This is a genomic window from Sinorhizobium sp. 7-81, from assembly GCF_030124405.1.
Taxonomy (GTDB): domain Bacteria; phylum Pseudomonadota; class Alphaproteobacteria; order Rhizobiales; family Rhizobiaceae; genus Sinorhizobium; species Sinorhizobium psoraleae.
In genome coordinates this window covers 19,212-113,193 of record NZ_JASKLT010000013.1, presented here as the reverse complement: position 1 = coordinate 113,193, position 93,982 = coordinate 19,212, and the positions used below count along the sequence as shown (strand labels likewise).

At 61.9% G+C, this 93,982-nt stretch carries 88 protein-coding genes and 3 pseudogenes; 31 read left to right on the top strand and 60 right to left on the bottom strand.

Going from position 1 to position 93,982, the window contains the following annotated elements; all coding sequences use genetic code 11:
- The 4 genes and pseudogenes from purU to hmgA form a co-directional block, all read right to left on the bottom strand.
- Positions 1-367: pseudogene (purU, locus tag QN224_RS27970) on the bottom strand (formyltetrahydrofolate deformylase); the annotation flags it as partial.
- A gap of 168 nt (positions 368-535) precedes the next feature.
- The gene (gene maiA, locus QN224_RS27965) at positions 536-1,177 is read right to left on the bottom strand and encodes a maleylacetoacetate isomerase (protein ID WP_283979287.1); all 642 of its coding nucleotides are present in this window, start codon (positions 1,175-1,177) and stop codon (positions 536-538) included.
- 30 nt (positions 1,178-1,207) lie between these two features.
- Positions 1,208-2,224 (bottom strand): fumarylacetoacetate hydrolase family protein, encoded by a 1,017-nt coding sequence (locus QN224_RS27960; protein WP_283979286.1) that lies wholly within the window; start codon positions 2,222-2,224, stop codon positions 1,208-1,210.
- A gap of 84 nt (positions 2,225-2,308) precedes the next feature.
- On the bottom strand, positions 2,309-3,670 hold the full coding sequence (gene hmgA / locus QN224_RS27955; protein WP_283979285.1) for a homogentisate 1,2-dioxygenase: 1,362 nt from the start codon (positions 3,668-3,670) through the stop codon (positions 2,309-2,311).
- Positions 3,671-3,791: 121 nt separating this feature from the next.
- Here hmgA and QN224_RS27950 point away from each other — a divergent pair, with 121 nt between their 5' ends.
- Entirely contained in the window at positions 3,792-4,265 is a 474-nt protein-coding gene (locus tag QN224_RS27950) for a MarR family winged helix-turn-helix transcriptional regulator (RefSeq protein ID WP_283979284.1), read from the top strand.
- Here the strand turns inward: QN224_RS27950 and QN224_RS27945 are convergent.
- On the bottom strand, positions 4,262-4,741 hold the full coding sequence (locus tag QN224_RS27945; RefSeq protein ID WP_283979283.1) for an Lrp/AsnC family transcriptional regulator: 480 nt from the start codon (positions 4,739-4,741) through the stop codon (positions 4,262-4,264). The genes QN224_RS27950 and QN224_RS27945 overlap by 4 nt on opposite strands.
- 132 nt (positions 4,742-4,873) lie before the next feature.
- Between QN224_RS27945 and hppD the strand changes: the two genes are divergently transcribed.
- The gene (hppD, locus tag QN224_RS27940; protein WP_283979282.1) at positions 4,874-5,986 is read left to right on the top strand and encodes a 4-hydroxyphenylpyruvate dioxygenase; all 1,113 of its coding nucleotides are present in this window, start codon (positions 4,874-4,876) and stop codon (positions 5,984-5,986) included.
- Positions 5,987-6,117: 131 nt separating this feature from the next.
- Here hppD and QN224_RS27935 read toward each other — a convergent pair whose 3' ends face one another.
- Positions 6,118-6,903, bottom strand: a complete 786-nt coding sequence (locus QN224_RS27935; RefSeq protein ID WP_283979281.1) for a response regulator transcription factor — start codon at positions 6,901-6,903, stop codon at positions 6,118-6,120.
- Positions 6,904-7,925: 1,022 nt separating this feature from the next.
- Between QN224_RS27935 and QN224_RS27930 the strand changes: the two genes are divergently transcribed.
- From QN224_RS27930 to QN224_RS27910, 5 genes are all read left to right on the top strand, one after another.
- Positions 7,926-8,633, top strand: a complete 708-nt coding sequence (locus tag QN224_RS27930; RefSeq protein WP_283979280.1) for a hypothetical protein — start codon at positions 7,926-7,928, stop codon at positions 8,631-8,633.
- A 145-nt stretch (positions 8,634-8,778) separates the two neighbouring features.
- Positions 8,779-10,893, top strand: coding sequence for a hypothetical protein (locus QN224_RS27925; RefSeq protein WP_283979279.1), 2,115 nt, complete (start codon positions 8,779-8,781; stop codon positions 10,891-10,893).
- A 21-nt stretch (positions 10,894-10,914) separates the two neighbouring features.
- Positions 10,915-13,005, top strand: coding sequence for a type I secretion system permease/ATPase (locus QN224_RS27920; RefSeq protein WP_283979278.1), 2,091 nt, complete (start codon positions 10,915-10,917; stop codon positions 13,003-13,005).
- Positions 13,002-14,351: an HlyD family type I secretion periplasmic adaptor subunit gene (locus tag QN224_RS27915; protein WP_173508987.1), complete on the top strand. Its 1,350-nt coding sequence runs from the start codon at positions 13,002-13,004 to the stop codon at positions 14,349-14,351. The genes QN224_RS27920 and QN224_RS27915 overlap by 4 nt, the downstream gene beginning before the upstream one ends.
- Positions 14,352-14,362: 11 nt before the next feature.
- Entirely contained in the window at positions 14,363-14,857 is a 495-nt protein-coding gene (locus QN224_RS27910) for a hypothetical protein (protein WP_269281123.1), read from the top strand.
- Positions 14,858-14,888: 31 nt separating this feature from the next.
- On the opposite strand, the gene QN224_RS27905 is transcribed toward QN224_RS27910, so the two are convergent.
- The 5 genes from QN224_RS27905 to QN224_RS27885 all read right to left on the bottom strand — a co-directional run bounded on the left by QN224_RS27905 (position 14,889) and on the right by QN224_RS27885 (position 20,682).
- The gene (locus tag QN224_RS27905) at positions 14,889-15,713 is read right to left on the bottom strand and encodes a bifunctional allantoicase/(S)-ureidoglycine aminohydrolase (RefSeq protein ID WP_283979277.1); all 825 of its coding nucleotides are present in this window, start codon (positions 15,711-15,713) and stop codon (positions 14,889-14,891) included.
- Positions 15,714-15,845: 132 nt separating this feature from the next.
- Positions 15,846-17,285 (bottom strand): amidohydrolase family protein, encoded by a 1,440-nt coding sequence (locus QN224_RS27900; RefSeq protein WP_283979276.1) that lies wholly within the window; start codon positions 17,283-17,285, stop codon positions 15,846-15,848.
- Entirely contained in the window at positions 17,278-18,372 is a 1,095-nt protein-coding gene (locus tag QN224_RS27895) for an amino acid ABC transporter permease (protein WP_283979275.1), read from the bottom strand. The genes QN224_RS27900 and QN224_RS27895 overlap by 8 nt, the downstream gene beginning before the upstream one ends.
- Positions 18,372-19,520 (bottom strand): ABC transporter permease subunit, encoded by a 1,149-nt coding sequence (locus tag QN224_RS27890; RefSeq protein WP_283979274.1) that lies wholly within the window; start codon positions 19,518-19,520, stop codon positions 18,372-18,374. The genes QN224_RS27895 and QN224_RS27890 overlap by 1 nt, the downstream gene beginning before the upstream one ends.
- Before the next feature lie 148 nt (positions 19,521-19,668).
- Positions 19,669-20,682 (bottom strand): amino acid ABC transporter substrate-binding protein, encoded by a 1,014-nt coding sequence (locus QN224_RS27885; RefSeq protein WP_283979273.1) that lies wholly within the window; start codon positions 20,680-20,682, stop codon positions 19,669-19,671.
- Between the two features lie 315 nt (positions 20,683-20,997).
- On the opposite strand from QN224_RS27885, the pseudogene QN224_RS27880 reads away from it, so the two are divergent.
- Positions 20,998-21,720: pseudogene (locus tag QN224_RS27880) on the top strand (aspartate/glutamate racemase family protein); the annotation flags it as partial.
- A gap of 86 nt (positions 21,721-21,806) precedes the next feature.
- On the opposite strand, the gene QN224_RS27875 reads toward QN224_RS27880, so the two are convergent.
- The 9 genes from QN224_RS27875 to QN224_RS27835 form a co-directional block, all read right to left on the bottom strand.
- A complete protein-coding gene (locus QN224_RS27875) occupies positions 21,807-22,547 on the bottom strand; it encodes a GntR family transcriptional regulator (RefSeq protein ID WP_283979272.1) in 741 nt (246 codons plus the stop codon).
- 133 nt (positions 22,548-22,680) lie between these two features.
- Entirely contained in the window at positions 22,681-24,150 is a 1,470-nt protein-coding gene (locus tag QN224_RS27870; RefSeq protein ID WP_283979271.1) for an amidohydrolase family protein, read from the bottom strand.
- Positions 24,151-24,159: 9 nt separating this feature from the next.
- Positions 24,160-25,350 (bottom strand): amidohydrolase family protein, encoded by a 1,191-nt coding sequence (locus QN224_RS27865; RefSeq protein ID WP_283979270.1) that lies wholly within the window; start codon positions 25,348-25,350, stop codon positions 24,160-24,162.
- A 79-nt stretch (positions 25,351-25,429) separates the two neighbouring features.
- A complete protein-coding gene (locus QN224_RS27860; RefSeq protein WP_283979269.1) occupies positions 25,430-26,092 on the bottom strand; it encodes a flavin reductase family protein in 663 nt (220 codons plus the stop codon).
- 10 nt (positions 26,093-26,102) lie between these two features.
- Positions 26,103-27,185 carry an ABC transporter ATP-binding protein gene (locus tag QN224_RS27855; RefSeq protein ID WP_283979268.1) on the bottom strand — a complete coding sequence of 361 codons (1,083 nt, stop codon included), beginning with the start codon at positions 27,183-27,185 and terminating at the stop codon, positions 26,103-26,105.
- Complete coding sequence (locus tag QN224_RS27850) at positions 27,182-28,150, bottom strand: ABC transporter ATP-binding protein (protein ID WP_283979267.1); 969 nt, start codon at positions 28,148-28,150, stop codon at positions 27,182-27,184. The genes QN224_RS27855 and QN224_RS27850 overlap by 4 nt, the downstream gene beginning before the upstream one ends.
- A gap of 4 nt (positions 28,151-28,154) precedes the next feature.
- Positions 28,155-29,084: an ABC transporter permease gene (locus QN224_RS27845; protein WP_283979266.1), complete on the bottom strand. Its 930-nt coding sequence runs from the start codon at positions 29,082-29,084 to the stop codon at positions 28,155-28,157.
- A gap of 10 nt (positions 29,085-29,094) precedes the next feature.
- Positions 29,095-30,087: an ABC transporter permease gene (locus QN224_RS27840; protein WP_283979265.1), complete on the bottom strand. Its 993-nt coding sequence runs from the start codon at positions 30,085-30,087 to the stop codon at positions 29,095-29,097.
- 94 nt (positions 30,088-30,181) lie between these two features.
- On the bottom strand, positions 30,182-31,753 hold the full coding sequence (locus tag QN224_RS27835; RefSeq protein ID WP_283979264.1) for an ABC transporter substrate-binding protein: 1,572 nt from the start codon (positions 31,751-31,753) through the stop codon (positions 30,182-30,184).
- A 189-nt stretch (positions 31,754-31,942) separates the two neighbouring features.
- Between QN224_RS27835 and QN224_RS27830 the strand changes: the two genes are divergently transcribed.
- Together QN224_RS27830 and QN224_RS27825 are read left to right on the top strand one after the other, a co-directional pair.
- A complete protein-coding gene (locus tag QN224_RS27830; RefSeq protein WP_283979263.1) occupies positions 31,943-32,632 on the top strand; it encodes a GntR family transcriptional regulator in 690 nt (229 codons plus the stop codon).
- A gap of 35 nt (positions 32,633-32,667) precedes the next feature.
- Positions 32,668-34,116: an amidohydrolase family protein gene (locus QN224_RS27825; protein WP_283979262.1), complete on the top strand. Its 1,449-nt coding sequence runs from the start codon at positions 32,668-32,670 to the stop codon at positions 34,114-34,116.
- A gap of 68 nt (positions 34,117-34,184) precedes the next feature.
- Here QN224_RS27825 and QN224_RS27820 read toward each other — a convergent pair whose 3' ends face one another.
- Positions 34,185-34,634: a hypothetical protein gene (locus QN224_RS27820; protein WP_312032678.1), complete on the bottom strand. Its 450-nt coding sequence runs from the start codon at positions 34,632-34,634 to the stop codon at positions 34,185-34,187.
- A 365-nt stretch (positions 34,635-34,999) separates the two neighbouring features.
- Between QN224_RS27820 and QN224_RS27815 the strand changes: the two genes are divergently transcribed.
- The gene (locus QN224_RS27815) at positions 35,000-35,527 is read left to right on the top strand and encodes a tetratricopeptide repeat protein (protein ID WP_283979261.1); all 528 of its coding nucleotides are present in this window, start codon (positions 35,000-35,002) and stop codon (positions 35,525-35,527) included.
- A 147-nt stretch (positions 35,528-35,674) separates the two neighbouring features.
- Here QN224_RS27815 and QN224_RS27810 read toward each other — a convergent pair whose 3' ends face one another.
- The 14 genes from QN224_RS27810 to QN224_RS27745 form a co-directional block, all read right to left on the bottom strand.
- A complete protein-coding gene (locus QN224_RS27810) occupies positions 35,675-36,238 on the bottom strand; it encodes a hypothetical protein (RefSeq protein WP_283979260.1) in 564 nt (187 codons plus the stop codon).
- A 124-nt stretch (positions 36,239-36,362) separates the two neighbouring features.
- Positions 36,363-37,658, bottom strand: coding sequence for an AAA family ATPase (locus QN224_RS27805; protein WP_283979259.1), 1,296 nt, complete (start codon positions 37,656-37,658; stop codon positions 36,363-36,365).
- A 16-nt stretch (positions 37,659-37,674) separates the two neighbouring features.
- Positions 37,675-38,622 carry a type II secretion system F family protein gene (locus QN224_RS27800; RefSeq protein WP_283979258.1) on the bottom strand — a complete coding sequence of 316 codons (948 nt, stop codon included), beginning with the start codon at positions 38,620-38,622 and terminating at the stop codon, positions 37,675-37,677.
- Positions 38,623-38,626: 4 nt separating this feature from the next.
- On the bottom strand, positions 38,627-39,580 hold the full coding sequence (locus QN224_RS27795) for a type II secretion system F family protein (RefSeq protein WP_283979257.1): 954 nt from the start codon (positions 39,578-39,580) through the stop codon (positions 38,627-38,629).
- Entirely contained in the window at positions 39,577-41,031 is a 1,455-nt protein-coding gene (locus QN224_RS27790) for a CpaF family protein (protein WP_283979256.1), read from the bottom strand. Before QN224_RS27790 ends, QN224_RS27795 begins: the two co-directional genes overlap by 4 nt.
- A 19-nt stretch (positions 41,032-41,050) precedes the next feature.
- Positions 41,051-41,581 carry a L,D-transpeptidase gene (locus QN224_RS27785; RefSeq protein ID WP_283979254.1) on the bottom strand — a complete coding sequence of 177 codons (531 nt, stop codon included), beginning with the start codon at positions 41,579-41,581 and terminating at the stop codon, positions 41,051-41,053.
- A 71-nt stretch (positions 41,582-41,652) separates the two neighbouring features.
- Positions 41,653-42,795, bottom strand: a complete 1,143-nt coding sequence (locus tag QN224_RS27780; RefSeq protein ID WP_283979253.1) for a pilus assembly protein — start codon at positions 42,793-42,795, stop codon at positions 41,653-41,655.
- Between the two features lie 27 nt (positions 42,796-42,822).
- Entirely contained in the window at positions 42,823-43,446 is a 624-nt protein-coding gene (locus tag QN224_RS27775; RefSeq protein WP_283979252.1) for a TadE/TadG family type IV pilus assembly protein, read from the bottom strand.
- On the bottom strand, positions 43,440-43,922 hold the full coding sequence (locus QN224_RS27770; protein WP_283979251.1) for a pilus assembly protein: 483 nt from the start codon (positions 43,920-43,922) through the stop codon (positions 43,440-43,442). Before QN224_RS27770 ends, QN224_RS27775 begins: the two co-directional genes overlap by 7 nt.
- Positions 43,919-45,514, bottom strand: a complete 1,596-nt coding sequence (locus tag QN224_RS27765) for a pilus assembly protein TadG-related protein (protein ID WP_283979250.1) — start codon at positions 45,512-45,514, stop codon at positions 43,919-43,921. The genes QN224_RS27770 and QN224_RS27765 overlap by 4 nt, the downstream gene beginning before the upstream one ends.
- Before the next feature lie 98 nt (positions 45,515-45,612).
- Complete coding sequence (locus QN224_RS27760; RefSeq protein WP_283979291.1) at positions 45,613-45,969, bottom strand: pilus assembly protein; 357 nt, start codon at positions 45,967-45,969, stop codon at positions 45,613-45,615.
- Positions 45,935-47,431, bottom strand: a complete 1,497-nt coding sequence (locus QN224_RS27755; RefSeq protein WP_283979249.1) for a type II and III secretion system protein family protein — start codon at positions 47,429-47,431, stop codon at positions 45,935-45,937. The genes QN224_RS27760 and QN224_RS27755 overlap by 35 nt, the downstream gene beginning before the upstream one ends.
- 58 nt (positions 47,432-47,489) lie before the next feature.
- The gene (gene cpaB, locus QN224_RS27750; protein ID WP_283979248.1) at positions 47,490-48,503 is read right to left on the bottom strand and encodes a Flp pilus assembly protein CpaB; all 1,014 of its coding nucleotides are present in this window, start codon (positions 48,501-48,503) and stop codon (positions 47,490-47,492) included.
- Positions 48,504-48,599: 96 nt separating this feature from the next.
- Positions 48,600-48,791, bottom strand: coding sequence for a hypothetical protein (locus QN224_RS27745; protein ID WP_283979247.1), 192 nt, complete (start codon positions 48,789-48,791; stop codon positions 48,600-48,602).
- Positions 48,792-49,114: 323 nt separating this feature from the next.
- Between QN224_RS27745 and QN224_RS27740 the strand changes: the two genes are divergently transcribed.
- The 3 genes from QN224_RS27740 (at position 49,115) to QN224_RS27730 (ending at position 53,813) form a co-directional block, all read left to right on the top strand.
- Positions 49,115-49,636: a prepilin peptidase gene (locus tag QN224_RS27740; protein ID WP_283979246.1), complete on the top strand. Its 522-nt coding sequence runs from the start codon at positions 49,115-49,117 to the stop codon at positions 49,634-49,636.
- Between the two features lie 327 nt (positions 49,637-49,963).
- Positions 49,964-52,525 (top strand): FAD-dependent oxidoreductase, encoded by a 2,562-nt coding sequence (locus QN224_RS27735; protein WP_283979245.1) that lies wholly within the window; start codon positions 49,964-49,966, stop codon positions 52,523-52,525.
- Positions 52,526-52,979: 454 nt separating this feature from the next.
- The gene (locus tag QN224_RS27730; protein ID WP_283979290.1) at positions 52,980-53,813 is read left to right on the top strand and encodes a cytochrome c; all 834 of its coding nucleotides are present in this window, start codon (positions 52,980-52,982) and stop codon (positions 53,811-53,813) included.
- Positions 53,814-53,815: 2 nt separating this feature from the next.
- On the opposite strand, the gene QN224_RS27725 is transcribed toward QN224_RS27730, so the two are convergent.
- The 10 genes from QN224_RS27725 to QN224_RS27680 form a co-directional block, all read right to left on the bottom strand.
- Positions 53,816-54,229: a cytochrome C gene (locus QN224_RS27725; RefSeq protein ID WP_283979244.1), complete on the bottom strand. Its 414-nt coding sequence runs from the start codon at positions 54,227-54,229 to the stop codon at positions 53,816-53,818.
- Positions 54,210-55,100 (bottom strand): cytochrome c oxidase assembly protein, encoded by an 891-nt coding sequence (locus QN224_RS27720; protein ID WP_283979243.1) that lies wholly within the window; start codon positions 55,098-55,100, stop codon positions 54,210-54,212. The genes QN224_RS27725 and QN224_RS27720 overlap by 20 nt, the downstream gene beginning before the upstream one ends.
- A complete protein-coding gene (locus QN224_RS27715) occupies positions 55,088-55,399 on the bottom strand; it encodes a hypothetical protein (protein ID WP_283979242.1) in 312 nt (103 codons plus the stop codon). The genes QN224_RS27720 and QN224_RS27715 overlap by 13 nt, the downstream gene beginning before the upstream one ends.
- Entirely contained in the window at positions 55,396-55,998 is a 603-nt protein-coding gene (locus QN224_RS27710; RefSeq protein WP_283979241.1) for a cytochrome c oxidase subunit 3, read from the bottom strand. The genes QN224_RS27715 and QN224_RS27710 overlap by 4 nt, the downstream gene beginning before the upstream one ends.
- Positions 55,995-57,908 carry a cytochrome c oxidase subunit I gene (ctaD, locus tag QN224_RS27705; RefSeq protein ID WP_283979240.1) on the bottom strand — a complete coding sequence of 638 codons (1,914 nt, stop codon included), beginning with the start codon at positions 57,906-57,908 and terminating at the stop codon, positions 55,995-55,997. Before ctaD ends, QN224_RS27710 begins: the two co-directional genes overlap by 4 nt.
- Positions 57,905-58,891, bottom strand: coding sequence for a cytochrome c oxidase subunit II (gene coxB, locus QN224_RS27700; RefSeq protein WP_283979239.1), 987 nt, complete (start codon positions 58,889-58,891; stop codon positions 57,905-57,907). Before coxB (QN224_RS27700) ends, ctaD begins: the two co-directional genes overlap by 4 nt.
- A complete protein-coding gene (locus QN224_RS27695; RefSeq protein WP_283979238.1) occupies positions 58,888-59,496 on the bottom strand; it encodes a cytochrome c in 609 nt (202 codons plus the stop codon). The genes coxB (QN224_RS27700) and QN224_RS27695 overlap by 4 nt, the downstream gene beginning before the upstream one ends.
- 310 nt (positions 59,497-59,806) lie before the next feature.
- On the bottom strand, positions 59,807-59,980 hold the full coding sequence (locus tag QN224_RS27690) for a DUF1328 domain-containing protein (protein WP_173510130.1): 174 nt from the start codon (positions 59,978-59,980) through the stop codon (positions 59,807-59,809).
- Between the two features lie 49 nt (positions 59,981-60,029).
- Positions 60,030-60,179 carry a hypothetical protein gene (locus QN224_RS27685; protein WP_283979237.1) on the bottom strand — a complete coding sequence of 50 codons (150 nt, stop codon included), beginning with the start codon at positions 60,177-60,179 and terminating at the stop codon, positions 60,030-60,032.
- A gap of 197 nt (positions 60,180-60,376) precedes the next feature.
- Positions 60,377-60,700 (bottom strand): hypothetical protein, encoded by a 324-nt coding sequence (locus QN224_RS27680; protein WP_283979236.1) that lies wholly within the window; start codon positions 60,698-60,700, stop codon positions 60,377-60,379.
- 179 nt (positions 60,701-60,879) lie between these two features.
- Between QN224_RS27680 and QN224_RS27675 the strand changes: the two genes are divergently transcribed.
- Positions 60,880-61,386 carry a ferritin-like domain-containing protein gene (locus QN224_RS27675; protein ID WP_283979235.1) on the top strand — a complete coding sequence of 169 codons (507 nt, stop codon included), beginning with the start codon at positions 60,880-60,882 and terminating at the stop codon, positions 61,384-61,386.
- A gap of 122 nt (positions 61,387-61,508) precedes the next feature.
- Positions 61,509-61,682, top strand: coding sequence for a hypothetical protein (locus QN224_RS27670; protein ID WP_173508943.1), 174 nt, complete (start codon positions 61,509-61,511; stop codon positions 61,680-61,682).
- Between the two features lie 59 nt (positions 61,683-61,741).
- Here QN224_RS27670 and QN224_RS33945 read toward each other — a convergent pair whose 3' ends face one another.
- Complete coding sequence (locus QN224_RS33945) at positions 61,742-63,004, bottom strand: cytochrome P450 (protein WP_283979234.1); 1,263 nt, start codon at positions 63,002-63,004, stop codon at positions 61,742-61,744.
- Positions 63,005-63,144: 140 nt separating this feature from the next.
- Between QN224_RS33945 and QN224_RS27660 the strand changes: the two genes are divergently transcribed.
- Both QN224_RS27660 and QN224_RS27655 read left to right on the top strand, forming a co-directional pair.
- Positions 63,145-63,480, top strand: a complete 336-nt coding sequence (locus QN224_RS27660; RefSeq protein WP_173508941.1) for a hypothetical protein — start codon at positions 63,145-63,147, stop codon at positions 63,478-63,480.
- 85 nt (positions 63,481-63,565) lie between these two features.
- Positions 63,566-63,757 carry a hypothetical protein gene (locus QN224_RS27655; protein ID WP_173508537.1) on the top strand — a complete coding sequence of 64 codons (192 nt, stop codon included), beginning with the start codon at positions 63,566-63,568 and terminating at the stop codon, positions 63,755-63,757.
- Between the two features lie 203 nt (positions 63,758-63,960).
- Here the strand turns inward: QN224_RS27655 and QN224_RS27650 are convergent, their stop codons facing one another.
- Genes QN224_RS27650 through QN224_RS27615 form a run of 8 tightly spaced genes read right to left on the bottom strand, consistent with a single transcriptional unit; the run spans position 63,961 to position 72,504 of the window.
- Positions 63,961-64,731, bottom strand: a complete 771-nt coding sequence (locus tag QN224_RS27650) for a TIGR04290 family methyltransferase (RefSeq protein ID WP_283979233.1) — start codon at positions 64,729-64,731, stop codon at positions 63,961-63,963.
- Positions 64,732-64,733: 2 nt separating this feature from the next.
- A complete protein-coding gene (locus tag QN224_RS27645) occupies positions 64,734-65,774 on the bottom strand; it encodes an SDR family oxidoreductase (protein WP_283979232.1) in 1,041 nt (346 codons plus the stop codon).
- Positions 65,775-65,794: 20 nt separating this feature from the next.
- The gene (locus tag QN224_RS27640) at positions 65,795-66,913 is read right to left on the bottom strand and encodes a glycosyltransferase (RefSeq protein ID WP_283979231.1); all 1,119 of its coding nucleotides are present in this window, start codon (positions 66,911-66,913) and stop codon (positions 65,795-65,797) included.
- Complete coding sequence (locus tag QN224_RS27635; RefSeq protein ID WP_283979230.1) at positions 66,910-67,998, bottom strand: glycosyltransferase; 1,089 nt, start codon at positions 67,996-67,998, stop codon at positions 66,910-66,912. The genes QN224_RS27640 and QN224_RS27635 overlap by 4 nt, the downstream gene beginning before the upstream one ends.
- Positions 67,995-69,128, bottom strand: a complete 1,134-nt coding sequence (locus QN224_RS27630; protein WP_283979229.1) for a glycosyltransferase — start codon at positions 69,126-69,128, stop codon at positions 67,995-67,997. The genes QN224_RS27635 and QN224_RS27630 overlap by 4 nt, the downstream gene beginning before the upstream one ends.
- 3 nt (positions 69,129-69,131) lie before the next feature.
- Positions 69,132-70,283, bottom strand: a complete 1,152-nt coding sequence (locus QN224_RS27625; RefSeq protein WP_283979228.1) for a glycosyltransferase family 4 protein — start codon at positions 70,281-70,283, stop codon at positions 69,132-69,134.
- Entirely contained in the window at positions 70,280-71,401 is a 1,122-nt protein-coding gene (locus QN224_RS27620; RefSeq protein ID WP_283979227.1) for an NAD-dependent epimerase/dehydratase family protein, read from the bottom strand. Before QN224_RS27620 ends, QN224_RS27625 begins: the two co-directional genes overlap by 4 nt.
- Entirely contained in the window at positions 71,398-72,504 is a 1,107-nt protein-coding gene (locus QN224_RS27615; RefSeq protein WP_283979226.1) for an NAD-dependent epimerase/dehydratase family protein, read from the bottom strand. Before QN224_RS27615 ends, QN224_RS27620 begins: the two co-directional genes overlap by 4 nt.
- 329 nt (positions 72,505-72,833) lie before the next feature.
- Here QN224_RS27615 and QN224_RS27610 point away from each other — a divergent pair, with 329 nt between their 5' ends.
- Positions 72,834-73,826 carry a zinc-binding dehydrogenase gene (locus QN224_RS27610; RefSeq protein ID WP_283979225.1) on the top strand — a complete coding sequence of 331 codons (993 nt, stop codon included), beginning with the start codon at positions 72,834-72,836 and terminating at the stop codon, positions 73,824-73,826.
- Positions 73,819-74,844, top strand: coding sequence for a Gfo/Idh/MocA family oxidoreductase (locus tag QN224_RS27605; RefSeq protein ID WP_283979224.1), 1,026 nt, complete (start codon positions 73,819-73,821; stop codon positions 74,842-74,844). Before QN224_RS27610 ends, QN224_RS27605 begins: the two co-directional genes overlap by 8 nt.
- A gap of 29 nt (positions 74,845-74,873) precedes the next feature.
- On the opposite strand, the gene QN224_RS27600 is transcribed toward QN224_RS27605, so the two are convergent.
- Positions 74,874-76,634, bottom strand: coding sequence for a hypothetical protein (locus QN224_RS27600; protein WP_283979223.1), 1,761 nt, complete (start codon positions 76,632-76,634; stop codon positions 74,874-74,876).
- Positions 76,635-76,776: 142 nt separating this feature from the next.
- Between QN224_RS27600 and QN224_RS27595 the strand changes: the two genes are divergently transcribed.
- The 3 genes from QN224_RS27595 (at position 76,777) to QN224_RS27585 (ending at position 79,528) form a co-directional block, all read left to right on the top strand.
- Entirely contained in the window at positions 76,777-77,880 is a 1,104-nt protein-coding gene (locus tag QN224_RS27595; protein WP_283979222.1) for an inositol-3-phosphate synthase, read from the top strand.
- Positions 77,877-78,476, top strand: coding sequence for a histidine phosphatase family protein (locus QN224_RS27590; protein ID WP_269281006.1), 600 nt, complete (start codon positions 77,877-77,879; stop codon positions 78,474-78,476). The genes QN224_RS27595 and QN224_RS27590 overlap by 4 nt, the downstream gene beginning before the upstream one ends.
- Before the next feature lie 74 nt (positions 78,477-78,550).
- Entirely contained in the window at positions 78,551-79,528 is a 978-nt protein-coding gene (locus QN224_RS27585) for a beta-xylosidase (protein ID WP_283979221.1), read from the top strand.
- Here QN224_RS27585 and QN224_RS27580 read toward each other — a convergent pair.
- The 4 genes from QN224_RS27580 to QN224_RS27565 all read right to left on the bottom strand — a co-directional run bounded on the left by QN224_RS27580 (position 79,426) and on the right by QN224_RS27565 (position 84,520).
- Positions 79,426-80,865: a Coenzyme F420 hydrogenase/dehydrogenase, beta subunit C-terminal domain gene (locus tag QN224_RS27580; protein WP_283979220.1), complete on the bottom strand. Its 1,440-nt coding sequence runs from the start codon at positions 80,863-80,865 to the stop codon at positions 79,426-79,428. The genes QN224_RS27585 and QN224_RS27580 overlap by 103 nt on opposite strands.
- Positions 80,852-81,916 carry a polysaccharide pyruvyl transferase family protein gene (locus tag QN224_RS27575; RefSeq protein WP_283979219.1) on the bottom strand — a complete coding sequence of 355 codons (1,065 nt, stop codon included), beginning with the start codon at positions 81,914-81,916 and terminating at the stop codon, positions 80,852-80,854. The genes QN224_RS27580 and QN224_RS27575 overlap by 14 nt, the downstream gene beginning before the upstream one ends.
- 134 nt (positions 81,917-82,050) lie before the next feature.
- Positions 82,051-82,326 (bottom strand): hypothetical protein, encoded by a 276-nt coding sequence (locus QN224_RS27570; RefSeq protein ID WP_173508925.1) that lies wholly within the window; start codon positions 82,324-82,326, stop codon positions 82,051-82,053.
- 76 nt (positions 82,327-82,402) lie between these two features.
- Positions 82,403-84,520 (bottom strand): catalase, encoded by a 2,118-nt coding sequence (locus QN224_RS27565; protein ID WP_283979218.1) that lies wholly within the window; start codon positions 84,518-84,520, stop codon positions 82,403-82,405.
- Positions 84,521-84,911: 391 nt separating this feature from the next.
- On the opposite strand from QN224_RS27565, the gene QN224_RS27560 reads away from it, so the two are divergent.
- From QN224_RS27560 to QN224_RS27535, 6 genes are all read left to right on the top strand, one after another.
- Positions 84,912-86,897 (top strand): protein-L-isoaspartate(D-aspartate) O-methyltransferase, encoded by a 1,986-nt coding sequence (locus tag QN224_RS27560; protein ID WP_283979217.1) that lies wholly within the window; start codon positions 84,912-84,914, stop codon positions 86,895-86,897.
- Positions 86,898-86,998: 101 nt separating this feature from the next.
- Positions 86,999-87,997: a cytochrome c oxidase subunit II gene (coxB, locus tag QN224_RS27555; RefSeq protein WP_283979216.1), complete on the top strand. Its 999-nt coding sequence runs from the start codon at positions 86,999-87,001 to the stop codon at positions 87,995-87,997.
- Positions 87,994-90,516: a cbb3-type cytochrome c oxidase subunit I gene (locus QN224_RS27550; protein WP_283979215.1), complete on the top strand. Its 2,523-nt coding sequence runs from the start codon at positions 87,994-87,996 to the stop codon at positions 90,514-90,516. The genes coxB (QN224_RS27555) and QN224_RS27550 overlap by 4 nt, the downstream gene beginning before the upstream one ends.
- A 2-nt stretch (positions 90,517-90,518) precedes the next feature.
- Positions 90,519-90,917, top strand: a complete 399-nt coding sequence (locus tag QN224_RS27545) for a hypothetical protein (RefSeq protein WP_173508920.1) — start codon at positions 90,519-90,521, stop codon at positions 90,915-90,917.
- Complete coding sequence (locus QN224_RS27540; RefSeq protein WP_283979214.1) at positions 90,914-91,555, top strand: cytochrome c oxidase assembly protein; 642 nt, start codon at positions 90,914-90,916, stop codon at positions 91,553-91,555. Before QN224_RS27545 ends, QN224_RS27540 begins: the two co-directional genes overlap by 4 nt.
- Complete coding sequence (locus QN224_RS27535) at positions 91,555-92,661, top strand: c-type cytochrome (protein WP_283979213.1); 1,107 nt, start codon at positions 91,555-91,557, stop codon at positions 92,659-92,661. The genes QN224_RS27540 and QN224_RS27535 overlap by 1 nt, the downstream gene beginning before the upstream one ends.
- A gap of 40 nt (positions 92,662-92,701) precedes the next feature.
- Here QN224_RS27535 and QN224_RS27530 read toward each other — a convergent pair whose 3' ends face one another.
- A complete protein-coding gene (locus QN224_RS27530) occupies positions 92,702-93,142 on the bottom strand; it encodes a DUF2267 domain-containing protein (protein ID WP_269280968.1) in 441 nt (146 codons plus the stop codon).
- Between the two features lie 154 nt (positions 93,143-93,296).
- On the opposite strand from QN224_RS27530, the gene QN224_RS27525 reads away from it, so the two are divergent.
- On the top strand, positions 93,297-93,629 hold the full coding sequence (locus QN224_RS27525) for a hypothetical protein (RefSeq protein ID WP_283979212.1): 333 nt from the start codon (positions 93,297-93,299) through the stop codon (positions 93,627-93,629).
- Between the two features lie 63 nt (positions 93,630-93,692).
- Positions 93,693-93,982: pseudogene (locus QN224_RS27520) on the top strand (hypothetical protein); the annotation flags it as partial.

Here is a 93,982-nt window from a genome sequence, read left to right as displayed (position 1 = left end):
AGTGGTTGGAGACGACGCCGACGATGTCGATCGGCAGCGCGCCGATCTTCCAGCGGTAGAGCAGGTCGTTCAGGCAATGGCCGAAACGCGACACCATCAGCAGTACCTTCATGCGCTCCTCGGAATCGCGGATCTCCATCGTCATCTCGAAACGCTTGATAACCGGCGCGAAGCCTTCGCGCAGTTCCTCCAGCTTCGCGCCTTCCTGACTGATGAAGGTGAGGCGCATGAAGAAAAGACCCGTCTGGAGATCATCGAATTGCGAGCTATCGCTGATGTAACAGCCTTTTTCCGCAAGATAGCCGGTGATGGCAGCGACGATGCCGCGGGTGGATTTGCAGGTGACGGTCAGCACATAGCTTTTCATCGATGGGTCTCTCGTTCTTGAGGTGTTTCCGGCGCCCTTATACGGGCAGTCACGCGAAAACTAGCGTGGCGATCTCAGCCCCGCCGATCCATTCGCGACATCGGCTGGACGGAACAGGTCACGATCAGCCACGCGGAGAGCTCCGCCATGGAGACTTGGGGACGCAGGCTAGGATTTTGCCCGATCGGGATGCGCGCTGACAAAGGCCTCGATCTGAGCGCAGCGAGCGTCGATGGCGACGATCCTCGGGCAGGCGGAAAGATCGACGCCCCAGCGCCGTGCGTTGTAGACCTGCGGTACAAGGCAGAAATCCGCCATGGTCGGTCGGTCGCCATGGCAGAACTCCCCGGTCGAGGGGTGATCCAGCATACGCTCCACCGCAGCAAGGCCTCCGCCAATGAACTTCTTCATCCACGCTTGGCGTGCGGCCTCGCCGTCCCCGGCATTGGCCATGACATAGGCAATTACCCCGAGATTGCAGACAGGATGGATATCCATGGCGACGGCATAGGAAAGCGCACGCACCCGCTGCCTGCCGACCGCATCGGCAGGCAGGAAACCGCTGCCCTCTCTCGTCTCCGCCAGATACTCGATGATCGCCAGCGACTGGGTAAAGCGTTCGCCATCGATATCGAGCACCGGCACCAGCCCCTGCGGATTGCGGGCGAGATGTTCCGGCCCGCGATGGGCCGCGGCGAGTAGATCGACCGGAACGGAGGCATAGGTCTCGCCGAGCTGGTTGAGTGCGATCCTCACGCGATAGCTCGCCGACGAGCGCCAGTAGTCGTAAAGAACGGTTTCGTTCGCCACGTTTGCCTCCCGGCCGTTTTCCTTGTCTCGTCAGGCCCGGTCGGATTTTTCGACCGTCTGCTCGATGGCGCCGAAGATCGAATGACCGGTGCGGTCCTTCATCTCGATCCGGACCACATCGCCGAATTTGAGGAAGTGCGTCTTCGGCGCGCCGCTGTCGATCGTCTCGATCATGCGGATCTCCGCGATGCAGGAATAGCCGGCTCCGCCTTCCGCGACCGGCTTGCCCGGCCCGCCGTCGAGCTTGTTGGAGACAGTGCCGGAGCCGATGATCGTGCCGGCCGAAAGCGAGCGGGTGCGGGCCGCATGCGCGATCAATTGCGGGAAGTCGAAAGTCATGTCGATGCCGGCATTGGCGCGGCCGAAGGGCTTGCCGTTGAGATCCACATGCAGCGGCAGGTGCAATTTGCCGCCATCCCAGGCATCGCCGAGTTCGTCGGGCGTCACCGCGACCGGCGAGAAAGCCGATGACGGCTTCGACTGATAGAAGCCGAAACCCTTGGCGAGCTCGCCGGGAATGAGGCCGCGCAGCGAAACGTCGTTGACCAGCATGACGAGGCGGATCGCCTTGCGCGCCTCGTCGAGGCTTGCGCCCATCGGCACGTCATCGACGATAACGGCAACTTCGCCCTCCATGTCGATGCCCCAGGTCTCGTCCGCCATCACGATCGGATCGCGCGGCCCGAGAAAGCCGTCGGAGCCGCCTTGGTAGATCAGCGGATCGGTCCAGAAGCTCGCCGGCATCTCGGCGTTGCGCGCCTTCCTGACAAGCTCGACATGATTGACATAGGCGGAGCCGTCCGCCCACTGAAAGGCGCGCGGAAGCGGCGATGCGGCGTCATGTTCGTGGAAACGCATTGTCGGCTGGGACCCGGTCTCGATGCCTTCAGCGACGCGCGCGAGCCGCGGCCCCGCATGCGCCCAGTCGTCGAGCGCGGCCTGAAGCGTACGGGCAATGTGGCCCACCTCGGAACAACGGGTCAGGTCTTTCGAGACCACGACGAGCTTGCCGTCGCGGGTGGAATCTTTCAGCGTCGCGAGTTTCATAGGCTGGTGTTTCCCGGTGTGTTCTGTTTGATCCGCGCCGGACGGCGCGGATTTGGAGAGCATGTCACGGATTACAGATGGAAGTCACTTGATTCCCGGCGTTCCGTCGAATTTCCGCTCAAGGCCGGCCCAGCAATCGATATAGTCGTCCTGCAGCGTCTCCAGCTCGGCGGCGAACTTCGTCAATTGCTGCGGGAAACGGGTCTCGAACATGAAGGCCATGGTGTTGTCGAGCTTTACCGGCTTCAACTCTCCGTTCGACGCCTTCTCGAAACCGCTGGCGTCGGGTCCATGCGCCAGCATCATGTTGTGGAGGCTCATGCCGCCCGGGACGAAGCCTTCCTCCTTGGCGTCATAGCGGCCAAGGATCAGCCCCATGAACTCGCTCATGATGTTGCGGTGATACCAGGGCGGACGGAAGGTATGTTCGGCAACCAACCACCGCGGCGGGAAGATGACGAAATCGACATTGGCCGTGCCCGCCTCGCCCGAAGGCGCGGTCAGCACAGTGAAGATCGACGGATCGGGATGGTCGAACAGGATCGCACCGACCGGCGAGAAGGTCTTCAGGTCGTATTTATAGGGCGCGTAGTTGCCGTGCCAGGCAATGACGTCAAGCGGCGAATGGCCGATTTCGGTGACATGGAAGGAACCACACCATTTCACATGGACATGGCAGGGCATTTCCTTGTCTTCGTAGGCTGCAACCGGCGTCTTGAAATCACGCGGATTGGCAAGGCAATTGGCGCCGATCGGCCCGCGGTCCGGCAGCGTGAACTTCGCGCCGTAGTTTTCGCAGATATAGCCACGCCAGACCTTTTCCTCGCTGAGCCGAGTGACCTTGAACATCGTCCCGCGCGGTACCAAGCAGATTTCCGAAGGTTCCACGTCCATCTTGCCGAGTTCGGTGAAGACACGGATCGCACCCGTCTGTGGCACGATCAGCAGTTCGCCATCGGCATTGAAGAAGTAATCGTCGACCATATCGGCGTTGAAGGCATAGGTGTGGGCTGCCATCCCCGTCTGCGTCAACACATCGCCGGCGGTCGTCATGGTGCGGATGCCTTCCAGGAAGTTCAGCTTTTCCGAAGGTGCCGGAAGCGGGCTCCAGCGCAATTGCCCGAGCGCCAGCGAATGCTCGGCAATGTGCGGCGCCGTCTTCCAATGCGGATAGTCGATCTTCTTGAAACGTCCGGTGTGCCTGACGCTCGGGCGAATGCGATAGAGCCAGGAGCGCTCGTTTGTGCCGCGTGGCGCGGTGAACGGAGAACCGGAAAGCTGCTCCGCGTAGAGACCATATTCGCATTTCTGCGGACTGTTTTGCCCCTGGGGCAGAGCGCCCGGCAAGCCTTCGGTCTCGAAATCGTTGCCGAAGCCGGGCATGTAATTCAGCTCTCGCTCGTCCCGCGACATTGCGCCCGACTGCTTCTTTGCCTTCTCCAACATGACGCGCACCTCCATTTGCCTCCCGAGCGCCGCGCTTTCAGCAATTTCGCTTGAAAGCGGACGCCACACAAATTAGTTACAATCGTAACTATCAATTTTGTAACTATCAAGGACGGCTATCATGGCGCTGCCCGAGTTCGAGCTGGAATCCTTCCTGCCCTATCGACTCAACCGCGCGGCGGAGTTCATCGCGCTGCGCTTTGCCGCGCAGTACAAGACGCGATACCAATTGACCCGGCCCGAATGGCGCACGCTCGCTGCGCTCGGCAGTTCCGGACGAAGCATGACGGCGACCGAAATCGGTGTGCATTCCTCCATGCACAAGACGAAAGTGAGCCGTGCCGTTTTCGGTCTTGAGCAGCGCCGCTGGCTGAAGCGGGAGGAAGACGGCCGCGACCGCCGTCTCGAGCATCTGGCGCTGACGCCGGCTGGCCTTTCGGCCTACGGCGAATTGACGGAACTTGCGCGCGCCTATCAGGCCGAACTGAGTACCACTCTTGGAGCCGACAACATGAAGGCGCTTTCGAAGGGGCTGCGCGCCGTGGAGCGGGCAATCGTGCGCTCGGCGGGATACGCTCGCCCAAGCAAGATCTAGCCCTTCATACGCTCCGGAATTGGCAGTCCCTCGAAATTCTTCAGCGTCTCGAGCACGATCGACGTTTTCACATGCTGGACGCTGTCATGCGGCAGGAGCACGTCGTTGACGAAACGCGAAAGCCCGGCCAAATCGGGGGTCACGACGCGCAAGTGATAGTCCATTTCCCCTGTCAGCGCGTAGGCCTCCAGAACTTCGGGCAAGCCGGAGACGAGCTTGCCGAAGCGCTTGGCGTTGTCGCGATTATGCGTGGCAAGCGTCACCGAGATCACCACCATCAGATCGAGCCCCAGCTTCTGCCGGTCGATCTGCGCCTGATAGCCGGTGATATAGCCCTCCGCCTCCAATCGCGAACGCCGCCGCGAACACTGGGACGGCGAAAGCGCGATCCGTTCGGACAACTCATTATTGGTCAGATGCCCGTCGCGCTGCAATTCACTGAGGATCTTGAGATCGAAACCGTCAAGCTGCTCCATTCATGCGCCCTCGCCTGCTCTGCCGCACAATTCATGCGTTGAATCGCCAAAAACACGCAAGAATACAAGCATCATGCATCGGATCTGCGCCATACTCCAGCAAAGTTTGGAAGAATGAAGAGGAGGCTTCCGATGGGCCCGTTTCCACACGACGCACCACCCCCCGAAATCAGCGCGGACAACCCGGCCGGAACGGACGGCTTCGAGTTCGTCGAATTCGCGCATCCCGAGCCGGAGAAGCTGAAAGAGCTCTTCACCCGAATGGGATATGCGGCCGTCGCCAAGCACCGGACGAAGGACATCACTGTCTGGCGGCAGGGCGATATCAATTACATTGTCAACGCCGAGCCGGGCTCTCATGCCATGCGCTTCGTCGACAAACACGGTCCTTGCGCTCCGTCGATGGCCTGGCGCGTGGTCGATGCGAAGCATGCATTCGAGCACGCCGTCTCCAAGGGCGCCGAGCCCTATACCGGAACCGACAAGTGCCTCGATGTTCCGGCAATCGTCGGCATCGGCGGTTCGCTCCTCTACTTCGTCGAAACATACGGCGCCAAGGGCTCGGCCTACGACGCCGAGTTCGAATGGCTGGGTGAGCGCGATCCCAAGCCCTCGGGCGTTGGTTTCTATTATCTCGACCACCTGACCCACAACGTCTATCGCGGCAACATGGACAAGTGGTGGGCCTTCTATCGTGAACTGTTCAACTTCAAGCAGATCCACTTCTTCGATATTGACGGCCGTATCACCGGCCTCGTCAGCCGGGCGATCACCTCGCCTTGCGGCAAGATCCGCATCCCCTTGAACGAGTCGAAGGACGACACCAGCCAGATCGAGGAATATCTGAAGAAGTACAAGGGAGAAGGCATCCAGCATATCGCGGTCGGGACGGAGGCGATCTACGACGCGACCGACAAGCTTGCGGAAAATGGCCTCAAGTTCATGCCCGGACCGCCGGAGACCTATTACGAGATGTCGCGCGAGCGCGTCCATGGCCATGACGAGCCGATCGACCGGATGAAGAAGCACGGCATCCTGATCGATGGCGAGGGCGTGGTGAATGGTGGCATGACGAAGATCCTGCTGCAGATCTTCTCGAAGACCGTCATCGGACCGATCTTTTTCGAATTCATCCAGCGCAAGGGGGATGAAGGATTCGGCGAGGGCAATTTCCGCGCCCTGTTCGAATCGATCGAAGCCGATCAGATCCGCCGCGGCGCACTCGGACCTCAGGCGGCCGAATAGCCTTGCAGCACCGCGCCTACAGGACGCGCGGTGCGGTGGGATAAGAAAACATGCGATAACGCCGAGAAACGCGAAAAAGCCTCTCGCCTGGCGGCGAGAGGCTTTTCATCCAATGATGCCGCGAACCCGCATCAGTTACGCCAGCGGGAGCCTAGCCGCACTTCAGAGAGGTCCGCCTCTTGCGTGAAATAGCGTGAAGCGGCCTCCGTCCGGTTGCGCACGTTCATCTTCTTGTAGATGTTGCGCACGTGGACCTTGACGGTGTTTTCCGACAAACCGAGACGATCGGCGATGATCTTGTTCTGCGTCCCCATGCAGATCAGATCGAGAATCTGCACCTCGCGCGTCGTCAGCATGCCGATGTTCACATCACGCTTCGGCTCCGGAACAACAAAGGATTCGACCGCGGCTTCCCGGCGGGCACCGAGCGCGCCGCCGGCGAGCCCCACCGGCGCCAGACGCCGGAGCAGTGCAGCCGGAAAATGCTCGCCGCCCTTCATCAGAAGGTCGATCACGGTCAAGCAGACGTCCAGATGAAGGTTCAAGGGCAACACGCCGTGAATCAATCCTTCATCGACAAAGCCGGCAATCGACGAATCGAGCGCATCGGCTTCCTCCACCACGAGCCCGATCGAGGCCTTCGGATGGAACTCATGAATCATCCGGAGAACGGACGGAAAAGTCGCCACTGGTATGCGGTAAAGCATGACCAGGCTGACATCGACGAGGTTTCCGTCAAGCAGGCCTTCGGGGTCGGACAGGCTCACCATGTCCTGGCCTTGGAATCGCGCGCCGACCGCCTGCATCAGGCATTCAGCGAACAGGTCCACCTTGGCGAGCATTACGATCTTATTTTTCTTGGGTAATACTTTGTTGTTGTCTTCAAAATCGCTCACGTTCGAGCTCGTACGGTACATTTATCCCCTCCTTGGGAATTCCCATTAATTTTTACGGGAGTTCTAACCCCACTGGGAGCAAGCCCATCTTTGAAAAATTTCTTCAAATACTGCGGAAAGTGACGAATAAAAATTTGCGATAGCTAATGTATCGTAAAGATGGGGGATGCGAAACCACCCAAAAGGGTTAGGCGCTCGCCACATTCGCGTCTAAATCGTTCGAAAACGAACCAATTTTGGGCTAATCGCCCGAAAGCCGCCAGTTGAAGGGGCGCATTTCGCATGCTCAGTCAAACACCCCTGGTTTTCGAGGGGACCTGCGAACGAGTTTGCAAGGCCGGTCGAGACGCACGGACGATCGCCCGGCTTTCGGTGAGGGAGCATCGGCGGCCATCCTCATAGCTACAACGGATTATAACCATGCCGCACGGAATGCCGTGAGCACGGTTCGAGGTTGACAAAGACCGGCACACCGCATGTCCCGCGAAAACGTCGATGGAGTCAGCTTAACAATTTGATTCCCCGCATGAATCTTCATTGCCAGCCTGTCGCCTCCGTAATTGCGGGTCAGCTGCCGGCCTCGCCACCCTAAATCAGGTCGCGCGGGATTCACAAGTATTAACATTGTCTTAACGGCGTCACCGGTTTCGAGAAAGGTTCAAAAAAGCCATTGAATACAAACGGCTAACCACAATTGATGTCTTTCGTTCCGCTGGTTTCGGGCCCACACTGCCATCGTCGCGCTTGAGTTTGCGCGGCCCACGGACTGCCTTTTGTTCCATGCGTAGCAGCCGCGGAGTACGTATATCGAGTTGCTACTCGACAATGCGAATGTAGCCTGTATTTGTAGTACGTAGCAATTTATACGGAATACATACAAGCAAAGTATATTATGAAAACAATAGGGAATATATCGGAACCCAACAGACGAATTAGCCTTCGTGATTATTCGTCTGAACTTCACAAGAGAGCCAGCCCCGCAAAAATCCTATAAAAGATGAAAGGGTTTCGGTGCTGGCTCCCTCTGAGGAGGGAGTTAGTAGATGGCCGATACCCCGTTAGAGAATTTGCGGGCCGACGACAGCATCAACACCGATGACGACTTGAAAATTGGCGCGCTCGCCGACGGCCTCGCGAGCGGCGGCGTCAATGAGCCCTCGGCCGACAGCGACGGGACGAGCCATGGCCGCGCTGCTGGCGGCGACAACACGGCCGAAACCAAAGAGAGCAGTGATGATCGGGGCAACCATCCTTGTTCCGACAATGAACTCGCGGCGCCGGACGAGGCCAGCGGCTCCGACAATCCCGGTATGACCGGTGGCGTCACTCTCGATCTCGGCGGCGATCCCCTCTCCTCCAGCTTGAACCTCGATCACATCCTGAACCATTCGCAGAGCGGTTTCGGGAACGATGGCGGATTCAGCATCGTGCAGGCAAACAGCCTCGCCGACCAAGACCATGCCTATAGCATCAAGATGAACAACAGCAATGCCGACAACGTTCCGGCCGCGGATGGCGGGCACGCGGAGAGCGGCGATGGCACGCATTTCGGTGCGATTTCCGGGTGGGATCTCAAGGTCGGCCACGAGCTCGATGCCAGTTCCACGGCGGATGCTTCCGCGAGCCTTGCAAATGCGGGTTTCCATCAGGAAATCGTTCAGGGTGCGAACCTCCTCAGCAACGCCGTCGATGTCAATGTCGTCGGCGGCGACGTGCGCGTAACCTCTATTGGGCAGGACAGCGACGGTTGATTGATCCTTGCACAGCAAGTGTGCACGGGCCGACCACACCGATGCACAGATGGACCGTTGATTTGGGATCGGTTCGACGCGCCTTGGCAATCGCCTGCCGGCCCGCCGGAATCCTCCTTTGCTGCGGAAGGGAAGGATCGGGGTAATGCACGCCGAGAAGGTCAACGAAATTGTTGCGCATTTCCTTGGGCTGTTTGAGACGGCAAGCGACGAGGCACGCATAAGGCATCAATATCTGCAGGGCAGCGAAACCTGGAAGCCCGCGCCGGAGGACACCGCCAGCGACACGCCGCTGCCCGATTTCAAGTGCTCTTTCGAGCTGAAGGACTACGATCCGGACATTTCCTATCAGCCATCCGGCTATCGGCTCGATGGCCCCGATAGCGCCGAACGCGCCCAGCCTTCGGACGACGATTTCCCCGATCCCTTTTCGCACGATGACTTGGTCGGCCAGCCCAGGCTTTTCGGCACTGTTACGAGCCCGCCCGACATAGCGCCGGAGCACATGCAGCTCGTCCAGGACGGTCCAGGCTCGTTCACCGGTCAAATTCTGCAGCTCAATCTCCTTCACGACGACGACGTCGTCAGCATGAACGGCACGCCGATGGCGGTCCGTGACACGAGCTATGTCACGGACAAGCTCGCGGATTATGTCGCGGAGGCGACGAGCACCTCCCCGCTGGCGCAACTAAGTCAAATCGACAGTTTCGAGGCGCTTTCGGCGCTCGCCGCGAATCTCAAGGCCTTCGCCGCGACCGCGCGTGCCGACGAACCGCAGGAACCGGACGATCCCGCAACGCTCGTTGACGGCACGCCTGCCCCGGTGCCCGACGCTGTCGCCGCCGACCTGCCGGAGGATGAACACGGCACCGCGGTTTTCGCAGCCGACGACATCGAAGGCGTCTATGCGAACGGCACACATCTCGACGTTCTTCCGGAATTCGCCGATTACCTGCCCGCCGACAACGTGCCCCTCGAAGGAGCCGCCCCTCCATCCGCGGCCGCACAAGGCGCCGGAGGGCTTCAACCGGTCGGCGTTGGCGGCAGCACGCTGGAGGTTGAGGCAGGAGCCAACAAGGTCGGCAGCTTCGCGAGTATCGTCAGCGCCAGCGCTGCGGCACCGGTCACGGTTGTGATGGGCGACTACCATCAGATCGACGTCATCTCGCAATCCTACGTCTATGCCGACAGCGATGAGGTGAATGGCCCGCTCGCCGAGACCGCTCACGAAGCCGCGTCGCAGACGATTGCCGTAAACATCGCGAATTTCGAGCGCCATGAATTCGAGGCGCCCGCACAGGAGACGACGGACGCTCCAGACCAATTGTCGATCTTCCCGACGAGCTGGCGCGTCGACGTGATCGATGGCGACCTGTCGATTGTCCATTGGATCGAGCAGTACAATTTCGTCAGCGACAACGACACTGTCGCCATTACCGCCAGCGGGGTGGAAACGACCGTGCTCACGGGCGGTAACGTAGCCGTCAATTTCGCCTCGTTCCTCGATCTCGGCACGCAGCACGACCTCGTGATCGTAGGGGGCCAAATCCTGGACATGAACCTCATCAGCCAGATCTCGATCCTCTATGACAACGACCAAATCCAAGGCGTCTCCGCCGGCAACGGCATCACCCTGGCTGACGACGGCAATCTTGTCTGGAACATGGGATCTATCGAGAACATCGGCGACGACGATCGCTTCGAGACCGTGCCGGACTACATGCTTCAGGTCGCCGACAATATCCGGGAGGGCACGAACGAACTGCCGGAAGGGCTGGCGCTCGACCAGGACTTCGCCGGGTACGCGAGCCTGCATATCCTCTATATCACCGGTAATCTCTATGACATCAACGTCATCCAACAGGTCAGCATCCTCGGTGATGCCGACGCTGTGGCCCACGCGGCCGGCGAAATGCTCAAAGAAGAGTTCGATGCCGAGGTGGCCGTCCACGTCGGCGACAATGCGGTGGTCAACGTCGCGCAGATCATCGACTACGACAGCCTCGGCGACACAACCTATATCGGCGGCGAACTCTATTCCGACTCGATCCTTATCCAGTCCGGGATTGTCGACGGCGGCAGTGACGGCGACACGACGCGCCTTCAGCCGGACCGGGACGGGCTTGCAAACGAGGTCATCGCATTTGTCGGCGAAGACGAGCCAGCACCGAACAGCGGCGAGCGCGTCGGCGACCCCTCCAACGAGACATCGTGGGGCGACAGTCAATGGAATGACGTCATGCACGCGATGCTGACGTAACGACGATCACGAGGGAGTGCCATGAACGACCTGTCCAAACGGTATGTCGATGGAGGCAAACCGTTGCCGCACTCCTCACCGGCGCTGAAGTTGCCGGAAACACCCAAAGCCTCTGTCGAACGCATCGAAATCATCAACTCCGCCTTTGAGGAACCGCGAAAGACGGGTCAGGACGCAGCGGGACGATCGCCTCCGCATCCGGAACAGCCGGGCGGCGAAAACAGCATGCACGACGAGCTCAAGACGCGACCGGGCCGGCCGCTGTCGCCGACGATCAACAATGAGCCGGGCCCATTCAGGGATGGGGACCGTCGTCCGAGCGCGCGGGATGGCGGCGGCAAGGCCGGCGACAACGGCGGAGAGGGCAAGGATACATTTCACAGACGGACGGGACCGGTAAACTTCACCACAAGCCTTCACAACTGCCTCGCGGCCGTCCAGCGTAACATGCTGGTCGTCATCGTCTTTACCGTGGCGATCAACATTCTCGTCCTCGCCATCCCGATCTACCTGTTCCAGATTTCCGACCGGGTGCTGACAAGCCGGTCTCAGGATACGCTGCTCATGCTGACGGTCGCCGTTCTCGGCGCCATCGTTCTGCAGGTCGTTCTCGATGCCATCCGCCGTTTCATTCTGATGCGGACCGCCGTCGAAATCGAGGTGCAACTCGGCGCGCCGATCCTCAGCGCCGCGGCGCGGGCATCGCTGCACGGCAACGGGCGAGACTACCAGGTGCTCAGCGACCTGCAGCAGCTTCGTACCTTCATCACTTCCGGAACGCTCATCTCATTCCTCGACGCGCCGCTGACGCCGCTCTTCGTAGTGGTCGTCTATTTGATTCAGCCGCAGCTGGGGCTGATCGTCGTCTTTTGCTGCGTCGTTCTCTTCATCATTGCCTATCTCAATCAGAAGGCGACGACGCGACCCTTCAGCGAAGCCAACGCGTTCCTCGGCCGCGCGAATTTTCACCTCGATTCGATGTCGCGCAATTCGCAGATCATCAATGCGTTGGCGATGATCCCCGAAGCGGTGAAGATGTGGGGGCATGAGACGGCCGCTTCGCTCAAAGCGCAGGTCTATGCCCAGGACCGCAATATCATGTTCACCGGCGCCTCGAAGGCCGTGCGGATGTTCACCCAGGTGGCTCTCCTCGGCTGGGGAGCGCATTTGTCGATGATGGGCCATCTGACGGGCGGCATGGTCATCGCCGCCTCGATCATCGCCGGCCGCGCCCTTGCTCCGGTCGAAGGAGCGATCGAGGGCTGGAACCAGCTCAACCACTCGCGCGCGGCCTACGGCCGGATCAGGCAACTTCTCATGGGTTCGCCGCTGAACTTCCCCCGCCTGCGCCTGCCGAACCCCGAGGGCCGGCTCGACGTCGAACGCATCCTCTTCGTGCCTCCGCCGCAGAAGCGCGTGATCCTCAACGGAATATCCTTCTCGCTCGCAAAAGGCGAAGCGCTTGCCATCATCGGCAACTCCGGTTCCGGCAAGACGACACTCGGCAAGATGCTGGTCGGATCGATCCTGCCGACGTCCGGCAGTGTCCGGCTCGACCTCATGGACCTTAGAAACTGGGATCAGCGGCAGTTCGGTGAAAGCATCGGCTATCTGCCGCAGGACGTGCAGCTCTTTCCGGGAACGATCAAGGCAAACATCTGTCGTATGCGTGACGATGTCGAGGACGCGATGATCTACGACGCGGCCGTGCTTGCCGACGTGCATGAACTGATCGCCACGTTCCCGCAGGGCTACGAGACAGTCGTCGCTGCAGACGGCGCTCCCCTCTCCGGCGGGCAGAAGCAGCGTATTGCGCTCGCGCGGGCGTTCTTCGGCAATCCTAAATTCGTCGTTCTCGACGAGCCGAATTCCAATCTGGACAGCAATGGCGAGGCGGCCCTTGCGCGCGCGCTTCTCCACGCGAAGAAACAGGGAATCACGACGGTCACCATCACCCAGCGCCCGGCCCTCTTGCAATGCGTCGACAAGATCATGGTGCTCAACGAAGGGACCGTTGCGATGTTCGGCGCGCGCAATGAAGTTCTCGCCGCACTTGGCGCAGCGACGAATGACGACCATGCAAAGCCACGTATTCGTGGAGATCGTCGATGAGCCAGAGCAGGAAAGGCGCAGATCCGCACAATGCGGCGGAGTGGTACTCCGAGGTTCCCCGGTCGATCAGGCTGCATAGCTTCGCGGGCCTTGCCCTGATCGCGGCGTCCTTCGGCGGCTTCGGCTATTGGGCCTTTGCCGCACCGCTGGCGGCTGCGATCATTGCCCAGGGAAGCTTCGTCGCCAACGGCAACAACAAGATCATCCAGCACCTGGAAGGCGGCATCATCGAGGAACTGCTGGTCGACGAAGGAGACAAGGTGAGAGCCGGAGATATTCTGGTGAAGCTCGATCAGACCCCGGCGCGCGCCAACGAACGCATGCTCAACCTCAAACGCCTTCGCCTGGAAGCGGTGGTCGCCCGGCTTCGGGCGGAAGCGATGGGCAGCGACACCTTCCAGGTACCGGACATCGTCGCCGAGCAGGCGGACGATCCGGACGTGCGGGCGATCATCGAAAGCCAGAACGTCAATTTCCAGAGCAAGAAGATCAAGCTGCAGGATCAGTTGAACCTCATCGACCAGAACATTCGCTCCCTCGAATTTCGCGCCAAGGGCTACGAGCTGCAGCGCGCATCCTTCAACAAACAGATGGAGATCCTGGCGGAAGAGCGGCAATCCAAGAGCAGGCTGGCGGAAAGCGGCCTGATCAGGCGGCCGGAACTCCTGGCCCTCGACCGGGCGATCGCCGACGCGATCGGCGAGATCGGCCGGCTTGAGTCGGAGGTGAAGGAGAGCAACACCCAGATCGATCGCTATCGCCAGGAAGCCGTTATAGCCATCAATACCAACAAGCAGACCGCCCTCGACGGTCTGGAGGCGGCCGAAGCCGACCTCGATGCCGTGCGCGAGCAGGTCCGCGAGGCGGCCGAGATACTCGACCGCGCCACCATTCGCTCGCCCGTCGACGGAACGGTCGTACGCAGCTATTTCCACACGGCCGGCGGCGTGATCGCGACGGGAAAGCCGATCATGGAAATCCTGCCGGCGAACGTGCCGCTGATCATCGAGGCGCAGGTGCTTCGAACGGCCATCGATCAGCTCAAGGTTGGCGAGGATGCAACGATACGCCTCTCGGCGCTGAACCGCCGCACGACGCCCGTTCTGAGCGGCAAGCTGTTCTATGTCTCGGCCGACTCCATCGAGGAAACGGCCGGCGGGCAGCAACGCGACGTCTACATCGTCCGCGTGGAGGTGCCCGCCAGCGAGATCAATCGAATCCACGGGTTCCATCCGGTGCCCGGAATGCCGGCCGAAATCCTGATCACGACGTCCGAGCGAACTTTCTTCGAATACCTGACGAAGCCGATCACCGACAGCATGTCGCGGGCATTCAAGGAAACCTGAGGGGAAGCGTCATGGCGGCTGCTCAGGAGGTGCTTTTGCAGGTTGGTCGACTGAACTACGTCTGGACCAACACCGAAAGCCTTTTGATTTACATCATCGCGCACCTGCTGAAGGTCGACAAGGAGTCGGCCATCATCGTCTTCCTGACGCTGAACACGACACGCGCGCGCATCGACCTCACGGAACGCCTGGCGAAGCTGCCGGCGACCCCGCCGCAAACGCGCGACGAGGTGCTGTCGATTACCGAGCGGCTGAAACAGCAATCGAAGATGCGCAACAAATACAACCACTGCATCTACTCCTTCGATGAACAGGGAGCGATCTCGAGCACGCAGTTGATGCGGTTGGTCGAGGGCGAGAAGGAGGTTCGCTACGGCAAGGTGGAGCAACTCGACGCGCGCGAACTGGCACGCCTCGAAAATGCGATCCGCGAGATTACCGACATCAGCAAGGCCCTCTGGGCGTTCATCCGCTCACGCCCGAATTTCGACGAACGGCTGATCTGACCGCACTCTTTGGTGGGGCGACCGACCTGGCCTATCGCGACAGGCGCATATGCCGATTGACGTCCTTGTAAAGCAGGTAGCGGAAATTGCCCGGGCCGCCAGCATAGCAGGCCTGCGGGCAGAAGGCGCGCAGCCACATGAAGTCGCCCGCTTCGACCTCGACCCAGTCCTGGTTCAACCGATAGACTGCCTTGCCCTCGAGAACATAGAGCCCGTGCTCCATGACGTGCGTTTCGGCGAAGGGGATGACCGCACCCGGTTCGAAGGTGACGATGGTCACATGCATATCGTGGCGCATATCCGCCGGATCGACAAAACGCGTCGTCGCCCACTTGCCGTCGGTGCCGGGCATGGGCGCGGGCGTGACGTCGGCCTCGTTGGTGAAGAATGCCTCCGGCGCATCGAGCCCTTCGACGGCCTCGTAGGCCTTGCGAATCCAGTGAAACCGCGCGGGCACGTTCCCATGATTGCGCAGCCGCCATGCGCTGGCCGGGGGGATGAAACCGAAACCGCCGGGGCGAAGCACATGCCGGCGACCGTCGAGTTCAACGGTGATCTCGCCTTCCATGACGAAAAGCGCGCCTTCAGCCGCAGGATCGAGTTCCGGCCGATCGCTGCCGCCGCCCGGTGCCACCTCCATGATATATTGGGAGAATGTCTCGGCGAATCCGGAAAGCGGACGCGAGAGGACCCAGAGGCGCGTGTTTTCCCAGAAGGGAAGATAGCTCGTGACGATGTCCATCATCACGCCCTTCGGAATTACCGCATAGGCCTCCGTGAAAACCGCCCGCCCGGTAAGGAGCTCCGTCTGCATGGGCGCGCCACCCTTCGGTGCGAAGTAAGTCCGTTCAACCAACTCTCGTCCTCCACGACATTCAATTTCGGTGTTCGGTCCACCGTCTACATCTTCCGCAAGCGAAATGCAGCAATTCAAACTGCTACAGCGACCTTTGCGCGTCTGACAAGACGCGCGCTACCGACGCAACGCTTACATCGACGGCAAGGAACGCGGCGCCAGCGTCGCGCTCGACCGTCGGGCCGGATCGTTGGCGCCGAGCCGGCGAACCGCAAAATCCTGAGCCTCCTGAAGCTGCCGCAGCGCGCCCTCGTAATCGAGATTGGTTGGCCTGCCTTTCTCGACGACAAGTGCCCCGTCCACGTAGACCGCGTCAATGGCGCGTTCCGCCGCGCAATGCAGCAGATTGCGCAGCGGATCATAGACCGGCTGCATCGCGGCATGCTTGAGATCGACCAGGAAGAAGTCCGCCTTGGCACCGCGGGCCAGGCGTCCGATGTCCTGGCGCCCGAGCGCCCGCGCACCCGCAAGCGTGGCGGCCTCGAATACGCCTGAGGTTTCGACATCGAAGACGGAGCCGCCGGCGATGCGGGCACAAATCATCGCCTGGCGCATCTCTTCCAGCATATTGAACGGATAGCTGTCGGTACCGAGCGCGACGTTCACGCCGCTTCGGCGGTAACGGCCGAGCGATTGCAGCACCATTCCACTGCGCGCGAAGGTGACCGGACAATGCGCCACGCTGGCGCGGCGTTCGGCCAGCAGCGCCAGGTCAAGCTCAGTGCGCTGCCGCGTCCAGGCATGGCTGTCGACGAAGATGCAGTGGCCGATGATGAGATCGTCAGCGAGCAATCCGAGTGCGTCGAGATATTGCACGGCCGTCAGGCCAGTGCGCCGCAGCAGTTCCTCGTGCTCCGCCATCGTCTGCGCCGCATGGACGGTTATCGGTACCCGGCGGGCGCGGGCGGCCTCCGCCGCGTCCTGGAGAAGTTCGGCCGAGCAGGTTTCGATCTGCGAAGGCGAAACGATCCCGCCGAGACGGCCTGAAGGATGCTCCCGCGCGGAATCGACGATTTCGAGGGCGCGGGCGAAGGCTTCGCGTCCCCGGCCCTTGTCCCAGATGAAATCGAGACGACGGCTTTGCTCGACGTGCCAGGAAGCTTCGCGAAACCCCGGCGCGACATAGGCGCGCGCGCCGCTCTTCGCGAGCGTCGGCAGCCACGCTTCGTGCGGGGCGGCGATGTCGATGAGCGTCGTGACGCCGCTGCGCAGGAGGTCGCCAAGCATCATCGTCAATGACGCTTCCAGCGCATCAGGGCTGATCTCGATCAGGTTCGAGTATTCGTAAAGCGCATTGCCCCAAAGGGCGGCCGTGCCGGCATCCTCGAACAGGCCCTTGGAGATCGGCTCCTCGCCCGAGTGGCAATGCACGTTGACGAGGCCGGGCAACACCATCTTGCCCTTGCCGGATATTTCCTCGTCGAAATGGCCATCATAGCGCCCGCCGACGTGGATGAAGCCGTCCCCGTCGAAGGCGATGTCGCCGTCGGATAGATAGATATGGCCCTCAGTCCTTTGATCGAAGGCGACGATCGTGTCCGTGTTTCGAATGACCCGAATGTTCTTACGCATGTGTGATCCTGAAATGCTGCTCGAGAAAACGGCTGTAGATCCCCATCAGGGCACTGAAGGCGAAATAGACGGCCGCCGCGAAGACATAACCCTCGAGCACGGCGATGCCCTGCCATTCCGGGTCACGGAGCGCTGAGCGAACGGTGTCGAGGAAGTCGAGAAGGCCGACGATCGTGACCAGCGTCGTATCCTGAAAGAAGCCGATGAACAGCCCCACCATCGGTGGAATGACTTTCTTCAGCGCCTGCGGAAGAACGATCTTGCGCATGACCTGCCAATAATGCAGGCCGAGCGAATAGCCCGCCTCGAACTGCCCCTTTGGAACGTCCTGCAGGCCGCCGCGGACGATCTCCGCGATGTAGGCGGAGGCAAAGAGGATGATCGCAACCTGCGCGCGCAGCAGCTTGTCGACAGTCACGCCATCCGGCATGAACAGTGGCAACATGACGGTCGCCATGAACAGGATGCTGATCAAGGGCACGCCCCTGACGATCTCGATAAAACCGACCGCGAGCACGCGAATGGCCGGCAGGCTCGACGCCCGCGCAAGCGCCAGCCCGATGCCGAGCGGCAGCGCGCAGGCAAGGCCGACGAAGGACAACATGAAGGACAGCGGCAATCCTCCCCACTTCGTCGTCGGCACATCGGAGAGGCCGAAGAAACCGCCGGCCATCAGCACATACAGCAACGGCAATATGGCTATGACCCACGCGCACAGCAGAGCGCGAGACCAGAAGCGCGGGATCATCGAGACGAGACAGCTTGCAAGGAGAACAAGCAGGGCAACGAGCGGCCGCCATTGTTCCTCGAACGGATAGAAGCCGAAGACCATGTAGCGTAGCTTCTCTGCGACGAACGGCCAGCAGGCGCCGCTGCTTGCCTTGCAGTCGGCGGCACCGCCATGGAAAACGGCGTCGATGAACAGCCAGCCGAAGGCGAGCTTGGCGCCCAGAAAGATGAAGGCGATCGACAGCAGGCTGACGAGGGAATTTGCCGGCGTCCCGAAATACGGTGCGAGCAGACCGAGACGTCGCGCTGGAGCTGCGGGTCTCAGGACCGGCGCAGAAAGGGTTTGAGTATCGGCCATCAGCGCTCCTTCAGCGCGACGCGCGCATTGTACCAGTTCATCGCCAGGGAAATGACCGTGGACAGGCCGAGATAGACGCCCATGAAAATGGCGATGGTCTCGATCGCCTGCCCCGTCTGGTTCATGACCGTATTGGAGACCATCACCAGATCCGGATAGCCGATCGCGATCGCCAGCGAACTGTTCTTGAACACGGTCAGGTAAGTGTTGGTCAGCGGCGGGACGATCAGGCGAAGCGCCTGCGGGAGAACGACGAGCCGCATGGTCCGTGAACGGGAGAGACCCAGAGCTGCCGCAGCCTCCCATTGTCCCGCTCCGACGGCCTGGATGCCGGCGCGAACGATTTCGGCAACGCTCGCGGAGACGCTGAGCATGAGCCCGAAGAGCAGCGCGACGAATTCCGGCCGCACATGCAGCCCGCCCGTCAGGCGAAACCGACCGGCCTCCGGAACATCCCAAGTAACCGAGACCGCACCCAGCACCCAGAGGAGAAGCGGAGGAGCCAGGAGCGCGAGAAATGCAATTGCGGTGCCGTGGTTCGATCGTCCGGTGACGATGCGCTTTTGACGAGCGATGCGATGGATGAGAAGGGCGGCAGCGGCGCTGGCCACAATGGTAATGGCGATCGCGGTGCTGCCCTTACCGAGGATCAGCGCCGGCAAGACCAGGCCGCTATTGGAAAGATAGACGCCTGGCAGCACGTGAAGCGCCTGCCTGACCGGCGGAAAGACCAGGATGATCAGCGAATACCAGAGAAAGAGATAAAGCAGCAGGGGCACATTGCGCAGCACTTCCACATAGGCAAGCGCCAGGCGCGCAAGCAGCGGGTTGCGTGACATGCGCGCAACGCCGATCACGAGCCCGAGAAAAGTGCCGAGCAAGGCGGCAAGTGCCGAGACCTTCACCGTGTTGACAATTCCGACCAGGATCGCCCGGCCTATGCTGTCGGTCGGCTGGTAGGCAATGGCGGCCTCGCTGATGACGAACCCGGCCTGACGCGCCAGGAAGCCGAAGCCGGTCGCGATATTCTGCTTGGCGAGATTGTCGCTTGCAGCGGCGAACATCGTCCAACCGGCAAACGCCACAAGGGCTATCGCACCGAACTGATAGCAGAAGGCGCGGACCCGCATATCATTCAAGAACACCATGACGACCGCCGTGTTACCGAGAGGCACATGAAAGGCTCGACACTACAGCGCCGCGCGTCTTATCAGACGCGCAAAGGTCGCTGTAGCACTTTTGTCCTTGGATCGAAGGACTCAAGGAAACATGCAGTAGGCGCGCGAGCCGGTTCGCTCAGCGGAACGGCGGGGCGTAGACCAGGCCGCCGGCGCTCCACAACGCATTCGGTCCGCGGGTCAGGCCGAGACGCGTGCCCTCACCAAGGTTGCGTTCGAAGATCTCGCCGTAATTGCCGACGCTCTTGACGACGTGATAGCCCCACTTGCCGTCGAGGCCGAGCATCGTTCCAAGCTCATCGGTGACGCCAAGCATGCGCTGGATTTCCGGATCCTCGCTCTTCAGCATGTCATCCACATTGGACTGCGTTATGCCTTTCTCTTCCGCCGCCATCAGCAGCCATACCGACCAGGACATGATATCCCGCCAGTTGGAGTCGTTCTGGCGAACGGCAGGGGCCAGCGGCTCCTTTGAAATCGTCTCGGGCAGAACCTGATAGTCGTCCGGATTATTGGCGACGGCGCGGATCGACGCGAGATCGGAGCGGTCCGAGGAGATCGCCTCGCATCGTCCCGCAAAGAAGGCGGCCCTGTTTTCATCCGGGCTCTCGAAAACCACCAGTTCGAACTTGCCGCCGATCGAGCGGAAGAAGTCGCTGAGATTTTGCGCCGTGGTCGTCCCCGGCAGCGTACAGATTGCGGCCTCCGTCAACTCCTTCGCGCTGGAGACGCCGAGCGACTTGGCAACCATCAGGCCCTGGCCGTCGTAGAAGACGGTCGGCCCAAAATCGAGGCCGAGCGAAGACTCGCGCGAGAAAGTCTGCGTCGTCTGCCGGGAAAGCAGGTCGATTTCGCCGGACTGCAGCGCCTGAAAGCGCGTGTTGATATTGGTCGGTACGAATTCAACCTTTTCCGCGTCTCCGAAGACGGCGGCGGCGACCGCGCGGCAGATATCGGCGTCAAAACCCTGCATCCGGCCTTTTTCATCGGGCGCGGCGAAACCCGGCGTGCTCAGCGAAATGCCGCAAACGAGCTCCCCGCGCGCCTTTACCGTATCGAGCGTTGCGGCATGCGCCGTACTCGCCACGGCACCGATGGCAGCCGCGCAAAACGTCAAAAATTTCTTTCTCATATTCCCCTCCCGGTTTGCTTCTGTCGGTCGTGTTCGGAAAGCGCCCGCCTCCCCAGCAACGCGCCTGCCCTACCCGCCGACCGTGATTTGTGTACAATGACAACCGCAACAAGGCAATGCCATTGCATACAATATGGTGCATAAAAGCCCAAGGGCCACGCGGGTCCCCGCCATCGCCTCCGAAAGGCCGATTGATTAACCAGGTAGCCAAAAGATGCGCATTGACAATGGTTTCACAAATCCAATATGCGGTATAGTATACAATGTTGTATTCTTTTCTGCTCTCGAAGCCACTGACAACTCAATGGGGATGCCATGAGGATCAAGCTCATCAATCCGAACACGACCGGTTCGATGACCGACCTCATCGCTGCCGCGGCGCGATCGGTTGCGGCTCCAGGGACCGAGATCATCGCGGCGACGTCGCGATCGGGTCCTGCCTCGATCGAGTGCCACTTCGACGAAGCGATGAGCGTTGTCGGCCTCATTGACGAAATCATCGACGCGCCTGCAGCCGACTCCTATGTCATCGCCTGTTTCGGTGATCCGGGCTTGCTCGCCGCGCGCGAGATCACCGACGCGCCGGTCTTCGGGATCGCCGAAGCCGCCATGCATGCGGCGACATTCGTCTCCACCGGTTTTTCGGTCGTCACGACGCTCGAACGCACCCGGATCATCACCGAGCATCTGGTTCGCAACTACGGCATGGAGCACCAGTGCCGGCGCGTGCGCGCAACGGATGTACCCGTACTCGAACTCGAGCGGCCGGAATCCAATGCACGCGCCACCATTTTAGCCGAATGCGAACGCGCGCTCGTCGAAGATCAGTCGTCGGCGATCGTTCTCGGTTGCGCCGGCATGGCCGATCTTGCAGCTTATCTGGAGGATCGGCTGCAGGTCCCGGTCATCGACGGCGTCGCTGCGGCGGTCAAGTTTGCCGAGGCGATCGTCGGCATGGGTCTGAAGACGTCGAAGCGCGGCGATCTTGCCCCGCCCCTGCCGAAGATCTATCGCGGCAAGCTCGCAAGCTATGCTCCCGGAAACGGGCTGGTCGGCCCGACCACTCGCTTAAGGCCGGCTGATTCCACCTCAAATGATGGAAACACCGGCGCCGGCTTGCAACCTCAGGCGACGGGTTTGAACAGCGCGGCGAAGTCGACGCGCGACGGCTGATCGGCGAGGTCGATCTGCGCCTCGATGTGGCGGAGGTGATGCTCCATCGCCCGCACAGCCGCCTTTGCATCCCGCTGCTTCAGGGCATCGATGATGTCTCGATGCTCGCTCTGCGAACAAGGCACGGCGCCAGGCGATTCGTAGAGCGCGATGATCAGCGACGTTCGCGAAACGAGTTCCTGGACGAAATCCCGCAACACGGCATTTCCGGCGAGCGCCGCGAGTTCGAGATGAAAATCGCCGGAGAGCTGGAGCCGCCGCTTCTTGTCATTGCGGGTAAGCGCCTCCGCCTCTGCATCGAGGAGGTCCGTGAGCCGGCCGATGCCCGCATCGCCAATCGTCGCCGCAAGCTTTTCAATGAGAATGCACTCGACGCCGCGGCGCGCCTCGAACACTTGCCGTGCCTCCTTGATCGAGGGCCGCGCGACGAAGGCGCCCTTGTTCGGAATGAGGTCCACGAGCTTCTCGTGGGCGAGGCGCTGCAGGACCTTGCGGATGATGGTTCGGCTGACGCCGAAAGCTGTTGCCAGCGCATCCTCCTGCAACGGCGTCGCGGGCCGGATCTGATGATTGATGATTGCCGCGTAGATTTCACTGTGAATGCGCTCGTCGGCCCGGCCGGCGCGTTTGCGCGCAACGCCAGATCGGTCCGACTTGTCGGCGCTCTTGGTGGCTCCCGGCACGCGCTGCATCGCACTTTCCTGTACAAGGTCTCCCGACGAAGGCTTTCCGCCAAAGACCCTGATGACGCAAACCGCGGCGGATTACAAGGTGACCCGCGATCGTACCTTCACGAAGGTATACAATTCGTCCTAATTTCGAAAATCAGCGGTCAACGATCCGGTAACTGTGCGAAAAGATCTCCTCGACCGGTGGGTGACCGAAGGTGCGCAGCGGATATTTCGCGATCACGCCCTCGAACTGCATCTGGGCCCGCTGGCGATAAGCTCGGTCGTCGACGCCCGGAATGACGCTATCCTCCATGACGAAGCGGCCGCCGATCATCACCGATTTCACCGATCGCGCCGAAGCGTTCAGCATCAGGGTCTGGATAGGGTCGATGGTCTGGCCCATGAACGGATCGTCGAAGTCGACGACGATCAGATCGGCGGCCGCGCCAGCCTGCAGCCGGCCGAGATCGGGACGGCCGAGCGCATCGGCGCCGCCGATCGTCGCGGCGTCATAGAAATCCTCCGAGCGGCAGCCTTCGGTGCCGCCTTCCTCGACTCGGCAAAGCATCATGCCGACCTGCATGTTGAGGAACATATCCGGCGGATAGGTGTCGGTCCCGAGGCCAATACGGATACCCATGTCGCGATAGGCGCGGAAGGATTGCAACGCGGTGCCGTGTCGGGCCGAGACGAGCGGGCAATGAACGATCGTGCCGCCGCCGTCCCGCAGGATCTCGAGGTCTCGGCCCGGTCGGTCGATGCCGTTGCAGCCGTTGACATGGGTTCCGTGCGGCAGGATCGCACGAGGCGACAGGAAGCCGAGACTGTCGAGCCACTCGGCCGGACTCATGCCGCGCAGCTTGAGTACGCTGTCATATTCGAAGCGCGATTGGCAGCAATGCAGACGGATCGGCACATCCAGTTCGGCGGCGGCCACCGCCGACCGCTTGAGTAGCTCCGGGGTGCAGGTCTCGATCCTGTCCGGCGCCAGCATGGTGCGGATAAGTCCACCCGCTTCTCCCTCGAACCTGCGGCAGAAATCGATCGCATCGGCGAGGCCGATGAACCCGCGCTCCTCGTCGAAATGGTAATCGATGGTGCCGTCGCGTCGGACGAAGGAATTGCCGGAACGATAGGCCGGTCCAAGATAGACGCGCAGCCCGAGATCGCGCGCGGCTTCGGCGGCCGCCGTGAACTCGGCGACCGTCTCCCCCCATTGGCGATAGAACAGCGAAGCGATGGGCAGTGCTGTCGTGATGCCGCTGCGGATCAGCCGCGAGAAGGCGTAGCGCTTCTGGAACGCCAACTCCTCTTCGCTGTACATCTCGAAGGGGCCGCTCTCCATATAGGTTTCCGGCCAGATACGCCCCTTCTTCCACGCCGGCTGGTTGTCATAGCCAAGCACGGTCGTATCAAGGTCCGAGAGCGCATCGAGGTCGACGAAGCCAGGCCCGATCAGCGCATTGCCGTAGTCGATGCGGCGCGCGACAACGCCCTGGTAGCCATGGCCGACGAAGGCGATGCGGTCGCCGGTGACGACGATTTCGCCATTCGGGTAGAGGCAATGGCGGCCGCCGGCGTGGCCGACAACCCAGCGGGCGGTAAGCAGCAATGGTTCGTGCATATCGGAAACTCACTCTACGGTAAAAAGAGCCTGGCTATCACGCGCGACCGGCTTGCCGCGCTTCAGCACCAGTTTGCGTCTCGGTCGAGCGGCAACCGCCTCGGCGACCGTTTCCGCATCGACCAGAACGATGTCGGCGAAGGCGCCTTCGCGAAGGCCATAGTCCTTCAGAGCCATGACATCGGCACCGCCCTGCGTGCAGATATGGAGCGCATATTCGACTTCGTCGTCGCGGCGGAAATTGTTGCGCAGGCCAATGAACAGCGCCCGTTCGAGCATGTCGAGATTGCCGTAGGGACCCCAGGTGTCGCGAATGCCGTCTGAACCGGCACAGAGACGAACGCCAGCGTTCCGCAGTTCGGCCGCCGCCGGTACCGGCCGCGAGGCGGGTGCCGTGGTCGCAACCGCGATGTCCTCGCGCGCGAGCTTTTCGACCAGCGCGTGCGCTCGGGCGCGGTCGGTCATGCCGAGGCAGAAGGCGTGGCTGACCGTGACCTTGCCGCGCATAGCGAGCGCACGGGTGCGCTCGACGATCATCTCCAGCGAAAACGCGCCCAACTCGTCCGGTTCGTGCAGATGGATGTCGATGGGCTTGCCGTGCTTCTCGGCCAGGTGGAAAACGGCGTCGAGCTGGCCTTTCGGATCGCGGTCGATGCCGCAGGGGTCAAGCCCGCCGACGACATCGGCGCCGTTGGCTAGCGCTTCGTCCATCAGTTCAAGCGTGCCGGGGCGGATCATCATGCCGGACTGCGGGAAGGCGACGATCTCGATGTCCATCACGTCGCGGAAGCGCTCGCGCGTCGCCGAGACGCCTTCGAAGCACCACAGCTTCTGATCGGTGTCGATATCGACATGGCTGCGAATGGCGGTCGTGCCGTTCGCAGCGGCAAGGGCCACCTGCCGCGCCGACTGGCGTGCCGGATCGATGTTGAGCTCGCGGCGGAGCCGGCGTTCCGTCGAGATCTTGTCCTCGAGCGTCGGGCCAGCCTGGTGGGCATGCCAGCCCATGCCCCACAACGACTTGTCGAGATGGGCATGCGCCTCGACCATAGCCGGCAGCGCAATGGCGCCAGCACCGTCCTCAGCCGGGCCGCCGCAGGCGAGATCGCCGCCGATGCGAGCGATGCGGCCTTCGCGGATGAGAATGTCGACCTTTGCGCCACCGAGGGGCCGGACGTTCTTGAGCAGGAGTTCGGTCATTGGAGTGTCACTTGTATTTGAAGATTGCGACTGGACCGGCTCGTTGGCCGACTGCGGGACGGCGGCGGCCTTACGCCGCTCAGCCCGAAAGCTTTTCCGGCTTCGGCTCGCCGTACCCCGCCGCTTCCTCGTGATGGAGCAGGTCAGTTGGCTTCTTCAGTACGAATTGCCGGTCGGCGACGATGTAGTTGTCTGCGTGTAGGCGGGCGATCGGCTGATAGACCTCCGGCCGGACATATCTGCCGCGCTCGTCGAGGCACTCGTCGCGGACATGCATCTGCACGACTTCACCGAGCACGATGGTCCGGCGCTCGTAGTCGATCGTCTGGGCGACGCGGCATTCCATGGCACAGGGCGCCTCCTTGATGCGTGGCGGGGTCACCTTCACCGAGGGCACGCTCGTCAGCCCGGCGAATTCGATCTCGTCGATATCGCTCGGGAAATTGATACCGGTGACGATCATCTCCTTGGCAATCGACATGTCGACCATGTGGACGACGAACTCGCCCGACCGCTTGATGTTGGCGACCGTGTCCTTGACCGTTCCGTCCGGACGCGTCTGCATGCCGAGGATGACGAGCGGCGGTTCCTGCGAGAACACGTTGAAGAAGCTCATCGGCGCCGCGTTGTTGCAGCCATGCGCATCGACAGTGGTGACGAGGGCAATCGGCCGCGGCGCGACGAAGCTCACCAGCAGGCGGTAGCGGTCCTGAGCAGGCAGTTCGGCAAAGTCGAATTCCATGACGGTCCTTTCAGATGACAGCCTGCGCTGCGTGATCGTTGCCCGCCGAAGCCACAGCGGGCAAGTCGCCCCGGCCTTCCTCGACCGCGTGGCACGAAACGCGCACGCCGTTGCCATGAGCCCGAAGGTTGGGCGTCTCGCGCCGACAGCGGTCATTGGCAAGCGCGCAACGCGGATGGAAATGACACCCGGACGGCGGATTGATCGGGTTCGGCACCTCGCCGGAAGCCGGCACACGGTCCCGCTTCGACATGCCGAGGTCGGGGATCGTGTCGAGCAGCAGCCGGGTGTAGGGATGCTGCGGATTCCCGAAGAGTTGGGCGGCGGGCGACACCTCGACCAGTCGGCCGAGATACATGACGCCGATCCAGTCCGACATGAAGTTGACCACCGCAAGATCGTGGCTGATGAACAGGTAAGTCAGCCCCAGTTCGCGCTGCATGTCGCGCATCAGATTGAGGATCTGGGCCTGTACGGAAACGTCGAGTGCCGAGGTCGGCTCGTCGCAGACGAGGAACTCCGGTTTCGTCGATATGGCGCGCGCGATGGAGATGCGCTGGCGTTGCCCGCCTGAAAATTCATGCGGAAATTTGTCGCCGTCTTTGGAGTTCAGGCCGACAAATTCGAGCAGGCGGTCGACCTCTCGGCGTTCCTCCTCGCGCGAGACGCTGAGGCCGTAGGTGCGAAGCGGTTCTGCAATGATGTCGCGTACCCGCCAGCGCGGGTTGAGGCTGGCATAGGGGTCCTGGAAGATCATCTGCATGCGACGGCGCACGGCGGCAGGCTGACCGGCCGGCGCCTGCGAGATATCGGCGCCGTCGAAGCGGATGCTGCCGGCCGAAGGGGTGGAAAGCCCCATGATCAGCCGCGCCACCGTGGACTTGCCGCAACCCGACTCGCCGACGAGGCTCAGCGTCTGGCCGCGTGGAATTTCGAGATCGAGCCCGTCGACGGCCTTGACTGTCTGCGTTTCACCGCCTTCGATCAGGCGGTTCAGCAAGGGCTTCGACATCGCGAAGTGTTTCTTCAGGCCCTTGACCGACAGCAACGGCCGGTCGTCGGCGACCTTCATTCTTGCAGACGCGGCATTCATTGTGTCACCCCTTCATAAAGCAGGCAGGCGGCGGCGCCGTCGGCAACCGGCCTGAGTTCCGGCCGGAGATGATGGCATGCGGCAATGGCCTTCGGGCAGCGCGGATTGAAGGCGCAACCTTTTGGGATGTCGGTGAGGCGCGGCATGGATCCTTCGATCTGGACAAGCCGTTCCGGCCGCGGACCGATGCGCGGGATAGAGCCCATCAGCCCTGCCGTGTAGGGATGGCTCGGCTTCTGCAGCACGCGCGCGACCGGGCCGATCTCGGCGAGGCGCCCTGCATACATCACCGCCACCCGGTCCGCCGTTTCGGCGATCACGCCCATGTCGTGGGTGACCAGGATCGCCGCCGCGTTGCGCTCCCGACAGACGCGTTTCAACAGTGCGATGATCTGGGCCTGGACCGAAACGTCGAGTGCCGTCGTGGGCTCGTCGGCGATGATCAGGCGCGGTTCGGCGCAAAGCGCAAGAGCGATGACGACGCGCTGCCGCATGCCGCCGGAAAACTGGTGCGGGTACTGATCGATGCGCCGATCGGGTGCCGGGATGCCGACTTCGGCCAGCCATTCGATGGCGCGCCTGCGTGCTTCGGCGGCTGGCATCGGCAGATGCGTCCGGATCGTCTCGGTCAGTTGCTCGCCGACAGTGAAGAGAGGATTGAGGCTCGTCAGCGGATCCTGGAAGATCGCGCCGATGTGACGGCCACGCACCTTGCGCATCTCGTCAGGTGAAAGATTGTCGATGCGTTTGCCGTCGAGGCGGATCTGACCACCACCGATGCGGCCCGGCGGTTCGAGCAAGCCGATGACGGCAGCGCCGGTCATCGATTTGCCGGCACCGGACTCTCCGACAACCCCGAGGATTTCCCCCTGTTCGACAGAGAAGGAAACATTGTCGACGGCGGTCAGCACGCCCTTTCGGGTGGGGAACTCGACTTTGAGATTCTCGACTTCGAGCAAGGCCATGACATCACCTCAGTTTCGGATTGAGTGCGTCGCGCAGCCAGTCGCCGATCAGGTTGACCGCAAGAACCAGCACGGCGAGCGTCGCCGAGGGAAAGATCACCACCCACCAGATGCCGGAGAACAGATATTCGTTGCCGACGCGGATGAGGGTGCCGAGCGAGGGTTGTGTGGGCGGCATGCCGACGCCGAGGAAGGAGAGCGTCGCCTCGGTCAGGACCGCCATGCCGAGATTGATGGTGGCGATGACCAGCACCGGCCCGAGCACATTGGGCAAGATGTGCGTGAGCATGATGCGCACTCTACCGACGCCAATCGTGCGGGCGGCCTGGACATATTCGCGCTGGCGCTCGACAAGCGTCGAGCCGCGCACGGTCCGCGCATATTGCACCCAGTTCGTGAGGCCGATCGCGAGCACCAGAACAACGATCGCCGCGCCCTCATGCTGGTTTGCCGGAAGGATGCCGCGCATGACGCCGTTGATGAGCAGCGCGACAAGGATCGCCGGAAAGCTCAGCAGCACGTCGGCGACGCGCATGATGACCGCGTCGACAAAGCCCCCGACGAAACCTCCGACAAGGCCGAGAAAGACGCCGAGCACCGCCGCCAGGAGAACGCTGGCGAACCCGACGAAGAGCGAGATACGCAATCCGTAGAAGATCGAAGACACGACGTCGCGCGCCTGCGTGTCGGTGCCGAGCCAATAGGCGGGGTTGCCGCCCTCCATCCAGGAGGGGGGCAACTCGCTGTCGAGCAGGTTGAGACCGGCGATGTCGAACGGATTATGGGGCGCGATCTGCGGCGCGAAGACCGCGGTGACGAAAAGCAGCACCAGTGCGGCAGCGGCGATGATCGTCGTCTTGGATCGACGGAAGCTGTAGAACAGGTCGCTGTCGGCAAAGCGGCGGAGACGCCCGGTGAAGGAAGTGTCGCTCATGGCCATGTCCTCAGGCGCCACGCCCTGTCGCCCGGGTCTGGTCGGTGCGAAGGCGCGGATCGATGACGTTGTAGAGAAGGTCGACGCTGGTGTTGATGATGACGAAGAGCAGCGAGACCATGACGAGATAAGCCGCCATCACCGGAACGTCGGTGAAGTTGACCGCCTGGATGAACAGAGCGCCCATGCCCGGCCACTGGAACACCGTCTCGGTGATGATCGCGAAGGCGATGAGACCACCGAGCTGCAGCCCGAAAATCGTGACGACCGGGATCAACGTGTTCTTGAGCGCATGCCGGAAGTGGATCGTCCGATTGCGCAAGCCCCGTGCCCTGGCGAATTTGATGTAGTCGGCACGCAATACCTCGAGCATCTCGGCGCGCACCAGCCGCATGATGAGAGTGAGCTGAAACAGGCAGAGCATGAAGGACGGCAGGATCAGTGCCTTGAGCCCGGTGGCAGTCAGGAATCCGGTCGACCACCAGCCGATATCGATGACATCGCCGCGGCCGAAGGATGGCAGCCAGCCAAGCCACACCGAAAAGACGAGGATCAGCAGGATACCGGTCACGAAGGTGGGCAGGGAAATGCCGACCAGGGAGAGGATCTGAAGGCCTTGGCTCAGCACCCCACGCGGCTTAAGCGCCGTGTAGATGCCGAGCGGAATGCCGAGCGCCAGCGACAGAATGGCCGCCACCAGCACCAGTTCGGCCGTTGCCGGGAACCGTTCCGCGAGCAGGGCGCTCACAGGACGGCTATTGCGGTAGGACACACCGAAATCGCCCTGCGCGGCATTCACGACGAAACGCCCGTATTGCAGGATCAGCGGATCATCGAGGCGCAGCCGCTTTCGCACCTCCTCGCGCTGTTCCTGGGTCGCGTCCTGCGAAACGATGTTGTTCACGGGATCGCCGAGATAGCGGAACATCAGGAAGGCGATGAAAGCCACCGCGAGCATGACCATGACGGCCTGAAGAAGACGGCGGACGAGGAATACGAGCATCGACCCAACTCCCTTGGGGTCCGCCCGCGCCACGGTCGGTGCGGGCTGATCGTGAAAACGGCCCTGCCCGCTCACGGGGCAAGGCCCGTTTCGGCTACTTGATGCGCGTGTACCAGAGGCGCAGCAGGTCGTCGGCGGTCTGCACGACCTCGACATTGTCACGCACGGCCCAGGACAGCGGCTGCTGGTGCAGAGGCAACCAGGCAACCTCCTCCTCCGTGATGCCGAAGGCCTCGATCATCATCTGGCGGCGCTTGGCTTCATCGAGCTCGACGTCGATCTTCTTGGTCAGCTCATCGACCTTGGCGTTCTTGTAGTCGCCGGGGTTCCAGGTGCCCAGCTTGTCTTCCGGCGAATGCAGCATGGCGGAAAGCACGCTGAAACCGTCGAGCATCGGCAGCGTCGCCCAGCCGATCATGAACATGTCGGTCTGGCCTTCCTGCGCCTTCTTGAAGTGCAGCGTGCGGGCTTCGGTCACCAGCTTGGCATTGAGGCCCACCTGCGCCAGCATCGCCGTCATCGCCTGGCAGACCTCCTCGTCGTTGACGTAGGCGTCGTTCGGGCAATTCATGTTGAACTGGAAACCGTCCGGATAGCCGGCTTCGGTGAGCAGCGCCTTGGCGGCCGCGGGATCATAGGGGAAGCGCTGGTTGAGCTTCTCGTCGAAGCCTGGCACTTCCGGAGCGATCTGCATGCCGGCGTTGCGGGACTTGCCGCGCATGATCTTGTCGCGGACGAGATCCATGTTGATCGCCTGGTAGACGGCCTTGCGGACACGCACATCCTTGAAGGGATTGCCTTCGACATTCCCGTCGACCAGCTTGTCGCGCATGTTGAAGTTCATCATGATCGTGCGCAGTCCGGGCGATTCCAGCACCTTGGTGCCCGGAGAGCCGGCGATGCGCTTGGCATCCTGCAACGGCGACGGCGTGATGATGTCGACCTCCCCGGAGAGCAGCGCTGCGACGCGGGTCGCGTCCGAGCTGATCGGCGTGTGCACGACCTTGGTAAGGTTGTGCTCCGGCTTGTCCCACCAGGCTTCGTTGGCGACCAGAACCGTTTGCGCGTCCGGGCGGCGGCTTTCGAGCTTGAACGGGCCTGTGCCGTTGGCGTGCGTGGTGGTGTAGCCCTCTTCGCCGAGCTCGGCATTGACCGGCTTCACGGCGCCGTTCTTCTCCAGCCACTGCGCATCGAAGATTGCGATGTTGGTGAGATAATTGTTGAGCAGCGGCGTCGGGCCACTGAGGTGCAGATCGACCGTGTGGTCGTCGATCTTTTCCGCGGATTTCAGCGCCGGCAGGTTGCCCTTGATCGGCGACTTATCGTCGGTCGCGCGCATCAGCGACATGACCACGTCGTCGGCCGTGAAATCCGAGCCGTCGTGGAACTTGACGCCCTGGCGGAGCTTGTAGCGGATCACGTCCGGCTTGACGACCTCCCAGGAAACGGCGAGCGCCGGCTCGATCTTCAGTTCCTTGTTGTAGCGCACCAATGGTTCGTAGACGTGCAGCAGGAAATTGATCGAAAAGCTGTCCGTCATTGAATGCGGATCGAGCCCATAGATGTCGCCAGCCGAAGCGTAACGAAGGGTGTTCGCGCCGGCAGCCCCAGCTAGGCCAAGCTGAACCAGCGCCGCCGCGGTCGCGGCGAGCAGAAACTTCCTCATGTAACTCCTCCCGTTCGGAACAATGGTCCTCTGGCGCTCGCTTTTGTGAGGCCGGATACAGTTCCTAAGGGTATTGCTGACATTCATGCGCCAGATTGTCAACAATCATCGCAAAAAATGTTGACAAAAATGCCGTTTCCGCTTGAATGGGGTCGAGGCGATTTTCGGCGCGCCGGGGAGGAATGCTGAATGGATATGGAAGCCGGCACACGGCCTGCGACGGATCAGGAAATCTACCAAAGACTTTGGAGCGCTATCGCCGAACGGCAGATCGGCCCCGGCACCAGGCTGAAGGAAGAGCAGCTTTCCGAGATCTTTTCGGCGAGCCGGGCCCGCATTCGCCAAGTGCTGCAGAACCTTGCGCGTGACGGCTTGATCACGCTCGTGCCCAATCGTGGCGCCTTTGTCTCCCAACCGTCCACCGAGGAGGCGCGAGATGTCTTCTTCGCCCGGCGGACGATCGAGGAACGGCTCGTCGAGAAGCTTTGCGCGACAATCGATGCCGGCGGCATCGAACGGCTCCGAAACCACGTCGAGGCGGAACGCCGCGCTCACTCCAACCGGGATATCGCCGCCGCCATCCGGCTTTCGGGCGCATTCCATCTCTTGATCGCCGAGCTGGCACAGTCGCAGATCCTCGCCGACCTGCTGCGGGACCTGGTTTCCAGAACGTCGCTGATCATGGCGATGTACCGGCAGAAGGACGTGCTGAACTGCGGCCCCGACGAGCACAACGCCATTGTCGACTGCATCGTCGCCCGTGATGCCAAGAAGGCGCTCGCCGTGATGCATCACCATCTCGCCCACATCGAGAACCAGCTCGACCTCGAGGCCGATCGCGTCGCAGCCCGGAACCTCGAAGACATTCTGGGCGCCTGAGCCCGATCTCGACCGAAAATCCGAAAGGGAACGACATGGAGCAGCCGGATATTCTCCTGCGCAACGTGACTGCCGTCACTGTAGATAACGAGCGACGGGTAATCGACCGGGCGTGGCTGGCCATTGCCGGAGACCGCATCGCGGGCATTGGCAGCGAGGCCGACGAGCCGCCGCGGGACGCCCGGGAAATCATCGATGGCTCCGGCATGGTCGCAATGCCGGGCCTTATCGACTGCCATTCGCATGCGGGGCACGGATTGGTGCGAGCTGCGGGCTGCGGCGACGTCGACCGCTGGTTCGAGGTCTGCGAGGCGATCTACGCCCGTGCGTCGACCGCCGACTTCTGGCGGGCGGAGGCGCGCCTGACGCTGCTGGAGCGGCTGCAAGGCGGCGTCACGACGGCGATGACCCTGCTAGGCGGCGGTGCCGACATCATGCGCACCGACGATCCGACATTCGGCGACGCGCATTGCACGGCAACCGCGGAGGCGGGGCTTCGCACCATTCTCGCGGTCGGGCCAACCCGTCCGCCCTTCCCCCGCAGCTATCGCCGTTACGAGAATAATGATGGCCGGGATGTCGCCGTTTCCTTCGAGCGCCAGTTGGAGGTGTGCGAAGACCTGATCGATCGCTGGAATGACGTACTCGACCGCCGCACCGGCGTCGCGCTGGCAATGCCCGTCTATTATGCCGCCGATGTCGTGGAGGGGCCGGCACGCCGGCAAGTCAAGGACATGGGCGACGCGGTGATGGCCCTGCGCGAGCGCAAGAAGGTCCTCTTCACCCAGGATGGGCACCGCGACGGCTCGATCGCGCTCGCCCGCGATCTCGGTGTTCTCGGTCCATTCGCCCTGCTCGGCCACAGCGTCGATCTCACGCCGACAGACTTCGAGGCTCTTGCGCAAACCGGCGCCTCCATCATCCACAATCCAAGCGCGATCATGTCGATCTATGGTCGCTGCCCGGTTCCGGAACTGATCGATGCCGGCGTCGTCGTATGTCTCGGCTCCGATGCCGCCGCGCCCGATCGCGGTTACGACATGTTCCGCCACATGGCGCAGTGCATGCACTATCATCGCCGGCACTTCCGCGATCCAAGCTACCTGCCCCCCGGCAAGACCATCGAGATGGCGACGATCGACGCCGCTCGAGCGCTCGGCCTCGAAAGCGAGCTTGGTTCGCTGGAAACCGGCAAGAAGGCGGATATCGTGCTCGTCGACATGCGCAAGCCCCATCTCTACCCGCCAGGCATGCCGGTCACGCGGCTTGCGCATTTTGCCAATGCGGCGGATGTCGACACCGTCATCGTCGACGGAAGGGTGCTCATGCGCGGCCGGCGCATCGAACATCTTGATACGGCGGATATTCTGGACTCCGCGGCGCGAGAGCAAAAGCTGGCTTTCGAGCGGGCCGGCGTGACCGGACTTTTTGCCGAACCGGCGTCCTATTGGAGATCAAGCCGGCTCGTCGCCCAATCGCACTGATGTCGTCCCGCCTCTTCGCCGATCGGCAACGGTTATGCACCCGCAAAGGTGCGGCACAGTGGACCGCGCTATCTTACGCGGATACGCCGGATGATCGCGAAATGGCAGCAGACACAGGCGGCAAGGACGAGCACGAAAAGCGCAGACCCAAGCGGCGAATAGGCGGGCGGCAGGAAAGACCAGTCGCCGCGCAGCACCTGCGGCAGCGAGAGACCTGAAACGCCGGCCTGGGCGATTGCGGCCCGCACCATGCCGAGCGCGGTCGCGATCAGGGCGACGTGCGCGTGGATGAAGCGCGTGCGCGGATATCGATCGGGCCGAATCGCCAGAAGGATTCCCAAAAGCGCTGCAAGCACCAGAATCACGGCGGCACTCCAAAGGCCGACGCCGGGAACGGCGAGAAGTATGAAGACTGGTTCGCGCATGACCGGAAGTATCGTCATGTAGAGCCACCAGGAGAATTCGCTCGCGGGATAATAGGCAAGCAGAACCATGCTGGCCAGAAACGCAGCCGCCAATGCATAAGCGCCACATGGGCCGAGTCGAAGGAACATTAGAACTGAAGCTCGCATTTGCAGGCATCCCCTTTGACTGGAGCGCGTCCGTGCGGACACTATTTATATATAAGGCGACGCTTAACTGGGGCTTACCGATTGTAGCTTTCTGTTCGGACCGCAACGACCCGACCTGCCAGCAATTGAGCCGGCAGATCGAAACCGTTTATGGCGATGGTCGCCGAACACGGCACCGCCTTGAGATGCGCGATGTGTCTCTTTAATGCGACTCATTGTTTCAATTCTTCATTTATTAGCATTTTTTTCGGAAGATTTTCCGTGAGTGCTTGCAGGCGCGAGGCTACTTTAGCCAAAAATCGGGGGAATAGATGGCAACTTCTCAGATCAGATCGCGGATCAGATGCCTTACCTTATTGCTCGCGGGCGGAATCCTGCTGGCCGGCTGCCAATCGGCCGCCCTCGACGACGTGGCGGCCTTCGGCGATAGCGCCAAAACACTCGAAGATGATTCGGCCGTAGCCTTCTACAAGAACGACGAGTTGGTAACCAAGGGAAAGCTGCAGTTCAAGGAGAAGAACTACGGTAAGTCCTACGCCATCTACAAGCGGGCCGTTGCGGTCTTTCCCGAAGACCCGTCCGCCTGGCTGGGCTTTGCCGCCTCCGCCGACATGATCGGCCGCTTCGATACCTCCGACCGTGCCTACCAGCAACTCTCGGGGATGATCGGAAACACGGCGGTCTACTACAACAATATCGGATACTCGCATCTTTTGCGTGGCGACTTGCCCAAGGCCCGGCGCTACTTCCTGAAGGCCTACGAACTCGATCCGGCGAACGAGACCACGGCCAGGAACCTGGAACTCATGAAAAACAGCGTGAAGTTCGCGCAACGATAGGATGCGCGCAATGCGGTTCATGCGGGCGGAAGTGGGCGGACCAATCGGCAATGTGCCGCGAAAAGGCCGCATCCCCATGTGACACGATTTTCGACCCTCGCCGCGACCGGCTTTCGAAAAAATCGGGTCCGGCGGGAAACCCGCAGATCACCTCACCTTGCGCAGGATCAGTTTACCCTCGGGCGAGATTGAACGTTCGTAATGCGGCAGATCGGCAACGGAGACGCCTTGGGCGCCGGTCGGGCCGAGATTGTCTTCCGCGACCTGCAGTCCGGCGGAGAACGCATTGGCCGACGGCTCCAGCCGTTGTGTCACGCCCTTTCCGGGCGCGCTCATGATCAGGCTTCCGCCGGAGGCAACCAAACCTGAACGCATGCCGGCGTCGAAATCGGCGACCTGTTTGCGCAGGCTCTCCAAACGCTGGCGAACGATTGCCACGTCCTCGGCCTTGGCGCTTCGGGCGATGTGCCGCCCCTGTTTGTCGACCAGTTCTTTCAGGCCATCGATGGAACGCTTGAGCGCGGCGAGACTCTCGCGGCTGTCGGCCGCATTCTTTGCCGTGTAAAGAAGAATGCCGGCGTTCAACGGCAGGAGCAACAGCGCAAGCGCAATCAGGGACGCCCCTTTCGAGCGGCTCGGTTCTTTGGCCGGTCGCTCGACGCGTTGCCTCGCGCCGTCAGATTCGACATTGACATCCGGAATACTGGTCATCCGCATCACTCCGCCGCAAGCAGGATCAAGTCCCTGAATTCCATGCATCAGTATTTCGCATCAGTATTTCAGGCATTCCTTAATAAGGTACGCACCCATTGGCTCCCGTATCCCGCTAGGGATCCTAGTCCAGCGTGAACACGCCCTCCCATGCCCGTTCCAGCATTTCCAGCGAAGCCACCTTCGGCATCGCGTTGAACTCGCAATAGGATCCGATGAAATCCAAGAGGTATTTGGGATGGTAACAGGACGCCAGTGATTCGCCAGTGTATTTCCGATCGTAGAACAGCTCCAGGTCTCGCTCGCGCAGTTCTACCGCAACGTTCTTCGCATAGGTGCCGAAGATGCGGATATATTCTGCCCGCGAAGGGGTATTGACAAATATCTTGTACTTCAGTCGCCGCAGACCCGCTTCGTCCGAAAGGTCCTTCGGGGCAATGTTGGTGGAGAAGACAACGAGCTCGTCGAACGGAACCTTGAACTTCTTTCCCGTGTGCAGCGTCAAGAAGTCGTAGCCACGCTCGAGCGGCACGATCCAGCGATTGATCAACGCTTGCGGCAACACCTGCTGACGACCGAAATCGTCGATGATGAAGACGCCGCCGGATGCCTTGAGATGCATCGGCGACTCATAAACATTCGACCCCTCGTTGAAGGCCAGATCGAGCAGGTCGAGCGTCAGTTCACCACCGGTCTTGATCACCGGCCGCCGGCATTCGACCCATCGCTGGTCCGACTTCGGATACGGCACAGTTCCAACGGATTGATGGACGGCCTCGTCGTAGAAGCGGATGACATAGCCGCCGACCTCGACAGCATAGGGCACCCAGATCGTCTGTCGGAACAGACGCGACGTACGCTCGGCAATGCTCGTCTTGCCGTTGCCGGGTGGTCCGTAAAGCAGAATGGACTGGCCGGAATTCATCGCCGGGCCGAGTTTTTCGACCAACGATGGCGATAGCACAAGGCCCTCTAGGCTCTCGATCAGAAGGTCATGCGTCACCCGTTCGTGGTGGATCGACTGCAAGGCGAGCTGCCCACAGAAGGCGTCGAGCGAAACCGGCGCCGGCCCCACATAGGACGATTGCCGGGAAGCGACGTGGGCATATTCGAGGCCCTTCATCGAAAGTGCGTAGCGTATGTCGGATCTGACATCGTCACCGGCGAGCCCCCGTGCCTCGAAATAGGCGAGCTTCACAAGCTCCTTGACCAGCAGATTGACCACCACCTTCGGCAGCTTCATCCGCTCCGCCAGATGCGATGGCGTGACCGTGTCCTGTTCGGTCGCGCATTTCGCCGCCAACCGCAGCAGGAACGACAGTTCGAGCCCGGTTTCTTCCACGCTTGCCGCTGCTATCGGCATGCGTGGATCAAGCGTCGGAGCGAAATCCTCACGATCCTGGTCGAGCGAATATTGCATCGAGTCCTCGCTATTCTTAACCGCCGGGTGCCATGCCGGCGAGAAGGCTGACCACGCGGATGACGACAGGCACAAGCACGATGACCAGGCTCACGGGAAACAGGAAGGCACCGAGCGGCAGCAGCATCTTGATCGGCAGGGCGTTGGCCTTTTCCTCGGCGCGGACGATGCGAAGATCGCGCATTTCCTTGCTGTAGACCCGGAGTGTCTGCGTGACGCTCGTTCCAAGCTCCTCCGACTGGCGGAAGAGAACCGAGAGAGCGCGTGCCTCGTCGATCCTCAGTCGCGTCGCGAGATTGGCAAGCGCCTCGCGCAACCGGCGCCCGCCGCGCACCTCCAGCATCATGATCGAAAGATGCAAACCAAAGTCCTGCTGCTTGGCAACGAATTCCCGCGCCACGCGGTTTGCTGCCGCTTCGATGCTCATGCCGGCGTCGAGGCAGACGATCAGCATGTCCATGAAGTCGGGAAAAAGACGGCGGTAATCGCGTTCCTTGGCGTCGCCGCGTCGGTCGATATAGATATTCACCAGGATGAAGGTGGCACCGGCCGCGAACATTGCGCCAAGCAGGGTCGCGACGCGTGAAATCTCAGGAAAGAAGCGGTTGAAAGCCCATACGGCCAGAACCATGACGCCGATGCATATGATCGCGCGGATCATCTGGAACGTCGTAACGGCGTTGGCGCTGAAATAGCCGGCTCGGATCAGCCGGTTCTGCGTGGAATTGGGGTTGGTGTCACGACGGGTGATGTCGAAATAGCGGCGGATCAGCCGGTTCTCCGCCTCGCCGAGATCGGCGATCGCTCCGTCACCGACATGCAGCTCGTCGCCTCCTGCCCTCGTCTTCGTTTCCGAAAGCCTGACGCCCACCTCGCGCCGGCGGAAGACGACCTCCGAAGCGGCGGCAGAAAAGATCAGGACCGAGAAGAAGACGATGAGGTAGATGCCGTACTCGTTCCACATGGCTTCAATACTCGAAATTGACCATTTTGTAGAGAATCACGTTCCCGATCCCCATGACGACCAGCAGAACCGTGACGATCGTCGGTCCATAGCCGCTCTGCCAGACGGGGTCGAAATAGGTCGGGGAAAGCGCCTTGATCATGGCGTAGAGAAGGAACGGATAGATCGACATGAAGATCGCCGTGATGCGCCCTTCCGAGGAGATCGCCCTGACCTTCGCCTTCAACATCGACCGGTCACGCAAGGTCTTCGAGAGGTTTTGCAGGATCTCGACGAGATTGCCGCCGGTTCCGGCCTGGACGCTGAGCGAGATGGCGAGCAGATTAAGGTCTTCCACGCCCACCCGATCGTTGAGATTCATGAGCGCATCATCGAGTGTCACGCCATAGGTCAGCTCGTCCGACAGGAGGCCGAACTCGGTGCCGATCGGATCGGGCATCTCGCGTGCTACCAGCGAAATCGCCGCCGGCAGCGGATGCCCTGCCGCAAGGCTCCGGTTGGCGACGTCCAGCGCTTCGGGAAGCTTCTCGGCAAACTTGCGTATGCGCTTGGCACGTACCCGCCAGATAACGAGTACGGGAACGAGCAGGCAGACCGCAAGGAAGATCGGAACCCGGATCAGGTTGCTCGGAACGAGAAACTGGAGGAGAAGCCAGACGACGAGAGCGCCGGCGATCCCATAAAGGGCAAACCGCTTCCCATCGAACTTGATGCCGGACTGCACGTAGTACTGCCTCAGCCGCTGCATCAACGGCAGTGATCGCCACTCGTTGTCCGCACCGCGTTGCTTCAGCATTTCGCGGTAGGTCTCGCGGTGATTCTCGCTTTCCGCGAGCAGGCTCAGGCGGTCGTTCACCGCCTTATGACGTTCGGACGTCCGGAAGTAGCTGCGCAGCAGCGCTTCCACAAACACCAGCGCGGCAACGAATACGGCCGCATAGAGCAGGATCAGGGTCATGGCTTGCTAGGCCCCGTCTGTAGTGGTTTCCCGGGTTCGAAGATCGCCGGGGGGATGATGATCCCGAGTTCCGCGAATTCCTCGACGAAGCGCGGGCGCAAGCCGGTAGCGCGGAACTCGCCGTGGATGCGGCCGTTCTCGTCCGTCCCGATCTTTTTGAAGCGCATGATTTCCTGCATCTGCACGACCTCGCCCTCCATGCCGGTGATCTCTGAAACCGAGACGACCTTGCGGCTGCCGTCGTTCAAGCGCTGCACCTGGACGATCAGCGAGATCGCCGACGAGATCTGCGATCGGACACTCAACTGCGACATCGGCATACCCGCCATGCCGACCATCTGCTCGAGCCGGCTGACCGCATCGCGCGGGGTGTTGGCGTGAATGGTCGTCATCGAGCCTTCGTGACCGGTGTTCATCGCCTGGAGCATGTCGAAGGCCTCCTCGCCGCGTACCTCGCCGACGATGATGCGGTCAGGCCGCATGCGAAGCGCGTTTTTCAGGAGTTCGCGCTGGCGGACCTCGTTGCGGCCGTCGAGCGTTGGCGGTCTGGTTTCCATCCGCCCGACATGCGGCTGCTGGAGCTGCAGTTCGGCGGCGTCTTCGATCGTGATCAACCGCTCCTTCGGCGAAATCTGCGAGGAAAGCGCGTTGAGCAGCGTCGTCTTGCCCGAACCGGTACCCCCGGAGATGATCATCGATACCCTGCCCTTGACCGCCGCGCTCAGGAGTATGCGCATCGCATCCGCCATCGCGCCGTATTCGACGAGACGCTCCAGCGTCAGCGGCTTGCGGGTAAACTTGCGGATCGAGACGAGTGGCCCGTCGACCGAGATCGGCCTGATGGCGACGTTGACGCGCGAGCCGTCCTTGAGGCGGGCGTCGACCATCGGCGTCGCTTCGTCCACGCGGCGGCCGACAGCCGAGACGATCTTGTTGATCACCCTGAGCAGGTGGTCCTCGTCCTTGAAGCGAACCGCCGTGCTTTCGAGTTGGCCGCGCCGCTCGACGTAGACGCTGTTGTGACCGTTGATGAGGATGTCGGCCACCGACTCGTCCGCCAGCAGCGGCTCGATCGGCCCGAGGCCGAGCATCTCGTCGGTGATGTCACGAACCAGATCGTTGATTTCCCTGGCGTTCAAGGGAGAGTTGTTCCGACGGATATAATCCTTCACCAGCGGCCGGATCTCGGTGGCGATCTCTTCGTCGTCGAGCGTATCGAGAATGCCGAGATTGATGTGGTCCAGAAGATGGCGGTGCAGGTTAACCCGCTCTGAAACCATATCCAGGCCGAGCGGCGACTCCTCCTTGACCGCAGTCGTCGCCTGGGCAGCCGACACGTCCGGCGCAGGCGCAAACGCGGCCGCATCGTTGGAGGCAATGTCTGCAACGTGCTGACGCTCCACGCCTTGCAGTGGCTGCTTGTAAAAGCGCCCTATGAATCCGTTCGCCATCAGCCCTTCCCTTTTCCAACTATTTCACAACAACCGTGGCGCCGATCCGCACCCGGTCGTAGAGATCGATGACGTCGGCATTGCTCATGCGGAAGCAGCCGGAGGACGCAAAATCGCCAACCGTCGACTGGTCGTTCGTCCCGTGAATGCGATAGAGCGTGTCGGCCTTTCCCCGGTAGAGATAGATCCCGCGGGCACCCATCGGATTGAACGGCCCGGCCGGCACGAGTTCCGGAAGCCCCGGTACGCGCGCCTTCATCTCGGCCGGCGGCCGCCAGTCGGGCCACTCGGTCTTGCGGCCGATTTTCACGACGCCGCTCCAGCGGAAACCGTCGCGGCCGACGCCGATCCTGTAGCGGATCGCGTGGCTACCGGAGAGGACGAGATCGAGTGTCCGGCTTTCACTGACGATGACAATCGTGCCGGCTGGATAGTTCTGCTCGGAAGTAACGGTGACGCCGGTTGCCGGCCCGAGGTTCCGCGGCACTCGCTCGCTCGCGGCCGCTCCCTGCAGCCAAAATGCGAGCCCGAAGGCGACCGTCGCAAACACCGCCCGCGTCCTCCAGCACCGTCCTCCCTCGCCGCGCCCCCTTCGCGGCACGTTCCTGTGCTCGCTTGCGTTCATCGAACAAGCGCTCCGAGTTTGCCGACGGCCTTGCAGAAGCGCGAACGCGCATTCACCTCGACCGGCAGCACGCCGCGGTTGAGGGCCTCGCTCAGCGTGTCCCAGTCATAGGCCACGACATGCGCGTGGGTTTCCTTGAAAATCCTGTCGGCCTGCTCCCGGCGCACCCCAAGGCTGAAGAGCTTGGTGCGGTATTTGTTGATGACGACGAAGATCGAATCCGGGCTGCCGCGCAGGCGGACCAGATTGAGGTAGAGTTCCTTGGCCTGGTGCAGCGCGGGAATCGTCATTTCCGTGACGATGGTGATGCTGTTGACAGATCCCAGCACGTCGTCCTTCCAGGGCGTGCTGTAGTAAGGGATATCGAGGACAGTCTGGTCGCTTTCGAATGCCGCGACATCGAGCATCCGCAATACCAGCTCGGCCCCCTTCGGCGATAAAAGGACCGATGGCTGCTTGAACGATAGCAGCGAGAAGCCGCCGGAATGGCGCTTGCGCACGAGATCGATGAATTCGAGATCGACGCGCGATGGATTGGCGATGACCGGCATCAGGTCATAGTCGTTGACGAGGTTGAGGTAATAGCCGAGCGACCCGGACGAGAAATCCATGTCGAACAGATCGACGCGCGGCGACGAATTTTTCGTGGGTTGCGCCAGCACGTGTGCGAGCGAGGATGCGATCACGCTCGCACCCGCCCCGCCGACGGCCGAGACGACGGCGTGGACGCGGCTGTCGCTCGCGCCCGCCGTCGGCGCGTGCGTCGAGATCATGTCGATCAGCGCGCGGCGCTCCAGCGGCTTCTTCAGCCAGTCGTTGCCGTTGAGGCGGAAGAGCAGCCGCAGCTTGTCGTCCGGCAAATCTTCCGAGACAACGACGAGCGGAATGTTGCGGTGACTGGTGCGGAAAGAAAAGAGCTCCGGCTGGTTCAGCATGTCGCCGTTGTCGACATCGAGCACGATCAGGTCGAACTGCGCCGGATCGAGCCGCCCCTTTTCGCCGAAAGCCTTCAGCGCCAGATGACGCACATCGTAGCGTGAAAGCGATCCGAACGTATCGAGCATGAAGCTTGCCGCCGCCGCGTCGTCGGAAAGGACAAGAATCTTGGTGGACGCTACGAAGTTCATATGGGCTGTCATCTCGCTTCCCCACGCAATATCAAGGGCTCAGCAGGTTGAACATGTTTTCAGGTCTTCCGTCGTGATCGTCACCGGATGGGCGGGTATCGTGACGTCATTCAGCCCGAGCAGCCCGCCGAGGACAGGAAGATCGAAGGTGACGTCGCGCACTTCCAGGCGCATGGTCAGCACCGGCCCATTCGGCCGCCCCCAGTAGCCGAGACCCGAGCGCTGATAGGTGACCACCAGCTTGTCCGGCGTGATGCGCCAGTTGACATCGCAGATGCCCGGTCGCGGATCGCCGGCCGTGCCGCAGACACCGTCGCTTCCTTGGACGATCCGGCTCAACTCCGCGCTGCAGTTGGCAAGAACCGGCCCACAGGTCGACGTGATTGTCGCATCGTTGGGCGCAGCCTTGCCGTTATCCAGCGGATTGGCGGCACTAATGGGGAAAGCAGTGTCGAAATTCGAGGTCAACGGATCGGATACTGCCGCGAGCCGCGCGCCATATTGCAGCGCCTTCACCGTCTGGTTCCACTGCGACATGGCGTAGCCGAACTCGACGAAGGCGGCGAAGATCAGGATCACGATCGGGAACGTCAGCAGCGCCTCAACAAGGCTGACGCCGCGCGTATCCTGCCAGAACGAGACGAGGGTCCGGAAGATCACCATCCGATATACCTCTCTTCATGGGAGGACGTGATCGTGATCGCACCGACACCGAGCCCGGAGAACAACGGAGAGGTTTCGTAAAGATGTGCCGTCGCAATGGTGATCGTGCCGTCGGCACTGACCGGTGTTACGGTGATGTCGGCGAGGCTGGGTCCCCAACCGCGAACCCGCAGGGGGGCGTTTGCAGCAGGGCTCTGCGTTCCATAGAAGGCGATCAATTTCGCGGTTGCTTCCGTACAGTTCGCCGTATAGGTCGGCGAGGTCGGCCGGCAGCGCGACAAGTAGCGTCCGGCGTCGCGCAGGCCCGCGTCGATTTGCATCCGCTCCCAGAAGATATTGCCGAACTCGAGAATTCCCGCCGTAAAGAGGGTCACGAAAGGCACCACCGCCAGCGCCTCGACAAGCACCGCGCCGTCCTCCCTCCGCCAGAAGGCGGATCGAAGCCGAAGCGGCAGTATCTTTGCCAGCGTGATCATCGGACCAGCTCCGCTTCTTCGCGCAGGAACTCATCAAGCGTGCCGCGGCCGCCTCTGCCGGTAATGTCGATCATTTCCATCGAGAGATAGCGTTCGCCGCTGTCAGCTATCGCAGGCTTGGTCAGGAACATGCGGGCGAAGGCAATTGCCCTCGTATCCACGCTGTGTCCCGTCAAGCGACCGGCATTGTATTCTTCCTTGCAATTGACAACGGCAGCAAAGATCTCGCGACGATCGCCATATTCGCTGGCCGTGTAGTTAGAAAGGTCCGGTCCGCTATAGCATTGGCCACCCGTCAACGGCGTGCCTGTCTCGCCATTCTCGGAGGCGTCGCCGATCCGCGCGGGATTTGCGAGCTCGTAGCGATAGACATCGTAAGCCGAAGGCTGCGACGGCGAGCCGGCTGGCGATGGGTAGCTCGAATAATTGCTCAGAATATCGCTTATCGTGGGAGTCGCTATCCCATCATGCGCGACGCCCCAGTAGGTGCCGTACTGCCAATTGTTGCCGGTGCTGATCTTACCGCCCGTGAGGGAGCTCATGGCGGCACCATAACCGAGGGGCACGGCCTGCGCGGTATCGCCAACCGTGCTGCCTGACATGACCGGGTTGTAGTCGCCGCAGATCTTGTTGGCACCGCCCGTCTGCGATTGCGCGGACCGCACGTTTCGGGCCGGGCGGTAGCGCCCGTCGTTGCGCGCGTTCCCGAACGAGCCGGAATAAAGGCCGAAGCGCGTGTTGAGGCCGGCTTCCACGGGACCGGCATTGGCACCCGTCTTGGTTTCCAGCGCGTCCCGCTCGTAGCATACGCCGGGCGAGCCCGTGGCCAATGCCTCGGCAAGCACGTTCGCCCCATTACCATAGGTCGCCAGGAACCCGAAATTGCCCGGCCCCGGAGAGCTGGAGGATGTGCTGTGTAGCTCGATCTGCACGCCGTAAAGGGCGCCGGCAGCGAAATTCGTGTGCAGCGCCTCGGCCGCCGCCGCACCATTGTTTCCCGACGGGTCTTCGAAAGGGTTGCAGATATAGATCGGCGTCACGTCGCAGGCGCTTGCCCGGTAGACGGCCACCGCTTCTGCGGAAACATTGATCGTATCTCGGTTGAGGCCGACGGGAATTGGAAAGATCGTCGTCATCGCGTGGTCTTTGGCGACGACCCGGGCATAGGATGCCTCATGGGGATCCGTCGTCACCATCGCCGCGGTGATCGGATCGTCATCGTCAGCCGGAATTTCCTTGAGGTAGGTGACCGAGACGGTACTTCCGGCATCATTGCCCGCATCGTAGACGACCGTGATGTGCGAGCCGAGCGACATTCCGGTCCCGCCGCCGCTGAAGGCGGCGCCGTTGGTAAGCGTCTCGATTGCGGCATCGGCCCGGTCGATCGCGTCGTCGCGGCCGTCGAGCTCTCGCGCGCCGGCGAGCGCCATCGCGTCGACTGCGTTCTGAAGGTCGGTGTGAAGATTGCCCGTGCGCCCGACATCGATGACAAGCAGCGAGAGGCCGAGCAGCAGCGGCATGGAAATCAGCGTCAAGACGATGACGTAGCCACGATGATCGTCCCAGAACCGTTTGATAGCCCCGTTCAACATTGACATGCCCCCCGGTCGCGGCGGCCCTCTATCGCCGCGACGTCCTGTTTCTATGGTATTCCTTTCCGGCGCCGCTGCCGTTTACGCTTGTCTCGCAATCACTGCCCGAAGCCCGCTCCGCCACCGGGTGCCGCTCCGTTCGCTCCCGCGGGCGGCGTGGCCATGGGCAGGATTACCGCGGCCGGCGGCGGCCCGCTGGTCGGCGCACTGCCCTGATAGCTGCGGATCGCCCGATGGATCACCTTGCCGTCGCTGGCGATATGCGTGTTCTGCGCAACCCTCGGGAAAGGCTCCTGTATGTGAATGCCCTTGTTGGCTTCAACCGAATTGCCAAGCCCGAAGGTGATCGAGTCGCGATGGTTCATGTAGTCGGCGCAGCCCGAAAGAAGGCTCGCGGCGGCGAGGATCAGGAAGGCGCGCTTATCTTTTGGCAACGGCAAGTTGGCCTCCCACATCCAGATCGAGACGGTGGCCATAGGGCCCTTTCACGCCTTCGCCATTGCGGAAGCGCCGCAGCATGTCCTTGTCCACTTCCATGATGCCAAGCGCGAACAGCTCCCAGTCGTTCGACGACCGCGTCTGCTCGAGCGGACTGTAGAGGTCCTCGCCGGGCGAAGCCGGCCGCACGATATGCGGCGTCACAACGATGACGAGGTCGGATTCCCGCTTCAGGAAGCTCGTCGAGCGGAACAGCGCTCCGAGAACCGGAATCTGCCCAAGCCCTGGCAATTGCTGAACATCCTTGGCATTGATCGACTGAAGGAGACCGGCCATGGCGAAGCTCTGGCCATCGCGCAGTGCAACCGTCGTCCTCGCAGCGCGCGAGATGAAGCCGGGATTGCCGTTGACGTTGATCGATTGATCGAGCTCCGAAACCTCCGGCTCGATCCGCAGGTTGATGAGCCCGCCATCGAGCACTACCGGCGTGAAGGTGAGCCGCACGCCGAACGGCCGGTAATCGGTCTCGGTAGCAACCGTCGCGCCGTTTGCGACCGTCCGCTGGATCGGCACCTCGCCGCCGGCGTGAAAGCTCGCGGTCTCGCCGCTCATGGCGATCAGGTTCGGCTGCGCCAGGCGGCGCACCAATCCCTTCTCCTCAAGGGCATTGATGACCACGTCGATGCGCGTTCCGGAAATCTCCAGAACCTTGGCGATGATCTGGCCGAAGGGCTGCATGCCCGTCGCGGCGCCCGCAGCGTCCTTGAGGTCGAATGCCAGTTGACCCTTGTCGTTCGTGGTCAAACCCAACCGGGGCGACAAAGACCCGAGGCTGCCGTTCTTGCCGTTGCTGCCCGCCCAACCGATGCCAAGGTCGCGGCCGGTCTGGCGCGAGGCCTCGATCACCCGGACCTCCAGCATCACCTGCTGCGAATCGCTCACCCGCAACTGGTTCAGGACCGGCTCTTCGGAATAGGACTGGGCGATTTCCATTACCCTTTGCAGTTCGACCGCATCGCGGACCGTGCCGGTCAGGCGAATGCGGTCATTGGAATTGAAGACCCGGACCTGCGCCGAGGGCGCGGTCGAGCGGATGGCGGACGCCACTTCGCTGAAATCGCTGGCAACGCGCACATCGATGACGCCGATGAGTTGCTTGTTGTCGTCATAGACCGAGATGTTGGTGGCGCCCACCTGCTTGCCACGGATGAAGAGCGACTGGTCGGAGAGCGGCACGACGTCGATCAGGTCTGCGCTGCCGATCACCAGATCGCCGAAGGGCTTGCCGGTCCTGATCGTCAGCGTATCGTTCGGCGGCAACGTTACGTGCTGAACCGAACCCGTGAGGCTCACGAATTTTTCCTGGGCACTGGCAGGGCCGACCGGACCGGAACCCCAACAACCAAATGCAATCACTGCCGCGACTGTCGCCGCAAGAGTAACGGCTCTCGCCGCCCCCCTATTCCGTCCCCTCGACATTCCCGCTTTAGCCTCCGCTCCTTCGGCCGCCGCGCCCCGCGGGCAAACCGCATCCCCGTCACTGGACCAGCCCGACTCTGTGCTCCTCGCGCTTCGTCGTGTTCCAGACGCCCACCGTCGCCCACTTCGGCTCGACCGGCAAGACCGGCTCGGCTTTTCGCTCGACAATCTGCACCTGTTTCTCGCGGGCGGGCGCCTTCATCTTGTTTTCGACCGAGTCGATCCGGCCGCTGAGGTCGTCCCCGACCTTCCGCACCAGTCGCTCGATGGTGTCGAATCGCCCGTCGTCGGCCTTTTTGGCAATATCGGTGCTGAGATCGGCCGCGATCGGACCGCCGCCGAGATCTGCGACCGTGATCGGCCGGGTTTGCTCGACATCGGAAGAAGCGATATTACGAAGCGCCAGCGACAGCGTGCCGATCGTGGCGCCGAGTGTCAGGCGCTGAGCCTCGTCAGTCGTCACCTCGAAGGTGACGGTCTTGACGACAGAGGGTTCGTCCTTGCGCTCGTCCGCCGTCTGGTCCACCGCCAAAACCTTTACCCCTTGAAGCAACACATCGACGTAAGTCTGTTCGCTGCTTCGCTCCTGATTTCGAACCACGCGAGTCAGGAGCACATCGACGCGATCGGAGGGACGCACGAAGCCGGCGACCCCGAGCACGTCGTTGACGCGGATAGAAACGGCCTTCATGCCCTGGTCGAGCGCGGCAGACAAAGTGGCCCGCTCGCCGGTACCGGTGATCTTCGAGGAAAGAACCGGTTCACCCGGATCGATCGCCTCCATGGCATAGCGCGGCTGGGTATCGTCGCCGACGACCGCTGCGATGGCATCGAATGAGCCTTCGGGCCGTTCTCCAGAGGGCCAGGGAATGGTCTTGAGGTTCTCAGGGCGCACCCGGTCGCCGAAGCGCATGGGCTTGGCAGCAACGACGAGTGTCCTTTCCTCTGGCTTCGCCCCCCTGGCGGCCGCAAGCCGGGCCTGCTGATCGGCGAGATAGGTGCGCGTCGCGAAAACCGCCACAAAGGCAAGTAAAAGAGCGACAACGAGACTGATGATCGTCGACGAGCGCATCGCCGATACTCCACACTTGATCGAAATACTTTTCGATAATTGCTAAAATACAGGAGAGGGGTTAACAAACCCCTCTCTAAAAGTCGGTCGGATCCTTTACGGAGCTGTGAGTTCCGTCGTAAACCAGCCGGCCCAACCGTTCCAGACGTTGCTCAGGTTCGTCCCGGCCAAGGTGACCGCGCCGATGACGCCACCGACGAGCAAGGCCAGAAGAATCAGGTATTCGGTCAGCGCTACGCCATCTTCTTCCCGCGCGAAAGCGCGTACTTTAGACAAAAGTGCTTTCATCGAGAATTACCTCCAAAAATATACTGCGTGCCGCAATTTCCCCCGGCCCGCCTTGTCATCGAGACCACCTCTCCGACTAAGATGATTAATAATCCCTTAATTATTATATCGTCAACTGCTCAAACGTGGTTGCTTTCGATATCTATAGTTTATGGTTAAGATCGGAACTGGCAAGCGGCTGGAATATTTCGAGCCTCATCTGCCACAATGCGACACACCGAAATATTTCTTGATGTTTTTCTAGCCCGAAAGACTTAGGAAAAACTGCAAGTCAAGCACCTTTTTTGGTGGTATAGCTCGAAAGAGGAAGCGGAAAGCCAAATATGATGCCGACGGTCAACTTATTTACTGCTCTCGCAGTATTGCTTTTTCTCTATGCCGCCTGGAGCGATTTCCGGAGCTGGAAAATCCCGAACGCCACCATTCTAGCCCTAGTCGGCCTTTATGCCGTCAATGCCGCCGTGGCGCTGCTGATGGCCGAGGATATCGGCGCGACGCTGTTCTCCTCCGCCGGGATCGGCGGCGATGTCGGCGCCGGCCTCCTGCTCTTCGTCCTCGGCTTCGGCCTCTGGCTCTTCGGCCTTTTCGGCGCCGGCGACGCCAAGCTTTTCCTGCCGATCGGCCTCTTCGTCGGATGGCACGGCATGCTGCCCTTCGCGATCTTCCTCTTGATCGGCGGCGTATTCACAATGCTGGCGCTGAAATTGCCGATGCCGCTGCAACTGGCGCATCTGTCCTTTTTCACGCGCATCGAGGAAATCCGCGCCACACGCAAGATCCCTTACGGCGTGATCATGGTCTTCGCCACGATCGCCGCCCTCGCCCTGCGCTACGGCAACGCGTGACGGAGCGGCTGTCAAACATTTGACCGACCATCCGAGGCCGTGCCCGCCTTGGGCCGGCAGGGGGCCATCGCCGCGCCAACGCAACAGTCGCGTTTGATGGCGCATTCGAACCCTGCCGGATTTCCCCCATGATTCGGAGCACATTTCGGTGCTCTTCGGCGTTTTCCTCACGATATCAGTGGGATGGCGGCCCCGACAATCATGCGCCAGCGGTCCGCGGACTATCCCATTCTGGTCGTGCAGCATGATGATTATGTCGTAGACAGGCTGTAGTCGTTGCGCCGCAAGCCCTAATATCCGGCTTCCAAACTAACTAGGGTCGCACTCATGGCAGAGTTTCCGCAAAAGGCGAAGGTCGTAATCATCGGCCTTGGTGGTATCGTTGGCGCGTCGATCGCGCATCACCTGATCGAGCGTGGATGGGACGATATCGTCGGCATCGACAAATCCGGCATCCCGACCGATATCGGCTCGACGGCGCACGCCTCCGATTTCTGTTACACCACGAGCCATGACTTCCTGTCCTGCTGGACGACCCTCTACTCCATCGACTTCTACGAGAAGATGGGCCACTACGCCCGCGTCGGCGGCCTCGAAGTCGCCCGCGTCGGCGACGACGATCGCATGGAAGAGATCAAGCGCAAGGTGGCTTCCGGCAAGGCCTTCGGCACCCGTGCGCGCCTGATCGAGCCGGCCGAGATCAAGGAGCGTTTCCCGCTGATCGAGGAGAGCATGGTGCAGGGCGGGCTCTGGGATCCGGACGCCGGTCTTGTCATCCCGCGCTCGCAGACGGTTGCCGGCAAGCTGGTCGACCAGGCTGTCGCTGCCGGCAAGCTCCAGGCCTTCGCCAACACACCCGCGCAGTCGCTCATCATCAAGGATGGTCGCATCAAGGGCGTGGTCACCCATCGCGGCACGATCGAAGCCGATTATGTCATCGTCTGCGCTGGTCTCTGGGGCAGGCTGATCGCGGAATTGGCGGGCGAGGACCTGCCGGTCATGCCTGTCGACCATCCGCTCACCTTCTTCGGCCCCTATAACGAATTCGAGGGCACCGGAAAGGAAATCGGCTGGCCGCTTCTGCGCGACCAGGGCAACTCCGCCTATATGCGCGACACCGGCGATCCGACGACCGCTGAAGGTGGCCAGATCGAGTGGGGCTACTACGAGGAGACCAACCCGCGTCTGTGCCATCCCCGCGAACTTCTCGAAAAGCATGAAGCCCGGCTTTCGCCCTCGCAGCGCGACCTCGAAATGGAACAGATCCTGGAGCCGCTGGAGCGGGCGATGGAGCTGACCCCGATCCTCGGCGAACTCGGCTACAATGAAAGTCACTCCTTCAATGGCCTGCTGCAGGTGACGACGGATGGCGGGCCTTCGGTCGGCGAAAGCCAGAAGGTCAGGGGCCTGTGGTACTGCGTCGCCATCTGGGTGAAGGACGGCCCCGGCTTCGGCAAGCTCGTCGCCGACTGGATGACGGACGGACGCACCTCGATCGACCACAACAAGATCGATTATTCGCGCTTCTACCCTCACATGCTCGAGGAGAAGTTCATCGAAAGCCGTTGCGGCGAGGCCGCGCGAAAAATCTACAATCCGGCGGTCCATCCGCGCGAACCCTATGACACCGGCCGCGGCGTGCGCCGCTCGCCCTTCTGGGAGCGCGAGAAGGAGCTCGGCGGCCACTTCATGGAGCTCGGCGGCTGGGAGCGCGCCCACGGCTACGCCGCAAACGAGCATCTGCTCGAGAAATACGGCGACCGTATCCCGGTACGCGAGAACGAATGGGACAACCGCCATTTCTGGCGCGTCTCCAATGCCGAGCACCTCGCCATGAGCGAGGATTGCGGCATGGTGAACCTGTCGCACTTCTACATGTTTGATGTCGAAGGCCCGGATCATGTCGAGCTGATGGAATGGATCTGCGCCGCGAAGATCGGCGGCGACGCCAATATCGGCAAGGGCATCTACACCCACTTCCTCGACGACGAGGGCATGGTGCGCGCCGACCTCACGGTCATCCGCATGGCCGACCGCTGCCGCGTGATCGACGGCGCCGACGCCGGCCCGCGCGACTTCCACTATGTGCGCCGGATTGCCGAGGACAAGGGTTTTGACGTGACGGTCACCGACGTCACGGAGAAATACGTGACGATCGGCCTTTGGGGCCCGAACGCACGCACGACCTTGCAGAAGGTTGTCGAGAACCCCGAGGGGCTGGCGCCGGAGAACTTCCCCTTCGCCGCGATCAAGCCGATCCGGATTGCCGGCAAGGATGTTACCGCATTCCGCATCTCCTATGTTGGCGAACAGGGCTGGGAACTGCACATGGCCTATGGCGATGCGCTCGCGGTCTGGGACGCGCTCCGGGCAACCGGCGTGATGGCCTTCGGCGTCGAGACCTATGCCAACAGCCGCCGCATGGAGAAGAGCCTGCGCCTGCAGAACGCGGATCTCCTCACCGAATACAACCTCTTGGAAGCCGACCTCGCCCGCCCGAAGGTCAAGGAGGCCGACTTCCGCGGCAAGGCCAAGCATCTCGAACATCGCGCCCGCTCGCATCAGCCGGCGATGCTCTGCACGCTCGTCATGACGGACAATGTCGATTCGAAGGGCGTCGCCCGATATCCGGTCGGCATCCTTCCGGTCATGGATCCCGAGATCGGCGAGACGCTCGTCGATGAACTCGGCCGCCGGTCGTTCACGACGTCGATCGCCTACGGTCCGACGATCGGCAAGAACATAGCGCTTGCTTATCTGCCCTGGTCCCATTGCCAGGTCGGCCGCAAGCTCAAGGTGGAATATTTCGGCGAGACCTATCCCGTCGAAGTGGCCGGCGTCGGCTACAAGCCGCTCTACGACCCGGAAAACCTCAAGCCCCGGACCTGATCTTTCCGCCCTCGCGGCAGACACATTCCGAGGTATCTGACAAGCGTGCCCGCTCTTGCCGAGCGGGCACGCTTTTTTTGCGCGATGTAGAGTCCATCGCAAGCGAGGACGAGCGAACGCCGACGCCAGGCGAACAAACCTGGTCAGGAGAGCGTTTCCATTCGAGCTTGCAGGCCAAGCCGGCACGCAACACATGAGGACGACGAACCAAGAGCACTTATTTGCCCTACGGGCAGCGACACGCCCGAGCCGCTCGCAGAGTTCGATCGCGCAAGAATACAGCCGAAGGTCATCGAGTAAGTCGCTGATGGAGACTGGACGTTCCCTTCCCGAGGCCGGCGGCAGCCGACCTGCTTCTCTGCGGGCTGGCCTGACGGGGCTTGTCTTCAACTGGCCGCTGGCGCTGGCTGTTGCCGCGACGGCGTTCGCGGCCGGCGCGTGCTGGTTCCTGACTATGCCAGCCCCGAAGTTCGATTCCGGGTCGGCGTTGAACGAGGGCAGCGCGTCGCGTGGCGCGATCATCTTTGCCGCGGGAGGTTGCGCCTCCTGCCATGCCACACCGGGACAGCCGGATCACCTGAAACTCGGCGGCGGCCTCGCGCTCGCATCGCCCTTCGGGACGTTCAGGGTCCCCAATATCTCGCCCGATCTTGTCGACGGCATAGGGTCGTGGTCGGTCGCCGATCTGGCAAACGCTTTGATCAGCGGCGTCTCTCCGGAAGGCAGGCATTATTATCCGGCATTCCCCTATCCCAGTTACACCGGCATGACGCTCGACGACGTCAGGGACCTCTATTCATACCTCCAGACGCTGCCGCGCGTTTCCGGCCGCGCGCCGCCGCACGATCTCTTCGTCTTCTTCCGCGTCCGCCGCGGCGTCGGCTTTTGGAAGCTGCTGTTCTTTCACGAAGGCAAGTCGGAGGCTGTCCTGACCAGGGACCCCGTTCGCGATCGGGGAGCTTACCTCGTCGAAGCTCTCGCGCATTGCGCCGACTGTCACTCGACGCGCAACATCTTCGGCGCGGTCAAGCCGGCCGCTCGCTTTGCCGGAGGACCGGATCAAGAGGGGACCGGTTTCGTCCCCAACATAACGCCGGAGCGGATCGGCCATTGGTCCGAGTCCGACCTTGCGGAAATGCTAACAAGCGGCAGGACGCCCGATCATCGGCGAGTGGGATCAACGATGATCGACGTCGTTGCCAACACGTCGCAACTGCCGCAAAGCGATCGATTGGCGATCGCCCGGTACATCAAATCATTGCCGCCTCGCCCCACACCGCATCCTTGAGGTCATTGCACATAAAGATAGGCCGCGAGATGCCTCGCCTCCGGCTCGGTGATCCCGGTCGCCGGCATGGCGGAACGCTGTGAAAACCGCTGCGGGGAGACGATCCAGTTTATGAGGTTATCCGCCGTATTCTCGATGACGCCGCCGAGATAGACGCGCTCGCGCAGGTCGACAAGCGGACCGCCGACCTTGCCATCGGCACCGGGTACGCCCGGAATGACGTGGCATCCGCCGCAGCCATACCGGCGAAAGATCGGCGGCGCTAAGGATGGATCGCCCTGCGTCATTGCAACCGCCACGGAGCGCCGCTGCTGCCTCTCCTTGACGACACTGGCTGCAATCATGACCAAAGGCAGCACGATGACGATGCCCGCCAGGATCAAGGGAGCTTTAAGGTCAGCGGAAGCGGCTTGCATCAAGCCCTCCTCTGCTCGAATTTGAGATCCAGAGCGCCAGCAGCACCACTGCCGCTCCGCCGTAAATGACACCGCCGGGCATCCACATCAACATGCCGGCCAGTTGCTGATCCTCGAGCTGCGTCAGGCCCCATTCCGGCGCAGTCTGCGTCTGGACTGGATAGACGACGCGCGGCGCAAGCGCGATCAGGGCGCCGAGGGCGCTGGTGTGCAACATGGTCAGGAAAAGATGCCACGCCGCCAGGCCCCGGTCGCTCCGCCAAAGCATCGACCACCAGAACAGAAGCGCTGTCATGAAGAAACTGAGATGTTGCAATCGGTGGAGCGTCACATCCGCAAGCGTTGCATCGAACAGCACCGGAGCGTGCCAGGCCCAAATCGCTGTCCCATGCAACAGAGTGACGACGCTTGCGCGGGTAAGCCAGTCCCATGCGGCCAGGACAACCTTTTCCTTCATCGCCCGCCTGGTCAGGCGCCGGATCGTCCTCGGCAACCCCCAAAGCAGCACGCCCACCGGCCGCGCGAGAACGAAAAGAGGTGCCGAGACCGCCATGACGAGTTCATGTTCGATCATGTGCAGGGCGAAGAGATGCTCGCCAATGAAATGCAGAGGCGAAACCAGCGCCGCCACGAGCACCAGCCATGCGGTCCACCAGATCAGACTGCCCCCCGCAGTGATGCCGCGGCCGCTCCCTGAGCGCCGCCACAGCCTGAAGGAGCCAAACGCGTAGAGCAGTCCTGCAACAACGATCGGCGTAACGATCCAGCGATCGAAGCTCCAGACGAACGCGGAGGCATGCGGCTGCGTCTCATGGGCCGCAGCCGGCCCCGCCGCAAGGAACAACACCAGCGCGGCAACTATCGTAGGCATGGGTCGAGCAGCATCGTAGCCGCTCCCTGGAGAAGAAGGGCAAAGGCGAAGGCGAGACCGACAAGCACGTTCAGCCTGGCGATGAACAGCTTAGTTCGCGGCCCGCCTTGCGCGAAACGGCGATGGGGAACAAGGGCGCCGGCAAGTGCCAGGATCGCAGCGCCGAACGAGGCGACAACCGACCAGGAAGTCCCGGCGCCGCAATCGACGTAGGGCAGTATCTGAGCAAGCTCGGTGTTGATCGCCCACGCGCCGGGCGCCAGAAGCAATCCTGCGTATTTCGCGATCCCGATGCTCATAGGCGGGGCACCCAGTAGATACAGACATAGAGAGGAAGCCACGCGACGATCACGAAGTTCCAATAGAGGGCGTTGTCTTCGACATCGCCGTAGCGGCGCGTGTTGTCGCCGTGCCGGCTGAACATCAGGCAGGTCAGGACGAGCGTATCGATGAGGTCGGTGATGATGTGGGCGGTATGGAGCCCCAGCAGCGTCCACACGATCGAGCCGTAGGCGTTTTCATCCCAGCTGACATGCATGGCAGGAAATTCAAAGATGCGCAGCGCCAGCGGCGCCGCCTCCAGGAGCGACATCACGATCAGCCCGATACGAACCTTCGCAAGCGCCCTCGCCTTCGCCCAACGGGACACGAGGATATTCGGGACGATGCTTGCCAGAAGGAGCAGCGTGAGCACGGTTCCGGCGAAAAGATCCGGCGACGGCGCATCGATCGGCCACTTTGGAGCGAGGCTGAACAGATAGAAATAAATCGCAATCGCCAAGGCAAAACCGCTGCCTTCGATGAGCATGAAAGCGCAGGTTCCCCACCAGGCTGGGCTGGCGATGCCCATGCCATGCATGGGCAGTTTCGATACGTCCAGCACCACCCTTTCCTTCATGACGTGTCCTCAACCGTGCCCTTCGGCCAAAACCAGCCGATCAGGGTCACCGCGATGGGGATCGAGCCCCAGACGACCGCCCACGGCGTGAAAATCGAACCGATCAGCATGATCGAAGTGGCGATCGCCGCCCAGAACGGCCATATCGAATCTCGTGGTGACGATTCCCGCGCTTCCGGCAGGGCCTCGACCACGCTGCTTACGATGAGTTCCCGCCGATCGACCTGCAGCCCCTTCGTGACGGCGAGTGCCTCGGAGCGCGACCAAAGAGGCTCGCGGTCGTCGACGACGGGAATCCTGCGAAAATTATAGGCCGAAGGTGGCGAGGCCGTTGCCCATTCCAGCGTCCCCGCCTCCCAGGGGTCTGGTCCGGCTGGTTTGCCTGATCGCCAGCTGCGGAGGGCATCGACGAAGAAGATGACAAAGCCGGAAACCAGGACGAGCGCGCTCAGGCTGATGAAGAGGTTCAGCCCCGCCCACGGCAGCTCCGGCTGGTACGTATAGACGCGACGCGGCATGCCTTGGAGGCCGAGGATGTGCATCGGGAAAAATGTCAGGTTGAAACCCAGGAAAATGAGGCCGAAGGCCCATCGGCCAAGCGTTTCGCTCATCATCCGGCCCGTCATTTTTGGAAACCAGTAGTAGATCGCGCCGAGCAGCGGAAAGACGGCGCCGCCGACGAGCACATAATGAAAGTGGGCCACTACGAAATATGTGTCATGGACCTGGGTGTCGAATGGCACGGATGCGACCATGACTCCGGTCAGGCCCCCGATCACAAACGTGACGATGAAGCCGATCACGAACAGGAGCGATGTCGTGAATACCGGCCGCCCCAGCCACAAGGTCGCCAGCCAGCAGAAGATCTGAACCCCCGCGGGTACGGCGACCGCCATGCTCGACGCCGTGAAGAAACTCTCGCCGAGCCGCGGCAAACCGACCACGAACATGTGATGCACCCAGAGGCCGAAGGCCAAAATGCCAGTGGCGATGAAAGCCATCACCAGCGGCAAGTAGCCGAATACGGGGCGGCGTGAGAACGTCGCGACGATCGTTGAGACCATGCCCGCGGCCGGAAGAAATATGATGTAGACCTCGGGATGGCCAAAGAACCAGAACACGTGCTGCCAGAGCAACGCGTCGCCCCCTTCGGCCGGATTGTAAAATTGCGTTTCGACGAGGCGATCGAGGATCAGCGTTGAACTTGCGAACATGATCGCCGGCATCGCCATGATCACGATGAAAGCCATGACGAGCATGGACCATACCAGCAGGGGGATGCGGTCGAGCGACATGCCGGGAGCGCGCTGTTTGAATACTGTCACGACGATTTCCACCGCCACCGCGAGTGCCGACAGCTCCGTGAAGGTGATCATCTGCGCCCAGATGTCGGCGCGCTTGCCGGGACCATACTCCGGCCCGGACAGCGGCACATAGGCGAACCATCCGACGTCGGGTGCCGCATCAAGCGCGAAGGAAATCCACAGGAGCAGGCCGCCGATCAATATGATCCAGTAGGAAAAGGCATTCAGCCGCGGGAAGGCGATATTGCGGGTACCGACCATGAGCGGCACGAGGTAGATGGCCATGGCTTCCATCACCGGGACCGCGAACAGGAACATCATGGTGCTCCCGTGGGTGGTGAATATCTGGTTGTATCGGTCGGGATCGAGAAAACGCGCCTCCGGCCACGCCAGCTGAATGCGCATCGCGATCGCCAGCAGCCCTCCTAGAATGAGGAAGACGAATGCGGTCACGATGTAGCGCCGCGCAATGACCTTGTGGTCGACCGTCGCAAGCGCACCCCAGAAGCCGGGCGACGCACTCCAGGTTTGCGACAGATGCCGTTCGAGCACGGCATCGTCCAATCCGTCGTCCGTCAGCGGCGGCCGCTTCCGGTCCTCAATCATTTAAGGACCTCCATATAGGCGGCAAGCTGCCGCAGCTCGTCGCTTGTCAGAGGAACCAGCGGCATGTTGTTTCCGGGCTTCAGCGTCTGGGGATCGGCGATCCATGCGGCAAGCGAGCCACGGGTGTTTTCGAGCAGTCCCGCCGCAATGGTGCGGCGGCTGCCGACATGGGTCAGGTCCGGCCCGGTCGTTCCCGACGCTCCGGTGCCGCGTATCGTGTGGCATGCCGCGCATTGCCTGGCCATGAACACGGCTTTCCCTGCGACCGCCTCCGCCTCGCTTGGCTCCACGCTCGTTCCGCGTTGTCCCTCGGCCCATCGCTCGTAATCGGCCTCCCCTTCGGCGACTACAAAGAGGGCCATGTGGCTGTGTTGCAGACCGCAGAACTCGGCGCATTGGCCGCGATAGACGCCCGGTCGTTCCGCGCGGAGCGTCAGGATGTTCTCGCGGCCCGGGATGAGATCCTGCTTGCCGGCGAGGCTTGGCACCCAAAAGGAATGAATGACGTCGCTGCTTTCGAGCCGCAGCCGCACATCTTTCCCGATCGGGATGTGGAGCTCGTTGGCCGTCACGAAGGTTTGGGTGGAACGCGGATCGACATAGGTGAATTGCCACCACCATTGATGCGCCCTGACAACGATTGTCAGCTCCGGATCCTCAGCCTCGGAGAGCGCACGGGTGGTATAAAAGCTGGCGATCGTCAGTCCACTGACGACCAGCACGGTTGCGCCGACCGCCCCGGAAACGGCGACGGTCGCTTTCCGCTCCGAAATCGCACCGGTCGCTTGATCGCGCCGACGCGCGAGTGCAGAAACCAATGCGATCATCACGAGGAACCACACCGCGGAACAGACAAGCACCATCGCAAGAATTAATTCCTTGAGCACAATCGCTGCGTGGCCATTGGCGTCCAGGACCGACTGGGCGCCGCTGCATCCCGAGATCAAGAACGCGAGCAGGAGGAGGATCAAGTTGCGCTTCACGACGGCGGCCCTCGCTCCGACGGCGGAGGTGCCGGTTCTTCGTTGAAGAGAGTGGCGGCCGGTGCCCGGTTCTCCGCCGGTCGGGTATGCTTGTCGTCGTTTCTGCTCGGAGCCGCCAAGGAAGCCGAATAGGCGCCTATCGTCCGGACATAGCCCGCAAGCTGCCAGATCTGTTCCGTTGTCATCCTGCTACGAAAAGCCGGCATTCCATGCGGGCGCCCGTCTCGAATGGAGGCTGCTATCGCGACCGCAGAAGGCCCGTATAACCACCATCCGTCCATCAACGACGGACCCGCGCCGCCTCGACCGTCGCTGTGACAGTAAGCGCATCCGAACCAGGAATAGAGCCGTTTGCCCTGGCTCAGATCATACGCGCTCGTTTCATACGGCTTGTCGAGCGCGAAATAGACCTCGGGAGGCGCACCGCCGATGCCGGTCGGCATCAGGCGCAACTCGTCAAGGGCGGCTGCTACCGGAGGGTCTATCCGATACTGCCGCGGCTGACGTTCCAATCCGACGAGAGTCGCGATACCAGCAAGCGCGACGGAAAATAAGGCAATGGCCAACGGCTGAGCAACGCCACCCCTGAGAACCTTGCCTGGCATCGTTTAAGCTCCAGACCACTGGCCCTTACAGCGCCGCGCGTCTAATCGGACGCGCAAGGGTCGCTGTAGAACTTTGAATTTCTGCATGATTTTGTCCTTAAATCGATTCCGATCTAAGGAATCATGCAGTAGCCAACGAGCATCTCGCTGAACCGGCGGAGGTGTACCGGCAAGAGCTTGCACGACAGCGCTTTTGCGTCGGCATCAGACGGGCCTGATTGCTCAAGGGCAAGAACGCGCTGGCTTCCGGATAATACGCGCCGCAAAGCCCTTTTGGAATGTCACGCCGTCCGGCTCAGCCGAGCTGGCGCTAGGTGACCGCACCCCCGACCATCAGCGCCAGAATAAGGAACACGAGGAAAATCAAGACAGCGATATAAAACAATATCTTGGCGATGCCTGCCGTCGCCTGGGAAATGCCGGAGAATCCGAGGAAGCCAGCCACCAACGAGATCACGAAGAAAATAAGAGCCCACTTCAGCACCGCCACACCTTCTGTTCTCTTGTTTCAAGATATCGCCGCGATCGCCGCATCAGCGGCTACTTCCTCGGTGCGGATCCTTGCCCGCCGCTTGGCTGCTTTTCTTGACGTCGTCCTTTTTCCCTTGATCGCCGCCGCGATTTCCGCCGTGTGTACCCTTTGAACTCTTGGTCGCCTTCCCGTCCTTCAGGTTTGTAGCCATGTCGCCCTCCTCGTAAGAATTAAGGTTCTGCGCACAACGCAACCGAGAAATGCAGATAAAGTTCCGAGCGCGTGCTTTGCGACGGCCGTCAGTCCGTCCAGCCCGGAGCTCGTTTCCCCCGGGGCGGGGATTGGGTGGGTTGTTAGCGAAGGCACGGCAAATTCCCGGGGCGGGGCCCCGTCAGCGGCCGCACGTGCTCAGAGCTGCGTCGAAATGATGTTGTCGAGTCTCACCTTGCCGCCGATCACTCCGCGCTTTGCATCCGGCGGTGCCGGCCCCTCCTCGATCACGGTGTAGAGCTTCTCGCTGCGGAAGGCACTCGCCATGTCGGTCGTGACACCTTCTGCAGGTTTCGCGTCGATCTCGCGAAAGTCGAGTTCTGCCTGCGAGGCAACGATACGGGCGTCGCCGCTCGATCTTGCAACCACGATCAATTCGCCTTGATACGTGGCGTTCTGCCAATTCGGATCGTCAGGTTTCGCCACAGGCGACAGCCGATATACTTTCAGTTCTTCCTGCATGATTGCCTCAACAGATGGCGTCGCGTCGAACGACTGGCCGCGGTTTGCTGCATCCAATCGCCATGGATCGGTATTGTTCCGATTCCAGGCGGCCGGCGTTCAGCCCACCCCCCATTTGATGCCGGAACATTTCCAGAGGTCACCGGTTGGAGCACCACCGAAAACGAAAGGACCCCGTGATGGCGAACGCGACCGCCCACTTGCAGGCCTGGCTCAGAGATGCGCATGCAATGGAAGAACAGGCAATCACGATGCTCACCAGCCAATCCCGACGGTTGGAAAACTATCCTGAACTCAAATCCAGGATCGACTCGCACCTGCAGGAGACTCGCGATCAGGCCGCGATGCTCGAACAATGTCTTGAGCGACTGAATGGCGGAACGTCGACGGTCAAGGACATCGGCGGCAAGATCATTGCCCTCGGGCAGGGTTTGAGCGGCCTTTTTGTCGAAGACGAGGTGGTGAAGGGTTCACTGGCCAGCTACACGTTCGAGCACATGGAAATCGCAAGCTACAGGATTCTCATCGCTGCCGCCGAGTACGCAGGCGATCAGGAAACGAAGCGGGTCTGCGAGATCATTCTGCAGCAGGAGGTTGCGATGGCCGAGTGGCTTGATCAGCACGCCGCGCAGATCACGCGCAGGTTCCTGGAACGCGACGAGCGCGACGTGACGGCCAAACATTGATCGCGCCGCCCGTCGAGCCCCGACTGCCCGGCTCATTCCACTACGCGGACGCATCAAGCAGACAATCCTGCCTTGGAACCTTCGGTCGTCACATCGGTTGGCCTTATTGAGGAGGCGCAACAATGTTGATCGACTACCTTTGGCTATTGGTAACCGCAGGTGGGGCCTTCGCACTTGGTGCCGCGCTCGCCTACGTGGTCATGCGGCAGAAGCCGCTTCCGCCTGCCGTCAAGGAAGCACAGGACCGGAAGGTCAGGAAGCTCTACGGAGAATCGCAGGAAGACAAGTCCCAGTGAACTGCTCGGTCGAGTTGCCGTGGAACTACCCGACACAGCGACGCGGGCCGGCTTTGCGGTTAAGCGGAGGAGCGCGGCCCTGCCCGGTCCGGCCCTACTCGGATAGCCGGCACCGGAGAGGCCGGAATTGTGCCCAGGGGGACGTCGGCGTTTACCGGCGTTATCCGGAGCGGAAGAATTCCGCAAAGCAGCTTCACGGTTTCTTTCAGGATTTCGACGGTTATCTTTTCGCCGGGACACCGATGGCTCGATTCCGGCCGGCCCCCGCCCTGCGGGATGAAGCGGAAGTCGAGGTCGCGCCAGGTGAGACCCCTCTCGGGGCTGAAATTCGTGGGGGACGGAAACAGTCTCGGATCATGCGTCGTTCCGTAGAGGTCGAGTAGCAGCCAACTGCCTTCTGGCAGTGAATAGCCTAGCCAATCTTGACTCCGCGCCAGCCGCGCGCCGACGAATGGGAAGAAGGGATAGAGGCGCCGCACCTCCTCGACAAATCCATCGATATCGTCGTCCTGCCCTTGACCAAAGCGCTCCCGCCACTGCGGATTTCGGGCAAGCGCCAGACCGACGAAAGCAACCCATCGGCTGATGGCAGCGATCGGACGCAGGAGGTTGAGCAGTTCGACAGCCGCCGCCTCCTCCGACATAGGCTGCCCGTCGGCGTCCCCGTAGTCCAGGCTGATCCTCCTTAGCGCGCATCCCTCGGCCACCTCGAGCGATCCGTCGCGAAGCGCCGTCACGATCGTTACGAGCCAGCGCTCGAGGCGGCGCCGTGAGACGAGGGCAAGCCATGCCGCTGGCCCCGGACGACCCGTACGATCGATCATCAGGGCGAGCCGCCGAGCAAGCTTTACGTCATCGCGCCGGCTTGGCGGAATGCCTATCCAATCTGCGGACGCCTTCGTGAGAATGAGATTCGCCGCTTCACGCAGATCGCAGTCCTCCTTGCGTTTCTCGAAATGAACGAGCCAGTGCTGCCGGAACCGCTCCAGAAGGGCGGCGACGGCTGCGTCATCCATCGCGATGTCGATGAACATGGCCTTCCGCCGCCGATGCGCCTCCCCATCGAGCTGCTGAACGCTGTCCTTGTCCTGAAGCAGGCGCAGCACGGTCCACGGCATCGCACCGACACGCGTCACACCGTCGGCGCCATAGAAGAGACGCGCCGCTTCCTCACCGCGCATGCACACGACAGGACGGAGCATCAATCGGCTCTGGAAAATGTCCGTCCCGAGTTCATCGCAGCGATTCGAGATGAACGCGTAGCCTTCGTGCAGCAGCGCCAGCGTACTGTCGAGCGATGATGTTTGCGGGATGGCTTTCACTTCCTGCCAGGCTCCTTCTGTAGCCGAACTCGTCGGTGCTGCAGATGTTCCTCGATCCGACATTGGGACCGCATCGCGGTCGCCGTCGGGAACAAACGGAGTGCATGCCGGTTGTGCTGCAGCGGCAAAAAGGAGCGATCATGTCCAAGCTGCCTGAAAGCAATCCCGCGCAGGTGCGCGGCGATATACAGCGCGGGCGCACAGGCGACAAGAAGCGCGGCTTCGACCCTTCAGCGGCACCGTTGGAAACGGATGACGAGGCGGCGGGCACGCCTTTGACCACAGAGGCAACGGGAACTGCCAGAGCCGGGCAGCGCTCGGACGGGCAAGCCGACGCCTCCACCGAATACGGCGACGCGATGCGGCCTCTCTCGACCGCAGAGCCCCGCCGATCGCCGAAGTATCGCCTTGTCCTCTTGATGGCAGCCATTGTCGTCGTCGCCGGCGTCTTTGCTCTCGCTGTCGGCGCCGGGTGATCGCAACATCGAGCTTGGCCGCGCGGAGAAGGTGCTCCCGTTGCCGCACAACCAGGTCTTGGAGGCAACCGAAGGAGTTTTTCGAATGCCTGATCACCACGACGACAGAAGGAGCCCGCTATCCAGGCTGGCGGCCCAGGAAGAAGCACTATACCTGCGCCGGTCATCGACGCGCTTCCTCGAGTGCGCCATTCACCTTTGCGTCACCCACATGACGCTCGGCGAAGTGGCCGACCTGCTTGAGCAGGAGGCAAGGCAGCTTCGGCAACACGGCTGACTGCGCTCTTCGAAGAACCATTGACTGCTGCATGTCTTCTTAAATCGGTTTAAGAATGAAACATGCAGCAATTCAACCGGCTACAGCGACCTGCGCGGCGCTGTAGCCGGTTTGTCTCGCTGTCTCATTGAAGCAGTGAACGATCTAGCTCTTTGAAACTACGCAATTCCGGAGGGAAGATCGTTACACACTTCCTGATTGCTCTAAGATTCCATGGAAGCGCCGACGCTCGGAACGGGCTCATTCATGTACGGGCGCTGTCCTCGCCGGACGAGATAGACCTCCCGTTCGGGATTGGCTTCGATGACGAAGCCGGAACTGCGAAGCATCGCCTCCACCCCAGCCCTGTTCGGAATGAACCAGTTGGTGGGATCGTCGGCGAAGCGGTGTTCGACGAAGAACAACTTGGGGTAATCGGGCCGGTCGAAGACCTGCCACTCCTGGAAATCGTAGTCCGCTTCCAACGGCGCCGCCGAATTCGCGCCGCGCTGCATGCACTGGAAGAGCATCTCGTCGCCGACGACGTGTTCGTAAAGAAGATCCAGTGCCAACAGCGGGTAACGGAGATGGTAAAGAACACCCATGAAGAGGACGAGATCGAATTTCTCGCGGAGTTGTGCCACGTCGTAGACGGACATCAGCCTGAATTCGATGTCGATCCCGGTCTGTGTTGCCGCGAATTTCGCTTGCCGCAGATAGCGCGGATCCGAATCGATGCCGAGCACGCGGCCGGCATTGCGGCGTTTCATTTCCTGCGAGTAGAACCCCGCATTGCAGCCGATGTCGAGCACGCTTCTGCCTTCAAGGTCTTCCGGGACGACATGTCTAAAAGACTTCCATTTGACCGCAGGATAGTCCCCGAGGAAATGATCGGGCGATGTCTCGGCGCCCTTGATCCGCATGTTGTGAAACCAGGGCCCCAGCGCAGCGATCTGATCCTCTATGGCCATGCAGTCTTGGGTCTGCTGAACCATGATCAAAGATCCTGGGAAAGGACTGGCTGTTGCGGGCGACGGCGAGAGCGACCTGGCCGGCGCACGGTTCGCTGCTTCGCAAGCGCACTTTGGAACCAGGCTATGGTAGGCGACAGCCCGTCCTGCAACGGAACTTTCGGCTGCCAGTCGAGAAGCGTTCTGGCGCGCGCGATATCCGGTCGACGGCGCTGCGGATCGTCCGGCGGCAAGGGCACATGGACGATCGTCGACGCGGTCGCGATCTTGGACAATACCAGCTCGGCCAGTTCGATGACCGTAAACTCGCCTGGGTTGCCAAGGTTTACCGGCCCGCCGGGATTCGGCTGGCGATTCATCAACCTGATCAATCCTTCGACGAGATCGGACACATAGCAGAACGAGCGCGTCTGTTCGCCGCTGCCATAGATCGTGAGCGGCTCGTTTCTCAAGGCCTGGACAATGAAGTTCGAGACGATCCGGCCGTCGTTGGGCTGCATATACGGGCCGTATGTATTGAAGATGCGAGCAACCCGCACATCCACGTTTGCGGCCCTCAGACTGTCGAAGCACAGAGCCTCAGCTGCGCGCTTGCCTTCGTCGTAGCACGCTCGCGGTCCCGTGCAGTTGACATGACCCCAGTAGTCCTCCTGCTGCGGATGCTCCAACGGATCGCCGTAGATCTCGCTCGTCGACGCCTGAAGGAAGACGGCTCGGTGCCGCTCGGCAAGCCGTAGAAGGTTTCCGGTCCCTGTCACGCTGGTCATCATCGTATGGATCGGGTCGGCCTGATAGGACGGCGGTGAGGCGGGGCAAGCCAGGTTATAGACGCAGTCGAGCGGTTCATCGATCTCGATTTCGTCGCAGACGTCCTGCTCGACCACCGTGAAGTAAGGATTGTCCTGCAGACTGCTCAGATTGGCAGGGGAACCGGTGAGATAGCTGTCGAGGCAGATCACCCGATTGCCGGCGCTGAGAAGCGCTGAGCAAAGATGGGAGCCGACAAAGCCGGCGCCGCCGGCGACCAGGATGATCTTTCCTCGACTTCCTCGGTTTCTTCTTGCCATGGGCCGTTCTCCTTTCGGTGTTAGACCGGAAACCTCCGCTCGGAGTGTCTCGTGGCGAGATTGGTCTTGGGCGCGACGCTTTCGATTGCCTCGACGAAGGCCCTGGCGCGGGGCGCCGCGCTGTGCGCACTTGCGACGCGCTGATAAGCGCAATCGGCAAGCGCCTTGCACTGTTGGTCAGTGAGGCCCGCCAAAGCTGCGACGACGTCGCCGCTGTCGCGTGCGATGACGGCGGCCTCCCCGGGCGCAAAGAAGCTGTCGATGCCCTCCCACCAATCGCTGATCAACGGCGTGCGGCATGCGGCCGCCTCGAAGAGCCGAACGCTCGGCGACCAACCGGCCGCCACCATGTCAGTACGCGTCACGTTCAGAGTGAAACGCTGGCGGCTATAGAATTCGGCGTGCTCGGAAGGCGGCAAGTGCTCGATGCGTGCTACGTTCTTCGGCCAGCGGATGTCCGCAGGATAGCTCGGCCCCGCAACAACAAAGCGCATTTCCGGCAATCGCCGCGCCGGCTGCAGCAACAAGCGCTCGAGCGCGGGCTGTCTGTCGGGGCTGAAGGTACCGAGGTAGCCGAGGTCCCATTCCCTTGGCGCACCGGTGTTGCGATAGAGGTCTAGATCGACGGCGCAGTAGAGCGCCAGAGGCCGTCTGGCTGCAAACTCGCCTCGCAGCCGATCGAGCGTCCGGCCGCCGGAGAAGGAAAAATAGAGATCGAAGAGCGGAACCTGACGGCGGGCAAGATATTCCTCGTCGCCACGTTCGAGTTTGGCAAGTGTCACGGGCGTATCGATGTCGTAGAAACACAACCGCTTCGGGGCGAGGTCAACGACGATGTCGATAACTTCCACCCCGTCCGGCACATAGGAGCCGATGACGACGGCATCCGCCCCCACCAGCGTGCCGGCATGCCGCACGAGCAACTCGTCGATGTCCTTGTAAAGGATGAGATTGCAGAAGTCCGGCGCGATCAAGTCGCGGTGGCGGGCGTACCACGGTACGTCCCTTTCGAGGAAGGTCACTTTGTGGCCGGCAGCGCGCACACCGCGAAGCAATGCCCGGAACGTCGTCGCATGGCCGTTGCCCCACGAGGAGGAAAGCGAGAGACCGAGGACGACGATGTCGAGCGGACGGTTCATTCGGCTGCCTCCACCTGGCGCGCCCGGCTCCGGAAAAGGCGGTCCACTTCCGCGGCACGATGCGCGTAGGTGTGTTCGCCGAGCACGCGACGGAGCGCCCGCTCTCCGATCTCCTTCGCGCTCGCCTGTGTGAGATTGGCCATGAGTTCGATGACGTCCTGTCCGTCTCTGGCGACCAGCACTTCCTCGTCGGGCGTCAGGAAGAGTTCGATGCCTTCCCACGCGTCGGTGATCAGGCAGGCGCCTGCCCCGGCCGCCTCGAAAACGCGGGTTGCCGGCGAGAAGCCGTTCTCCGCCATGCTGGCGCGCGAAATGTTCAGGACTGCATTCGGCGTCGCGTTGAAGGCGTTGTGGTCGGCAGTCGGAACGTGGCCGACATAGGCGACGTTTGCGGGCAGGGACTTGTCGTGCCAGCCGGCTCCGCCGAGCACGAACCGCCGCTGCCAGAGCTGGCGTGCCGGCTGCAGGAAGAAAGCGTCCACTCGCTCCTCCCGATCCGGCAGGCGGTTACCGAGGAAGGCGAGATCGGCGGCAAAGCGCCGTTCCGCGGCCACGGGATGATGCGTCTCAGGGTCGACGGCATTGTAGATGGGAACGCATTCCCGCGCGCCGATGGCGCGATAGGACTCGACCACGGGATCGCCGCCGCCATAGGTCAAGATGAGATCCAGGGAAGGAAGCGTGCGCCGGAGAGGATGATCGGGTGCGGCCCTCAGCTCTGCAAGTGTGGCGGGGGCGTCGACATCCCAGAAGATCTTCAGCGCAGCCGGGTTTGCAGACGCCATGACTTCAGCGAGAAGCAGATCGTCCTCGAAGCCTACGCCGCTCGCCTTGACAACGACGTCGGCGTTGGCGGCTTCCGTCGCGACGCGCTTCAACGCCGCGACTGTTCCATGATAAACGACAACCCTGCACCAGTCCGGCACATCGATGTCGCGGTGTTTCTGCCGGTCGTACACATCCGGCTCATAGAAAGTGATTTCATACCCGCGCGCGGCAAGCGCTCGGAGCAATCCGCGATAATAGGTCGCCGCGCCGTTCCAATAGGCTGAAACGAGACTCGATCCGTAAAAAGCGATCCTCATATCGCGATCTCCTTGGAGGCAATGCGGCCGTCCGCAACCTTCTTTGGCCTGTAGGACGCAAGGATGCGAAGAAGCTCGTCGACGCGATGCCCGCACGTATGGCGTGCCTGGATCGTTGCCAATCCGGAGGCAGCCATTTCCTGCGCGAAGGCTGGCTCTGAGAGCACCTGGCGCAGAAGACGCTTCATCTCCTTGCCGTTCCTAGCGAAAAGGAAATCCGTGCCCGGGCGGAAAAGACCCTCGGTGTCGTTCCAAGGCGCCGAAATCAGCGGAATCCCGCAGGCGAGAGCTTCGAAAACCCGGATGGTCGGTATACCCGGCAAGGCTTCGACGTAGGGACGTCGAGGAATGTGCACAGTCGCGCGATGCTCGGCGAAGACCCGCGGAACGGCGGCATTCGCGAGCCAGCCGCCATAGACGACTCGCGACGCGCGCAATGCCCGGAGGGCGGCTTCGGGATATCTTACGCCCCGCACCGTCGCCGCAAGCCTCAATTGTCGCGCGGGCTCGACGAAGAAGGACGTGATCTCGGCGCTGCGCTCGTCATCGCCCCAATTGCCGATCCAGACGAGATCGCCTCTCTTCTCGACATCCGCAATTGGATGGAACAACGAAGTGTCGGCGGCCTCGTGCCAAGTAAAGACGTGTCTGCCCCAGCCCGCGCCGAGATAGCGTTCGCGCAGCGCCTCGCCGAAGGTCAGGACAAAATCGTAACCGGAAAGATCGAGGCGGGCGATGTCACTCTTCGCCGTGACGGCGCGGTGATGGGTATCGTGGAAGGCGAGCGTGAAGCTGCCGCCTGCGCGACGAATGCGGCCGAGTTCGGCGACCAATGCCGGCTCGGTCCATTCATGCACCACGACGACGTCGGCCTCACCGATCGCTGCCTCGTGATCGAAATCGGCATCGTAGATCTCGACGCGCAGCTCCGGAAAGTGCTTGCGGAAAGCCGCGATGGGTCCGACGCCCTGATCCGCGATCAGGCTGAGGCGGCTCCAGGAATCGCGCGGCTCGAGCGCCACCGCATCGTGGCCGCGTCGCAGCAGGTCCCGCATGACGCCGCGCAGGAAATGGGCATTGCCGTGGTTCCAATCGGAAACAAGCGAATGGGTGTAGAAAAGAAAGCGCATCGCTCACTCCGCAGACATCAGTTGAAGAGACCTGCGCATCGCTCGCCTGTAGATGTCGAGCACCGCATCGCGCTGGGCTTCGATGGAAAATTCTGCCGACCGCAATCGTGCCCGCCGGCCGAGTTCAGCCGTGCGCCGTGCATCGTTCGCCAAAGCGTTGACGGCATCCGCGAGAGCGGCGGGATCGCCGGGATCGGCGAACAGGGCAGCACCTTCCCAAAGCTCGCGATAGGTGTAGATATCGGCAAGTACGAGGGCGGCGCCGGTGCGTGCCGCTTCAAGCGAAACCAGCCCGAACGGTTCGTAGACAGAGGGAGAGACGACGATCGCGGCCCTCGACATCAGAGCCAACGCCCGATCGTGGCTCAACTCCCCCTGATGATCGGCATGTTTGATTACCAGACGCTCGCCGTTTGGCCCGTCGCATGCGCCTGCCATGACGACCGGCCAGCGAATACGCGCGGCAGCCTGGTCCAGCACCGCACCATTCTTGCCTTCGTCCCACCAGCGGGCTGCGGCAAAGACGAAATTCTCCTTGACGGCCACAGAGCACGGGTTTCGGCTCGCATTGTGGACGACCGCGAGATTGTCGATCCGGCCGTAACAGCGGTCGAGTGCGGTGGCATGGCTCGCACTCGGTGCAAGAACAACGTCGGCGCGGTCGAAGCCCAATCGGTTGCACCGCTGCTGCCAGCGCCAATCCCTCGGCAAGTCAGAACCGCGCACGGCCTCGAACCACGTGGCTACGCACGAATGCGAGACTGCGACGACAGGCGTTTGCGCCGGGAAGCCGGCCGCCTGCGAAGGCAGGTTCAGATGCAAGAGATCGACCGAGCGCCTGAGCGACAGTTCCGTCAAAAGGTCCGGCACGCGGTCGAGCTCGCTTTCGTCGCCGGCCATCCAGTCGAGCGGCGCTGCGAACCATTCGAGCGTGCCGATGCCGGTAGCCTCGCGCCGCTGATGCGCGGAAGGCTCGGGGCCGAAGCCGACGAACAGCGTCTCCACGCCGGCGCCGCGTAGCGCTTCGGCGAGGTCCATCGCGTAACGCCACACGCCACCCACAGCATCGACGCTCATGATGATCCGCCGCGGCAGCGGACCTTGGGTGCCACCGAGGTTGATAGAGCGAAGGGCGGAACCGGCACGATCGCTCATGCGGTGATCCTCTTTGCTTGGTGGTGAACCTTGTTTACCTCGTTCCAATCCTTCAGAAGCCAGGCATGCAGATCACGCAGCCCCGCGCGCCAGGCGGTACGGGGCTTCCAGCCGACCGCGTCGGCAAGCGCGCGCGTATCGGCAACGAAGAACAGTTGGTCGCCGGCGCGCCAGTCGCGCTTCACCGTCGCAAGCCGGCGCCCCGTCAGGAGTTCGATCTCGCTCAGAACCTGGGCAATGCTGACCGCATTCTCAGGCCCGCCGCCGAGGTTGAAAGCGCGACCCTTGAAGTGGTCGATCGATTTAAGCAGCGCCCTGTAGGCGGCGACCGCATCGCCGACATGGAGGATGTCGCGCACCTGCTTGCCGTCGCCATAGATCGATATCGACTCGCCCGCGAGCGCACGAATGAGAAAATGCGCGACCCATCCCTGGTCCTCGGTGCCGAACTGCCTTGGACCATAGATGCAGCTCATCCGGAGCACGGCCGTCGGAAGCTTGAAGGACCTCGCGTAGTCCAGCACGTATTGATCCGCCACACCTTTCGAGCAGCCATAGGGCGTGCAGAAGTCGAGCGGCTGCGCCTCGCTGACACCATGGCTGCGCGCCACCTCGTCGACCGGGAAGTGGCGTTCTCCGATCTCGTTTATCTGCATTTGCGTCAGTGCGCCATAAACCTTGTTGCTGCTCGCGAATATGACCGGCGCCTTACGCCCGGCTTTGCGTGCGGCTTCGAGCACGTTGAGGGTGCCGCGCGCATTCGTCTCGAAATCGTCGATCGGCTGCTGCAGGCTGGTCGTCACCGCCGTCTGCGCCGCGAAATGAAAAACGGCCTTTGCGTCCCTGAAGACCGGCTCTATTGCGGCGAGGTCGCGGACATCGGCGAGCACGGGGTGGACGGCGCCGCCGTGATTGTCCACCAGCCATTCAAGGTTTCGCTCGACGCCGGCGCGACTGAGATTGTCGAGGACGATCACCTCCTCGCCCTCCCGCAGAAAACTGTCGGCGAGATTGCTGCCGACGAAGCCGCTGCCGCCCACGACGACGATTGCCGCCGTCTTCCTGGAAAGGGCGGGCGTCGCCAGGCGAGCACGCCTGTCCAGAGACCCGGCGCTCATAGAACCAACCCCCGGGCTTCCAGGTGCTGCTTCATCTCGGCGCCCCGGTCGATCGCACCGACGCTGCCGACCCATTGCGCGAAATCGGCGAGTGAATCTTCGAGTCGATGGGCGGGTTCGAAACCGAGCAGGTCTCGCGCCGTGGCAATATCGGCAAAACAATTGCGGATATCGCCCGAGCGGGCCTTGTTCATGATCTCCGGCTCGATCTCGGGTACTCCCATCGCATCGGCAAGCAGGGAGGCGACATCGGCGATCGCGTAGGCCTGGCCGCTGCCGACATTGATGACGTGACCGGCGGCATGTGGCCGCTCAAGCGCCAGCCTGAACGCCCGTGCCACGTCTCGAACGTGAACGAAGTCCCGCCGTTGTCTGCCATCCTCGAACACCATCGGCGATTGTCCGTTGGCAAGCCGCGACGCAAAATTGGCAAGCACGCCGGTATAGGGATTGGAAAGCGCCTGACCGGCGCCGTAGACATTGAAGAGGCGAAGCGCCACAGCCTCCACGCCATAGGCTTCCCCGAAAATCAGAACCTGGCGCTCCTGGGCGTACTTCGTCAGCGCGTAGATAGAGGCGAGATCGACCGGCTTGTGTTCATCCGTCGCCACCGGTCTGAGATGCTCCCCGTTGGGGCCGGCCGGATCCCATGAGCCTGCCCGGATTGCGGCGGGGAAACGTCTGACATGCGCACAACGCTCGCCCGTCGTCGTCTCGTAGAGGCCTTCACCATAGACGCTCATCGACGAAGCGACCACGATGCGCCGGACCGGCGTTCCGATCATCGCCTCAAGCAGGACGGCCGTTCCGAAGTCGTTGACGCCCACGTAGCGGGCGATCTCGTACATCGACTGACCGACCCCGACCTCGGCTGCGAGATGGACAACGCAATCGACGTCCGCCAGCGCGCTTCCTACTGCAACCGCGTCGCGAATGTCGGCCTGCCGCATCTCCACGTCAGGCGGCAGCGCAATCTCTGCATCCGCGTGAACTTGCTCATTGAGCACGTCCAACACGCGCACGCTGTAGCCCCTCGAGAGGAGTTCCTCGACCACATGCCGACCTATGAAACCGCATCCGCCGGTAACAAGAACCTTTGTCATGATGCACCTGACGATGTTCGATCAGAGATAGAGACAAAGCTCCAACAAGCTTGGGTAGCAAATGTTCCTTCATCCATGACTTCTTCTTCTTGTTCTACTTTGATCAGCTGCATGGTGGGGCCCGCCTCAAGGTACAAACCTCGCTTTCGCGCGAGTGTTCCACGCGAAATGAGGGCATCAGGAACAAAAGCTGCAACATCAAGTTAAGGGCGCAAAGGCAGCCGAGGGTCGTTTGCAGTTTGCCCCGGAAAGTGGCCAATCGGTCCTTGCGGTATTGCAATGCCGCGCCCGGGCTGCCGGATTGGTCTCGACAGCGGGAGGGAACAGGCATGAACATAGCGGCGCCTCAGCGGACGGATGCGATGTCTGCGGCGATTATCACCGGGCCAGGCAAAGTGCATATCGAAACCCTGCCGCTGCCACACCCGGGCCGCGGGCAAGTTCGGATCAGACTCGAAGGGTGCGGCGTCTGCGCCTCCAATCTCGTTCCCTGGGCGGGACCGGACTGGATGCAGTTCCCGACCGAACCAGGGGCGCTCGGCCATGAGGGTTGGGGAATTATCGACGCGGTTGGCGACGACGTGCATGGTTTTGCAGCGGGCGACCGCGTGGCTGCACTCTCCTATCACGCCTATGCGACGCACGACGTTGCCGACCAAACAGCCATAGCCCCCCTGCCTGCGGCGCTTGCGGATCAGCCCTTTCCCGGCGAACCGCTCGGCTGCGCCTTCAATATCTTCCGCCGCAGCGCGATCAAGCCGGGGGAGACCGTGGCGATCGTGGGCATCGGCTTTCTCGGAATTCTTCTGACCGAACTCGCAAGCGCCGCCGGCGCACGGGTGATCGCCATCTCACGCCGACCTTCGTCGCTCGCTGCGGCAGAGCGCGCCGGTGCCAACCATGTGGTTGCCATGGACGATCATTGGCGGATTATCGAAGAGGTGAAGCAACTGACCTCGGGGGAGCTCTGCGACTGCGTCATCGAGGCCGTCGGCAAGCAGTGGCCACTCGACCTTGCGGGCGAACTGACGAAAGAGCGTGGGCGGCTTGTCATCGCAGGCTACCATCAGGACGGGCCGCGGCAGATCAACATGCAGCTGTGGAACTGGCGCGGCCTCGATGTGATCAATGCGCACGAGCGCGATCCCGCCGTCTACATGCGCGGCATCCATGAGGCGATCGCGGCCACCGCCGCAGGGCGGATGTCCCCTTCACGCCTTTATACGCACAGGTTTCCGCTCGAACAGCTCGGCGCGGCACTGGACATGACCCGCGATCGGCCGGAAGGCTTCATCAAGGCGCTGGTGATCTACGATGGGTAGCGTGATACCGCTTTCAACGAACCCGCAACGCGCCGGCCGCCCCCGCGTCGGCTTCCTCGGCGTCGGACGAATCGGCCTCCATCGCATGAGAGCGATCGTCGACACCGGATCTGTCGAAACCGCTGCGATCTTCGATCCCTCACCGGAGATGGCCGCGGCGGCTCGCGAGCTGACGCCCGAGGCCACAGTCGTAAATTCCTTCGAATCCTTGCTCGATCAGCAACTGGACGGCGTCGTAATCGCTTCGCCAAGCGCGCTCCACGCTGCCCAATCGATCGTCGCGCTGGAGCAAGGCGTGGCGGTTTTTTGCCAGAAGCCGCTCGGCCGTACGCGTGATGAGGCGGCAGCCGTCGTTGACACGGCTCGAAACATGGACAGACTGTTGAGCGTGGACCTTTCCTATCGTCACACCGATGGGATGCAACAGATCCGCGATCTGATCGCGGAGGGCGAACTCGGCACCGTTTTCGCCGCGGATCTCACCTTTCACAACGCCTATGGGCCCAGCAAGCCGTGGTTCTACGACAGGGCACTTTCCGGCGGCGGCTGCGTCATCGATCTCGGCGTGCACCTCGTCGACCTCCTCCTTTGGGTCCTCGGGTTCCCGGATGTCGTTCGGGTCGAAAGCCGGTTGATGTGCAAAGGGGCTCCCGTCCGCCGCGACGGCGACGACGTTGAGGACTACGCCGTCGCGACTCTCGAATTGGCGAGCGGCGTTGTCGCCCGTATCGCATGCTCGTGGCATTTGCAGGCTGGATGCGACGCGGTAATTGCCGCCGACTTTCACGGCACCGGAGGCGGCGCGAGTTTTAGAAACGTGAGCGGGTCCTATCTCGACTTTTCGGCCGAACGGTATCGCGGGACACAACGGCAGGTGCTGGCGCTCCCTCCCGACGCTTGGGGCGGGCGCGCGGCAGCCGCCTGGGCGAAGCGCCTGGCCGCAGGGGAGCGTTTCGATCCCGACAATGAACGCCTGGTCGCGGTGGCGGATGTCCTCGACAGAATTTACGGGCGATAGATAACCCGCTGCCCTCTCGCGCGGTCTGATCACACGGTGTCGCGTTCTATACGGCGCAGCAGAAGCTTCGCGTAACGTGACGCGACCGCCTCCAGCCGAGGAACTTCTTCAGCGGCGGCGGCCGACTTTGCCGAAATCCACATGCCGAGCTGAAACGCCAGATAGCAAAGCTCGAGGATTGCCACCAGCTCGGCGTTCACCGCGCGCGAACATCCTTCGGACACGACTCCTCGCAAGTCGGCCGCTTCCTGCATCGAAAGCCCTAACTCGATGCTCGCCCCCGCAAGATCCCAGGCAATGTCCTGACATCCAACCAGGTCATGGGCGGCGCTGTGGTCAAGCGCGTCGGCCTTGAGAAAGCCTCGCTCGCCTCCGGCAAGCCACTCCCAGCGATGCAGCCGGTTGTCGGTATCGACAGGCTGCACGAGGCGATCATAGCGCTCGGCGCCGCAGATCAACCCTCTCAGCCGCGATGCCGCAGCTGCGCCCAGTGCCTCTTCGGTATTGACCATAGCCATCTCGCACAGCTTCGAAAGCGACGCTCCGGCGGTCACCGGCAACGGCAGGCAGCGCGCCCGGAAGGCGAGGTAGCGTCCGAGATGGTGGATAAAAGCCGCGTGGCGGAATTCGCTTGGTGCGGCCGATCTCGCTGCCACCCACTTCTCGACGAGGAAGCCGTGACACAATCCTGCGACGGGGGGTGTGAAGCCGGCCTCGGCAAGCAGGCGTGCCTTGGCCAGCTTGCGCTGGCCTACGTCTCCGAGCCCGGCAAATTTGACAAGCCATATGTCGTCGGCCGTGTGGGCGAGGAATTTTCTGCGTTCGAATCTCCGGTCGACCGGGGGCGAGGCATGGTGATCGCCATGAAGCGCGTTCCGCCAGGCCCCGGCGGAGACATCTTCGAGCGGCCTTTCGAGCGGGCCGACGAGGTCAGTGACCCAGGAGGCCAGACGGCACGGCGGGTGGGCGGCTTCGAGGAGGAGATCATCGACATCGACCACATGACGGGAGCTTGCCACCCAGCGTTGCCTGTGGCGACAGCTGGATTCCGGCCCGAGCTCTCCTTTGTGGCCCGGGAAGAAATGAATGCGTTTGTCGTCGACGCCATGATCGTGGAGCCAATCCGCGATACTTCCGAAGGAACTGCCGGAAAGACCTGGCCCCTCGTCGACGATCGCAAAGTCGGCTGCCGGATCACGCAGAAGCCACCGCGAAAGCCGCGACGCCACGGTAACTCGCCTTTGGAAAGGAGGGCCGGTCGGCCGCAGAGTGACCGGTTCTGTGGCGCCGATGGTAGCGGCGACCACTGCCGACAGGCTGGTTCCGATGCTTCGGATGCCGATCACGGTCGCGTTTGCCGTAAGCCCGGAGCGTACGGCGGCTTCAGCGTAGCTTTCCGGATAGAGAGCGTAAAAGCTGTAGCCCTCCGCCTCCTTGATGCTGAGCGAAAGCGGCGCCCGCAGGTCCGGTAACAACGCTGTCACACGCGACGGCACGGTGAGCGGACCGGCCAAGCCCTGCCGCCAGGAGCGGACGACGAGCCGCGCCAGATCAAGAAGAACGAGGCCGCCGATCTCACGCCGTGCGGACAGGTCGTCGCCTGCCACCTTTTCGAATTCGATGTCCGACAATCCCTGCACGAGCTCGCCGGCCTTCAGCAGGATGCCGACGAGTGCGGCGTGGCGCTCTATGCCCGGCTGTCGATGTTCGAGCTCCCGCAACTGCGCCGCGATCGCCGCGCACAACGCGTCGGCGCGCTCCGAACGCGTCACATCACCGTATATGAGCATGGCTTCGTCCATCGCTGCACATTCGCCTTCAACGCGCCTCGGCTGAATTCGATCCGCGATGCGCGAGAAACGGGAGAAGGAACCATTCCGCCGTGCGCGGGTTTGGCCAGCATTGTAGATACTGCGCAGGAGTAGCGGACAGATGCGATCGAAATCCATTCGGGTCGGGCTGGTCGGGATCGGGAACTGCGCGTCCTCCCTCGTTCAGGGGCTGACGTTCTATCGCGGTGCGAGTGAAGATGAACCCGTTCCAGGACTGATGCATGTCAATCTCGGCGGCTATCACGTCCGCGATATCGAAGTTTCTGCAGCCCTCGATGTCGCCGCCGCGAAGGTCGGACGTGACGTGGCGGAAGCCATCTACGCCCCTCCGAACAACACTTTTCGCTTCGCTGATGTCGCTGCCACCGGAGTCGTTGTCCAACGCGGCAGAACACTCGACGGCATTGGGCGGTACCTGCGGGAGGAAATCGAGGAATCCGACGCGCCTGCAGCCGATGTCGCGGAAGTTTTGCGACGGACGGAAACAGACGTTCTCATCTCCTATCTCCCGGTCGGCTCGGAGATCGCGACGCGCTGGTATGCGGAGCAGGCGCTCGCCGCCGGCTGCGGTTTCGTCAACTGTATCCCTGTCTTCATCGCCTCCGACCGGTCGTGGCAGCGAAAATTCGCCGAGCGCGGGCTGCCGCTGATCGGCGACGACATAAAAAGCCAGGTCGGGGCGACGATCGTGCACCGGCTGCTCGCCAATCTCTTTAGGGACAGAGGCGTGCGCATCGACCGGACCTACCAGCTCAATTTTGGCGGCAATACCGACTTCCTCAACATGCTGGAGCGGGAACGGCTCGAATCCAAGAAGCTCTCGAAGACGCAATCGGTCGTCAGCCAGATGGACATTCCGCTTGCGGCCGGCGACATCCATGTCGGACCCAGCGACCACGTGCCTTGGCTGGCCGACCGCAAGTTCGCCTATATTCGCGTCGAGGGCACGACGTTCGGCAACGTCCCCCTCAATGTCGAGTTGAAGCTAGAGGTATGGGACTCGCCCAATTCGGCCGGCGTGGTTATCGATGCGATTCGGTGCGCGAAGCTCGCGATCGACCGTGACATCAGTGGTCCGCTGATTGCCCCGTCGAGCTATTTCATGAAGTCCCCGCCACAGCAATTCACCGACGCCGAGGCGCGCAGGCGGCTGGAGGAGTTCATTGCCGGTGATGCAGACGCACTCCTGGGGGCAGCAGAGTGACGACTACGTTTTTGCTGGTGCGGCACGCCGCGCACGACAGGGTCGGCAATTTTCTCGCCGGTCGGACAAGCGACGTTCCGCTCGGCGACGCCGGCCGCGCGCAAGCCAAACGTCTGGCAGCGCGCCTCGCCGGTGAGGACATCGCGGCGATCTACGCCAGCCCGCGCAGACGGACGCAGGAGACGGCAGCGGCAATCGCCGCCGCATCCGCGATTGCAGAGGTGAAGATCGCCGACGCCCTTGACGAAGTCGACTTCGGTTCCTGGTCTGGCAAGACCTTCGAGGTCCTCAACACGGACCCGCTTTGGCAGCAATGGAATTGCAGGCGCAGTCTGGTGCGCACTCCGGGCGGCGAGACGATGCTCGACGTACAGCACCGGGTGATGGCGTTTGTCGAAGCGCTGGCAGCGCGCGACCGCGACAAGAAGATCGCCCTTGTCAGCCACGCCGATGTCATCAGGGCGCTCATTTGCCATGTCCTCGGTCTATCGGTGGACGCCTGGTCCCGACTGGAGGTCGGGCCGGCCTCCGTCTCCGCCGTGGCGGCGGGCGATTGGGGCGCGAAGGTCCTGACGGTGAACGCGGACTTCACGTGAACGCGGGCGAAGCGCCGACGTCGCGCGATGCTTCAAACGGAAACAGCCTGGCCACCGGGCGTTCGGAGGTAAGAATGATAGAAGCCGCCATGATCTGGAACGAGCCGAACAACAAGTCGCATTGGGATCCCGAGATCGATCCGGACTGGAGCCGCTTTGCATATATGGCAAAGCTGGCCGCGGATGCGATCCGGGACGTCAACCCTGGGCTCACGCGGGTGCTTGGCGGAATTTCGCCGATCGATCCGGGGTTCATAGGCCTGATGAAATCCTATGGCGTCCTCGATCACGTCGATGCCGTGGCGGCGCACGGCTTTCCGCTCGACTGGAATCTTTGGCAGATCCAGGAATGGCCGCGAAGGGTCGAGGAACTGCGTGCCGTGACCGATCTGCCGATATGGATCAGCGAGGTTGGCGTGTCGACCTTCGGTGCCGAGGAAGTGCAGCTTTGGGGGCTGAAGAAGACGGCCGAACTGCTCAAGGGCAGAGTCGAGCGAATTCAGTGGTACAGCCTCTACGACCTGCCGAGCGCCTGGCCCGCGACGACCCGGCACAAGGAGGCGGAGGGCTCGTCCTACTACCGGCATTTCTATATGGGTCTTTTGCGTGAGGACGGTTCGCCCAAGCTGGCGCTCGAGGAGTTTGCCCGGCACACCCCGGAGATCGGCCTCGTGCAATGGTTCCATTTCGAGGACCCCCGGCTTGACGAGGCCGTTTCATGGATGAAGCGCCTCGGCGTCACCCACCTGCGCACCGGCCTGTCCTGGGCCGACCGTTTCCGGCCAAACGCGCTTGCCTGGTTCGATAGACAGATGGGGGCGCTCGAAGAGTTCGATGTCACGGTCACTTTCTGTTTCACGCCGGAACACAGGGGCCTGGCGCCGCATCACACGAGCGCGCCGATCGTACCGGAGGAATTTGCCGATTTCTGCGCGGAGATGACCGCGCGCTATGCCCCCGGTTCGTCGTCGCTAGATGATCTGCCTCGATCGCCTGTCTGCTCTTCGCGCCAAATGCGGTCGATGAGCCTGCCGATCCAGCCCCGCGAATAGGTCACGCCCTGATAAAGGGTAAGCATCGTCGAAGCCCAGCGGACATAGACCGTCGGCAGACGCGATATCCTCGCGAGCCAAAACATCCGGTGGCTTTGTGCGCTGATCGAGCTGCGCAGCCAGTAGACGATCATCCGCCGCACCCCCAGGCCGCCCCGTTGCGGCGCGACGCGCTTTTTCGGCATGACACCGTGCCGCCGCCGGTTCAGCCGAAAGGCGAGACCTTCGCGTCTCTGCCTGAACCCGGCAGCCTGCGTTTGCACAACAAATGCGCTGTCGACCTCCTGCAGTTCGAGCCGCCCTTCATCGACTGCGCCGTCGATGAGCCGTTGAAGCAGAGTGGAGCGCACGACAACGACATTCGTGCCGCGCCCGTCGGATGCATAGGGTTCCACCCAGGCGTCGCCAAAGGAAATGTCTGCGGTTTCGGCGACGACATCGTCGCAGAAATTGCACGCGGAGTTCTGGAAGAAGCCGGCCCCCCAGTCGCCGTCCGCCAGATGCCACCAGTCCTTGCTCCTTGTGCTTCCGTCCTTCAGAACGAGGTGGGCGGTGTACCAGTTCGCTGGCCTGCGGGCATCCTTCAGTCGGAAATCCACCCCCGCGACAGCTTCGATTCTCTCGCCCATCTGCCAGGCGATGCTCTCGACGAAACGCGCGCTTTTCATATGTCCGCAGAAGAGCCCTAGCGTGAAGGCAAGGCGTTCGCGCAGCACCGGATCCTGCAGGCAGAGGAGATGCAGGGCCTTGATGAAGCAGGGGATACCGACGACTGCGTAGCGGCCGGGACAGCGTCTTATTTCTTCAATGATCCCGGACAGTTCCACCGGATAATAGCGTGACTTGGCGCCCGCGCGTATGTCCTCCACGGTCCGCGATATACGATAATGGAACAGAGGTCCCAGGGTGTCACGTCGAGGAACCACGTGAGCAACACCGTCGACCAGGTTCTTTTCCAAAAGCTCCACCGCCGTCCAGTTGGCCATGCCACCGGAACTGCCGTCCGTCCGAAAGCTGTGCTCACGGACATGTCCCACATAGGCGGCCTCGAAGCGCCCGATCCGCGAATCGAAGTATCTTGCCGATGCAAACCGCTCGCGGGCAATGTCGTCTTCATTCCTGGCGTCAGGCGAGAACGGGCACAGCTCAGCGAAGCCTCGCGGAGGACGCGATGCCGCCGGTTTGAACTGGCCATAACGATCCAGCCGCATCCCGGCGGCATCCCCGTTGGACTGCGCCATGCATACGCCGCAGCCTATGCACAGACCCGAAGCGTCCATCTGTCTCGGTGCAAGGGAGTTGCCATCCGGTGGCGCCCGATCTTCAGTCGAGGACATTGGTCAGATAGCTCCGCGATTGCAGGCGGAGCTGCTCGAGCCGGTCCTCGATGGCCGGACTCGGCGCCTCGCCGAGAATGCTCTCATAGTCCGCCGGAGGCGTCTTCTGCGACACCACGTGGCGTTGCGCACCGACCATGCGCGTGAGATCGCGGACCTTGTTGGAACGGTAGTCGGACAGGACGCAGGCGAAAGGCTTGCCATTGAGAAGCGCGAATACGCAGCCGTGGAAGAAATTCGTGGCCACAGCCTCGGCACCGGCAATGAAGCCGGCGAACTCGTAGGGTCCGCCGTCGAGCCACTGCTCGTCCGCCCAATCGTTGCGGTAACCTATGCTGATGAGAGGAACCGAGCGGGATGCCGTCCAGCGGCGAACCTCCTGCTGAAACCAGGACGGAAACGAGTGCCCGTATACGGCAACGTAGGGACGCGGGATAACGAGGTTGCGGCAGGGCGCGATCGTTTCAGGAAATTGCAGGCACGGATCAAGGACAAGCGCCGCCTCGCGTCCAAGCGCCCTCTCGATGATCGTCCTTGAATTTTCGTCGCGCACGGAAATGGCATGAAACTGCCGGAGCTTATCCGCCCAATAGCTCTCAAGTCCGTTCGCGGCGGGATGACTTCCAAAGGTCGCCGCGTAGGAAACGATCCTCTTTGCCGAGAGGCCCTCCCCATAGAAGAGGGGGACCCCACCGTACCAGGGATGTCGAAAATTCCAGACTTCGTCGCTGCCAACGACGACGAGGTCGCAATCTTCGGGGGCGAGCGGCTCGTCAAGCGCAAACGCCGCGCTGAGCGGAAATGATGCGAATGCGTTCTGGAATTTCCTGATTTTCGAGGCGTAAAGCGAGATGTCCGACCGTGCGGTCCTCGCGGGCAGCAGCGGCTGCAGCGCGCAGCGCCACTCGGCGCGGCTGACACGGTCGGAACGATGGTCGAGAACGACAGGTTTAGCGCCGAGCGAACGAAGACCAAGGACCAGACAACGTGCCTGCCAGAACGACCCGTAATTGATGCAGCGATGAAACGTCAGGACACCAAGCTTCGCCAATGGCCTTTACCTCTCGGTCCATCTAACCAGCCCTGTCGAGGCAGGTTCCGCCGCAATCGCCGACTCATCATTCCTCGAGCCGAAATCGGCTAAAGGGCATACGGCAACTCCAATCGACGCGAACCGGGTCCATCTCAGTCGAAGATGGTGCCCTTGGCGCCCTCATATTCACGAGCAAGCGTTTCGATCGCCGCCGATGCCTCCTCGAAGGTCCAGCCCGCCTCTTCGGCCCTGTGGGCGAGCGCGAGCAACTCGTCGGTCATCTCTCCGCCGATCGCTGCCACGATGCTGTCCTGAGACGTCGTAGCCAGGTCCGAAACGGCTGGTCTCAGCGCCGCGACGCAGTCCGTCTGGCGCCCCGGATAGTCGGACGACTGTTGAGGCCGGGAAATCGCTTGTGTTTCCTCCATCTCTTTCTCCATTGCTGTTGCTGTTCGAGAGTGATCACGGGTCGAGACGTCGCGGTTACCCTCGCTTGGCACGCCGCTATTTCAGCTTCACAGAAGGTTCTCTTGCCCAAACGCGCAGGCTGCCGAGGCTCTTGATAAAGGTCTGGACACTCTTGGTGTCTCCGAGACTGATTGTTCCCTCATCGAGAGCGTTGGCGATGCCTGCTCTCTCCAGCAGCGGAACGGCCGCCTCGACGTAGCCGATGTACTTGCAATGGGCGAAAGCGTCGGCCACGAAATCGCGCGCCGCTGCGACGTCCACCAGTTCCGCTACGGCGTTAGGCGAAGGCAGGAGAACCACCGCGTCATACAAGACGGACGGGGCGCCCTCGATCATCTGATGCGCTTGCATCCATTGGCCGTCCGAGGCAGTGATACCTCCGACCTTCGGTGCAATGAACTCGAACACGGCGCCTTCCGTGATGACCGCCGTCGTCACGGCCTTCAAAACCGACGCATCGGTCCCGTCCGTCACAAGTATGCCGAGCTTTCGGCCTTCGAAGCGTTTCGGCCCCTGCTCGATGATGCTGAGTGCTGGCGAGGGATCGAGGTCCTGGCGTGTGGGAACGGCGGCATCCGCCGGTTTTGGAACGGACTTGAGGCCCAGCGCATGCGCAACTTTTTTCCCGAGCGTTTCGTCGATGTTGAGGAGATGCGACACCATGCGTTCTCGTATCGCCGGCGTCTGCACCTTGCTCAATTCGAACGTGAGCGCGTCGGCGATGTGACGTTGTTCCGGCGGCGTCTGGCTGACGAAGAACAGGCGAGCCTGGCTGTAATGATCGGCAAAGCTCTCGGCGCGCAGGCGGACCTTGGGGCCTTGCTCGTCGGAAGCGAAATGCCGGAAGCCTTTCATCGGCGATTCACGCGGACCCTCACCCCAGGAATTCGGCTGATAGTTCACACGTCCGACCGGGTTGCGCATGGCCATGTGGCCGTCCTGCTGAAAATGCTGGAACGGACATTTCGGCGCGTTGATCGGAATGTGGGTGAAGTTCGGGCTGCCGAGCCGCTTGAGCTGCGTGTCGAGATAAGAGAAGTTGCGGCCCTGCAGCAGGGGATCATCGCTGAAGTCGATGCCGGGCGGCACGTTTTGCGTCATGAAGGCGACCTGCTCGGTCTCGGCGAAGAAATTGTCCGGCATGCGATCGAGGACCAGCCGCCCGACCGGCTTCGTCGGCAGGACCTCCTCCGGGATGATCTTTGTCGGATCGAGGATGTCGAAATCGAACCTGTCGGCAAAATCCTGATCGAAGAGCTGCACGTGCAGGTCCCATTCGGGGAAATTGCCCGATTGGATGGCGTCCCACAGGTCGCGCCGGTGGAAGTCCGGGTCCGCCCCGTTGATCTTCACGGCCTCGTTCCAGGCGACGGACTGGAGCCCAAGCTTCGGCTTCCAGTGAAACTTGACGAACGTGGATTCGTCCTTCTCGTTCACGAAGCGGAAGGTGTGGACGCCGAAACCTTCCATGAAGCGGAAGGAACGCGGAATGGCCCGGTCCGACATGACCCACATGATCATGTGCATGCTTTCCGGCGTCAGGCTGATAAAATCCCAGAAATTGTCGTGTGCCGACTGTGCCTGGGGAAACTCGCGGTCCGGCTCCGGCTTCACCGAGTGAATGACGTCCGGAAACTTGATCGCGTCCTGGATGAAGAAAACCGGGATGTTGTTGCCGACGATGTCCCAGTTGCCCTCCTTGGTGTAGATCTTGACCGCAAAACCTCGAACGTCGCGCGCGAGATCGGCGGACCCCTTGCTGCCCGCGACCGTCGAAAATCGTACGAAGGCGGGTGTTCGCTCCCCCGCGCGCTGGAAGACATCCGCCCGCGTAATTGCGGAAAGCGATTCATAGGTCTCGAAATAGCCATGCGCCCCATAGCCGCGCGCATGCACGACGCGCTCGGGAATACGCTCGTGATCGAAATGAAAGAGCTTTTCGCGAAAATGGAAATCCTCGATGAGCGTCGGGCCACGCTCGCCCGCGCGCAGACTGTTTTGGTCGTCGGCAACCGGGCCTCCTTGCGCGGTCGTCAAAATCGGAGTGCCGGTTTCGGCAATCTGATGCAACTCACCTCCGTTGCCACGCGTTAGCTTCTGTTCGTGAACCACGGCCGACTTGGAATTTGCCGGGCGCGAGTTTCTCTTGGCCATGGGAATTCTCCCTCGATCGGGACACGGGAATGCATCACAAACCAATGCGTGGGATGCTTGGTTCCCAAGAAAGATCGCGGAGGGTAAAACTGCGGCCCCGGCTTTGCGGTTGACGGAAGCGGCCGACCGTTCGCTCGGGTTCCATCGAGCCTGGCGACCGGCAGATGGAGCCAAGAACATTGCCGCGGACGCCGCGAGTGCTGGGACTTGACGACCTCCGGCGAACGCCCGCCCGAATGGAGCTCACGCAGCGCTCCATTCGGGGTGACGACACGCGGAACATTCGCGCTCTTCACTGGTTCCGACTGAACCACGAAAACCAGCTCGCACGCGACCGTGAGACAGCTCCGGCGGGTGCCCGTTGATGACCAATAATGCAAGGGAATCTCTCATGAAGATCGATCTTTCCCGTGCTCGCGACCGGATGGTGGACCTTCATATCGTCCGCCGCGGGATCGATGATCCCCGCGTCGTCGAAGCCATGCGAGCTGTTCCTCGCGAGGCATTCGTCGATCCAGGCTTTGAGGAGTTCGCCTATGAAGATACTGCGCTCTCGATCGGCGAAGGACAGACAATTTCGCAGCCCTACATCGTCGCGTTGATGATGGCGCAGGCCGAGATCGAACCCGGCGATACGGTGCTCGAAATAGGAACTGGCTCTGGTTATGCAGCCGCCGTTCTGAGCAGGATCGCCGCCCATGTCTACACGATCGAGCGTCATGCGACGCTCGCAAACGAGGCCAGAAAGCGATTTGCCAAGCTCGGCTACGACAACCTCGATATTCGCATCGGCGATGGAACGAAGGGCTGGCCGGAAGCCGGCCCCTTCGATGCCATTCTCGTGGCGGCCGGCGGGCCCGGGGTGCCCCAAGCGCTGAAGGAACAGCTCGACCTTGGCGGTCACATGGTCATACCCATCGGATCGGCCGGTGAGCAGCGCTTGCTCAAGGTGACACGCGTCAACGCCACCACCTTCGAAGAGCACGACCTTGGCGGGGTGCGCTTTGTGCCGCTGATCGGCGAGCACGCCCGGAAAGAAGAACCGTCGCAGCCTGCCCGATCGACCCGCCGCCCGCCTGCGCGGACGCTGCCCGAGATGGTGGCCGACGCGGTCGAACCTCTACCGGATATCGACGATCCGGCATTCGGGCGCCTCTTTGACCGTTTTGGCGATCGCCGGGTGGTATTGCTCGGGGAAGCCAGTCACGGGACCTCGGAATTCTATCGCGCTCGCGCCGCGATCACCCGCCGGCTGATCGAGGAGCACGGCTTTACAATCGTCGCCGCGGAGGCCGACTGGCCGGATGCGGCAGCCGTAGACCGGTATGTCCGGCATCGCGCACCCAGGAGAGGGATGAAAGCGCCGTTCCTGCGCTTTCCCACATGGATGTGGAGAAATCGCGAGGTCATGGCATTCATCGACTGGATGCGCGAACACAATCAGGACGTTGCCGGGGAGAACCAGGCCGGGTTCTACGGGCTCGACATCTACAACATGCGCGAATCCATTGCCGCCGTCCTAGATTATCTCGACAAAGTCGATCCGGCCGCCGCGACAATCGCACGCGAACGCTACGGGTGCCTAACCCCCTGGCAAAACGATCCTTCCACCTATGGTCGGGCGGTGCTCACCGCCAGCTACCACAAGTGCGAGGAGGCCGTGGTGCGTCAATGCCGTGAACTCCTGCAGCGACGCCTGCACGCCACCGACAGTGACGGGGAACAGCTTTTCGACGCCGCACAGAACGCCCGGCTAGTTGCCTCCGCCGAGCGATACTACCGGATGATGTATTACGGCAGCGCCGAATCGTGGAATTTGCGCGACAGCCACATGTTCGAAACGCTCGAACACCTGCTCGAGTCCCAGGGGCCCGCTTCGAGAGCCGTCGTCTGGGCACACAATTCACACATAGGCGATGCCCGCCACACGGAGATGGGGGCGGCTCGCGACGAGTTGAACATCGGCCAGCTTTGCCGCGAACGCTTTGCGGAGCAGGCCGCCTTGATCGGTTTCGGAACACACGGCGGTAAAGTTGCCGCGGCAAGCGACTGGGACGGCGAAATGGAGACGAAGGAGATCCAGCCTTCTCTCCCCGGCAGCTACGAACGGCTTTTTCACGACTCGCGGGTTGATCGCTTCCTGCTGGATTTCTCACGCGACGACGCTTTGCGCCGGCGTCTGAACGAGCCGAAGCTCGAGCGATTCATCGGTGTCATCTACAGACCCGAGACCGAACGCATGAGCCACTACGCCCATGCGTCTCTGCCGCAGCAATTCGATGCGTTTGTCTGGTTTGACCGGACGACGCCGGTAGCACCTCTGATGCCGGAGCATGTAAGCCCGGGCGTGCCGGAGACGTTCCCCTTCGGGCTCTAATCGCCAGCGCGGCGGAGTCCCGGCTACAAGCCAGCGGAACTTTGAACGCAATCAGGGGTTCCTCCGCGGAATGGTTTGCGCGTTGAAAGACGGACATCGCCGTGGTTTATGGTTGCCATCCCGAGCAGCGCCGCTCGACATTCGGGCGCTACGCGACAGGCGCGCCGTTTCTTTGCTGCGGGTGCACCGGACGTCAATCGGCGCTTGACACCGCCGGAACGGAAGCGGACGCCACTTCATTCCTGTTCTGGGTCTTGGTGAGCACCGGCGCGTTTATCTGGCTCGCCGTGGTCGGCCTTCTTGTTTACGCCCTGCGCAATCGCCGTCGCATGTGGAGCGAAGATGCCGCCGGCAAGCTCATCCTGTGGGCAGGACCGATTTTTTCCTCCGTGGTGCTGTTTGCGCTCCTGACATACGCGTTATGGCTGATGCCGGGCCTGCGACCTTCGAGCGCCGGTGCCTTGCGCATCGAAGTCACCGGTACTCAGTTTTGGTGGCGGGTCGCCTATCACCAATCGCCGGGGCCGCCGGCGATCTCTGCCAACGAGATAAGGCTGCCGGTGGGCGAGCCGGTCGAGCTGGTGCTGCGAAGCGACGATGTCGTCCACTCCTTCTGGATACCATCGCTAGGCGGCAAGATGGACATGATACCGGGTCGCACGAACAGGCTTTCCCTCCTGGCAAACAAGGTGGGCATCTATGGCGGCGTATGCACGGAGTTTTGCGGGACGTCGCACGCGCTGATGGCCTTTTCTGCCGTGGCGATGCGACCGGACGACTTCGATCGTTGGCTGGCCGCTCAGTCAAACCCCGCCGCGAACGCGGGAGGGTCGGGCAAGAATCTATTCATGAGAAACGGTTGCGGAAGCTGCCACCGCATCGACGGCACGGAGGCGCGCGGGCTGGTCGGACCGGACCTGTCCCATCTTGGCGGGAGGGAAACGGTCGGCGCAGGCATCCTCCCCAACACGGAAGACGAAATCGCTCGCTTCATTGCGGAGCCCGGCGTCCTCAAGCCGGGAACCCGAATGCCGTCTTTCTCGATGTTGCCGCCGGGCGAGATACGAGCCATCGCCACCTATCTGAAGGGGCTCAAATGAGTGTTCGACCTGACGCAGACACGCGCGAGATCCGCAATGCGCAGGCGGAGCGATTGCGTGCAGTCTGGGCGAATCCGAGCGGCTGGCGCTACTGGACGTCGGTCAATAACTTTCAAGTCGGATTATGGTATTCGTCGGCGGCGTTCGCGTTCATGCTCTTTGGCGGCGTTCTGGCGCTGTTGATGCGCTTGCAACTGGCGACGCCGGTGAGCGACCTGTTTTCTGCGGATTTCTACAATCAGGCCTTCACGCTCCACGGAACGGTGATGATGTTTCTCTTCGCCGTGCCGATCTTCGAGGCTGCGGCGATCTTCCTGTTGCCGCCGATGCTTGGCACCAGGGAATTGCCTTTCCCGCGGCTAGGTGCGTTCGGCTTTTGGAGTTTCCTGATCGGCGGCGTTTTTGTATGCGGCTCGATCTTTTTTGATGCGGCGCCGTCATCGGGATGGTTCATGTACCCGCCGCTCGCCACCGATCCCGAGTTGTCCGGAGTAGGCGCCGACATCTGGCTGCTCGGCCTCTCCTTTATCGAGATCGCGTCGATAGCAGCGGCGGTCGAGCTGATCGTAGGCATCATGAAATGCCGCGCGCCGGGCATGCGCATCAATTTGATGCCTCTGTTTGCGTGGTACCTGCTGATCGTCGCGGGAATGATCCTGTTCGCCTTTCCGCCGCTGATCGCCGGGGACATCCTGTTCGAGATGCAGCGAATGTTCGACTGGCCTTTCTTCGATCCGACACGCGGAGGCGATCCGCTGCTATGGCAGCACCTGTTCTGGATATTCGGTCATCCGGAGGTCTACATCATTTTCCTGCCGGCTATCGCCTTGATGGCCATGATCGTGCCGACCTTTTCGCAACGGCCGATCGTCGGATACTCCTGGATCGTTCTCGCCGCCGTCGGCACCGGCTTTCTCTCCTTTGGCTTGTGGGTTCACCACATGTTCGCAACAGGGCTGCCGCAGATTTCGCTGGCCTTCTTCTCGGCGGCATCGGAAGCGGTCGTCATTCCAACCGGCGTGCAGCTTTTCGTCTTCATCGCAACTATGCTTGCCGGCCGGGTCATCTTCTCGGTCCCGATGCTCTTCGGCGTTGGCGGCATCGCCATCTTCGTCGTCGGCGGATTGACGGGCGTCATGGTGGCGCTCGCGCCTTTCAACTGGCAGGCCCACGACACATATTTCGTCGTAGCGCATCTCCATTACGTGATGATCGGCGGCATGCTGTTCCCGGTCGTGGCCGGGATCTACTATTATTATCCTCTCATAGACGCGAAGCACCTCTCGGAGACATTCGGCCGCATAGCGTTCTGGCTGATGTTTGCCGGCTTCAACATCGCGTTCTTTCCCATGCATCTGACAGGCATGCGCGGCATGCCTCGCAGGGTGTTCACCTATCAGACGGAACTCGGTTGGGATTGGCTCAACCTGATTTCTACCACGGGCGCCTTCGTCTTTGCCTCCGGTGTGCTCCTCGTCGCTTTCGACGTTCTCCGTCCCAAAAATCGTTACCTCCGTGGCGAGATGAACCCTTGGCGGGCCGGCACGCTCGAATGGATATCGGAACCCGAGGAGAACTGGGGCGTGCGCTCAATTCCGGTGATCACGAGCCGCTATCCGCTATGGGACCAGAAGACCCTGATGCGCGATATCAGCGAAGGACGCGGCTATCTCCCCGACGCAGAGGAAGGCCGGCGAGAGGGGCTCGTCACCTCGGTCCTCGATGCCAGGCCCTTGCAAGTCCTGCGCGTCGGGGGAACGTCCTATCTCACAATCGTTTCGGCTGCATCGCTCGGCGCAACTTTCATCGCGCTTACCTTTCATTGGTGGATTGCTTCGTTGGTGGCTGCGATGGCGGCCTTCACTGCCATCGTCTGGTGGCTCTGGACCGGAACGGCCGAAATCCCGGAAAAGCCGGAGAAGGACGTCGGCCTCGATCTCACATTGCCTATCTACGCCTCGGGCCCGGCGTCGGTAGGCTGGTGGGCGATGTTCATCACCATGGTCGGCGACAGCACCGCATTCGCAAGTCTCGTCTTCGGATACTTTTTTTATTGGACGATTCATCCTGATTTTACCGGCGGCATCGATGGTCCGGGTTCATTCTGGCCGCTGCTGGCGCTGGCACTCTTCGCCACGGCGTGGGGCCTGACCGTCGTGGCCCGACGCTACAACGCCAAGGACGACGTTCTCGTCATGCGGCTTTGCCTCGCGGTCTCCTTCGCTTTGACCTGCGCCGCAAGCGTCGCGGCCTTCCAAGGGCCCCGGGCGCACGCGATGCAGCCGACCGCGCATGTATACCCGGCCATTGTCTGGATACTGGTCATATGGGTGCTGGCTCATGCCGCGGTCGGTGCCGTCATGCAGGCCTATTGCCTGGCGCGCAGCTTCGCAGGCCGCCTGACGCGCCAATACGATGCCGATCTGAGCAACGTGGTTCTCTTCTGGCATTTTCTCGTGATCACCGCCGCAGTCACCTTCCCCGTGATTGGGCTCTTCCCGCAAGCCGGAGGGAGGTAGCGATGCGCACGACGCCTCCACGATCGCGTCCCAGCGGCGGCCTGGAATCGCTCTGGACACTCTTCACGGCTCCGGTCGTCTGGGCGGCTCACTTCCTGATCTGCTATCTGGGCGTGGCAATCTATTGCGCCAAACGCGACCGGTTCCCGATCGGCTTCGATGCAATTCGTGTCGGCATAGGCGTGGCGACGGCATTCGCGCTTGTCGCCATTCTGGTGTCTGCCTGGCTCGCCTGGCGGCAATGGGGCTTCGGCGCCCACGACCCGCCGCATGATGAGCCGACGCGCCATGACCGCACGCTCTTCCAGGGTTTCGCCACTCTGTTGCTTTCCGGTCTGAGCTTCATCGCAGTGGTCTTCGTCGCGCTGCCGGTGCTGTTCGTGACGGAGTGTTTGCAATGAGGCGGCTGGCACTCCTGTCCGGGATGGCGCTGCTGGCCCTGATCCTTACAGGTTCCCTGCTCCCGGGTTCGCAAGGATCGTTTACCGCCCATATGCTGGCGCATATGGGCATAGTCGCGATCGCGGCACCGCTGATAGCGATGGGGTTGAGCACACTCAGGATCCACCGGTCCGCTGCTGCCCTTCTGTTTGCACCGGCAACGCCTCTGATTGCCTCGTTCGTCGAATTTGTTGTCGTGTGGACATGGCACGCGCCGATCTTGCGCGCGCTCGCGCGGACTGACGTCGCGGCTCTCCTGCTGGAGCAAGCAACCTTCCTCGCGGCAGGGCTTTTCCTGTGGCTTTCCTGTATCGGACAGTACGGCGGAAGGGACCAGGCGGCGCTCTCCGGGGCCTTCGCGCTTCTTCTCACGTCAGTGCACATGACCTTGATGGGCGTGCTGCTCGCCCTCAGCCCGAGGCCGCTCTATGGGAGGGGCTCTGTCGTCTGTTTTGGTAATCCCCTCAGCGCCGAGCAGGACCAGGTGCTTGGTGGAGTCATCATGCTCGCCGTCGGCGCTGTCGTTTATCTCACCGGAGGGGTGACGCTCCTGGCTCGGCTATTGGCGCCGGGCCATCAAAGGAAGGCAGAGGGCTGATGCACGTCAACTGGAAACACGTCGCCGTAGTTCTCGCTATTCTCCCTTTCGCGGTGGTTCTCGGCGCCTGGATCGGTTTCTTCAACGTGGGCGCGTCGAGCGGCCATTGGAAGATCACCGACTGGTTCCTGCATTTCGCAATGCGGTCGGCGGTCAGAACATATGCTCTTGCAGTTGAAGTCCCTCCGGAGCTGCCGCACCACGCCGTCCAGACGGCGGCAGGCCACTTTGCGCGCGGTTGCGCCCTTTGCCACGGCGCACCGGGCGAACCCCGCTCGCCGGCAGTCTTGCGCATGCTGCCGCAACCGCCGAACCTCGCCGAGCGCGTCAACACCTGGAGCGATGCCGAACTCTTTCGCATCGTCAAGCATGGTGTGCGGTTCACCGGAATGCCGGCCTGGCCCAGCGAACAACGCGAAGACGAGGCGTGGGCGATGGTCGCCTTCCTGCGCCGGCTACCGGCGCTTGGCGTCGAGGGCTATCGCGACCTGGCATACGGCCCGGCGGGTGCGCTCATCGATCGGCCAACGACCTTTCAGCAGGCTCTCGCCGAATGCGCGCGATGCCATGGCGTGGATGGCCGGGGTCGCAGCACGGCGACGCCGGTCATCGCAGGCCAAAACGAGACCTACCTTCTGCAGAGTCTCGGCGCTTACGCCGAGGACCGCAGAGCGAGCGGCGTCATGAATGTGGTCGCAAAAATCGTCGATCGTCGCCACTGGCAAGGCCTCGCAGCGCATTTCGCAGCATTGCCCCCACCCCCGGAAAGACCAGGCACTGCGACAGAGCTTGTCGAAGCAGGCAGGAAACTTGCCACGGAGGGAAATCCGTCAAGACGTATTCCCGCCTGCCTCGTCTGCCACGCGAGCCGAGATCGCAATCCGGTATTCCCATCGCTGGCCGGCCAGCCAGCGCCCTATGTCGAGCAACAACTCCGCCTCTTCCGCGAGGGGCGACGCGGCGGCACCGGATATGGATCTTTGATGCGAGAGGTAGCGAGAACGCTTTCCGACAACGAAATCGTGGCGCTGGCCGCATACTTCGCGACCGCCGAGTCGCGACCGGCGCGTTCCATCGCCATCCGGTCCGGACGGGAATCACGATGAACTTCTGCGCGGCCGTGGCGATGACCCGGATCGCTCCTATTCAATGTCGGGAATGGGGGTCCGGCCACAGAGCACGTATGTCTTCGGGCAAGCTTTCCCGCACCTTGGCGACCTGACCGGGATCGAGATAATGCGACAGGACGCCGAAGACCGTCTGCACCGCATCTTTCGCGTCCACCGGCCGTGTGAAGGCGAGTTCCTCCTTCACCTGCGTGAGAAACTCGTCGAGCGAATGCAATCGCATGGGCTGCTTGGATGGCTCGTACTGTTCGTAATACGCGCCGCGCACCAGCAGCGGCAGTTGGGCGGCAAGGTGGGCGGACAGATCTGCGGGCAAACGGTCCCGAATCGTGTGCAAGACGGCACCGAGAATATGCCACGCAACCTGGCGATCCGGCCCTTGCTGTTTCATGATGTCGTCCAACCACGTGTTGGTAACCTGAAGTGTCTTGTCGAAGGCAGCGACACCGGAAGCGCTCATGATTTTTCCTCCTATGTCTTCACGAAGGTCGAACCGACGTCGCTTTTGATTGTTCCGCGCGAACGCAGACTGGGAACAACGCAGACTGGGAACATTGTCCGGCGGGAACGGTTCCAAGACTCCGGCTTACGGAGCGACGAAGAGAGCCTGTCGCATGGGCGCTGGCACGGACATCAGCAAGGAGGCGTTCTATGAGGAATGCGCCCGCATTCTGGACGTGGAACATTCCTATACCCCGTGGCCGTACGGCAGGATCACACGCTGGAACAACCGTGCAGCCGGCAATGGTCGTTTTCCCGGATATGGCCTGGTTCGAATGTTCGGACCGAATCACATCCAGATAGCGCTTCGCCGGCCGACCGAACTCAATCTTCTGTGCCATTCGCCGGAAGAAGCCCTTGCTGCATTGCGAACGGCACGCGACTTGGCGTCGCCTGCAGAGAGCCGCCAGCTTCATCAACCAAGGCTGAGCGGGCAATGGCCATGAGTGCTGCAGCCGCGGAACTTTCCGGCGTTGTGCCGGTTGGTGCCTCGACCGCGGAGCTAGATGATGCCTGAACAGAAATTCTCCAAATACGTCCAGGACTGGCCAGAGGAATCTCGCGAGGCCGCCCAGCTTGTCATCGATCAATACGGTGAACCGAACGAGACGATGGACAGCCAGCTGGTGTGGCACCGGCCCGGGCCATGGAAGCGGATCGTCGCGTCGAAGACATTCTACGAGCACAACTTTCCTGCCCCTCACAACGACTCGGTGGAATCGGTCATCGACTACCGGGTTCCACCGGAAAAGTTTTCCGAGCTTGCTGCCTTCGACGGCCGTGCGTTCGACGATCACGC

What these genes read in the sequence shown, in the direction of transcription:
- QN224_RS27830 (WP_283979263.1), top strand. Translation starts at nt 31,943, where the DNA reads ATGGATATGGAAGCCGGCACACGGCCTGCGACGGATCAGGAAATCTAC.
- QN224_RS27930 (WP_283979280.1), top strand. Translation starts at nt 7,926, where the DNA reads ATGGCCGATACCCCGTTAGAGAATTTGCGGGCCGACGACAGCATCAAC.
- QN224_RS27650 (WP_283979233.1), bottom strand. Translation starts at nt 64,731, where the DNA reads ATGGTTCAGCAGACCCAAGACTGCATGGCCATAGAGGATCAGATCGCT.
- QN224_RS27835 (WP_283979264.1), bottom strand. Translation starts at nt 31,753, where the DNA reads ATGAGGAAGTTTCTGCTCGCCGCGACCGCGGCGGCGCTGGTTCAGCTT.
- QN224_RS27810 (WP_283979260.1), bottom strand. Translation starts at nt 36,238, where the DNA reads ATGACCAGTATTCCGGATGTCAATGTCGAATCTGACGGCGCGAGGCAA.
- QN224_RS27565 (WP_283979218.1), bottom strand. Translation starts at nt 84,520, where the DNA reads ATGGCCAAGAGAAACTCGCGCCCGGCAAATTCCAAGTCGGCCGTGGTT.
- QN224_RS27530 (WP_269280968.1), bottom strand. Translation starts at nt 93,142, where the DNA reads ATGAGCGCTTCCGGTGTCGCTGCCTTCGACAAGACACTTCAGGTTACC.
- QN224_RS27850 (WP_283979267.1), bottom strand. Translation starts at nt 28,150, where the DNA reads ATGGCCTTGCTCGAAGTCGAGAATCTCAAAGTCGAGTTCCCCACCCGA.
- QN224_RS27945 (WP_283979283.1), bottom strand. Translation starts at nt 4,741, where the DNA reads ATGGAGCAGCTTGACGGTTTCGATCTCAAGATCCTCAGTGAATTGCAG.
- QN224_RS27580 (WP_283979220.1), bottom strand. Translation starts at nt 80,865, where the DNA reads ATGTCCTCGACTGAAGATCGGGCGCCACCGGATGGCAACTCCCTTGCA.
- QN224_RS27640 (WP_283979231.1), bottom strand. Translation starts at nt 66,913, where the DNA reads ATGAACCGTCCGCTCGACATCGTCGTCCTCGGTCTCTCGCTTTCCTCC.
- QN224_RS27765 (WP_283979250.1), bottom strand. Translation starts at nt 45,514, where the DNA reads ATGTTGAACGGGGCTATCAAACGGTTCTGGGACGATCATCGTGGCTAC.
- QN224_RS27860 (WP_283979269.1), bottom strand. Translation starts at nt 26,092, where the DNA reads ATGGAATTCGACTTTGCCGAACTGCCTGCTCAGGACCGCTACCGCCTG.
- QN224_RS27895 (WP_283979275.1), bottom strand. Translation starts at nt 18,372, where the DNA reads ATGGCCGATACTCAAACCCTTTCTGCGCCGGTCCTGAGACCCGCAGCT.
- QN224_RS27780 (WP_283979253.1), bottom strand. Translation starts at nt 42,795, where the DNA reads ATGACAGCCCATATGAACTTCGTAGCGTCCACCAAGATTCTTGTCCTT.
- QN224_RS27935 (WP_283979281.1), bottom strand. Translation starts at nt 6,903, where the DNA reads ATGTACCGTACGAGCTCGAACGTGAGCGATTTTGAAGACAACAACAAA.
- QN224_RS27960 (WP_283979286.1), bottom strand. Translation starts at nt 2,224, where the DNA reads ATGAAACTCGCGACGCTGAAAGATTCCACCCGCGACGGCAAGCTCGTC.
- QN224_RS27870 (WP_283979271.1), bottom strand. Translation starts at nt 24,150, where the DNA reads ATGCACGAACCATTGCTGCTTACCGCCCGCTGGGTTGTCGGCCACGCC.
- QN224_RS27635 (WP_283979230.1), bottom strand. Translation starts at nt 67,998, where the DNA reads ATGAGGATCGCTTTTTACGGATCGAGTCTCGTTTCAGCCTATTGGAAC.
- QN224_RS27760 (WP_283979291.1), bottom strand. Translation starts at nt 45,969, where the DNA reads ATGTGGGAGGCCAACTTGCCGTTGCCAAAAGATAAGCGCGCCTTCCTG.
- QN224_RS27645 (WP_283979232.1), bottom strand. Translation starts at nt 65,774, where the DNA reads ATGGCAAGAAGAAACCGAGGAAGTCGAGGAAAGATCATCCTGGTCGCC.
- QN224_RS27710 (WP_283979241.1), bottom strand. Translation starts at nt 55,998, where the DNA reads ATGAAGGAAAGGGTGGTGCTGGACGTATCGAAACTGCCCATGCATGGC.
- QN224_RS27910 (WP_269281123.1), top strand. Translation starts at nt 14,363, where the DNA reads ATGGCGGCTGCTCAGGAGGTGCTTTTGCAGGTTGGTCGACTGAACTAC.
- QN224_RS27840 (WP_283979265.1), bottom strand. Translation starts at nt 30,087, where the DNA reads ATGCTCGTATTCCTCGTCCGCCGTCTTCTTCAGGCCGTCATGGTCATG.
- QN224_RS27540 (WP_283979214.1), top strand. Translation starts at nt 90,914, where the DNA reads ATGAGGCGGCTGGCACTCCTGTCCGGGATGGCGCTGCTGGCCCTGATC.
- QN224_RS27535 (WP_283979213.1), top strand. Translation starts at nt 91,555, where the DNA reads ATGCACGTCAACTGGAAACACGTCGCCGTAGTTCTCGCTATTCTCCCT.
- QN224_RS27600 (WP_283979223.1), bottom strand. Translation starts at nt 76,634, where the DNA reads ATGCTCATATACGGTGATGTGACGCGTTCGGAGCGCGCCGACGCGTTG.
- QN224_RS27570 (WP_173508925.1), bottom strand. Translation starts at nt 82,326, where the DNA reads ATGGAGGAAACACAAGCGATTTCCCGGCCTCAACAGTCGTCCGACTAT.
- QN224_RS27855 (WP_283979268.1), bottom strand. Translation starts at nt 27,185, where the DNA reads ATGAATGCCGCGTCTGCAAGAATGAAGGTCGCCGACGACCGGCCGTTG.
- QN224_RS27685 (WP_283979237.1), bottom strand. Translation starts at nt 60,179, where the DNA reads ATGGCTACAAACCTGAAGGACGGGAAGGCGACCAAGAGTTCAAAGGGT.
- QN224_RS27525 (WP_283979212.1), top strand. Translation starts at nt 93,297, where the DNA reads ATGGGCGCTGGCACGGACATCAGCAAGGAGGCGTTCTATGAGGAATGC.
- ctaD (WP_283979240.1), bottom strand. Translation starts at nt 57,908, where the DNA reads ATGATTGAGGACCGGAAGCGGCCGCCGCTGACGGACGACGGATTGGAC.
- hppD (WP_283979282.1), top strand. Translation starts at nt 4,874, where the DNA reads ATGGGCCCGTTTCCACACGACGCACCACCCCCCGAAATCAGCGCGGAC.
- QN224_RS27925 (WP_283979279.1), top strand. Translation starts at nt 8,779, where the DNA reads ATGCACGCCGAGAAGGTCAACGAAATTGTTGCGCATTTCCTTGGGCTG.
- QN224_RS27740 (WP_283979246.1), top strand. Translation starts at nt 49,115, where the DNA reads ATGATGCCGACGGTCAACTTATTTACTGCTCTCGCAGTATTGCTTTTT.
- QN224_RS27620 (WP_283979227.1), bottom strand. Translation starts at nt 71,401, where the DNA reads ATGAGCGCCGGGTCTCTGGACAGGCGTGCTCGCCTGGCGACGCCCGCC.
- QN224_RS27800 (WP_283979258.1), bottom strand. Translation starts at nt 38,622, where the DNA reads ATGTGGAACGAGTACGGCATCTACCTCATCGTCTTCTTCTCGGTCCTG.
- QN224_RS27695 (WP_283979238.1), bottom strand. Translation starts at nt 59,496, where the DNA reads ATGCCAGGCAAGGTTCTCAGGGGTGGCGTTGCTCAGCCGTTGGCCATT.
- QN224_RS27805 (WP_283979259.1), bottom strand. Translation starts at nt 37,658, where the DNA reads ATGCAATATTCGCTCGACCAGGATCGTGAGGATTTCGCTCCGACGCTT.
- QN224_RS27775 (WP_283979252.1), bottom strand. Translation starts at nt 43,446, where the DNA reads ATGGTGATCTTCCGGACCCTCGTCTCGTTCTGGCAGGATACGCGCGGC.
- QN224_RS27605 (WP_283979224.1), top strand. Translation starts at nt 73,819, where the DNA reads ATGGGTAGCGTGATACCGCTTTCAACGAACCCGCAACGCGCCGGCCGC.
- QN224_RS27735 (WP_283979245.1), top strand. Translation starts at nt 49,964, where the DNA reads ATGGCAGAGTTTCCGCAAAAGGCGAAGGTCGTAATCATCGGCCTTGGT.
- QN224_RS27890 (WP_283979274.1), bottom strand. Translation starts at nt 19,520, where the DNA reads ATGGTGTTCTTGAATGATATGCGGGTCCGCGCCTTCTGCTATCAGTTC.
- QN224_RS27610 (WP_283979225.1), top strand. Translation starts at nt 72,834, where the DNA reads ATGAACATAGCGGCGCCTCAGCGGACGGATGCGATGTCTGCGGCGATT.
- QN224_RS27825 (WP_283979262.1), top strand. Translation starts at nt 32,668, where the DNA reads ATGGAGCAGCCGGATATTCTCCTGCGCAACGTGACTGCCGTCACTGTA.
- QN224_RS27585 (WP_283979221.1), top strand. Translation starts at nt 78,551, where the DNA reads ATGATAGAAGCCGCCATGATCTGGAACGAGCCGAACAACAAGTCGCAT.
- QN224_RS27915 (WP_173508987.1), top strand. Translation starts at nt 13,002, where the DNA reads ATGAGCCAGAGCAGGAAAGGCGCAGATCCGCACAATGCGGCGGAGTGG.
- QN224_RS27755 (WP_283979249.1), bottom strand. Translation starts at nt 47,431, where the DNA reads ATGTCGAGGGGACGGAATAGGGGGGCGGCGAGAGCCGTTACTCTTGCG.
- QN224_RS27670 (WP_173508943.1), top strand. Translation starts at nt 61,509, where the DNA reads ATGTTGATCGACTACCTTTGGCTATTGGTAACCGCAGGTGGGGCCTTC.
- QN224_RS27715 (WP_283979242.1), bottom strand. Translation starts at nt 55,399, where the DNA reads ATGAGCATCGGGATCGCGAAATACGCAGGATTGCTTCTGGCGCCCGGC.
- QN224_RS27845 (WP_283979266.1), bottom strand. Translation starts at nt 29,084, where the DNA reads ATGAGCGACACTTCCTTCACCGGGCGTCTCCGCCGCTTTGCCGACAGC.
- QN224_RS27875 (WP_283979272.1), bottom strand. Translation starts at nt 22,547, where the DNA reads ATGCAGCGCGTGCCGGGAGCCACCAAGAGCGCCGACAAGTCGGACCGA.
- QN224_RS27865 (WP_283979270.1), bottom strand. Translation starts at nt 25,350, where the DNA reads ATGACCGAACTCCTGCTCAAGAACGTCCGGCCCCTCGGTGGCGCAAAG.
- QN224_RS27560 (WP_283979217.1), top strand. Translation starts at nt 84,912, where the DNA reads ATGAAGATCGATCTTTCCCGTGCTCGCGACCGGATGGTGGACCTTCAT.
- QN224_RS27815 (WP_283979261.1), top strand. Translation starts at nt 35,000, where the DNA reads ATGGCAACTTCTCAGATCAGATCGCGGATCAGATGCCTTACCTTATTG.
- QN224_RS27595 (WP_283979222.1), top strand. Translation starts at nt 76,777, where the DNA reads ATGCGATCGAAATCCATTCGGGTCGGGCTGGTCGGGATCGGGAACTGC.
- QN224_RS27900 (WP_283979276.1), bottom strand. Translation starts at nt 17,285, where the DNA reads ATGCGTAAGAACATTCGGGTCATTCGAAACACGGACACGATCGTCGCC.
- QN224_RS27680 (WP_283979236.1), bottom strand. Translation starts at nt 60,700, where the DNA reads ATGCAGGAAGAACTGAAAGTATATCGGCTGTCGCCTGTGGCGAAACCT.
- QN224_RS27950 (WP_283979284.1), top strand. Translation starts at nt 3,792, where the DNA reads ATGGCGCTGCCCGAGTTCGAGCTGGAATCCTTCCTGCCCTATCGACTC.
- QN224_RS27745 (WP_283979247.1), bottom strand. Translation starts at nt 48,791, where the DNA reads ATGAAAGCACTTTTGTCTAAAGTACGCGCTTTCGCGCGGGAAGAAGAT.
- QN224_RS27615 (WP_283979226.1), bottom strand. Translation starts at nt 72,504, where the DNA reads ATGACAAAGGTTCTTGTTACCGGCGGATGCGGTTTCATAGGTCGGCAT.
- QN224_RS27885 (WP_283979273.1), bottom strand. Translation starts at nt 20,682, where the DNA reads ATGAGAAAGAAATTTTTGACGTTTTGCGCGGCTGCCATCGGTGCCGTG.
- QN224_RS27920 (WP_283979278.1), top strand. Translation starts at nt 10,915, where the DNA reads ATGAACGACCTGTCCAAACGGTATGTCGATGGAGGCAAACCGTTGCCG.
- QN224_RS27720 (WP_283979243.1), bottom strand. Translation starts at nt 55,100, where the DNA reads ATGCCTACGATAGTTGCCGCGCTGGTGTTGTTCCTTGCGGCGGGGCCG.
- QN224_RS27625 (WP_283979228.1), bottom strand. Translation starts at nt 70,283, where the DNA reads ATGAGCGATCGTGCCGGTTCCGCCCTTCGCTCTATCAACCTCGGTGGC.
- QN224_RS27655 (WP_173508537.1), top strand. Translation starts at nt 63,566, where the DNA reads ATGCCTGATCACCACGACGACAGAAGGAGCCCGCTATCCAGGCTGGCG.
- QN224_RS27675 (WP_283979235.1), top strand. Translation starts at nt 60,880, where the DNA reads ATGGCGAACGCGACCGCCCACTTGCAGGCCTGGCTCAGAGATGCGCAT.
- QN224_RS27790 (WP_283979256.1), bottom strand. Translation starts at nt 41,031, where the DNA reads ATGGCGAACGGATTCATAGGGCGCTTTTACAAGCAGCCACTGCAAGGC.
- cpaB (WP_283979248.1), bottom strand. Translation starts at nt 48,503, where the DNA reads ATGCGCTCGTCGACGATCATCAGTCTCGTTGTCGCTCTTTTACTTGCC.
- QN224_RS27630 (WP_283979229.1), bottom strand. Translation starts at nt 69,128, where the DNA reads ATGCGCTTTCTTTTCTACACCCATTCGCTTGTTTCCGATTGGAACCAC.
- QN224_RS27730 (WP_283979290.1), top strand. Translation starts at nt 52,980, where the DNA reads ATGCCAGCCCCGAAGTTCGATTCCGGGTCGGCGTTGAACGAGGGCAGC.
- QN224_RS27725 (WP_283979244.1), bottom strand. Translation starts at nt 54,229, where the DNA reads ATGCAAGCCGCTTCCGCTGACCTTAAAGCTCCCTTGATCCTGGCGGGC.
- hmgA (WP_283979285.1), bottom strand. Translation starts at nt 3,670, where the DNA reads ATGTTGGAGAAGGCAAAGAAGCAGTCGGGCGCAATGTCGCGGGACGAG.
- QN224_RS27795 (WP_283979257.1), bottom strand. Translation starts at nt 39,580, where the DNA reads ATGACCCTGATCCTGCTCTATGCGGCCGTATTCGTTGCCGCGCTGGTG.
- QN224_RS27550 (WP_283979215.1), top strand. Translation starts at nt 87,994, where the DNA reads ATGAGTGTTCGACCTGACGCAGACACGCGCGAGATCCGCAATGCGCAG.
- QN224_RS27770 (WP_283979251.1), bottom strand. Translation starts at nt 43,922, where the DNA reads ATGATCACGCTGGCAAAGATACTGCCGCTTCGGCTTCGATCCGCCTTC.
- QN224_RS27545 (WP_173508920.1), top strand. Translation starts at nt 90,519, where the DNA reads ATGCGCACGACGCCTCCACGATCGCGTCCCAGCGGCGGCCTGGAATCG.
- QN224_RS27660 (WP_173508941.1), top strand. Translation starts at nt 63,145, where the DNA reads ATGTCCAAGCTGCCTGAAAGCAATCCCGCGCAGGTGCGCGGCGATATA.